This is a genomic window from Nonomuraea sp. NPDC050227, assembly GCF_044459705.1.
Classification (GTDB): domain Bacteria; phylum Actinomycetota; class Actinomycetes; order Streptosporangiales; family Streptosporangiaceae; genus Nonomuraea.
In genome coordinates this window covers 1-115,343 of record NZ_JBITJF010000020.1, presented here as the reverse complement: position 1 = coordinate 115,343, position 115,343 = coordinate 1, and the positions used below count along the sequence as shown (strand labels likewise).

Sequence of the window (115,343 nt, the reverse complement as noted above, 5' to 3'; positions counted from 1 at the left end):
GACGATCCGCACGCCCGGCAGCGCCCGCATGATCCGGGCCACCGTGGCCATCGGCACCGGCGCCGAGCCCAGCATGAGCGCCCGCAGGCCGGACAGGTCGTACCGCTCGTGCCAGCCGTGCGCCACCATCCGGGTCGCGGTGGACGGCGGGACGATCGCCATCGGCACCCGCAGCTTCTCCAGCATGCGGGCCACGTTCTCCGGCCCGAGGTCGGTCAGCACGTGCGTGGTCGCCGGGGCGGTCATCGCCGTCATCAGCGCGCTGTGCCCGGCGTTCGTGCCCAGCGGGACGGCGGCCAGCACCCCGTCCACGCCGGTGAACAGCTTCCCGCGGCCCTCGTGGCCGTAGGTGAGGTTCGCGACGGGGACCGCCACGGCCTTGGGACGGCCGGTCGTGCCCGAGGTGTAGAGGATCTCGGCGACGTCGTCGTCCCGGGCGCCCGCCGCGTCGCCCAACGGGCCGGGCAGCACCTGGCCCACCCCGCACTCGGCCAGCCGGGCGCGGACCTCCTCCTCCGGCAGCGCGGGCGGCAGCCCGAGCACGGTGCCGCCGGCCAGGTGCACGGCCACGGCGGCGACCGCGTGCCCGATCCAGTCGTCGTGCCGCAGCGCCGTCCTGACCGGGGCCAGCCGGGCGGCCAGCTCCTCCGACCGGGCGGTCCAGTCGGCCACCCGCAGCTCGCGCTCGCCGTCCACGACGAGTGCCACATGATCGCCCCGACGGGCGCTGACCAGTTCTGCCGGGTTCGTCGTCATGCGGCCGATGGTAGGAAGCCGGGCGCTCCCCGGATGCTCAGTGTTGAGCAGACCTGAGGGGCGCTTTCGTGTGGGCTGGAGTCGGCATGGGTCCGCGAAGAAGTGGGACGGCTGCCAAGAACAAGGGAGGCGATGACATGAACCAAACCGGTTCGAGTACGCGCGGCCAGCTGTTCGCCACCATCGGCGCACTCCTGGCCCTGGCGCTGGCGTCGATCGACGTCTCGGTGGTGGGGGCGGCGATGCCCCGGATCGCCGCCGACCTGCACGGCCTGTCGCTGTACGCGTGGGTGGGGGTCTCCTACGCCGTCGCGGCCGCCGTCGTCGTGCCGATCGCCGGGAAGCTCGGCGACATGTTCGGCCGCAAACCGGTGCTGCTCGTCGGCCTGGCGGGTTTCCTGGTGGCGTCGTGGTTGTGCGGCGCGGCCCAGACGATGCCCCAGCTCGTCGGCGCGCGAGGGCTGGCGGGGCTGTTCGGCGGCGTGCTGATGGCCAACGTCTTCACGCTGCTCGCCGACGTCTACACGCCGGAGCGCCGCACCCAGATGCAGGGCGTCTTCTTCGGCTTCTCCGGCCTCAGCATGGTGATCGGGCCGCCGCTCGGCGGGTTCATCACCGACAATTGGAGCTGGCGCTGGGTCTTCTACGTCAACGTGCCCATCGGGCTGCTCGCGATCGCCGCCGTGCTGATCGGCGTCCCGTTCGTGCGCAGCGGCGCGAGCTGGCGCGACATCGACTTCGCCGGCGTCGTCACGCTCGTGGCCGGGCTCGTCCCGATCCTGATCGGGCTCACGCTCACCGGCGACCGGCACGCCTGGACCTCGCCCGAGGTGCTGGCCCTGCTGATCGGCGGCGCCGTGCTGCTGGTGGCGTTCTACTTCGTCGAGACGCGGGTGGCCAAGAACCCGCTGGTGCCGTTCGCGCTGTTCCGGAGCAACCAGGTGTCCGTCATGGCCGTGGTGGCCTTCTTCTCCGCGTTCGCCATGATGGGCACGGCCTTCTACGTGCCGCTGCTCTACCAGGGCGTGCTCGGCGTGAGCGCGACCCACTCCGGCACGCTGCTGATCCCGATGATGCTCGGCCTGATGCTCATGGCCCCGATCGCCGGCAAGGCGATGACGGCCATGCCGCGCTACCGGCTGCTCGGCGTGTTCGCCATGGCCGCCATCGTCGCCGGGCTGCTGATCCTGTCGGCCGTCGGGCCGGACAGCGGGCAGGGCCTGCCGATCGTCGCCATGGTGCTCATCGGCGTCGGCATCGGCATCGCGTTCCCGATGGCCACGGCCGTCACGCAGAGCGCGATCCCGATGGAGCAGGTGGGCGTCGGCACCAGCCAGATCCAGTTCTGGCGGATGATCGCCGGGCCGGTCTCGCTGGCGATCCTCGGCTCGATCATGTCGTCCCGGCTCGGCGTCGCCGGTCAGGGTGGCGAGGGCGTCGCGCCGGCGGTGCTCGCCGACGCGCTGGGCGACCTGTTCCTGGCCTGCGCGATCGCGGTCGGCATCGGCCTGGTGGCCAGCCTCTTCCTGAAGGAGGTCCCGCTGCGCGACATGTCGATGGGCCGCTCGAAGGCGGGCAAGGCCGACCAGAAGGCCGCGCCCAACCAGGGGCGTGCCGCCAGGGCGTGACCCCGGAGCACCGGGTGGCGGGGCCGTGCGCGGCCCCGCCATCGCCATGTCCGCCCGTACCGGCCTGCACGCACGGGCCTGCTCACAGTTGAGCAGACGCGGGCGGGCGCGCGGGCGAGGCTGCTGGCATGGACTCCTACCCCATCCCCAGGACGTGCCCGCTGGATCCGCCGTCCGAATACCGGGACCTGCAGGCGGGGCGGCCCATCACGCGCGTCCGGCTGGACTTCGACGGGAGCGAGGTCTGGCTGGTGACGCGGTACGAGGACGCCCGCGCCGTGCTCGGCGACGCCCGGTTCAGCTCCGACTTCGCCACCCCCGGTTTCCCGGCCCGGCTCACCTCGCAGCCTCCGGGGCCGGGCACCTTCATCAGGATGGACCCCCCCGACCACTCGCGGCTGCGCCGCCTGCTGCTGCCGGAGTTCAACCGCAGGCGGGTCGAGGCGCTGCGCCCGGCCATCCGGCGCATCACCGAGGCGCTCGTCGACGAGATGGCCGCCCAGGGCCCGCCGGCCGACCTGGTCCAGACGCTGGCCCTGCCGCTGCCCTCCCAGGTCATCACCGAACTGCTCGGGGTGCCGTACGAGGACCGCGACTACTTCCACGAGACCACCAAGGTCATCGGCGACCGCAACGTGGAGCCCGAGCAGCGCATGAAGGTCCGCGAGGACCTGCGCCACTACCTGGAGCGGCTGGTCGCCGAGCGCGAGCAGCGGCCCGCCGACGACCTGCTCAGCCGCCTGGGCGCCCACCGCGAGGCGGCCAAGGTCAGCCGGGAGGAGGTCGTCGGCATCGCCACGCTGCTGATGGTGGCCGGCTACGAGACCATCGCCAACCAGATCGGCGTGGGCACCGTGGCGCTGCTGGAGAACCCCGAACGCCTGGCCGAGCTGCGCGAACGTCCCGAGGCGCTGCCCGCCGCCATCGAGGAGATCATCCGCCACCAGACCGTCATCGACTACGGCGCCCGCCGCGCGGCCACCGCCGACGTCGAGGTCGGCGGCAGGCTGATCAGGAAGGGCGAGGGCGTGGTCGTCGTGCTGGCCGCGGCCAACCGCGACGAGGAGGTGTGGGCCGACCCCGACCGGCTGGACTTCGGCCGCTTCGGCGACCTCGCCGACCGGCAGGAGCACCTGTCCTTCGGCTTCGGCATCCACCAGTGCATGGGCCAGCTCCTGGCCCGCGCCCAGTTGGAGATCGCCTGGTCCACGCTGTTCGCCCGGCTCCCGGGGCTGCGCCTCGCGGTGCCGCTGGAGGCGGTGCCCTTCCGCTCCGACATGTTCGTGTACGGCGTGCACGCCCTCCCGGTGACCTGGGGATGAACCGCGACCCGCGGGACCGGGTCCGCGCGCTCTTCGACCCAGGGACCGTCCGGCCGCTGCCCGGCGACGACGACGGCGACGACGGCTGCGGCGTGCTCGCCGCCCGCGGCTGCATCGGCGGCGGACCGGCCGTCGCCTACGCCACCGACCCCGGCCGGATGGGCGGCGCGATGGGCGCCGAGGGCTGCGCCCGCATCGTCCGGGCCATCGACCTCGGCGTCCGGGAGCGGGCGCCCGTCGTCGGCCTCTGGCACTCCGGCGGCGCCCGGCTGGGCGAGGGCGTCACCGCGCTCGACGGCGTCGGCCAGGTGTTCGCCGCGATGGTCCGGGCCTCCGGCGCCGTCCCGCAGATCTCCGTCGTGCTCGGCCCGGCCGCCGGCGGCGCGGCCTACGGCCCGGCCCTCACCGACGTGGTGATCATGAGCGAGAGCGGGCGCGTCTTCGTCACCGGCCCGGACGTCGTCCGCAAGGTCACCGGCGAGGACGTCGACATGGAACGGCTCGGCGGCCCCGACCCGCACAGCAGGCGCAGCGGCCTGGCCCACCTCACCACCCCGGACGACGAGGGCGCCGTCGCCGCCGCCCGCCGGGTCACCACCCTGCTCGGCGGCCAGGGCGAGCTGCGCCCCTGGGAGGCCCGCGACGACCCCGAGCTCGGCGGCCTGCTCCCCGAACGCGCCAGGCGCGCCTACGACGTGCACCCGATCGTCGCCCGGCTGCTCGACGGCCCCGGCGAGGAGCTGCATCCGAAGTGGGCGCCCAACCTCGTCACCACGCTCGGCCGGCTGACCGGCAGGACCGTCGGCGTCATCGCCAACAACCCGCTGCGCAAGGGGGGCTGCCTCGACGCGGCGGCGGCCGAGAAGGCCGCGCGGTTCGTCCGCATGTGCGACTCGCTGGGCGTGCCGCTCGTCGTGCTCGTGGACGTGCCCGGCTACCTGCCCGGCGTCCGGCAGGAGTGGGACGGTGTGGTCCGGCGCGGCGCCAAGCTGCTGCACGCCTTCGCCGAGGCCGTCGTGCCCCGGGTGACGCTCGTGCTGCGCAAGTCCTATGGCGGCGCGTACGTCGCCATGAACTCCCGCGCCCTGGGCGCCTCCGCGGTCTACGCCTGGCCCACCGCCGAGGTGGCCGTCATGGGCGCCGAGGCCGCCGTGGACATCCTGCACCGCAGGAAGCTGCGCGACGGCCCGCGGGACGGGCGCGAGGAGCTGCGCCGCCGGCTCGTCGCCGAGCACGAACGCGAGGCCGGCGGCGTCGGCAAGGCCGTGGAGATCGGCGTCGTGGACGAGGTGATCGAGCCGGCCGGCACCCGGCGGCGGCTCGCCGAGGCCCTGCTCAAGGCCGTGCCGCTGCGCGGCGACCACACCAACATCCCGCTGTGAAGCCCCTGCTCACTATTGAGCAGGCAGCACGGCGGGCCCTCATTAGCGTGACGAACAAGCCGACAGACGGAGTGGAACGATGACCAACCCGAATCCCGTCATCCCGCCGGCCGAGCAGCAGACCTCGGTGCCCGCGGCGGATCTGATCAACTCGGCCACGGCCGGCGTGATCGTCGAGCGGACCGCGCAGGTCAGGAACGGCTCCCACGCCAAGGGGCGCAAGTTCGCCCGCATGATGGCCGAGATGGTGACCGCCAAGCAGGTGGGCGTCGCCAGCGTCTTCCTGTACGAGGAGACGTTCGGGACCAAGGACCGGCTGCACTGGCTGATCCACCTCAGCTCGCTGCACGCCTACGAGCAGATGGTGCACATGGGCACCTCCGACGACGAGTACCGCGACAACACCGCCGACAGCGGCTGGGACGAGATCTTCGTCGACGGCAGCATGACCGAGACCGTGCTGCTGCCCCAGTTCTGGGGCATGTACGGGACCGCGGTCGACGGCGAGCGCGAGAAGCAGTCCACGGTCTACCTGCAGCAGGGCGAGATCACCGGGCTGCCCGGCGCCCGTGAGCAGGTGCCGCAGCCCTACGAGCAGCTCGTCCACTCGGGCAACTGCGGCCTGCTGCTGCACCGGACCGCGCAGCTCGACTACGACTTCCGGTCCGAGGGGCGCACGTTCGCCCGCGAGGCCGCCGAGTCCATCAACGAGAACCTGCCCGGCGAGGCCACCGTCTTCGTCTACGAGGAGGCCTTCGGCGCGGCCGACCGCATCCACTGGCTGATCCACATGAAGTCGCTGAGCACCTACTACAAGGTCCTGGCGCTGCACGTGAAGGACGAGAAGGTGCGGGACCTGTACTTCCAGCAGCGCATCGCGCCCGAGCGCGGCGGCGGCACCTGGGCCAGGATGTTCGTACCGGGGAGCATGCACGACACCGGCCTCACCCCGCACCACTGGGGGATGTACGCGACATGATCGGCCGCTGCCTGCACGAGATCTTCGCCGAGCGCGCCGCGAAGGCCCCCGACCGGATCGCCGTGACCTGCGGCGCCGAGGAGATCACCTACGGAGACCTGGACGCCCGCGCCGACCGGCTGGCCTGCCTGCTGCAGGCCGCGGGGACCGGCCCCGGCGTGCTGGTGGGGCTGTGCGCCGACCGCGGCATCGACCTGGTGGCCGGGCTGCTCGCGATACTCAAGGCGGGCGGCGCGTACGTGCCGATCGACCCCGGCTACCCGGCGGGGCGGATCGCGTACCTGCTGGAGGACAGCGGGGTCCGCACGGTCGTCACGACGTCCGGGGTGGCCGGCCGGCTCGGCGGCGTCCTGCCCGGCGAGGTCGTGCTCGCCGACGCCGAGCCGCCCGAGGGACGCCCCGCGGCCACGGCCCGCGACGAGGACCTGGCCTACGTCATCTACACCTCGGGCTCGACCGGCGCGCCCAAAGGGGTGCTGGTCGAGCACCGCAACGTCGTGCGCCTGCTGGAGCGGACCGAGCAGTGGTTCGGCTTCGGCGACGACGACGTCTGGACGCTCTTCCACTCCGTCAGCTTCGACTTCTCGGTGTGGGAGCTCTGGGGCGCGCTGCTGTACGGCGGCCGGCTGGTGATCGTCCCGGCCGAGGTGGCCAGGTCGCCAGAGTCGCTGCGCCGGCTGCTGGTGGCGGAGGGCGTCACCGTGCTGAACCAGACGCCCTCCGCGTTCCGGCACCTGGTGGCGGCCGACGCCCGGCAGGAGGAGCCGTCGCCGTACCGGCTGCGCCGGATCGTCTTCGGCGGCGAGCGGCTGGACGTCGAGCTGCTGGCCCCGTGGATCGACCGCTACGGCGACGAGCGCCCGCAGCTCGTCAACATGTACGGCATCACCGAGACCACCGTCCACGTGACCTACCGCCGCGTCCGCGCGGCCGACCTCGACCACCCGGAGCTGAGCCCGATCGGCGTGCCCATCCCGGACCTGCGCCTCGATGTGCTCGACGAGCACGGACGCCCGGCGACCACAGGGAACCTGCACGTCTCGGGCCCCGGGCTCGCCCGCGGCTACCTGGACCGGCCCGAGCTGACCGCCGAGCGGTTCAGGGTCGCGCCGGACGGCGGCCGCCGCTACGACTCCGGCGACGTCGTCACCCGCCTGCCCGGCGGCGAGTACGCCTACCTCGGGCGGTCCGACGACCAGATCAAGGTCCGCGGGTTCCGCCTGGAGCCCAGGGAGATCGAGCTGTGCCTGCTCGGCCATCCGGGGGTCGCCCACGCGGTGGTGGCCCACCGCGACTACGGCGAGGGCGACGTCCGGCTGCTGGCCTTCGTCGTGCTGGACGGCGATCCGGGGCCGGACCTGATCGACCAGCTCACCGAGCGGGCCGCGAGCCGGTTGCCGGCGCACGCCCGCCCGTCCACCTACCACATCGTGTCGGAGATCCCCATGACGCCGCAGGGAAAGGCGGACCGCGCCGCTCTGGCCAGGTCCGCGCAGGCATCGTCGGCCGCCAAGGTCGTGCAGCGCATCGCCGAGGACGTGCTCGAACGCGACGAGGTGCCACCCCGGGTGGACCTGTTCGACCTGGGCGCGACCTCGCTGGCGATGACCCGCATCATCGCCCAGGTGAACGAGCGCTTCGGGCTGGAGCTGACGGGACGCGAGCTGGAGGAGGAGGCGTCGGTCGCCGCCCTGGCCTCCTGCGTCGAGGAACGACTGACCGTGAGGGGATAGACCATGCACGAGACCACCGTCCGGGGCGAGTACTCGATGACCCCCGAGGAGCTGAAGAGCTTCCACACCCAGGGCTACTTCGGCCCGTTCAAGGTCTACGAGATCGACGAGATGCGCCAGAACTGGCGGCGCGAGCGCATGCGTCTCATGGACCGCAGCAACGCCGTCTACCGCGACGACGCCGCCTCGGGCAACACCAACATCTCCAACTACGACCGGCACCTGGACTCGCCCTTCCTGGCCGACCACATCAGCCGGCCGCAGATCGTGGACCGCGTGGTCAGCGTGCTCGGCCCGGACGTGCTCTGCTGGCGCACCGAGTTCTTCCCCAAGTACCCCGGGGACGAGGGCACCGACTGGCACCAGGCCGACACCTTCGCCAACGCCTCCGGCAAGCCGCAGATCGTCTGGCCGCAGGCGGAGGAGTTCGGCGGCACGATCACCGTCTGGACCGCCTTCACCGAGGCGAACGAGGACACCGGGTGCCTGCAGTTCATCCCCGGCACCCACGAGACGATGTTCTACGACGAGACCAAGCGCATGCACTACGACCCCAACAAGATCAACCAGGAGGACAAGGACGGCGTCCGGCGCGGCTTCTTCGGCTACGACTACCGCGACCTGCAGATCGACCCCGACTGGAAGCCCGACGAGTCGCAGGCCGTCTCCATGGTGATGAGGCCGGGCGAGGCCATCCTGTTCTGGTCGACGCTCATGCACGCCTCGCTGCCGCACAAGGGCCTGACCGACGAGATGCGCCTGGGGTTCGCCGCCCGGTACGTCCCGACCAAGGTGGACGTCTACCCGGACACCGACGAGATCGAGGAGTACGGCGGCCGGGTCAGCCTCGACCGGTACGGCGCCGTCCTGGTCACCGGGCAGAACACCAACCCCAACAACCGGATCGCCACGGCCACCACCACCGGCCACCCCTTCACCACCCGATGAGGCCCGCCGTGACCTCCCGAATCCCACGGCGCGCGGTGACCCGCGCGCCCTCTGACGATCCACGGAATGCGGTGATCTTCTCGTGGCCGCCGAACTGAGACGTCTGACCCGGGCCGTGCAGGACGCGCGGCCGCTGGTGGACGTCCTGCGGCATCCGGTGCGCCTGGCCGGCCCGCCCGGCCTCGCCTCCCTCCTGGGCCGTGTGACCCGACGGCTGGTCGCACCGGAGTTCGCCCTGGCCGACCACGACTCGCTCGACACCTTCGAACGCCTGGTCAGCGACCATCTCGCGCTCCATGACGGCATGGGCGAGGACCTGCCGCCGGCCGCCGTCGACGAGGTCGTGGACGGCGCGGCCCGGGACGGCTTCGAGGGGCTGTGCACGCGCGAGGAGGTCGTGCCGGCGGACGGGGGCCCGCCGCTGCCCGCCTACGCGGCCGGCGACCCGCAGGCCCCGGCCGTCGTGATCGTGGCCGCCTGCGGCATGCCGGCCCGCCTGTGCGAGCAGTGGATGCGGTTCCTGTCCCGCACCCATCACGTCCTCACCTGGGAGACCCGCGCGTTGTTCGGGCCGGACCCCTCGGCGGAGCCGGACGCGGGGGTGCCGGCGCAGGCCGGTGACCTCTTCGCGGTCATGGACCATTTCGGCGTCCGGCGGGCGCACCTGATGTGCCTGTGCGGCGGGGCCGTCATCGGCCTGGCCGCCGCGCACCTCGATCCCGGCCGCGTCGGTTCGCTCAGCCTGTGGCACGGCGACTTCGCCGCCGTGAAGGGCGCCGACCGGACCCACCACCAGCAGAACCTGGTGGGGCTCATGGAGATGGCCGCGGCCGGCCCCGACCGGGCCGCCGCCATCCATCCCGTGCTCTGCCAGACGATGCTCTCCTCGGTGCCGCCCGACCTGGCGCACCTGGTGGTCTACCCGTACGCGACGCCCGAGCTGCTGCACCGCTACTGCCGCCTGAACGGCGAGATCATGACGACGGACGTGAGCCCCTGGCTGGCCGGGATCGACCGGCCCGTCCTGGTGGTCTCCAGTCACGACGACGAGACCGCCCACCCGGCGGGCTCGAAGGCGGTGGCGGCGGCGCTGCCGGACGCCGTCCTGCATCTGCGGGCGCACGGCGACCACATATCGCTGTTCAAAGGTGACCCGGAGTTGATGGATATGGCCCGGGACTTTATTGACTCCGCGGCCGTCCGATAACAGCCGAAATCCGCTTCCAGGTAATTCTCCGGACATATCAGAGAATTATGGGGCGCCTTGTTAATCAGTCGATTGATGGGTAGGGGCAACGACGACATGAAATGAATTCCGAGGGGCGGGGTAAATGAAGTCATCGGACGCTGCGCAACTGAGAGCCGGGCTCCGCTCCTTCATCTCGCGGGAAACGTCGGGCGCCTGCTCGATCCGGGTGCCGAGACGCACCAACATCTACAACTGCGGCCAGCGCGACAGCAACATCTACGTGATCGAGAGCGGTCAGGTCAAGACCCAGATGTACGCGCGCTGCGGCAAGGAATGCCTGCTCTCGATCTTCACCGCCGGCGACATCTTCGGTGAGTCCTCCCTGCTCGGGGCCGAACGCAGCGAGACGGCCACCGCCATGCGGACCACCTGGGTGCGCCGCATTCCGGCCGCCCGATTCCGCGCCGCCATGGCCGAGAACGAACTCATGGACGGATTCATCGACTATCTCGCGCTACGCCTGCGGGAACAGCAGGAAGTGATCGCGACAATGGTCACGATGGACAGCGAGCAGCGCCTGGCCTCCGTTCTGCTGCGCTTATCCAGAAAGATCGGTAAGCGCCGTGCCCCGAATGTGCGGGCCATCGAGGAACGCATCACCCAGGAAGAACTCTCCGGCATGGTCGGCACCACCCGGTCGCGCGTCGGATTCTTCCTCAAACGATTCAAGGACGCCGGCCTGGTCCTGCCCACCTCGGACCCGTACCTGGTCGTGGACGAGGAACGCCTGGCCGAGTACGTCGACGAGGTCAACTGACGGCCGGCGAGGTCAACCGACGGCCGGCGAGGTCGGCTGACGGCCGGCGAGCCGCCCCCGGCCCGGTCCGCGCGCGGCGGGCCGGGCCGGGCGGCGTTCAGCAGGAGATCAGCTCGAACGGCACCGCCGGCCGGCCGCCGAACCGCTGACCCGCGGCGTTCACGAACCCCTCCAGCGGCACCCGGGCCCCGCCCGGCGGCACCCCCAGCGCCGACAGGTACGCCGCGTGCGCCTCGACCGAGGCCAGCGCCGCGTCCAGGTGCCCGGTCACGTCCACCGCGTGCGTCGGCCGCACGGAACCGGCGATCGCCACGTACTTGACGCCGCCCCACGGCTCGGCCCCCGCGTCGGGCAGGATCCAGCGGTTGCCCGCGTCGAGGACCGCGTCCAGCACGGCCCGGCCGGTGACGCGGTGGTCGGGGCTGTTCCACTTCCCGGTGAAGGTGAAGTCGTGGTGGTTGAAGGTGATCACCAGCTCGGGCCGGTGCCGGCGCAGCGCCGCCACCAGATCGTGCCGGAGCCGGGGGGAGTGCTCGATCCCGCCGTCGGGATGGTCGAGGAACTCGACCGACGAGACGCCGACGATGGCGGCGCTCGCCCGCTGCTCCTCCTCCCGCACCTTGCGCGCCTGGTCCGGGGGCATCGAGTCGATGCCCGCCTCGCCGCGGGTGAGCAGGAGGTAGCCGACCTGCTTGCCGGCCCCGGTCCAGGCGGCCACGGCGCCGGCGCTGCCGAACTCCATGTCGTCGGGGTGGGCCACGACGGCCAGTGCTCTCGTCCAGTCATCGGGCATGGGCTGTAAGTCGTCCGTCATGTCATTCCCCCTGACATGACGGAAGATCGCTAAACCTGATCGTCCGGCCCGTAGCGGCGGGCGATGTCCTGAGAGGAGGGCCAGCGGCTGTAGGCCGGTGAGCGCGGCCAGCCGTCGGGGGAGTCCTGCCACTCCTCCTGCCGCCCGTACGGCAGCAGGTCGATCAGCGCGAAGGTGTGCGTGAGCTGCTCGGTGCCCCGGCCGTCGGTGTGCCAGGTGCGGTACACCGCGTCGCCGTCGCGCAGGAACACGTTCACGGCGAAGCCCGCGCCGGGCGGCGCGCCGACGTCGGCCCCGAACGGGCTGCCGGCCGTCGAGTACCAGGTCATCCGGTTGCCGACCCGCCGCCGGTAGGCCAGTGCCTCCTCGATCGGGCCCTGGGTGACGACGACGAACCGGGCGTCGTAGTCGTCCAGGAACTCCAGGCGGGTGAACTGCGCGGTGAACCCCGTGCATCCCGGGCACTGCCACTCCTTGCCGGGGAACCACATGTGGTTGTAGACGATCAGCTGCCGCCTGCCGTCGAAGACGTCCGCCAGCCGGACCGGCCCGTCCTCGCCCTCCAGGACGTAGTCGGGCATGCGCACCATCGGCAGGCGACGGCGCTGGGCGGCGATGGCGTCGAGCTCACGGGTGGCGGCCTTCTCCCTGGCCCGCAGCTCGTCGAGGCGGAGCCGCCAGGTCTCGGCGTCGACGACGGGCGGTAGTGCGTTCGCGCTCATGGTCCCTCACTGTTCGGTCGCGGCCTGCGATGCACAGGGACAGACCCGCCGCGGACGCGAAACTCATCGGCGGCCCCGCATCCCGCCGAGCTCGCCCGCACGGACTCCTGAGCACGTCCGGGCGGTAGCCTTCTACCTCGGGTAGAACCCGGCAGGAGGCGCGGATGCAACTCGGCAATCTCGAACGGTCGATCATGGAAGCCCTGTGGCGGCATCCTCAGGGCATGTTCGCCCACGACCTCGCGGCCGGCCTGCCCTCCCAGCCCGCCGTCACGACGGTGCTGACCGTGCTGATGCGCCTGGCGAACAAGGGCATGGTCGCCCGCGAGCGCGTCGGCCGGGCCCACCTCTACAAGGCCACCGCGGGCAAGGACGCCTTCGTCGCCGAAGCCATGCGCGCGGCGCTGGCGGAGGCCGGCGACGTGGTGGCGGCCGTGCAGCGGTTCGTCGGCACGGTGACGCCCGAGGTGGCCGCGGCGCTGCGCGAGGCGCTGGAGGAGCAGGACGGACCGGCGCGGTGATCGCCTGGTTCGTCGCCGCCGGGGTGGCGCTGCTGCCGGTGACGCTGGGCGGCCGCGTCGCCCGCGCGCTGGCCGGAGCGGGCTGGTCATATCGTTGCCCGCGGGCGGCGCTGGCGCTCTGGCAGGCCATCGGGCTCGGCGCGGGCCTGGGCGCGGTCGGCCTCGGGCTGGTGGCCGCGGTCGCGCCACTGGCGGCGGTGTTCCCGCACGGCATGCACACGCTGCTGCGGCAGATCGTCAGCGGCCACGGGCTGGACGGCCTCGGCCCGCTGCACCTGCTGGCCCTGGCCTGGTCGGCGGGCCTGCTGAGCTGGCTGGCCGGGCACACGGCGCGGGCCACGGCCAAGACCCTTCGCGAGCGGCGGCGGCAGCGCCTGCTGGTCGACGTGGTGGCCGACCACCATCCGGCCTACGACGCCTACGTGCTGCCGATGGCCGGGCAGGTGGCCTACTGCGTGCCGGGCAGACGCCGGCGCATCGTGCTGAGCCAGGGCACCCTCGACGCGCTGGCGCCGGCCGAGCTGCGGGCCGTCCTGGAGCACGAGCGGGCGCACGCGCGCGGCCGTCACCACCTGGCCCTGCTGCCGTTCGTGGCGTTGTCGCACGCGTTCTCGTGGCTGCCCGCCGCGCGCACGGCCCGCGAGGCGGTGGCCGTGCTGCTGGAGATGATCGCCGACGACCACGCCCGCCGCGTGCACGGAGAGCTGCCTCTGGCGCGGGCCCTGGTACGCATGGCGGCCGGTGGCGCTTCGCCGGGGGCGGCCACGTTCGCCCTGGCCGACGCCGGTGTGATGGAACGGCTGGAGCGCCTGCTCGACGGGCGCGGCCGGCCCCGCTGGGTGTCGGCGGCGGCCTACTCGGCGGCCGTCCTGCAGCTGAGCGGGCCCCTGGCGGTGCTGATCGCGCCGCTGGTCTGCTTCGCCCTCTAGCGGCCCTGATCCTGATCGCGGCCGCGGTCGTCCTGGTGCGCCCCCTGCCGGGCCGGACCAGGCCGCCTTCGCCGCCGAGTTCGACGGCCAGGTCCAGACGTTCTGCGTATCCTGGGCAGGCCGCCCGGAAAGAGGTGTCCCTGTGTACGAGATCGTGGCCGCTCTCGCGCCTCCCGTCGTGGTCGGCGGAGCCTTCATCGTCGGCGTCGTCCACCTGGTGCGCGCCGAAGGGCGGGCCAAGGCCGCCGAAGCCCGGGCCGCGCGCGAGCGGGCGGCGGCCACGCCCGACCCCGGACAGCAGCCGGAGCCGCGGGCCGACGGCTGACCCCGCGCCGCTACCGGCCGGGCTCGTCGCCGCCGGGCCGCACGTGCCCGGTGTGCCCGCCGCCCGCCTCGGCCGCGTAGCGGAGCAGGTGGCGGGCGGACGCCTCCAGATCGGCGGCGGCGGTCACGCACGCCGCCAGATGGGCGGTCACCGCCGAGCGCAACCAGGCAGGCGTCCCGTCGCCCGCCTTCAGCCCCGCCTCGACGGCGCGCAGCCGCTCGGCGCAGGCGGCGAGGGCGCGGGCGTCCGCGCGCAGGACTTCGGCGTGCGCGACGATCGCGGCGATCCGGGCGGGCATGGCTCCTCCGTCAGCCCGTCGGCACCGGGACGGCGGCGTCCCGGAGCGTCCGGCGGGTGGTGGCCGACAGGCACAGCAGCGGGCGGGCGCCGTCGAGGCCCAGCTCGCGCAGCCGTCCGGCCAGCGGGTGGGCCGAGCGCGGCTCGACGGCCAGCCGCAGCGACGGCGCCGCGTGCAGCCGGGCCCGCCCGCGGGCGCGTACGTGGGACCGCAGCACCGCGCCGGCCTCCCGGGCGTAGCCGACCAGGCCGGGATCGTGCAGCGGCAGGCCGGGGCCGAGCCGCCCGCGCAGGGTGAGGATCCGGTCGGCGGCGAGGTGCGCGGACCGCGCGCCGAGCCGCAGCTCCAGAGCCGTCAGGTACGTCTCGCCGCCCCACAGCCGCGCGCCCAGGGCCTGGACGACCGCGCTGTCGACCGCGGAGCCGACGAGGAAGGCGCCGGAGCGGCGCACGTCCGCGGCCCGCAGCAGGTCGGGAGGACCGAGGCCCCGCCACGGCGGGCCGGGCTCCGGCGACCGGAACGGCCCCGGCACGACGACGCCGACCTGCAGCTCCGCGTAGTCGCCCACGCCGGTGCGCCGGTTGCGGGCGGCGTGCACGACGACCAGCGCCCGCCCCGCCACCCGTACGACGGGACCGAGCTCCGTGCCCTCCAGCAGCCCCGCCACCGCCGCCGGGCTGACGGCGAAGCAGGCCGTGAGCGCCTCGCCGTCGCGGCAAATGATCGGCAGCTCGACGACCCCCTCGGGCCCGTCCACCGGCACGGTCCGGAAGGGCGACCGCTCCGGCGCGGGCGGACGGTCGAACAGCAGGTACGCCTGGGAGCGCACGACCCGCCCCCGGTACGGGGCGAGCCGCTGCTCGATGACGTCGCGGGCCTCGGGCAGGTCGTCGGTGAGGTTGGCGAGGTAGCGCTCGATGCTGTGGCACTGCGGGAACATGTGGGTGGAATCGCTGTAGTCCACCACGTACCAGTCGGGGTGCAGGTCGAAGCAGGTGCCGGCGCCCTGCCCGTCGAGGGTGGGGATGATGTCGTGCTGGTTGGTGACGCTGGCCACCCAGGTGCGCGGGTCGGCGGGGCGTTTGAAGTCGACGGGCGAGCCGACGGCGACGGCGTGCGTGACCGTGTGCCGGGCGCAGAAGGCGGGGTCCTGGGTCAGGTTCATGATTGCCGCCCCGCCCGCGCTGTGCCCGACGAGCGCCAGTTCGGCGCCCGGCGGCGGCCCGTAGTCGGCGACGGCCTGTGCCAGGGCGCGGCTGTAGGGGCTGGCCGCCAGCACGGCGCTGCTGAACGCGCCGAGCAGGTCCTGGGGCGACTCGCCGTCGGGACGCCCGAGGCGCATGCCCGGCGCGTGCAGGACGTGCCGGATCACGCCGTCCGGCCCCTCGACGCTCTGGAGGAGGGCCCGCCCGGTGGTGCCGATCGTGCTGATGTTGGACAGGAAGCCGAGCAGCGACCCGCGCGCGCACAGCCGGGCGGACTCGGCCGCGCTCAGCTCGACCCGGCGCGCGGCGCCCTCCCCGACGTCGAGGACGGCGATCGCCCTGTTGCTCAGCCCGAGGAGCGGATCGGCGGTGGCGAAGCCGCGTCCCGTCGCGATGAGCCAGGCGGCGGCGTCGTTGAGCGGGTTCTCGTCCAGCAGCGCGCGCAGCGCCAGGACCTCGCCGAAGACCGGCGCGAGCTGGCTCAGCGCGCGCACCGCGCCACGGTCCTTGAACAGGGCGCGCAGGGCCCGGACGGCCTCCACGTCGCGGTCGGCGGCGGCCGCCTCGATGAGCCGGGCGAGCATGGGGTCCTCGGTCAGCTCGGGATGGGTGACCGCCACCGCCGCCACGCGCAACCGCAACGACGTGGCCAGCACCCGTACGGCCAGGCTCTCGGCCCCCAGCATGGCGCCGGCCTTGGCGGCCGCGGTCGCCAGCCGGCCGCCGGCGAACGAGTAACCGAGGCCGCGGCCGTTCGTCGTGGCCCGCAGCAGCGCCCGATAGGCGGGCCGGGCCGCCGACGGGGCGCGCGGCACGGCGCGCAGCAGCGCGTCGTCGGTCAGCGCGGCCGTGGCGTGCGACGCCGCGCCGTGGATGGTGACCGCGACGTCCACCAGCTCCCGGGCCAGGGCGCGCAGGGGCCCGGCGGCCGGATCGTCGTCGCCGGTCACGACCGGCCCCGCCGGGACATGCTGACGAAGCGGGGGGCCGGGTCCTCGGGCGTGTTGCGGCGTAGCACGTCCGAGAGCGTGCGCGTGGCCGCGATGACCCGCAGGCCCTGGGGGGAGAACGTGGCGGCGTTGAAGATCCGCGGCGCCAGCAGCGGGTTGGTGAGCGCCTGGGAGAAGGCGTCGATGGCGATGATCTTGGTCAGCAGTGGCGGCAGGATCGCGTCGGGGGAGCCGGGCTCCTCGGCGAACAGCCCGACGTACAGGTCGACGTCGTCGACGTCGCGGTAGAGGTCGCGCAGCGCGCCGCTGACCCGCCGGTCGCCGGTGATCTGCTCGAAGGCGCGCACCCGGGGGAAGCGGCAGTGCTCGCGGTAGCCGTTGTACGGTGCCAGGCCGAGCACCCGGGAGTCGGCGACGCTGGTCACGTCGATCTCGCGCAGCACCGGGTCGGTGTTGAACAGGCCGATACGCCCGGCGCGCTGGCGGGAGGCGTCCTCGAACAGCCGCCCGAGCCCGGGTGCTGGGAGCAGCGAGCCGGCGAAGAAGGTCTCGGCCATCGGCAGCTCCCGCCCGGCCACCGACAGGCGGGACGGGACCAGGCTGTGCCAGCGGTAGACGAGGTTGAACTCCACGGAGGCCCAGTTCTGCCGGTGCCAGGCCGCGCGGTCGAGTCGCGTGGACAGCCACGGGTCGAGGGCGAACCGGAAGTGGTAGGGGGTGATGTGGTTGATGTACTCCTCGACGACCAGTTTGATCAGCAGCACGATGAGGACGTTGCGGGCGGTCTGGAACAGCCGTTCGTCGTCCCAGCGCGGATTCTCCCGGGCCAGCAGCCGCGCCACCCTGTTGTGCTCGCGCAGGAACAGCACCGTGAGCATGGTGAAGCCGATCTGGCCGTTGCCCCGGTCGCTGCCGGTGGCGAACAGCGTGTCGCGCCGGGCGTCGGAGAGCTGGTCGAAGCGGATGACGCGCAGCGGGGCGAACTCCGGCTTGATCTTGCCGTTCGCGCACAGGTAGGGCGGGAACTCGCCGCCGCCGAGCGACTGGCTCTTGAGCAGCCCGCCGTCGAAGGCGCGCAGCGCGGCCGTCGCCGCCTCGTCGAGGCCGTACACCTGGTTGAGGTCGATGTGGTGGTTGGAGCTGTTCTTGCGCGGGTCGCGCGGGACGTTGACGTCGCCGCGCAGGAAGCCGTCGGTGAACCACTGGGCGAAGTAGGCGAAGAGCACCGTGGAACGCGGGCACGGGATCATGGACTCGCCGCGGGCGAACAGGTCGGCGGCTCGCTCCGGCGTGGGCAGCCGATCTCCGTCGACGGCGACCGGAGGCAGGTGCCTGCCGCTGTAGGTGCGGTCGGTCAGGGAGGCCCACGAGGTGTAGTCGGCCATGGTGCTCAGCGGCTCGGGGCGCGGCGGCATCTCGCGGATCGCGTGGTCGATCAGCGAGGCGTTGATCCGGCGCCGCACCGGGCGGCTGCTCTGCAGCAGGTCCCAGAGGGGCCGGCCGTGGGTCAGGGCCAGGAACCTGAGCCGGTTGGACAGGCCGTCCGTGGCGATGCTGCGTGCTCGGCTCGCCATCGTCAGCCTTCCCGCACGCCGGCGCCGAGCCCGAGCGCGAAGGCGTCGGGGAAGATGCCGAGTGAGCGCTCCACCCGGCCCTCCGGCGGCGGCAGCAGCCGCACGCCCGGACGCAGCAGCAGCCGGCGCACAGTCTCGGCGATCACCACTTCGGCCACGTGCACGCCGAGGCAGGCGTGATGACCCGAGCCGAAGAACAGCTGATGGTGACGGGGACGGTCGAGGCGGAACTCGCCGGGATCCGGCACCACGGCCGCGTCGAACATGGCGGAGGCCGGCGCCGCGAGCACGAACGTGCCCGCCGGGATCACCGTGCTGCGCGGCGTGCCGGCGGCCAGCACGTGGTCGCGCTCGCACAGCCGGGGAAGCAGTTTGAAGAACGGGCTGAACCGCAGCGCCTCCCAGACGTACGGGTCGAACCTCTCGGGATCGCCCGCGACGGCCGCGGCCTCGGCCAGCACCCGCGGGCGCAGCAGGAGCTGCTCGACCGCCTCGGCCATGGCCCCCGGCGCGCTCTCCACGAAGCCCAGCGGCAGCCCGGCCATGTTGATCACGATGCGGTCGTCGGGGACGGCGGGCAGGGACGCCCGGACCAGGCGGGCGAAGACGTCGTCGGGCAGGTCCCGGCCGGCGCGCAGCGTGGCCCGGTGCTCGGCGAGCAGGTCACGCAGGTACCCGACCAGCTCGGCGCCCGCCTTGACGGACGCCGCCTGGAGCTCGGGGTCGCCGAGGAAGTTGGCGAAGCCGTCGGCGACGATGGCCCGCGTCCAGCGGCCCAGGGTGCGCGGGCCGGGGCCGGGAACGCCGAAATACCGCGCGCACACGCCGAGGGCGACCGGGCGGAACAGCCCTTCGACCGCTTCCAGACGCCCGCCCGGCCCGGCGGCGTCGAGCAGCTCGTCGGCCAGGCGGCCGGTCAGCTCGCGCACGCCGGCCGCGTCCTCCGGGGCGAGCATGAGCTGCATCAGGCCCTTCTCCCGCCAGTTCATCGGCGTGGCGTCCCGGCCCAGCATGAACGGCGCGCCCAGCGCGGCGTCGAGGCGGGGACCGAAGGCGCGTACGGAGAAGACCTGCTCGTGGGCGAGCACCTCGGTCACGTCGGCGAAGCGGGTGACGACCGTGAAGGCGGGCGTGACGAAGACCGGACGCCGCTCGCGCAGCTCGGCGAACAGGCTCCGCCAGTCGGTCCGCATCCACTCCCGGACCAGGCCGAACGCCGATATCGGGTCTTCAGCCAGCGCCTGGTCGTACCTCTCCAGATAGCCGCCAGTGGTCGCCTGATCGACAGCACCCATTCCGTGGACCTTCCGCCTGATATCGGAGCGCACAGGGATGATCACTTTGCGCAATCACAATCTAGGGAGGCGTCACACCCTTTCTTCATGACAATCGAGTGCATTGTTTTGGTGCCTCACGGTAATTATTCCGTCACTGTCAGGACATTGCCGCAGTCCATGGGCCTGGTCATTGAATAAGGAGCCTGATCGACCCGTACCGCCCATGGGAGGAAACGTGACGTCACCCCTGCCGCAGCCGGGCACGGCGGAGACGGTGACGGTCACCACCGGCCGCCGCACCGCCTATCTGGTCGTCCTGGTCGTCCTGCCCGTGCTGCTGCTGGCCCTCGCGGTGCCGGCGGCCTGGGGCTGGGGCATCGGCCCGCGCGACCTGGTCATCGCGGTCGTGATGTACCTGGTGAGCATCTTCGGCATCGCCATCGGCTACCACCGCCTGTTCACCCACCGCGCCTTCAGGGCCAACCGGGCGCTGCGGATCGCGCTCATGCTGGCCGGCGGCATGGCCGTCGAGGGCCCCCTCACCCTGTGGGCCGCCGAGCACCGCCGCCACCACAAGTACGCCGACCGCGAGGGCGACCCGCACTCGCCGTGGCGCTACGGCGACAGCGGCCCGGCCCTGCTGCGCGGCATGCTGCACGCCCACGTCGGCTGGTTCTACACGGCCCGCCGGCGCTCCAGCCGCCGCCACTGGGTGCCCGACCTGCTGGCCGATGCGGACGTGCGCCGTTTCGACGCCGCCTACCCGGCGGTCGTGCTGCTGTCGTTCGCGCTTCCGGCCGCGGCCGGCGGGCTCTGGTCGATGTCGTGGGCGGGCGCGTGGAGCGGGCTCCTGTGGGGCGGCCTGGTCCGCTACGCCGTCGTGCACCACGTCACCTGGTCGGTGAACTCGATCGCCCACACCTTCGGCGACCGCCCGTTCCGCACCAGGGACCGGTCGTCCAACGTGTGGTGGGTGGCGATGCTGACGCTCGGCGAGGGCTGGCACAACTGGCACCACGTCGACCCCACCTGCGCCCGGCACGGCGTGCTCAAGGGCCAGCTCGACCCGAGCGCGCGGCTGATCCGCTGGTTCGAGCGGGCGGGCTGGGCCCACGCCGTGCGCTGGCCGGCCCCCGACCGCCTGACCTCCCGCCGCGCCGAGCGCGTCCCCGGCTCCTCGCGCTGACACGGGCGGCCGGGATACCGCGACGCGCCACCTCCGTATGGGACGATGGAGCCAGTCAGGTCGCTTCAGCCTTCCTCCCACGAGCACCACGTCGGAGAGGACGGTCATGGAGATCACGCCGCAGGCGGTCGTCATCCCGAAGGAGACCGGCCACTTGGAGCAGGGCAAGTACGGCCCCGTCTTCCCGCGCGGCCCCGCCTGTTACGGATTCACCGTCATCGCCCGGGTCAAGCCCGGCCGGGCCGACACCATCCGGGGCTACGGCGACACGCTCGCCCAGGCGCTGCGGGACGACCCCGGCCTGCTGGCCCCCCTGAAACTGCACTACCTGCGCTGGGTGCTGTTCGACGACGACACCCGCTTCATGTACCAGGGGATCTTCGACACCGACTTCGACAAGTACACCGAAGACGCCATCGCGCTGTTCACCAGGGCGGGGGTGAACACGGTCTTCGAGAACCTCGAAGGTTTCCCCGAGGACTGGAAGACCAACCCCGAGGCGTTCGTCCGGTTCGTCCGCGAGCATCACTGCCCCAGCTTCATCGAGTACGGCGAGTACCCGTACGTCACCGCCGACGAGATCAAGAAGGCGCTGCGGATCAAGAGCGCTCTGTCGGACATGCTCGACCAGTTGCAGTGACGGCCCAGGACGACGCGGGAGATCAGATGAGTGAGCCGAAGACGGCGCGCACCTACAACCAGGACCACGTGCCGCGCCCGTACGCCCCCGGCCGGCGGCGGGTGAGCATCTACGTCGCGTGGAGCTATCCGGCCGAGGCGGGCCGGGACGTCACCGGGCTGGACAACCGGTTCTCCACGATGACCGAGGTGCGCCGCGTGCAGTGGCCGGCCTACGAGGACCCGCAGTGGTCCGACCCCATGCGCTTCCAGCAGGGCATCGCGGGCGGGCTGGAACTGTTCTTCTGGGGCTGGCTGCCCTTCCAGCGGTTCGTCCACGAGGTCACCGGGTACCCGGTGCCGGTGTACCAGCGCGTCGACCAGGCCGGGTTCCACACCCCGCTGGACGAGCGGGTGCTGGCCGACACCGACACCCTGTTCGTGTGGGGGCTGGACCACATGATCACGGCACAGGAGGCCACGGCCGCCGAGATCGAGGCGGTGCGCGACTTCCTCACCCGCGAAGGGACCTGCCTGGCCCTCGGGCCGCACCATGACGTCGGCGCGACCGGCGACCTGGCCGTCCGCGACGTCGAGTACCACCACCACGGCGACGCGCTCGTGCCCCGCCAGCAGCGGTTCGGCGGGTACACCCGGTCGCTGATGGCGGGCCTGGGAGTGCCGGTGGAGAACCGGTACGGGCTGCGTCCCGCCGTGATGGGCACCGGGCAGAACGCCCCGCTGTCCATCGCCAGGGACCTGGACGCCAAGGGGTGGCTCGACGGGGTGTCCCACTTCAACTTCCACATGCACCTGCCCCACTACGCCGTGACCACCGACGACCCGGACGCCGTCCGGGTGCTGGGCCGGCAGCCGATCGACCTGACCCGGCCGACGCACCCGTTCGTCGAGGCCGGGAACACCGAGTTCAACATGTTCCTGTGGCTGCCTCCGCGCGGCGACCGGGCCGGGGACGTGATCCTCGCCGACTCCACGATCTTCAGCTCGCTGTTCGGCGTGGACGAGAGCCTGCGCGCCTTCTGGAACAACCTCGTCAGAGCCACGTGAGCGACCTCCGGTGAACGAACACACTCCGGCCACGCTCGACCTGGACGACATCCAACGCGGGGTGCTCAGCGCGCGGCCCACCCCGTACGCGGCGACGTACCTGCTGTTCCGCATCGACGACCGCGCCCAGGGCCGGGAGCTGATGCGGCGAGTGAGCGCCGTGGTGACCTCCGCGGCCGACCCGGTGAGCCCGCTGGGGGAGACGTGGGTCAGCGTCGCGCTCACCTACCAGGGGCTGAAGGCCCTCGGCGTGCCGCAGGCATCGCTGGACACCTTCGCGTGGGAGTTCCGGCAGGGCATGGCCGCCCGCGCCACTGCCCTGGGGGACACCGGGGACAGCGGACCCGACCGCTGGGAGCGTCCGCTCGGCACCCCGGACGTGCACGTGGTGCTGGCGGCGCTCGCGCCCGACAACGCGCGCCTGCAGGCCGCGATCGAACGCGCCCGCCCCGCCTACGACGCACTTCCGGGCGTGACGGCCGTCTGGCGGCAGAACTGCCACGCCCTGCCCACCGAGACCGAGCCCTTCGGCTACCGCGACGGCGTCAGCCATCCCGCCGTCGAGGGCAGCGGCATCGCCGGGTCCAACCCCCTGGAGACGCCGCTCAAGGCGGGCGAGTTCGTGCTCGGCCATCCCGACGAGCTGGGCGGCGTCCAGGCCCCCCAGCCCGACGAGCTGGGGCGCAACGGCACCTACGTGGCCATCCGCAAGCCGCACCAGCGGGTCGCGCTGTTCCGGCGCTACCTCAGGGACAACGCCGCCGATCCGCAGGACGAGGAGCTGCTGGCCGCGAAGATCATGGGTCGCTGGCGCAGCGGCGCGCCGCTGGCGCTCAGCCCGTCGCACGACGACCCGGCCCTCGGCGCCGACGCCGCCCGCCGCAACGCCTTCCTGTACCGGCAGGACGACCCCGCCGGCTTCACCACTCCCGGCGGCTGCCACATCCGCCGGGCCAACCCCCGGGACGCGGCGGTGGCCGGCGTCCCGAGGCTGCACCGCATGATCAGGCGCGGCACGGTCTACGGGCCGCCGCTGCCTGACGGCGTCCTGGACGACGACGGCGCCGACCGGGGGCTGATGTTCGCCTTCGTCGGCGCCCATCTCGGGCGGCAGTTCGAGTTCGTCCAGACCGAATGGCTGAACGACGGCGTCTTCTTCGGCGGGGGTCCGGCCAGGGATCCCCTGACCGGCTCCGCCGACGGCTCCGGCGACTTCACCGTCCCCCGGCGTCCCGTACGGCGGCGCCTGGAGTCCCTGCCCCGGTTCGTCGTCACGCGCGGCGGCGAGTACGGCTTCATGCCGAGCCTGGCCGCCCTGCGCTGGCTCGGCGACCTGGCCGGCTGACGTTCACCGGCCCAGGTCGTCCCACTCCTGGAGCAGGTGGGACGTGGCGGCGGCGGGGGCCGTGAACGACCAGCGGCCCGGCGGCAGGTCGAGGGCGCAGCCGCCGTCGGCCAGCCTGGTGGTCGGCAGCTGCTCGTTCAGGCCCATGAGGAAGGTGCCGTTGACGGTCATCCCGTCCCAGGCGCCGCGTACGGGCAGCACCGCGCGGGCGGTCACGCCCTCTGGCACGGCGAAGGTGAACTGCACCCCGTCGGGCCCGGCCCGCCAGCCCGACTCGACGGCCCCCGACGCGCTCGCGTAGCGGGCGTGCGCCTGCCGCAGCAGCGGGACGGGCCCCGGACGCAGCAGCAGCTCGCCGAACCCGCCGCCCGTCCCGCGCGGGTCGTCGCCCAGGCCGGCGACGTGCCGGAACAGCCAGTCGCCCACGCAGCCGTAGGCGTAGTGGTTGAAGGAGTTCATGGACGGCGTCTGCAGGCCGTACCGGTGGTGCCAGGCGTCCCAGCGTTCCCACATGGTCGTCGCCCCGGCGCGGAGCTGGTAGCGCCACGACGGGTAACCCTCCTGGTTGAAGATCCGGCACGCCAGGTCGTGGTGGCCGGTCTCCGACAACACGGGCAGCAGCAGGGGGGTGCCGACGAAGCCCGTCATGAGCCGGTGCCCGTCGGCGCGGACCAGGTCGGCCAGCGCCCGCGCCGCCGCGGCGCGGTCCTCCGGCCGGACGAGATCCCAGGCCAGGGCGACGGCGTAACCGGTCTGCGTCTGCGTGCGCAGCCTCGGGCCGTCGAGGAAGGCCCGGCGGAAGGCGTCCGACACGCGGGCGGCGGCCTCGTCGTACTCGGGGGCGTGCGGCTCGCCGAGCACGGCGGCCGCGTGCGCGATCAGGCGGAGGCTGCGGGCCAGCGCGGCGGTGGCGATGAGGCTCCTGGGCGTCTCCACCGTGCCGGGGGCCAGCCAGTCGCCCAGCGCCCGGCCCGGTCTGAGGCCGTCGTCGGACTGCGCCAGGCAGTAGGCGGCCCACCGCCGCATCGGGTCGTACGCGCGGCGCAACGTGCGGTCGTCGCCGTAGCGCCGCCACAGCAGCCACGGCACCTCGACCAGCGCGTCGGACCAGACGGGGGAGTCGTAGCCGTACTCGGGCAGCACCGGCGCGACGTGCGGGACGGCGCCGTCGGCCCGCTGCCCGTCGATCAGCGTCGTCACCCAGCCGGACAGGAACGCCTGCGTGTGCCGCAGGAAGCTGAGCGTCGAGCCGAACACCGAGATGTCGGCCGTCCAGCCGGTCCGCTCGTCGCGCTGGGGGCAGTCGGTCGGCACGCTGACCAGGTTGCCGTCCGCCGACGCGCCGATGTTGGCGACGAGCTGCCGCACGGCGGGATCGCTCACGGTCAGCGAGCCGGTGACGGCGAGCGCGGACGACAGCAGCACCGCCTCCAGGTCGTCCGGCCTCAGCGCGCCCGGCCAGCCGGTGACCTCCGCGTAGCGGAACCCGTGCAGGGTGAAGGCGGGCTCCACGACGTGTGACCCGGCGTCGAGGACGAACTCGTCACGCTGGTCCGCGGTGCGCAGGTTGTCGGTGTAGAGCCGCCCGGTCGCGGTCAGCTCCTCCCCGTGCCGGACGACGATCCGCACGGGCCCCGGCGCGTCCACGCGCAGCCGGACGCGCCCGACGACGTTCCGCCCGAAGTCGGCCACCTGCACGCCCGGCGCGGGCTCGGTCACCGACACGGCGGGCATCGTGCCGATCACCCGGACCGGGGGAGCGGGGTCGGCCTCCACCAGGATCTCCGGCGCGGACGTCGTCCCGGCCGGTGCGGTCCCCTCGGCGGGCGCCTGGACGGTCTCGCCCATCACCAGGTCGGCGCGCGGGCGGCCGAGGTCCCGCCGGGTCCAGGCGGCGTCCGTGGCGAACACGCGGCGCGGGCCGTCGTCGTCCCGCACGAGCACCTGGGCGCTGACGGCGGGCCGGTCACCGTAGCGGCGCGGGCCGCCGCCGGCGACGTGACCGGCGTACCAGCCGGGAGCCAGCCACAGCTCCAGCTCGTTCTGGCCGGGCACCAGCAGGTCCGTGAGCTCCAGCAGCCGGTAGCGCGTCCGGTGGCCGTAGTCGGTCCAGCCGGGGGCCAGCTCCTCCTCGCCCAGCCGCGCGCCGTTGAGCAGCGCCCGGTAGACGCCGAGCGCGGTGGCGGCCAGCCAGGCGCGTCCCGGGGCGGGACGCCAGGTGAACGTCCCGCGCAGGCTCACCCCGGCCTCGGGGTCGCCCGGCAGCCAGGGGGCGTCCCATGCGCCGCGCGCCCGCAGGCCCGTGGTGAACGCGCCCGCCGCCAGCCCCTCCACCTCCCACGCGTACGGCGTCAGCGGCGTCAGCAGCTCGTCCGGCACGTCCACGCCGTGCGATCCGGCGGGCACGCAGGACCGCCACACCTCGCGCCCGTCCGCGGACAGCACCACGGTGGCCGCCGCGGTCGTCCGGGCGTCCCACGACAGGCGGGGCGACGGCTCGTCCACGCCCACCGGATCCGCCAGACCGCACGTCAGGCCCGCCCGCGCGCCGGGCGGAGCCGGCCGGATGTAGGGCGTCTGCGCGCCCGAGACCTGCACGTCGAGCACCCCCGAGTCCCGGTTCACGCATCGAGCCCGGTGGTGAAGGCGTTGTGCAGGCCGTCGACGTCGACGCCGGACAGGCTCGGCGCCATCACGTTGATCAGCAGCACGAAGCACGCGTCCTGCTCCGGGTACATCCACCACTGGCAGCCCGAGGCGCCGCCGTGCCCGTACAGCCGCCGTTCCAGCAGCCCGGGGGCCGAGTGGCGCAGGTTCCAGGTGAGCCCCCAGTCCTGTCCGGCGTTGACCGGGTCGGGCTGCAGCTTGACCAGGCCGGTCGTCTGCGGGGTCGTCATGGCGGCCAGGGTGGTCGGATGGATCAGCGCGCGGTCGCCGCGCAGCAGCGCGCCGCCCAGCGCCAGCAGGTCCTCGGCGCGGGAGAACAGCGCGCCCGCCGGATGGCGGAGCCGGACGAACGCGTCGAAGTCGAAGCCGGGCCCGAGCAGTTCGAGGCCGTGCACCTCGGCCGCCTCGCACGCCGGGTCGAAGGTGATCCGCCCGCCGCCCGGCACCAGCGCGTTCAGGTCGGAGTCGACCAGCTCGGCCACGTCGCGGCCGGTGACGTCGCGGACCATCTCCGCGATCCCGGCGAAGGCCAGGTTGGAGTAGTGGCTGAGGGTGCCCGCCTCGAACAGCGACGGCGCGGTGAGGAGGTGCTCCACCAGGTCGTCGGGCGTCAGCGTCTGCTCGGCGATGCCGCTGGTGTGGGTCAGCAGATGCCAGAGCGTCACGTCGGGCCGGGCGAAGTTCGGCAGCACGTCCCGCAGCGGGCGGCGCAGCGACAACAGCCCGCGCTCGACCTGGCGCAGGGCCAGCAGGCCCATCAGCGGCTTGGTCACCGAGAACAGCGCGAAGTGGTCGTCGGTCCTGGTCCCGCGGCCGTCGTGGGTGCCGAACGCCTCCAGCACCTGGATCCCGTCGGAGGTCGCCGCGCCGAACACCGCGCACGGCAGCCGTCCCTCCTTGATCTCGCGCCTGACCCAGTCGAGCGCGATGTCGTGCGTGGTCATCCCTTCAGTGCACCTTCCGTGAGGCCGGCCAGGACGCGCTTCTGCGCGACGGCGTACACCGCCACCAGGGGCAGCGTGGTGAGCAGGACGTGGGCGAAGACGAGGTTCCAGTTCAGGCTCTGCAGGGTGCCGGAGGCGAACTGGAACAGGCTCAGCGGCAGCGTGGCGTTCGCGCTGCCCTGGAGCAGGAAGAGGGCGAAGAAGAAGTCGTTCCAGACGTTGATGATCAGGATCACGCCGCCGACGAACAGCACCGGCCGCAGCAGGGGCAGCAGGATGCGCACGAACACCTGCGGACGCGAGGCGCCGTCGATGGCCGCGGCCTGCTCCAGGTCCGGCGGGAACGCCCGGACGAACCCGGTGGCCAGGAAGATCACGACGCCCAGGCGGCAGCCGGTCATCGTCAGCACGTAGCCGAGCGAGCCGCCGTCCAGCGACAGGGCGCGCAGCAGGTAGACGGTCGGGATGATGGACGGCGGCAGCAGGATCGACAACCCCATCACGAAGTAGGCCGCCTGCAGCCACCGCGACCGGCTGCGCCCGAACGCCCACGCCGCCGCCGCGCCGAGCAGCACCACCGCGATCACGATCGGCACGGTCACCTTGAGGCTGTTGAGCAGCCCGGTCAGGTAGCCGCCCCGGTCGAGCACGATGCCGTAGTTCTCGGCGATCGCCCACGTCCTGGGCAGGCCGAGGCCCAGCTCGGCGGCCTCGCCCGCGGGCTTGAAGGAGTTGACGACCACCAGCCAGACGGGCACGAGCACCCACGGGACCGCGAAGATCGTCAGCGCCGCGTACTTGAGCGCCGCTCTCATCCCGTCACCTCCCTGCGCCGCAGCCACCACACCAGGGGCACGGCCGTCGCGATCACCAGCAGCGTCACGGTGAAGCCCAGCGCGCTGGCCGAGCCGAAGAAGCCCTGGCCCCATTGCTGGCGCATCACCACGTTCAGGGCCCGCGTGTGGTCGCCGGGGCCGCCGCCGGTGGTGGCGGCGATCACGTCGTACGCGCTGAGCGCGCCCACCAGCGTGACGGCCACGTTGAAGGTCAGCGCGGGGGCGAGCATCGGGAACACCACCCGCCGCAGCCGGGTCCACGGGCCGGCGCCGTCCACGGTCGCCGACTCCAGCAGCGACTTCGGGATGGAGTTGAGGCCCGCGATGTAGACCAGGGTGATCAGCCCGCTCCACTTCCACGCGTCGATGAACGCGACCACCACCAGCGCGGTGGACGGTTCGCCCAGCCACGCCCACTCGATGCCGAGGAAGGAGTTGATCGCCCCGTCGGGGGCCAGCAGCCCGCGCCAGATGTACCCGGCGGCCAGCGGCGAGATGAGCGTCGGCAGGAAGAACGCCGAGCGGAAGACGGTGTTGATGCCGCTGGTCCGCTGGAGGGCCAGGGCCAGCGAGAGGCTGACGGTGTTCTGGATCGCCATGCACAGGATCGCGTACAGCACGGTCACGGTGACCGCGTTGGCCAGCAGGTCCTGGTCGATCAGCGTGCGGACGTTCTCCAGCCCGTTCCAGGTGATCTCGGCCCGGAAGCTCGTCCAGGAGGAGAACGCGAACCGCACGTTGAGCAGGAACGGGGCGACGAAGAAGACCGTGACCAGCACGATCGCGGGCAGCGCCCACGGCAGCCAGGCCGCCCTGTTCCGCATCACCATCCGGGCAGTCCTGCCGCCTTGGCCGCCTGCTCGACCTGGCCCTGGAGCTGGGTCGCCGCCTTCTGCGGGTCCTTCTGGCCGGCGATCAGCTCGGACATGAGCTGGGCCAGCCCGCCCATGCCGGGGATGTCGGAGTTGAAGGCGATGACGGCGCCGGTGTCGTACGCCTTCTTGACGTCCTGCAACACGGAGGAGACGCCCTGCGGATCGGGCACGCCCTTGAGCACCGGGAAGGTCTTGGCCGCGGCGACGTACTCGGCGTAGGCCGGGCCGGTCATGAAGCGCACGAAGTCGAGCGCGGCCTTCTCGCGCGCCGGGTCACCGGTCTTGGGCAGGTAGAACGTGCCGATCGGGCCGGGCGCGTAGGTCACCAGCGGCTTGTCGCTGGACAGGCCGACGAAGCCGACGGACTCGTCCACGGTCTTCTGGTCGCCGCCGGCGGCCGCGAGCAGGGCCGGGAGCATGTCGGAGTGCTGGGCGACCATGGCGGCCTCGCCGGTCACCAGGGCCTTCATCGAGTCCTCGAACTTGGCCGTGACGATGTCCTTGTTGAAACAGCCGTCGGCCTTCAGCTTGGCGTAGGCGGTCAGCCCGGCGACGAAGGGCGAGCCGGGGTCGGCCAGCGTGCTGCTGTGGCCGGCGATGGCCTTGCCGTAGGCGTTGGCCTGGTTGGCGCCGGCCAGGTAGAGGATGGGCAGGATCTGCACGGGCCAGATCGAGCCGCCCGACTCGAAGACCGGCGTGACGCCGGCGGCCTTGAGCTTGGGGCAGGCGGCGGCCAGCTCGGTGAAGTTCGCCGGCGGGGTCAGCCCGGCCTTGGTGAAGATCTTCTTGTTGTAGTAGAGGCCGAAGACCTGGGGGAAGCCGGTGATGGCGGCGTAGACCTTGCCGCCCACGGCCCCGGCGGCCTGGTAGAGGTCGCCGGACCGGGCGATGTACGCCTCGCCGGTCAGGTCGCGCAGGTTCTCGGCCGGGTTGAGGGCGAGCAGGCCGCTCACCGTCGCGTGGTACTCCAGGACGTCCGGGCGCTCGCCGGTGGCCCACTTGGTCTGGGTGGTGTCCTCGAACCCGTCGGACGGGATGGACACGAGCTCGATCTTGTGGCCGGACTGCTTCTCGAACTTCTTGTACATCTCCAGCAGCGGCGCCGGGTCCGCGCTGTTGTGCCAGAGGGTCAGCTTCACCTGACCGGTCCCCTCGGGGGCGGAGGATCCGCAGCCGGAGAGGGACAGGGCGAGGACGGCGCCTATCGCCGCGCCGAGCGGACGAGTTGGTGCTCTCACGCTCGTGCTCCTGTTCATGAGGGGGAGAATGTGTAGAACGTTCTACGGCAAGATCGAAACCTCCGTCAAGGGGTGGACCTGAGGAGTGGTGGCGGGCTAGCCTCTGCTTCCAGCAAAGTGTGTAGTTCGTTCTACGAGAACCCAAAAGGATGGCGTGTGACGAGCGGACGGGTGACGATCGCCGATGTGGCCAGGCGGGCCGGGGTCTCCACGGCCGCCGTGTCGAAGGTGGTGCGCGGCGCGTACGGCGTGAGCGCGGAGATGCAGGCCAAGGTGCGGCAGGCCATCGACGAGCTGGGCTACCGCCCGCACGCCGCGGCCCGCGCCCTGCGCGGACGCACCTACACCCTCGGCGTCATGCTCTCCGACACCCGCAACCCGTTCTTCCCCGACATCATCGAGGGCATCACCGGCCGGCTGGGCGACACCGAGTACCAGGTGCTGCTCGGGCCCGGCGGTATCGAGCCCAAGACGCAGGCCAGGATGACCGACGCCATGATCGACCGGAGCATGGACGGGCTCATCCTGATCTCGCCGGTCATGACGGACGCCGAACTCGCCGCCATCGCGGCGGCCGTCCCGGTCGTCGTGGTGGGCAGGCACGGCGGCGCCGCGGACCACGACGCGGTCGTCGACGACGACGTGATGGGGGCCCGGCTCGTGGTCGACCACCTGGTCGGGCTCGGGCACACCCGCATCGCGCACATCACCCACCTGGAGCGGGCCCGCGCCCAGGGACTGCCGCACATGGTGCGCGCCGAAGGCTACCGCCAGGCGATGCGCGTCCACGGGCTCGCCGACGACGTGCTGGCCACCTCCTTCACCGAGGAGGGCGGCTACGAGGGCGCACGGGAACTGCTCGCCCGCGACGACCGGCCCACCGCGATCTTCGCCGGGGCCGACATCGCGGCGCTCGGCGTCCTGCGCGCCGCCGACGAGGCCGGCTTGTCGGTGCCGGAGGACCTCTCCGTCGCCGGTTACGACAACATCGGCATCGCCTCGCTCAAGCGCATCTCGCTCACCAGCGTCGACCAGGACGGACGGGTGATCGGGGCGACCGCCGCGCGCCTGCTCGTCGAGCGCATCGAAGGACGCACCCGGTCGGTGGCGTCGTCGGTGTCGCCCACGCTGATCGTCCGCGGCACCACCGGGCCGCCCCGCCGCTGAGAACTCGGCCGCGCCTCGGGGGACTGTCGCGGGCCATGCATTAAAACGATTCGATGGAAGGACCCCCCACGTGAGACGACTCGCTCTCCTCGCCCTTCTCCTCCCGCTGGTCGCGCCCGCGCAACCGGCCCTGGCCCAGGCGTCCGCCACGGTCTGCCCGGTCAGGGTGGACCCGGCCGCGTTCGCCTCCGAGGCCCGGCTGAGCGCCCTGGCCACCCGGCAGGGAACGTTCGGGCCCAGGCCGACCGGCTCGGCCGCGCACGCCGGCTACGTCGACTGGCTGGAGGAGGAGATGGCGGCCATCCCCGGCCTCCAGCTCTCCTCCCTGCCCTACGCCATCGACCGCTGGGACAACCTCGGCACCGGGCTGACCGTCGGCGGCACGTCCGTGCAGGTCGCGGCGCCCGTGCCGTTCTCCTCCTCCACCGGCGCGGGCGGCGTCTCGGCGCCGCTCGTGCACCTGGCCGCGGGGACGAACATCACCGCCGCCAACGCCGCCGGGAAGATCGTCGTCCGGGACCTGCCCTGGACCAGCGTGCCCAACCTGCTGTTCTATCCGCCCACCCTCGGCTACTCCATGTACGACCCGGGCATGACGATCAACCTGCTCGGCTCGGAGTCGATGGAGGCCCCGGCCGCGGCCGACGCCGACCTCAAGGCGGCCGCCGCCGCGGGCGCGCTGGGCGTGATCGAGGTCAGCCAGCTCCCGCACGCCCAGATCAAGGACATGTACGCCCCCTACGAGGGCCTGCCGTACGGCGTGCCCGGCGCGTACGTCGGCGCCGACCAGGGCAAGCAGATCAAGGACGCGCTGGCCGCCGGGCAGCCGGTCCAGGCGTCGCTGACGGTGAACGCCGCCTGGACGCCGACGACGACCCGCACCCTGCTCGCCACGCTGCCCGGCGGGAGCGCCCAGAAGATCGTCGTGGAGAGCCACACCGACGGCATGAGCCCGGTGTGGGACAACGGCCCGCTCACCATGATCGAGATGGCCCGTTACCTGTCGACGCTGCCGGTGGAGTGCCGTCCGCGGACCGTGCAGTTCGCGTTCGTGACCGGCCACCTCTACCAGCACCTGACCGGTCCCGACGTCCGCGAGGGCGGCGCCGGTCAGCTCGCCGCCCAGCTCGACGCCGAGTACGACCAGGGCAAGGTCTCCTCCGTCGTCGTGCTCGAACACCTCGGCGCCAAGCGCTACGACGCGGTCGCCAGGCCGAACGGCCTGCCGGGCAAGCAGCTCGTCGCCAGCCCCACCCTCACCGAGCTGCTGTGGGTCCCCGTCAGCGAGAGCACGCCGCTGCGCGAGCTGGTCAAGGGCCACATCGAGTACTGGGACGTGCGGCGCACCGCGATCCTCAAGGGCCTGTCGGCGGCCGACCTGGCCACCGTGCCGCACCACTGCAGCTTCGGCGGCGAGGGCACGCCGTACAACCAGCACCTGCTGCCCGTCATCGCGCCCATCGCCGCGCCCAAGACGCTGTTCTCGCCGCAGTTCGGCGCCGAGGCGATCGACCTGCCGGTGATGCGCAAGGCGTCGCTCGCCTTCACCGACGTCGTGCTCGACCTCGGCCCGATGGCCCAGTCGGCCGTCGCGGGCGACGTGACGACCATGCGCCAGCAGCGGGCCTCCGGCACGCCGGGGTGTGCGTGAGCATAGACCGAAGGGCACTCGTGCGCCGGCACAACGTCGCCGACGCCGGGTGCCCGCTCACCGTCGGCAACGGCGAGTTCGCCTTCACCGCCGACGCCACCGGGCTCCAGACGTTCGCGCCGCTCGGCACGCAGGCGCAGTGGGGCTGGCACACGATGCCCAACCCCAAGGGCCACGTGCTGGAGGACGCGCTCACCGACTACGACGGCGTCGGCTACCCCGACCTGTATCCGGCCACCGAGGCGGGCGGCTGGCTGCACGTCAACCCGCACCGCCTGCACCTCGGCCGGATCGGCCTCGACGCCGGCGAGGACGCCCCGCTCGGCCGGTCGGCGCAGACCCTCGACCTGTGGACCGGCACGCTGTCCAGCTCCTTCGAGCTGGACGGCCGGCCGCACGAGGTGGAGACGGTCTGTCATCCCGAGCGCGACCTGCTGGCCGTCCGCGTCACCGGCGGCACGGGCGTCAGGATCGCCTTCCCCTACGCCAGCGACGGCTGGCACACCACTGCCGACTGGGACAGCCCCGACCGGCACACCACCACGTGCGCGCGGCGCGGCTCGCGCTGCGACTTCACCCGCGTCCTGGACCAGGACGGCTACCACGTGGCCGCCGAGTGGACGGGAGCGGCGCGGTTCACCTCGCCCGCCCCCCACGTGTACCTGATCCAGGGCGAGGAGCTGGAGCTCGTCGTCGAGTTCGCCCGGCATCCCGTCGGCGCCGGCCTGCCGTCCTTCTCCCAGGTCCGTACGGCCGCCGCCGCCCACTGGGAGCGGTTCTGGACGCGCGGCGGCGCGGTCAGCTTCGAGGGCAGCGCCGACCCGCGGGCGCCCGAGCTCGAACGCCGGGTCGTGCTCTCGCAGTACCTCACCGCGGTCAACTGCGCGGGCACCACCCCGCCGCAGGAGACTGGGCTGGCGGTCAACTCCTGGAGCGGCAAGTTCCACCTGGAGATGCACTGGTGGCACGCCGCCCACTTCGCCCTGTGGGGCCGGCCGGAGCTGCTGGAGCGGAGCCTGCCGTGGTACCGCTCGATCCTGCCGCGGGCCAGGGCCACGGCCGCGCGGCAGGGGTTCCGCGGCGCCCGCTGGCCCAAGCAGGTGGGGCCGGAGGGCAGGGAGAGCCCGAGCGAGATCGGCGCCTTCATCGTCTGGCAGCAGCCGCACCTGATCTCCTTCGCCGAGCTGCTCCGCCGGATCCGTCCGGGGGCGCTGGAGGAGTACCGGGACCTGGTGTTCGAGACGGCCGAGTTCATGGCCTCCTTCGCGGCCGGCGGGCACCTGGGGCCGCCGGTGGTGCCGGCGCAGGAGTCCTACCACGAGTCCAGGAGGACGGTGCGCGATCCCGCGTTCGAGCTGGCCTACTGGTGGTGGGGGCTGGCGACGGCCCAGCGGTGGCGGGGCCTGCTCGGCCTCGATCCCGACCCGGAGTGGGCGCGGGTGCTGGACGGCCTGGCCCGGCCGCTGGTGCGCGACGGCGTGTACGCGGCCATCGGCGTGGAGCCGTACACGGTCAGGACCGACCATCCCTCGATGACCGGCGCGCTCGGGTTCGTGCCGCCCACCCCGCTGATCGACCCCGAGACCATGCGGGCCACCCTGCACGACGTGCTCGCCGACTGGGACTGGGACAGCGCCTGGGGCTGGGACTTCCCGATGCTCGCCATGTGCGCGGCCCGGCTCGGCGAGCCCGGCACCGCCGTGGACGCGCTGCTGATGGACGCCCCGAAGAACACGTACCTGCCCAGCGGCCACAACCACCAGTGGCCCGGCCTGCTGCCCCTCTACCTGCCGGGCAACGGCGGCCTGCTGGCCGCCGTCGCCCACATGGCGGCGTCGGGCTGCTTCCCCGAGGGCTGGCGGGTTCAGGCGGAAGGGGTGGTCCCGATGCCGTGATCGGGGCCGGCGAGCAGGGCGACCGCGTAGTGGTAGAGGTCGCCCGCCGACGACGTCAGCCTGGCGGCGCGGCCCGCGCGCACCTCCGAGGCGATGAACTCGGTGGTGCCGTAGACGATCAGCCGGGGGATCGCGGCGCGCAGCGGCGGCAGCGAGGGGTCCTCCAGCCTGGCCCGCGCGGCCAGCGCCGCCAGCATGTCCAGAAAGGGCCGGTAGGCGGTGTCACGCTGCTCGACGGCCCGCTCGCCCGCCCTCGGCAACTCCACGAAGTACGCCTGCGCGTACTCCGGGCGCTCCTGCCACCACCGCAGGTAGGCGGCCAGGCCCAGCCGCAGCGCCGTGCGCCAGCGGTCGCCCGCCTCCGACGCGGCCGTCCGGATCGAGGCGATCATCTCGGGCAGGTCGCGCTCGCAGCCGGCGAGGAAGCACGCCTCCTTGTCGGCGAACTGGGCGTAGAAGGCGTTGCGCGAGACCCGCGCGGCGGCGATCACGTCGGGCACGCTCGTGGCGGCGTAGCCGCGCCTGGCGACCAGCCGCAGCATGGCCTCCACGAGGCGGTCGCGCTGCGACTCGCGCACCGTGTCGGGGGAGAGCCCGTGCCGGCCCCGGGGAAGCGGCCGAACCGCCGGAACTTCCTTCTGTTCATCTCTTGACATCGCTCACCGATCGTACTTCCCTCTCTTAGGAGACGTTCACGTCTCCAAATATCCCACGAGGTGACCATGGAGAACATCACTCGTCGGCAGGCGTTGCGGGCAGGGGCGCTCGGCCTCGTGTCGGCCGGATTCCTGTCGTGGACCACCGCGGCCGACGCCGCCTCCACCATCGAGACCATCTACAAGGCGACGGGTCCGTGGCCGGTCGCCACCGGCACCTCGGGCGGCCACCGGCTCTACTACCCCTCCAACCTCGGCGCGGGCGGCGTCACCCACCCGATCGTCACGTGGGGCAACGGCTCGTGGGCCACCCCCGACAACTATCCGGGGCTGCTCAACCACCTGGCCTCCTGGGGCTTCGCGGTGGTCGCCTCCACCGACACCACCACGGGCACCGGCGCCGAGATCCTCGCCGCCGCCCAGCACCTCGTGGGCCTGGACGCCGACCCCGCCAGCGTCTTCCACGGCAAGCTGAACACCGCCCAGGTCGGCGCCGTCGGCCACTCCCAGGGCGCGGGCGGGGTCGTCAACGCGGCCAACCACTCCGCCGGGCTGATCAAGACCGTCGTGCCGATCGCCGTGCCCGCGCAGTGGATGGCCAGCCCCGGGGACGAGTTCTCGGTGGCCGCCCTGACCTGCCCGGTGCTCTTCCTCAGCGGCGCCGACGACTGGCTGATCTCCTCGGCCGCGACCGTGCAGGGCTACTACGACCAGGCCACCGCCGGAGCGGGCCGGGCGCTGCTCAAGGGCGCGGGACACAACGACATCCAGAACACCGGCGGGGCCTTCCTCGGCTACGTGACCGCCTGGCTGAGGTACCGGCTCCAGGCCGACGCCCAGGCCCGCGGGGCGTTCGCCGGCGGCGCCCCCGAGCTCCCCACCAACACCGCCTGGCAGAACCAGGCGCTCAAGAACCTCACCTAGGAGAACCACCATGGCGGATCTGACGCGGCGCGGGCTCCTCGCCGCCGGCGCGCTCACCCTGCTCGCCGGATGCGGCAAGGACCAGCCCCGGCAGCAGGCCGCGGCCGCCGGGCCGCACGGCGAGGTCACCGTCTGGCTGCACGGCTCGCAGGACACCGGACAGCAGTTCCAGGAGCTCGTGCACCGCTACATCGCCGAGTTCAAGGTGGACGTCAAGCTGCTCTACCTGCCCGTGGGCCAGCTCGACGCCAAACTGCTGACCGCCTTCAGCGGCGGCGCCCCGCCCGACGTCTTCAAGATCGGCCACTGGAGCTTCCCCGCCCACGCCAAGAAGCAGCGGCTCGCCCCCGTCGACACCAAGGCCCTGCCCCTGGCGAACTACGAGCCGGGCACGACCGCCCCGCTCACCTACCAGGACGTGCCCTACGGCGTGCCCATCGACTTCAACCCCTGCCTGCTCTACTACCGCAAGGACCGGTTCGAGCAGGCCGGGCTCGACCCCGACAAGCCCCCGGCGACCTGGGAGGAGGTCGCCGAGTACAGCGCCAAGCTGACCTCGTCCGACCGGGCGCGGGTCGGCCTGCAGTGGCTCTACGGCGATCCGCAGTGGGCCCTCATGACGCTGACCGCCCTCGTCCGCGGCAAGGGCGGCGAGCTCGTCGCGGCGGGCGGCGGCAAGGCGTCGCTGGCCACCGAGCAGGGCATCGCCGCCCTGACGTACATGTCGGGCATCGGCAACCCCAAGCTCTCCAACCCGCTGGGCGCGCTCGGCCTGTTCTACTCCGGCCAGGCGGCCATGGTCGTCAGCGGCGCCTTCCTCGGCCCCGCGCTGGAGAAGCTGGGCAAGGACAAGCTCACCTTCGGCAAGCAGTACGGCGTCGCCCCCATGCCCACCTGGGACGGCGGGCCGTCCGTCGTCCCCGCCTACACGTGGGGCTGGGGCGTGGCCAAGGACTCGCCCAACCAGTTCACCGCCTGGCACCTGGTCAACTACCTCCAGGGCGCCCCGTCGGTGGCCGCCAACCTCGACAACGGCATCATCATCCCGACCAAGGGCTGGCGCGAGGCCGGGCCGCGCGGCAAGTCCGAGATCATGGAGATCGTCGCCGACAGCCTGCCGCACGTCGACTTCGGCCCGATCATCCCCGGCGCGCTCGAACTGGCCAAGGCCGCGTCCGGCGCCGTGGACTCCGTCGCCCACGGCAAGGCCACCCCGGCCCAGGCCGCGGCGACCTTCGACGCCACCGTGCGACCGGTCCTGTGAGCGTGCTCGGCGGAGTCGGAGCCCGTCCGCACGGTCCGGTGAGCGTGCTCGGCAGGGTCAGGGCCCGGCCCCAGGCCACGGCGGGCGTGGCGCTGACCCTGCCGGTGGCCGTCTTCTTCGTGGTGTTCTGGCTGGTCCCGTTCCTGTCGGCGATCTATCTCAGCTTCACCGACTACGAGATGGCCGGGACGCCCAACTGGATCGGCCTGGCCAACTACGAGCGCATGTTCGCCGATCCCGGCTTCCTCAACTCGGCGTGGATCACCGTCGTCTACACGGTGTGCACGGTCGTCCCGACGATCGTGCTGGCCCTGCTGGTGGCCGTGCCGCTGAGCAGGCCGGGGCGGCTCAACCGCTGGCTCAGGGCGCTCGTCATGATCCCGGCCGTGATGCCGCTCGCCGCCACGTCCATGGTCTGGGTGATCATCTACTCCGACCGCGGCCTGGCCAACACCCTCCTCGGCCTGGCCGGGATCCCGCCGCAGTCCTGGCTGACCAGCTCCGGCCTGGCCATCTGGGCCCTGGTCGTGATGGTGGTCTGGAAGAGCATGGGGCTGTTCGTGATCATCCTGACCGCCGGGCTGCAGGCGCTGCCCGGCGAGGTGTACGAGGCCGCCGCCATCGACGGCTCCGGGCCGGTCACCACGTTCACCCGCATCACGCTCCCGCTGCTGCGCAGGACGCTGCTGTTCGTCCTGGTCATCTCGGTCGCCGGATCGATGCAGGCGTTCGTGCCCGCCTTCCTGCTCACCGGCGGCGGGCCCGCCGACGCCACCCAGGTGCTGCCGTACTACATCTGGGCCAACGCCTTCCCCTACGAGCACATGGGCTACGCCGCCGCCATGGGCATGGTGCTGCTCGTCGCCATGGTGATCGTCTCGGCGCTGCAGTTCGCGTTCCTGAAGGGCGGCGACGAATGAAGGTGCTGCGCGCCGTCTGGCTGATCGTCGCGGTCGGGTTCATGCTGCTGCCGGTCTACGCCATGGTCGTCGTCGCCTCGGCGCCGGACGACACCGACCTGCGCGGGCTGGTCTTCAACGGCTTCCACCTGCCCGAGAACATCGGCGTGCTGTTCGGCGCGGGCAACCTGCCCACGTACCTGCGCAACAGCCTGATCCTGTGCGTCGGCACCGGCGTCCTGGACGTGCTCTTCTCGGCCGCCGCCGGGCACGCGATGGCCCACCTGTCCTTCCCCGGCCGCCGCGTCCTGTTCGCGCTGGTGGTCGGCACGCTCGCGCTCACCCCGATGGTCATGGTCATCCCGGTCTTCCTCATCGTGAAGGAGCTCGGCTGGGTCAACACGTTCCAGGGCATGATGGTGCCGGGCATGATCAGCGCGTTCGGCGTCTTCCTGGTGCGCCAGTTCGCCCTCGGCATCCCGAAGGAGCTGCTGCTGGCCGCGCGGGTCGACGGCGCGGGGGAGTTCCGCATCTTCGCGCGCATCGCCGTGCCGCTGCTGCGGCCCGCGCTCATCACCCTGTTCCTCGTGCACTTCCTGGCGCAGTGGGACAACCTGCTGTGGCCGCTGATCGTGGCCAACGAGCAGGAGCTGTGGCCGCTGCCGGTGGGGCTGGCCAACTTCCAGAGCGAGGTCGGCGTCACCTACCACCTGACCACCACCGCGGCGCTGGTCACCGCCGTGCCGCCGTTCATTCTCATGGTCGCGCTGCAGCGCTACTACGTGGCGGGGCTCACCTTCGGAGGCGTGAAACGATGATCCCGGACCTGATCCCCGGCGCCGCCCGGATGATGGAGTGGATCGAGACCGTCACCGCGCGCGGCGTCCGGCGGCCCGGCTACCCGGCCGACGACTGGACCGCCGCATGGGCCGCCGAGCGCCTCGCCGAGTTCGGGCTGCGCGACGTACGGCTCGCGCCGGTCGAGCTGCCCGTCTGGCGGCCGGTGACGGCGTCCCTGGTGGTGCGCCTGGACGCCGACCCGTCGAGGGTCGTGCGGGTGGCGGCGTCCGCGCTGCCGTACACCACGCCGAAGGCGACCGTGACCGCGCCGGTCAGCCGCGAGGTCGTGCCGGGCGCGATCGTCGTGCCCGAGTACGCCTTCACCGAGCTGCCGCAGTCCTACGTCAGGGACCTGGCGACGGCCGTGCACGACCCCGAGGGCGTCTTCGACGACCTGGTCCAGACGCTGCCGTTCCAGCTCGACCACCTCGACGTGCTCCACGGCGTGATCGACGGCGGCGCCGCCGCGTTCGCGGGCGCGCTGACCGGCGTGCCGTGGGAGACCCGCGACTACTACGTGCCCTACGACGCCGTGCACCGCGACCTGCCGGCCGTCTGGTTGTCGGGCGGCGACTCGCGGCGGGTGCTCGACCTGGTCGACGCGGGCCCCTGCACGGGCACGCTCACCGTCGAGTCGGAGACCGGCCCGGCCGTCTCGCACAACGTGATCGGCACGCTGCCCGGCCGCTCCGACCAGTGGGTGATCATCGGCTCGCACCACGACGCGCCCTGGGCCTCGGCCGTCGAGGACGCCTCGGGGATCGCGCTGGTGCTGGCCGCCGCCCGGTACTGGGCGGCCGTGCCCGAGCGGGACCGGCCGCACAACCTGCTCTTCCTGCTGACCGCGGGGCACATGGCGCACGCAGCCGGCACCCGGGCCTTCATCGAAGAGCACCGCGGCCTGCTCGGCGACGTCGTGCTCCAGCTCCACCTGGAGCACGCCGCCCGCCGGTGCGTGGCCGTGGACGGCGAGCTGGTCCCCACCGGCGACCCCGAACCCGGCTGGTGGTTCACCACCCGGAAGCCGGAGCTGGAGAGCCTGGTGGCGGCGGCCCTCGTCGCGGAGGACCTGAGACGCTCGTTCGTGCTGCCGCCGGACGCCTTCTCCCCGATGCCGCCCACCGACGGGGCCTTCTTCCACCCTGAAGGGGTGCCGCTGGTGCACTTCCTGTCGGCCCCCATGTACCTGTTCGACTCGGCCGACACCCTCGACAAGGTGTACGAGGACGGCCTCGAACCGCTCACCCGGGCGGCCGTCAGAATCGTCGAAGGGACGGCCGGATGGCGTCGCGCGTGATCGTCCGTACCACGTCCGGGCTGGTCGAGGGCAGGGCCGAGGAGGGCGGGCTGGCCTTCCTCGGCGTGCCGTACGCCGCCCCGCCCTTCGGCGAGCACCGCTTCGGCGCGCCCGTCCCGCCGCCGCCGTGGGACGGCGTGCGGCCCGCCGTCACGCGCGGCCCCGCCGCCCCGCAGGCGGCCGGCGCGGACATCGGCCTGTACGCGCCCGACGTCTTCGAGACCGGCGAGGACTGCCTCAACCTCGACGTGCGCACCCCCGGCGCCGGCGAGACGGGGCTGCCCGTCCTGGTCTGGATCCACGGCGGCGCGTTCTCCATCGGCGGCAACGGGGCGGCCTGGCACCAGGGCCACCGCTTCGCCCGCGACGGCGTGGTGTGCGTGGCCGTCAACTACCGGCTCGGCTTCGAGGGCTTCCTCGCCCTGGACGACGCCCCGCTCAACCGGGGCGTGCTCGACTGGCTGGCCGCGCTGGAGTGGGTGCGCGACAACGTCGCGGCCTTCGGCGGCGACCCCGGCAACGTGACGGTCGCCGGGCAGTCGGCGGGCGCCGCGGCCGTCGCGACCCTGCTCACCATGCCGCGCGCCGAAGGGCTGTTCCGGCGCGCGATCGTGATGAGCGGCTCGGCCACCCTGGTCGCCGGCGAGCAGGAGGCCCGCGACCACGCCAGGGCGCTCGCCGCCCGCCTCGGGATCGCCCCGACCAGGTCGTCCTTCGCCGCGCTGCCCCCCGAGGCGCTCGTCGCGGCACAGCCGCCGCCGCTGACCGGCGGCTCCGGCGGGCTGAACGACTCGGTGCCGGTCAAGCCGGTCGTCGACGGCGACCTGATCCCGGCCGTCCCGCTGGACGCCCTGCGCGCGGGCGCGGGCGGGCGCCTTCCGCTGCTGGTCGGCTGCACGTCCCAGGAGGCAGACGTGTTCGTCAGGGGCATGGCCGCCGGGCTCGACGAGGCCGCCGCGCGGGCGGCGCTCGACCACCTCGGCGTCCAGGTGGACGAACCCGGCCTCACCCCGGCCGAGCGGGTCGGACGCGCCGTCACCCGGCACCTGTTCACCCGCGAGACGTGCTGGATCCGCGAGGCCAGGCCCGCCTACGGCTACGAGTTCCGCTGGGAGTCGCCGGTCGAGAGCCCGGCCGGCGGCGGACGCGTGGGCGCGGTGCACAACCTCGACCTGCCCTTCGTCTTCGACGTGCTGGACGCGCCCGGCGTCGCCCGCACGGCGGGACCGGGCGCGCCGCAGGCGCTGGCCGACGCGATGCACGCCGCCTGGGTGCGCTTCGCCCGCACCGGCGACCCCGGCTGGCCGCTCGGCCACACCATGATCTTCGACGATCCCGCACCGCCGGCGTGAGGGTCAGCCGGCCGTGAAGTCCGCGCGGTGGTCGGCGACCCACTCGGCGAGCGTGCGGCCCGGCCGTCCGGTCACCGCGGTCACCGGACGCGGGACGTCGGGCACGGTGAGGGTGTCGTGCCAGTAGTCGAGCAGCATCTTCAGCACGGCCTCGGGAACGAACCGCCCGGTCTCCGCGCGGAACTCCGCCGGCGTGATCTCCACCAGCGGGATCTCCACGCCCAGGGTCTCGCCGATGATCGCCACCTGCTCGGCGCGGGTCAGGGCCTGCGGGCCGGTGAGCGGGATCGCCGCTTCGAGGTGATCGTCGGAGAGCAGGGTCTCGGCGGCGGCCTCGGCGATGTCGTACTCGTGGATCGGGGCCTGCGCCGACGCGAGGTAGGGCGCCCGGATCGGTGCGCCGGAGCGGATCTGCCAGGCCCAGGAGAGCAGGTTGCCGGCGAACGTGCCGGGACGCAGGATCGTCCAGGCGCCGGCGCGGGAGGTCACGGCGGACTCGACCGCCGTGTGGTGGAGCTGGCTCGCCGAGCCGTGGTCGCGCCGGAACTCCTTCGCGGCGGCGAGGGAGGACAACACGGTGAAGCGGTGGACGCCGCGGGCGGTGGCCGCGGCGACGAACGCCTCCACACCCTCGGCGGGGAAGACGAAGGCGCGATCGACGCCGGCGAACACCTCCGGCCCGAGCGTGGCGGCGTCGGCCAGGTCGCCGGCCACGACCTCGACCCCGGCCGGCAGGCCCGCGTCATCGGGCTTGCGGCTCAGCGCGCGCACGGCGGCGCCGCGGGCGAGCAGGGTCGTGACGAGGTGACGGCCGACGGCGCCGGTCGCGCCGGTGACAAGGATGCTCAAGATGACTCACCTCAGGGGAAGCGGTGCCGGTCCATCCGGCCCGAACTCCAACCTAGGGAGCTTTTAGGTCATTTCCTGTCCACTTCTACTAGGCTCGGCGGGTATGCCGGACCAGACCACGACCGGGCGGGCGCTGCGCCTGCTGGAGCTGCTGCAGGCCCGCCGGTCCTGGAGCGGCGGCGAGCTCGCCGGCCGCCTCGGCGTCGACGGCCGCACCCTCCGGCGGGACGTCGAGCGGCTGCGGCGCCTCGGCTACCACGTCGAGGCGCGCCGCGGCCCCGACGGCGGCTACCGGCTGTCCACGGGCAGCGACCTGCCGCCCCTGGTGTTCACCCCGGACGAGGCGCTCGCCGTGGCCGCCGCCCTCGCCTCGTCGGCCGCCGGCGGCGCGGCCGGCGGCGGCGAGGTGGCGCTCACCGCCCTGGCCAAGATGGAGCAGGTGATGCCGCCGGCGGTGCGCCGGCGGGTGCGGGCGCTGCGCTCCTCGGTCGCCTTCGGCAGCACGCCGAACGCCGTGGCCGGCGCCTATCCGGCGCCGCTGAACGCCGGCGTGCTGGCGGTCCTGGCGCTGGCGTGCCGGGACGCCGAGCGGGTGCGGCTGCGCGTGATGAGCACCGAGGGCGCCGACACCGGACGGGAGTCCCCGTGCCACGTCGAGCCCGCCGCCCTGGTGCCCCGGCAGACCCGGTGGTTCCTCGTCTGCCGCGACCTCGACCGCGGCTGGCGGGTGCTGCGCGTCGACCGGATCACGGCGGCGTCGGCGACGGGCGTGCGCTTCGAGCCCGAAGAGGTCCCCGGGGGCGACCCGGTCGCGTTCGTCACCAGCCGGCTCGGCGCTCCGCCTCGCCGGCACACGGCGACGATCCTCATCCACGCCCCGATCGAGCAGGTGCAGGCGTACATGGGCGGCTTCGCCACGGACTTCGCCTCGACGACCACCGCCACCGGCCAGGCGGCGACACACTGGCGGATCGCGGACGTACGCCTTGAGGTGCTCGCCGGCGGCCTGCTCTGGCTGCGATGGCCCTTCGAGGTGGTCGACTCTCCCGAGCTCGCCGCCCTGCTCCGGGACCGGTCCGCGGCCTTCGCCCACGCTGCGGACCCGCGCTGAGGTCCGTCGCCCACGACGCGGCGGCCTGACGCCCGGCTCGGGCGTCCGTCGTGACGGCGTTGAGATCTTCCTGCGCGATCATCTTCCACGCCCTCCGTTCCGGACGGCAGGCGACCGAGCGGGGAGCGTATGAGCAAGGGGCGATGGACGATCGGGGCGGCTCTCGTGCTGACGGCCTCGGCCTCGATCTCGATCTTCGGCCCGCGGGCCGAAGCGGTCACCCGTCCCGGGCCGGTCGAGGCGCTGAAACGGCAGCTCCTGGGGCATGACGGGGTTCGGGAGACTTCGGTGTACCGGAGCGTCTGGGGGCCGAGGAAGGATCGTTCGACCAGCCGATCGCGGGCCGTCCACGAGTTCGGTGGCGGGCGGGTCGCGGCCACGGACGTCAGCTATCCCAAGTCCTCGTTCCTCGGCGCCTCCCGGGCCATCTTCTTCCCTGACCGCGCCTATGGCTGGGAGTCCGACCGGCCTGACTACCTGCCCGCGGGGAAGACGTGGCTCCTGCAGACCGGGAAGAACGACCTCCACCTGGGCTGCGGGAAGATCAGGCTGAGCGATCCCGCCACCCTCCGGCACGTGCTGGCCACCACCACGGCCAAGAGGCCCGCCGGCGTCTACGACGGCACCCGCACCACCCTCTACGAGGGCAGCACCACCATCGGCGCACTGTTCAAGCTGAACCCGCGCCTGTGGGTGGCCGGCCTGGAGAAGCCCACAGGACGGTACGCGAGCTACGCCAGGTTGCCCGTGAAGTGGCGGCTGTGGCTCGGCGCCGACCAGCTCGTCCGCAGGTGCCAGACGCGCTTTGACGAGCCCGACTCCCTCTGGAACGACAAGGACCGCCAAGTCACGACCGCCGACGTGCGGTTCTCCGGCTGGGGCGACCCGATCGACATCAAACCGCCGCCCGCCGAACTCGTGGCGACCCACGACGAACTGGTCTTCCCCGACGAGAACTGACCGGTGAGCGGGCGATCCCGTCGGCCGGGCCCCACCCGCGGCCTTTCGCGGCCGGGTCATTCCGGCGGCGTCCAGATGCGGCTGCGGAGATCGGTGCCACGGATCACCTGGACGCGCCAGGGTTCGAGGCGGAGGACGTGCAGCGCGGGGTCGGCGGGCGACCGCCAGAAGGCCCCGAGGTCGTAACCGGCCCCGCGCGGGCTGGTCGCCCGGTAGAGGTCCCAGACGCGGCGCTTGGTCGCCAGGTCGTCGACCCAGGTGGCCGTGGCGTCGATGGCGACCGAGCTGTTGCCGGGCTTCCAGTAGGAGAAGGAGGTGTGCGGATTGCCCGCCAGGTGGGCCGCCTTGACCGGCGTCCGGTAGGTGGCCAGCCAGCCGCGCGGCCGGCCGTCCACGTTCTCCCAGACGGGGATGAGGATGCGGGTGCGGGGACGGTTCTTGGCGTCGACGGTGACCATCGTGGCGTACCGGATGGCACCGATATAGGTGTTGAACTCGCTCTCGATCTCGGCGAACGACGTGGTCATCGACGGCACTCCCTACGACTTGGGTGACCAGGGCATCTTGCGCCGCCGCGAAGACCCTGCGGAAGACGGCACTTCAAAGGCACCGAGTAACCGCCCGGGAACCACTCCTGACCAGGCAAACAGCGAGATCTGCGAGGGTGCCGCGATCGGCCGCAGACGCCCGGTGGGCTTTGCGGCCACACCCGGTTGAGGTTCAGTGCCTTTGGCAATGATTCCGGACACCGACTGCAGAGTCCCGTGCGCGATCGCGCCGCCGGTGATCGGCTCCCTTGTTCATGGAAGCGCAGGGTGGAAGGTTCATGTCGCAGGGGGCGTAGATGCGTTCGTGCGTGGACCACCCGAGGACGACGAGGCGGCATGGCCACGTCGGCGCAGGCATGCATGCGCCGGCGCAACCGGCCGCACAGATCAACGCCACCTGGGAAAGCCCGAGGCGGGCGAGTCGCCAAGCCGTTGCCTGCGGTGAAGCCCAAGGCTGTCACTTGTCGTGGCCTGGTTTTGATTTGTACGGCTGCAGCCAGGGCTCTATGCCTGTTGTGTAGTCCTATGCTGCCGTTTGTCGCGCTGTATCCAGTCCATGGGGGGAACCGCACTGCCTTTATCTGGTGCCGTTATGTGAAGTATGCGGGTATCTCTTGGGAGTAATGCCGCCGCAGCGCTTCATGTGCCGCGATGCCGGCGAATGAAAATGAGCAGTCACTGAGTAGCCTGCGACCACCCCGCACGAGACCACGAGAGGGTGCTGCGCTGCCTGACCAGCTACGACACTGTCCGGTGGGCAACCTGTGAGTGGAAGCGGACGCTGATCGTGCGTATCTCTGCCGATGTCAGTTGCAGGACGTGCTGCAGTGTCGCGTGGCCGTGTATCACGAAAATGCGGACCTTGCGGCTGTACAGCAGTGCGTCGTAAGTTGTGTGTCTTTGAACGCACCGATTGCTCGGGCTACGAACGGGACGACATGAAGGCGAACGAAACCACCCTTCGCAACCTCATTCAGGGCGACCAGCAATTACTGGTCCCCCTCTACCAGCGTCAATACACCTGGGAACGTCCGCAGCTCACCCAGCTGTGGTCCGACATCATCGCCCAGGTCGACGTACTGGCCGAGCAACGGCAAGACGCGCCCAGCCACTTCCTGGGATCGGTGGTGCTCGCTCCGGGGCCGGAGCTGGCACCAAGCCGATCCCAATGGATCATCGTGGATGGACAACAACGTCTCACCACTTTGATGCTGGCACTCTGCGCGATTCGGGACCATCTGGTCGCCGAGGAGCCCAGAGCTCTGGAACGCATCAATGAGCTGCACCTGATCAACAAATTCCAACAGGGAGAGCTGCGCTACCGGCTCCTGCCCACTCAGGCAGACCGAACGGCCTTCAAGGCTTGCGTGGACGGCGCGCTGGAGGGCAAGTCCGACAGCCTGATCGGCAATGCCTACCAGTTCTTCCGCGGGGTCCTGAAGGAGTTCGACGATCCAGCCGACCCGCACGACATCGCACGCGTCGAGTCGGTGCTGCTGGACCGGCTCAACCTCGTGCAGATCCTGGTGGAGAAGGACGACAACGCCTTCCGCATCTTCGAGTCGATCAACAACACCGGTATGCGGCTCAGCCAGGTGGACCTGATCCGGAACTACGTCTTCATGTGCCTGCCCACCCGAGGTCAGCACGTCTACGACGAGTACTGGAAGCCCATCCAGGATCTGCTGGACGCCAAGGCCATGGAACAGCTGATGTACCTGGTGCTGGTATTGAAGGAAGGCGACGAAGCTCAGTACAACGCCGTCTACCGGGGGCACCAGCAGCTTCTCCTGACGCTCGCCGGGGACGAACACCGCATCGAGGAGTACGCCCGCGACCTGTACCGGCGTGCCAGGCATCTCAAGCAGATCCTCCTTCCCGCGGACGACCTGCCGTTCGCCGGTCGGCTGCGCTTCCTTAAGGAGTGGCAGGCTTCCACGGTCTACCCGCTGGTCATGCGCCTGCTGGAGTTGCGGGAAGACGACCTCATCGGCGATGAGGAGGTGGACGAATCGCTGGCATATGTCGAGAGTTTCCTGGTCCGCCGCCTGATCGCTGGAGTCACCTCAAGCAACCTCAACCGCATCTTCCAGCGGCTCGCCGTGCAGCTGGTGGCCGAGGAGGAGGTGCCCCAAATGATTCGGGTCGCGCTTTCGCCCGCCAGGCTGTACTGGCCGTCGGATGAGCAGTTGAGGGAAGAGGTCCGCAGCCGCGCCTTCTACTGGCAGGGACGCACGATCCAGCAGAAGCTCGTCCTACGGCGCATCGAGGAGTCGCTGGGCAGCAAGGAACGAGTGGACCTCGCCGACAAGCGCATCACCATCGAGCACGTCCTGCCGCAGTCCATGACCGCCGATTGGCTGAGCGAACTCTCGACCGGGGGAGGCGACGCCGATCTGCTGCATCGCCAGCTCGTACATACTCTGGGCAACCTCACGCTCAGCGGCTACAACTCCGAATTGAGCAACAACTCTTTCGCCACCAAACGCAAACAGCTGGGTCAGAGCGGACTGGTGATGAACCAGGAAATCGCCGCCTGTGAACACTGGGGGAAGGCCGAGATCCTGGCCCGCGCCGATCGCCTCGCGGACCGGGCGATCGCCATCTGGCCGGGGCCGGAGGAGTCCGGCCGGGGCAGCGCCGCCTCCCGCGACTGGACACAACTGCACAGTGCTCTGGCCGCTCTGCCGACGGCCACCTGGATCTCCTACTCAGACCTCGCCGAACTGCTCGGCTCGCATCCGGTGCCCGTCGGGGTACATCTGGCGAGTGTCCCGGTGTTCAACGCGCACCGGGTCCTCACCAAGTCGGGACAGGTGTCCGACGGTTTCCGCTGGGTCGATCCCGACGACGATCGAGACGTGCACGAGGTGCTGCGCGCGGAGGGACTTGTCTTCGACGAAGCCGGACGCGCCTCCGCGGACCAGCACATCAGCGTACGTGACATCGCCGAGCTGCTCGGTCTGCCCATCACCGCGGACCTGGCCGAGACCGAGGCAGCCGATGATGAGTCCCCTTCGCCGCAAGGACTGACGGCGCTGGAACAGCGTTTTCTCCGTCAGCTCAACGATCAGAGCGGGCCGCAGGCGGCCGGCGCAGTCCAGCGGCTGCTTGAGCATTGGCGCGCACGGGGCGGCGAGCTTCACTACGGTACGTCCGCCAACGCCTCCTGCGCGCCGATCATCAAGGTCGGCGCACAGTCCCTGTACGCCATCCGCTTCTACGCCAACACCGCCGAGATTCCCTTCGGACTGCTGCGCAACCGCAAGCCGTTCAACGACCCGGCACTGCGGGAGGAGCTTCGGCAGCGGCTCAATGACGCACCCGGCGTGGACATTCCGGTCGCCAAGCTGGAGCTGTATCCCTCCATCAAGAACAGTCAGCTGGCAAGCGTCGCGGTGTTTGACGTGATCGTCGCGGTGCTCGACTGGTTCAGGGCCGCGGTGACCACATCGGAGGCGTAGACGGCGAGACCGTTTCCGTGGGTCGTCTCGCGAACGTCATGGCCTCACACGTCAGGGGATGACGCTGGCTGGTCCTCCTCTGGATCCGGTTCCGTGAAAAGTCCTGCCGCCATGGCCGGGTCCGCGGTGCCGTCACCGACGGGGATCACGCCGGCATCGGATGGTTGCAGATCCTCGACGGCGCAGGCCTCGTCCTCGACCTCCTCCGCGAGCGTCGGCAGGACGTATTCCTGGCCGAGCCCCGCCAGATGCAACGGCAGGGGCAGAGCGAGGGCCTGCGGATAGTCCGGCGGCTGACGCAGCTGATGCACGGCGAGGGCCAGCGATTCCGGATCGTCACCGTCGTCCTGGTGACAGCCAAGAACGGCGATCTCCACCAGCCCGGGATTCCAACCAGGAATGTTGGTGTCGATCCTGGCGCTGCCCTGATCCTCGCCGGTGCGGCGTGGGGCCAGTTTGTCAGCCTCAATGGCCGAGGTTCTGAATTGTGCTGGCTTGGGGGTGGTGCTGTAGAAGATGCGGCTCTCGCCGTCGCACGGCGGCACCCACAGGTGGGAGGGCAGGCCGTTCGCCTCGTCCTTCGGGTTGACACCCCACCACTGAGGGGTTTCTCGGCCCTGCACGGTTCGCACGCGGACGAGCCGCAGGTTCGGGTGCAGTCGCCGAGCCGGCGCGTGGCCATCGCGGATGCGGTCCGGTTCCACGTGACCGTCCTGAAGCCATGTCCAGTGCGAGCGCGCGTTCTGCCCGTGGGTGAGGAGCAGTGTAGGAGCGCCGCGCAGGGAGCGAAGCATCTTCTGCAGCCACTCCTCCGTGTCGCGCCGCTGATTGTCCATGGCGCGGCGGTAGCTACCCTTCTCTCCGTTCTCGGTGCCGGGCACGGTGATCTCGGCGAGTCGCGTCAGCTTCAGCAGCAAGGCGGGGTACGGGATCCACGCATTCGCCTCGGGGTCCCATCCCTGGACGCGGGCGATGCCGCTGCCCGATTGTTGCGGAGTCACGAGCACAGCGATCGGGACGTACGCCGCCCACCGATTTCGTGCCGTGCGATTCTTCCTGACGAGCCAGATCGCGGCGTACCGCAGGCCGACGGGCAGTTTCTCGCCAAGGCCATGCTCAGGGTGCACACGGATGCCGAGCTGGCGCAGGCCGTCGTCCCAGGCCATGGAAACGCGGTGATCGAGGGTCTTCACCGAGTCGTATCGCCCGGCCTTCTTGGGTACCGTCACGAACTGGGTGACCGCGCCGGCGTCCGCGAAGCCGAGCCTGAGCGCGAACTTGGGGTCGTGGTCACCGGTCTCGAAGTCGGCCCTGCGGTCGAGCTCCACCAGCGCCAGCGTGGGAGCCGCGCCTGTGATGTCGTCGGCCATCCAGGAGCGGGCGCTGGTCCGCCGGTCACGGACGGCCGCGCCGATCGCCGACGAGGTACGAGGCTTGCCCTTCGGCGGGAGGGCGAGCCCTTCGCCGAGGCCGGCCGTGAGCTTGACGCAGCGCAGCCGCACGGTGAGCTCGGCGGACTGCCACTCAAGCGTCACCGGGTCGCCCGGGGATGCGGCCTCGTACTGAGCCTCGGTGAAGACGCCGCCCTCGCCTTTCAGCCCGAGGTGTTCGACGAGCGCCTTGACCGCTGCCTCGCGTAGCTCACGGGTCTGCCAGAGAAGCCGTGCCTCCAGTGTGGGAAGCGTTCCCGGATCGGTCTCCGGGGTCAGCAAGGACATCGCGAAGGCTGCGCATACCCGCCGTTCCCCTGCCCTGCGGGCGTCCTCTTCGGGCTTGTTGTCCTTCTTCACGCCGGTGGGAGGAGCGTTGAGGGGCCTGGCGGACCTCACTCGTCGGGTGCGGACCATTGCGGACGTCGCCCGCACCTCGGGGGGTAGGGCCTGCTCAGCCCACTCGGTGAGCTCAGAGCGCTGATGCGACATGAGGCCCGCCTTGACCTGGTGGCCGCCCATGGCCGTGCTGTACACGATGCCCGCGCGCAGCCCCTGGTCCAGCCATTCCTCTGGACGGGAGAGGATGTCGTCCGCACGGGGGAAGGGCTCGGCCAGCGAGATCCCGCGCAGGATGCCGGTCGGTCCGCCGTTCACCCAGCCGGTGACCCACTCTCCCTGCTCCCTGTCCCAGCGTCGTTCCACTTTGGCCAGCGCGTAGCGCTCACTGAGCGGAGCGCCAGGCAGGTATGGCACCCGCGGCCGCAGCAGCACAGTCGTCTTGCGCCGGTACGGCAGGTGGACCCTGCCGGTCGCCGAGCTGACCCGCGTCGCCCATCGGCGGATGCCGAAGTGCAGGTGGAATCGCGGGAGAGGGTCGAAGGGAACGGTGTGCAGGGTGATGTTGAGAACGACCGAATACCACCAGTTACGCGTTCCGGACAGTGCCGGAAGAGGTTGAGAGACCAGTTCGGCGCCCTTGTCGCGAGGACCGCGGGGCACGGCGCGGAAATGGAGCCGGCCGGCGCCGTGCTCGTAGGGGCCGAGGGCCAGGACGCGTCTTGCCAGCCAGTCGGTGCTGAGCGGAAATTGGTGCGCGAGGGGCGCGGCGGTGCTGCCGGCCGGGGTCGTGGGGCAGCGGAGCAGCTCGGCTTCTACCCGTTCCCAGCGGGGCGGGGACGCCGCCAGTTCGGCGCGCACATCCTTGAGGAAGGCACGGTGTCCCGGCTCCGGCCGTAGGTCTCCCAGCCAGCGGTCCAGCAGCGCGCGGAAGACAGGGTCGGGCAGTGGGGTCATCACCTCCTCGGGCACGTACAGCCAGTGCTCGGACGGACGGGGCAGCACCAGGAGGTCGGGAGCGAAGGCCTGGAGCACCTGCTCGAAGCGGTGAGTGGGCACCGTGTGGTAGAGCTCGGCGCCTTCGGGACGGCCTAGGTTGCACAGCGCGAGGATCGCGTCACGCCAGTTCTCAGGGAAGCGCAGCGCGCGGTAGCGGCCGATCACGCCGTTGTCCGGCGAGACGGGTTGCCAGGAAGAGGTGCGGATGGAGTCGTAATTGACGGGCACGGTGTCCTCAACGGTGGTGTTCGAGGTTGGACAGGGCGTCGTACAGCGGTTGATAGAGCAGCCGGGCGAGAGCCGGGTCCGCCGGGTCCGGGAATGCCGCAGGGTCGGCTCCGGCATCGAAGTATGGGGCGAGGATGAAGCGGAGGGCTGAGAGGAGGCCGTCCTCGACGGGGACGGCGCCAGTGGCGCCCGGGGACAGCGCACGGGCCGTCTTCGGGGCGAAACTGGCGTCGACGAAGACGACCCGGGCAGGCACCCCGCCCCGTACGAGCCGGCCGATGACCTGCCACATGGTCACCAGCTGATCCCAAGCGAAAGCCCGCTTCTCCCACGGCGACAGCCGTGAGTAGACGTAGCGCCGGGACAGCAGGCGACGCCATTCCTGCCGCGCCTCGTGGCGGAAGTCGAGCCCGGCCCGATCGAGCCCGGCGGCCTTGGCGACGAGCTCGCCGAACGTGGCCGGACCCGTGCGATTGTCGGGCCGCCCCTGGTCACGGACGAAGCGGCAGACCCAGTCGTTCACGGCGAAGATCGCCAGCGTCAGGTCGTCGGGACGGGGATGTGGACGGGCCAGGAACAGGGCGGTGCCGAAGGCCGCGTTGCGATCAGCGTTGAGGATGTTGTGCCCGCGCTCGACCGCCAGCAACGGCGCCACCAGCAGTTCGGCATCGTGGTCCTCGGCGAACATGGCGAGGTCGCCTCGCCGCAACGTGGTGGCGTGTTCCGCGACCGCCGGGTCCGTGCCGCGTACGGACTGATCAAGATCGGCGTCGTCGGCGGCCAGCACCCGTACCCTGCCCCGCCAGCGGTCCATCCCATGCAGAGTGTCGGCGACGGCGTTCGCCTCCCGGTAGCTACCGACGAGCAGGATCGCCCGGCGCCGGTTGTCGTCCCCGACCAGGGCCAGCTCCTCCTCCAGCGGGCTGGCACCGCCACCACGTCCGGGACTGCCCAGACGCATGGCGAGAGCCCTGGCGGCCACTGGCCGGACCTTGGGATCTGTGCCGGACAGACTCATGGGCGCTCCGTCGGCGTCATAGAGGAAACGCGTGGCGAACCGCGATTGCCCCACCGCGTCGAGCGAGCGTTCCGACGGCATGAGCACGGCGCCCACAGGCGCCAGGACGTGGGCGCGGGTCGACGCGCCGGCCCAGCTGGTGCCCGACATGAGCACCACGTGTGGGCCCGGGCGTCCCTGTCCCGGGTCCGCTCCCAGGTCGTGGAGGGAGAGAAGCAGCTCACGACCCACGCCCGCGCACCGGAAGAAGCGCAGGGTTCCGCTGTTGTTGCCGTCTTCGTCGCGCTCCCGCTCGTCCGGGAGGTACTGGAAACCCAGGACGTTGCCCATCGGGGCCTCGGGGATGAGCGGTGCGTAGTCGAGCGGCGGTCGCCTCGCCAGTTCGTTGCCAGTGGAGTCCAGCCGGAGGGCGGCCTCGACCTGAGGCCAGAGGAATGTCAGGCGTTCCAGCCGCTGATGGAGCGCCGACAGGACGAGCAGGAACTCCAGCCGCCTGCAGGTCAGTTCGCGCCAGGCGTCGTCCCGCGCGGAGGCGGGCGTGTTCTCGATCAGCTTGTTCAGCAGAGCTTTGACACGAGCGCGGGTACGGGCCGTGTTGAGCGTGTGCAGGAGGTCGCGCGTGGTGTCGATCAGGTCGTCGGTGCACGTGCCGTACGGGCCGGAGTCGCCCAGTGGATCATCGCGGAAGGCGTCCAGGAGCCCGGTGAGCTGCGCACGGAGGGAATCGAGGAGAACGCGACTCTCATCGGCGTCGGACAGATCGCCGTCATAGGGCTCGTACAGCTGTCGTTCGTCGTGCACGCCCTCCGGGCCTGGAAGCTGCTCGTCGAACCAGTCTCCGAGCAGCTTCTCCTGCAGAGTCCACGGGCTGAAGTATTCGATGTCCGCCCAGTCGCGCAGCTCCGCTTCCGAAATGAGCAGCCGGTAGAGCCGGTCGGTGGCGGCCGTCACGACAGTCAGCGCCGAGTTCCACCGCTCGATGTCCTGGTCGGTGAGGGGCAGACGGCCCCGCCGTGAGAGCTCCTCGATCTTGTGGGTGTGCAGCTGGTCGAGCCAGGAGTCGGGATCCGGGCGGACGAGTGTCGCGGAGGGGGCGAAGATCTCGTCCAGCTTCATCTGCACCGAGTCCGCCTCGTCGACGATGACGATGTCGCTGAGCAGGCAGGCGAGTTCGAGATAGCGCAGCCGCTCCTCGTTCAGGTGCTGCGGGACGGCACTCTGCACGAGGCTCGCCGGGTTGGCGATCCAGATCAGCCCTTCGACGAGGTTGCGTGCCGCGCGGTGACGCGGGCATCTCGCCCACACCGGACAGCCACGCTGACCGCCTCGCAGCTCGTCGGCCGGGCGCTTCTGCGCGGCCGCACCCGGCTGGTACGGCTCAGGAAGGACGATGTCGGCAGTCTGCTGAACCGCACGCTGCTCCGGGTACAGAGCGGTGCACGGCGCGTCGGAGTACCGGAGGGGTTGGATGGCCTCTGTGCCTCGTAGCGCGTCGATCACGCACGCCGTGCTGAGGTCGTCGAAACCGGCCGCATCGTGGTCGAGCAGGTTGTGCAGGCCGCGCGAGGCGAGCCGGCGATGCAGTCGCTGCACGTGGGTTTCACGAGTGGTCGGCCCCAGGACCGGTACGGCGGACAGCTCCAGGTCGTTCAGCAGCTCGCAGAGCCGCAGCTGCTCGGCGACGTCCCCGACGACGAGGGTGACGCGCAGCTCCCGGCGGGCAGCCCAAACCGCCAGGAGCGTCATGAGCGTGCTCTTGCCCGCGCCCACCATTCCGGCCAGGTGCATGAGGCCGTCGAGGTGAATGTCGTCCCGTTCGCTGAAGGTTTGGCCGTCGGCGTCGCGAGGCGCGAAGCGCAACTCGCCGAGCCTCTTCTCCCAGTTGCCCCGGCGCTCCAGGCCCAGATCCCGTTCTCGCTCATCCATCCAGACGGCCGTGGCCAGCAGCTCCGAGCGAGTGATCGTCAACGGGGTGCCCCCGCCCGGCCGTCCCCGCGCCAGGTCGTGACCGCGTAGGGGATCGAAGATCAGCGCCTCTGGAATGGTGACGGAGGTGGGGCGGCGGCGATCCATGAACCCGCTGCGGCCCGCAGGGGCGGGGACAAGCGGTTTGCGCGAGTGCTGTGGCAGCCGGGCGAGCGTGTCATCGTAGACCGTGACCCGGTCGAACGCGATCGTCGGAGTCAACGCAAAGACAGAGCTGCCGTCCTCCGGGACCTCATAGGAGCGCAACCTCGCCGGCACCATGCGGTACAGCTCCAGCATGTGGCGCCAGGCGCGGCGCCGGCGCAGCGTCCAGAGCAGGTGGCGGGCGGCGGTGAGCATCGTGTCGTGTTCGGCGGTCCGGGCCAGGCCGGCGGCGTGAGCGAAGGGGTAGCCGCCGAGCAGGGTATAGACACCTTCGGCCGGTTCCCCCGGGGCCAGCCGTTCCAGGAGCCGCAGGGCCAGTTCGACCTGGCACAGATGGGCAGGCTTCATACCTTGCAGCCCTGCCGGCAGGCCGTTCCAGACCTGACCGAGCTCGCGGCTGATGGGCCGGTGCCAGCTCTCGCGGTCACGCATGCGAGTTCCCCTTCTGCTTGCGGAGCCGGGCCTCGGCCCGTCTGACGAGGTCTGTGTCGGTGAGAAGAGGCAGGTCGCGGGCGTTGAGGGGACGGTTGCGCTCGTACACGGAGATGTAGTCCCGCCTGGTCACGACCCGATGGCGCGGGACGACCCAGAACGCCTCTTCGTACGAAGGCTCCTGCGGCACTGGGCGAGCCGAGCGGCCGAGGAAGAAGGGGTTCGCCCAGTCCTTCACGTCGATCGCCCAGCGGTGACCGTCAGGAAAGGTGACGAGCAGGTCGTAGGCGTCATAGCCCGGCCACATCCGCAGGGTCAGCCCCAACGCCGACAACTCCTGCTGCAGCGCGGCCTCGGCACGTCCCGGGCCCGTGACGAACTGCCGCAAGGGTCGTTCGACCTGGTGCAGTTCGCCTGTGTCCTCCCGCCGCAGCCGTCTGCCCGCAGGGGCCGGCCCCTGGCGACGACAGTGGTCACGCTCACACCACCACCCCCCGCCGTGCGTGGGGACCAGCAGCGTGAGGCAGCGCGCGCAGCAGACGTATGCGCCGTCGTACAGATAGCTCGCGGGAACCGGTAGGTAGATACGCCGGATCAGATCGTGTACCGGCTCCAGCACCAGGTCATTGAGGACCTCGAAGCTCTCCGGCGCGGTCAGGACCGGCCGATTGACGAGCAGCCCGCGGAAGGCGGTGTACGCCTCCTCTTCGCCAGCCGCCCGGCACAGGCGTAGCGCGGTGTGGATGATCTCTCGATCGCGGAAGGCCAGCGCGCTGTCACGGGTGCGTTCGGCCCATTCATGGCAGAGCTCGGTCGGCCGCCCGGAATCCGCGTCCAGCAGCCGGTCCTCCGGACCAATCGCGTCCGTCGGCAGCTCGACCGGCCAGTCGGCGAGAGGTACCTCCTTGCACCACAATACCAGTTCGGTGAGGCTCGCCGGCGGCGTGGCCTCCCTGAGCAGGCAGGCGAGGATCGTGCGGTCCAGTGCCCGCTGGGCCTCCGCCGGGTAGGGCAGGGAGAACGCGTCGAGGCCGGTCTGCGCATCCAGCGCCAGCAGGGCGCCGGCCAGCGTACGGATCAGCGGAATGCCTCGGTGAGCGGTCCAGTCCGCGGCGGGGTCGGGCAGCGCGCCGGTGGTCATCGGGATACTCCTGATACGGCACACCAGCGGCGGACCTCGCAATCACCGCAGTGCTCGCCGGGGGTGGGGGAGTACGCCTCATCGTTGGCCCAGCCGGTGGCGAGCCCCGCGACGATCTTGCGGGCCTCGTCCCGGGTGGCTTGATCGAACGGGTCGATCTCCTCACAGACCGAACCGTCCTCCCGGAGAATCTCCAGCTCGATCCGCGACTGACGGGGATCGCCGCCGGGGACGCCGGCAGCCAGCAGCAGGACGGCCAGTGCGAGCTGCGGATACTCGCTGAGCAGGGAACGGCCGTGCCAGGCACGGCGCGACGCGGTCTTCGTCTCACGCCACACCCAGCCGCCCGCCTCGGTATAGAGCAGGTCGGGGTCGGCGATGACGACCGTGTCGAGGACGGGGTCGTAGGCGGCCAGCCGCCACTGAGTGCGGACGAGTTCGTTCTCCGGCAGACCGTCGAGCGGACAGGAGGCGTGATGCTTCTTGATCATGCGGACGGCGGGGCCCAGCTCCTCCTCCGTCAGGCCCGGCAACTCGGTAGGCAATGGAACGTTCCGGCAAGGGATCCGGGCAGCTTGGCTGTGCCGGCCGTTCAGCCAGGCGTCTACGGCGCGGCCGCGGCGGATCGCCTCGTTCTCGGTCCGGCCGTCCCTGATGTACAGGGTCCGAGTCAGATGGAAGCGCGCCGGGCAGGACTTGTAGGCACGCAGGTCGCTGATGGAGACGCTACGCCGCTTGCGAGGACGGCGAGGGGCGGGTGCACCGAGCAGTCCTGGAACTTCGGGAAGAGCTGTGCACCCGAGGAGTCCCTCACAGGTGGTGCAGTCCGACCCCGGGCGCAGTGCCCGCCCGTCGAGGACGGCGGCGTACCGCTTCTTAGCGTGTGTCTCGAACTGACGCACTGCCTCTTCTGCATCCCAGTCCGCCAGGACGAGGGGCTTGCCGTCTGCGAGGCCGACGCCGATGATGCGGACCCGCTGCGGCTTGACCACATCGGTATCCACCTTCTGGTAGGGCTCGCCGAAGGACCCGCGAGCCGGGACCCCGGTTGCCGCGATCGCGGCGGCGGCCGCGATCTCCGCCTCCGACCGGTTCTCCTTGGCCGAACCTACGGACGGAATCCAGATTTCCCGCGCCGAGCCGTCCAGGGTGGCGTACCTTCGGCACCAGGCGGTGCGCTCATACTGCACAACCCCCCTCGTGTCCGGCTGGCGCAGCCGACTCAGTCCCACCCACTCGGTGGTCACGGGAAACGTGACCGGGTATCCGGCGGCCTCGTGCCGTGCCCGAGCGGCGAGGTAGGTCAGCACGGCGTCGAGTGCCCACGCGCGGTGGACAGCGTGACAGTTGCGGGTGTGCCGGCTGTCCGTCAGCGCAGCCTCCACGCTGCTGCCCTGGTACTCGATCGCGTCGAGCATGCTCTGCACCGGTGTGAAGAAGAAGTCCTGGACGGGCTTCCTCCGAGAGCGCCCGGGGGTCTGCGTCAGGAGCGGGCGCGCCCGTAGTGCCCGCCCTCGGGCACAGGCGTCGGCCTCGTCGCGGAGCAAGGGCAGGCCGATCCTGACCACGTCGGATCGGCCACTGAGGCCGGAGGGCGTTGGGAAAGTGCTCACGGTCATAGAGAAGCCGACTCTGTGAACTAAGTCAAGCGAGACTCTGTATTCTGTAATCGGAACGCCAAGTGTGAACGTCATGCAACAGGGGAGACGCAGTGCGGCCAGGAGACGTGCTCTTCGAGAGGTTCCGGATCAGCGCCACCCTCAAGGCGGGGGGCATGGCGCGCGTATGGCTGGCCGAGGATCTGCAGTCAAGGAAGACCGTGGCGGTCAAAGCGCTCGGTCGTGACTACTGGTCGTCTCCCTACGACCTCGATGAGCGAACCGTCCGCAGCGAGGCGTTCAAGCGCTTCGAGCGCGAGCGTGACCTCCTGGACAAGTTCGCCGGCCCCGGCATTCCGGGCCTGCTCGCCCATGGCCGTTTCCGTGGGGACCCGTGCCTGGTGATGGAGTTCATCCCGGGAAAGAACCTGCGCGACTTCCTCTCCTCCCACCGGCCGTCGTTGGCCGCCGCCGCCGCGATCGGCGTACAGATCCTGGAGATCCTCGACAGGATTCACCAGGGCGGCGTCGTGCACCGCGATCTGAAGCCGCAGAATGTGGTGCTCGCGAGCGACGGCGCCGTCCACATCATCGACTTCGGCATCGCCCTGCCGACCGACCCGCAGGCCACCCGCTACACCCGCCATGGCCACACGCCCGGCAGCACCGGCTACATGGCGCCGGAGATCATCAGAGGAGTCAAGGATCCGACCTTTGCTGCGGACCTCTACGGCTTCGCCTGCATGCTGTACGAGTTCATCACCGCGAAACAGGTATTTTGTGATCTTCCTGACCGGAGCGTTGAGGAGCGTCACCGCAGCGATCCTCCGCCGCGCATCGACCCCGCGCAGTACTCCGTGGGCGCCGACCTGGCCGACCTGACTTGGGGGATGTTGCAGAAGGAGCCCGAGATCAGGCCGGCCCTGGCCGACGGCCTGGAGGTGCTGCGCCGCTATCTTCCCCGGCTCGGTGACTCCGCGCCCTCGCCCCGGTTGGACCCCGATCCCACTCTGCCCTTCAGAGAAGGCCGCGACTCACCGGCCGTGGCCGCGAAGCCGGCGTCCGCGCAACGGCAGCGCCCCTCTGTCAGGCGCAGGACGATGCCGAGCCGCCGCGAGTTCGGTGACCTGCTCGACGCCGCCGAGCGCGAAGTACTGGAACACCGGCCTGACCAGCATGCGGAACGGGTGGTGGCGCAGTTGAAAGAGGTGGAAGCGGCCTGGGGACCGCGTGAGCGCCTTGTCGTACGGGCTCAGCTGGTTCGCGCGGATCGTGCCCGGCTCGAAGGGGACTGGCCCGGAGCCGGCAGGCTGTACCGCGCCGTGGAGCGCACACCTCTCGGTGCAGAGGACGTGGACCTTCTCTTGGAAGCCCGCGTCGGCGTCGCCGAATGCCTGGTGCCGGAGAAGGACGACACCGAGGCGGCCTTCGACATGTGGAGAACGGTGGTCGGCGAGCTTCGCGATCTTCCTCGGTCGTCCCCCAAGGTGTATCGGCGCTGTCGCGAGTTCGCTGCCGAACTGGCCGAGTGGGGCCACCGCGATGAGGTCGAGACGATGCTCAGCTCTCTCTGAGCCGCCCGGCGGCCAGAAGTTCCGTGAGTGTCCGGCTCAGCGTCGCACCCACGTTGGCCACATCCGCGATGGCATGTTCGAAGCGCACGAGCCGCCGATGGATGTCGCCGTATCGGCGCTGTTCGTCGACAGGAATACTGGGCACCAGGAGACGTCGCGGATCCACTCGCGATGTGGTGGTGGCGTGTGTGCCGGCCTGCCGCGCGTTGAAGTGCGCACGCAGGCAGGCGGCCAGGAACCATGGGTCAAGACGCTCAGTGTCGGGCCGGAGCCGATGGATGTGCGGCCCCAGGACCGTGGGGGCCGACGCGTCCACCCAGGCGCTGAACTCGGCTGACGGAACGACCACCACCACGTCGTTGGACGATGTCACGGTGACGCCCTTGTCCCGTTCGAGCTGCTCGACGTCCTCGGCGGCTATCCAGAACTGAGGTGGCTGTCCCTCTCGCAGGTCCGCGACGGTGAGCACTGGAACCCCGTCATCGGGTCGCTCACCCCGCCGGATGTATCCGTCCGGGATCGCCTGCCCTGGTGCCAGCGCAAGCGTGCCGGCTTGTTCGAGGTCGGCGACCGGTACGGCGTGGGCGTCCGCCACTTCCCGCACCACCTCGAGATCGCGCAGGATCTTTCCCAGATCCTGCGCTTCCTGCAGGCTCGAGTCGAACTGCCGCCAGGTACGGCGATGGCTGACGACCGACACCGACACACTGGTGGGCACATGCCGTGCCGGCGTCAGGTCGGTCTCCTCGCCCAGCAGGTCGAGGACCGGTATTTCGATGCTGCCCTCTTGCGCCTTGCCGGCCATCGCGCCGAATGCCCGATCTCGGACGGCGTCCCAGTCGACAGCGTGAGCGCGGGCGGCTGACAAGGTGGCTCGGCAGTCGGCCGTGTCCACCATGAGAACTGCAGGAGAGGCTCGGCGCTGGCCCGGTGGCTGCAGGATCCACAGGTGCAGGCCGACTCCAAAGGGGGGAGCGGCGCCTGGGGGCAGGGCGATGACAGCTCTGAGCGATCCTGCACGCAGCATCGCCGCCCTGATGCGACGGCCCGCGCGGCGGGAGGCCACCGCGGGCGGCAGAAGCACGACGGCGACGCCGTCATCGCCCAGCGCGGAGACGATGTGCTGCACCCACGCGAGTTCGGACTCGGTGCGTGGTGGCAGGCCGAAGATCCAGCGTCGATCGGTGGCCAGTTCCGCGTGCCCCCAGTCGCGTTCATTGGTGGGCGGATTGCAGAGGATCACATCAGCGCCACCGGCCGGAGACTCGCTCCGCAAGGTGTCGGTCGTTCTGACGTCGATCTCGGCGGTCTCGGCCAGCAGCGACAATCTGGATGTCGCCAGCATGGCGAGAACGGGATCTCGTTCGTGGCCGAGCAGCCGGCATGTCCCGTTCCAGCGTTCCACGCCGGCCAGGAGCAGCCCGCCGGCGCCGCAGGCGGGGTCGAGCAGTGTGCTGATCCTTCCCGGCCTGGCGTGGGCCGCTACTTCCGCCATGAACGAGGCGAGCGGAGGCGGTGTGGTGGTGATCTGACGTATGTGCGTGCCGAGCCACCGGTCGAGAAGGTATTGGAAAGTCTCGCGGCCGCCTTCGTGCAGGGAGAGCTCAAGAGCCTGATCGACCAGACGCTCTTCACCGGGATCGAGTTCGCGATGCGGCGCGTTTCGCAGTCGCGCGCCGAATTCGGCGATGACCCGCCCCATACGATCACGATCGCCCAGGGCCTCGTAAGCCGGCCAGAGGCGTTCGAGTGAACCGGTGGACGAGCCTAGCTTGTCGTGCTCACGCAGCCACTCCTCAACCTGGACCAGGGAGAACTGGGGACTGGTGTCCGTGCCGCTGACAGGGGAGGGGAAGGTGTGATGCCGTCTTCGCCAATTGCTGACGGCGGCCCGTCCGACCCCTGCGATGCGCGCGATCTCGGCGAGTGTCACCATGACAGGGCGCTCGCCCATGAATATCAAGCCCTCCCGGAGAACCGGCCCGCTCAGGTTTCCAACCTTAAGCGTGACTGTGTTGACGCAGTTTTCATCATACCCTCCAGTAGGTAAGGTGGCCAGAAAGCTCGCACAGGTGTTCTAGATCTGCTGTCGGGACTGCTCTGAGACGAACGGACTGGGCGCGCCGCTCCACGACACGTAGAGCGCCTCGCGTGCCCGCGTGCAGGCGACGAAAAGCACGCAGCGCTCTCGTAACATGTCGCTGTCGTGCTGGAGCCGATCCACCTCGACCGGCGTGATCTCCTTCGCGAACGGCACGGCGCTCGCGGTCACCCCCACCACGGCGACGCAACGGAACTCCAGCCCCTTCATGGCATGCATGGTCGCCAGGCGAACCCCGTCGGCGTTCGCCGACGGCTGGTCCTTGACCTTGAGCGCCGGGATGCCCTCGGCCACCAGCCGTTCGTGCACCTTGTTCAGCAGGATGTTGAATCGCGTGCACACGGCGATCTCGCTCGGCCGCACCCCCTGCCCGACCCAATCCCGCACCCGTTCCACGACCGCCGCGACCTCGGCCTGCTCGCCCGGGAAACCGGCCGTACGCGGGCGCTTGCCGTGAAGAAGGGAGCGGTAGCCGGACAGGCTCTCGTTGCCCTGTCCCCCCAGGTCCTCCACGCGCGAGCCGTCGAGGAGGCCGGTCGACCAGGTGAGGATCTCCGCCGTGCTGCGGTAGTTGATGCGCAGCCGGCCGCTCCGCCCGGCCACGGAGATGCCCAGTGAGCCGAGCGAGACCTTGGAGTCGTAGATCCGCTGGTGTGGGTCACCGGTGATGAAGAGATCGTCCGGACCGTCGAGGACGGCAGCGCGCAGCACCCGCCACTGCGCCGGATGCAGGTCCTGAGCCTCGTCCACGATGACGTGGTCGAAGCCGTACCGCCTCAGGTCGGAGCCGCCGAGCAGGCGGGTCGCCTCCGCGCAGAGCTGCAGGTGGGTGCTGACACCGCCGCTGCGGAGTTCCGCCGTGAACGCCTCGACCGCGTCCCAGACCTGCTCCCGCTGTCGCGGCCCGATCGCCGTGCCCCGGCCGCGCCGGGTCGCCTGGAGATACTCGGTCCGCGAGGTGATCCGCTGTGCGAGGACGACATGCCGGTACTCCTGGTGCAGGAACTGCTCGGTCCATGGCAGGTCCAGCCGCTTGATCATGCGCCGCCAGATCTGGCGCTCGTCGGCGTCCCCGATCATCTTCGGCGTGCGGCCGGTCAGCGCCCGCACGACGCGGTAGGCGTAGGCGTTCACCGTGGTGACGTCCACCCTCGCGAGCTGCTTGTCGTCGTCGAGAAGCAGCGCCAGATTCTCCCGTAGCGCCGCCGCGAGCGCGGTGGTGTACGTCGTGAGGAGGATCCGGCTGCCGGGGGAGCGGGTGAGCAGATGCTTGACTCTGTGCAGCGCGACCACCGTCTTGCCCGTCCCCGGGCCGCCCGTCACCTGGGCCGGCCCGTTGTAGGAGGGGCGGTAGGCGACGCGCCGCTGCGAGGGATGCAGGAAGACCCGCCAGGCGGCGAACGGCTTGCTGAGCACGTCGGTCAGCTCGTCCGCGCTGCTGACCAGGGTGATGCGGGTGGTGGTGTTGATGATCGCCCGCTCAAGGCTCTGGTCCGCGTCCGCAGAGGCGTCGGCGGGGCGGCGTTCGGCCACGACCTGCTGATAGACCTCATCGGGCGAGAACCCCTCGGCGAGATATTGCAGGACCTCGAACTGGTCCTCGGGCAGGAGGGAGGCGAACGCGTTCAGCTGCGGCTGGTCGATGATGGTCCGTACAGCGCGCAGGACCTGGTCGTCGATGCCCAGATCGCGCAGCACGGTGTCGGAGTGCGCGGCGAACAGCAGTGACGGCGCCTCGGCCGCAGCCTGCTCCAGGGCCGGGGTGAGCTGCTCGATGGCGACGACGTTGCGCACTTCCAGGGAGTGCGTGGCGGAGTTGACGGTGTAGAGCCGTTTGGCCGCCCACCCGTAGGCCTCATCGTGCGGGACGACGTTCAGCAGCAGGAACGTGTCGGTCCCGTCGTCGGGGGCCAGGACCACTCCACGCCAGAACTCGGTGATACGGATGGTCCGCATTCGTGGGTCCCGTGCGTTCACCACCGACTCCAGGTGCAGGCCCTTGTCGGCGTAGAGCTCGGCGATGGAGAGCTGCTGGAAGCGTTTCATGGCCTTGCGCACGCCCGCTTTGACCGGCTTCTCCAGAGCATCGAAGCTCTCCCAGAAACTGTTGGCGAAGGCGAGCTGCGGCACGCGGAACCTCCTGCATGAGTGGAGGCACCAGGGTATGGCCGAGCCACGCGGCGCAGCCAGCGATCCCGGTCGATTGCGACAGGGGAGGACTGCATGCTAGGAGGGTGTCTCCTATCAGGATAGGAGGTGGCTTCCTAGCCTGATAGAGTATATGCTGTGACCGAGATCCTTCCTCCGCACATGCGGAAACTCGCCGAGATCGCAACGATCATGGCGGCCGCAGGTGCCACAGCTGATTGGCTGTACCACCTCAGGGGTGACATGTGCGCCCTGCGTGTGATCAAGGATGGCGTCATCTCGGTTCCCGTCATGATGCCTGCCGACCCGGATCGCGACCCGGAACTCTTTCGCGAAGCCGTGAAGCGGCTGGAGGCGGTCGTAGAAAGGATGAGCCGATGAGCAAGACGATTACGTATGTCGTCACCTACGAGAACCGGCGGTGGGTGTCCCGCTGCCCTACCGGCGAGGTTGACGGAGTGGGTGTGGCAAGCTCCTTGTCCCAACTGGAGCGTGACTTGGCGGAAATTCACGCATGGGCATGGCCCGAGGAGACTCCCGCGGTGGAGTTCGTCTTCGACCTTCCCGAAGAGGTGGCGGGAGTGGTTGCGGAATACAGCCGCGAGAAGGAACTAGCCGAGACGCATGCCAAGCGCGCTGCGGAACTCGCGGTCAAAGCCGCGAGAGTGCTAACGAGCCACTGGTCGGAGCCGGATACAGCTCGGGTCATGGGTTTGTCCAAACAGCGTGTCCACCAATTGAAGGTGAGAGCCTGACGGTCGTCAGGGGCTTTCGTATCACCATGGGTGTGCCGTTTGCTGAGCTGGACACCACATGAGTCGTCCTCATCGAGGGTAACGTGTGCATTGGCGTCGATCGAGGAGTCCGAATGAATCTCACCCAGCGCCCCCTGACGGACGTCGAGCAGCGCCTCGTCAACGTCGCGGCTGACCGGGGATATGAACTGACCCACTTACTGGTGAAGGTCTGCGAATTACACCATCCGGCAAGCTGCGTGACGATCTATCTCGACCGCCAGCGCGACCTCAGCCAGGCGATCAGAGTGAAGATCCATCCGGAAACTCCCAGTGAGATGCTAGAGGCGATCGAGGCCATCCAAGGCCTGAGTATCGAGCCTAACTTTTTCCACCATGCCAATATGCGCCGTTTTCCGAAGAGGTTCAACGGCGGCAAAAGGAAGATCAATTTCGCTCGCGCAGTCGTATGCGCTGATATCACTGCCTTTGATCGTCTGTTACAGACACTTGCGACAGAGTGATCCAATCCTGCGGGCCGGAAATCAGCACGTCGTCCGAGCGGCAGAATCAGTTGGAGCTCGAAACGCGGACACCTGTCACGCGCAGGTCGGTGACCTGGCGGCCGGACGGGGTGGTTGGTTGTTGCGGCCGAGAGAGAAGCCCTCACTGACGTCGACGACTCGTTCATGGGGCCTGCCGTCCTTCGCAGACGAACCAGACGATCTTGTCGTCCGGCGTCGGATCGACACCCCATTGCTCGGAGTAGGCCGCGACGATAGCCAGCCCGCGTCCCGCCGGGCCGTACGAGACTCAAAACCCGGATGGGCCAGCTCTTGCATTAACGGTTGGTGCTTGGAGGGCGTTCATCAGAGCTGTCAAGGAGGGCGAGTTCGACTAACTCGAACACCGAATAGGACTTGCCTCCGTGTGTGGGATGAAGGACGGAGTGGAGCTACAATTTCGGTTATCGATGTCGTCGGGCAAAGCTATGCGTAGCAGGTCGTCAGAACAAGCATGCTTCCCTCAGACTTGTTCGAGCCCCTGTCGGATGTCTCGCTGTCCACATGATTGGGTAGGAGAATCTGGCCTCACTTCATCGGTACGGCTGGTGTGGTTCGATCACAGAGCTGCCGCCCATCCATTTGCAGCCACAGACGGGGCAGTGAACCCACCAGTCTTCCCATCCGTCCTGGAACTCCAGGCGGCCCTCCTTTCCAGTGCCTGCACACACCTGAGGGCCTGGGGCAGGCTCCAAAATCTGGCCGTTGGCTGTGCCGGGATTTTGCTGTTCATCATGGCGGGGGCCTTGGCCGGGTGAGGGAGTGAGGGGGGAGGTGTAGTTCTCGCCGTCTATGAGAGGTGTGTGCAGGCTGACGCCGCAGAGTGCCATGCGGTCATACTCGGCAAGCACGAGGGCTTTAGTGCGGTAAGTGCCGTACTTGGCGATTTCGTTGTTCTTGAGTCCGCCATTTACTGACTGAAAGGTCTCCAGAATGTAGTTCACGTCTGGTCGATTGATCCCATAGAGATGAAAGAAGTACGCGTCGAGTTCGGCCCGGATCTGGGCGCGACGTTCTTCGTCCCATCGGAATGGGTCGCCGGTGTCGCCAAGGTCATGGGCTAGTCCGGTCATGTCGTAAGCGGTGTAGACGAGCTCCAGGACGCGCGGTGTGAGGAATGCAGTATGCGGCTCTAGCATTTGGGGGGTAGGTACAGGGAGCTGCTTCCACGCGAACAGTTTCAGGTGAGCGCCGCTAATTTTCTGTCGGCTTACGTAGTCGAACACCAGTGAGCTTTGAGCAGCGATTAGCGCCGAAACCATCCGAGGCGGCACATCTGGGAACATCAGCGGGAATGTTTCAACCACAGCGGTACGAGGCAAGAATGCCGGTATTGCTGTGCGCTCATTGGTCGAGGCTGTCACATCGCACCAACCGCAGAGCCAGTCATGATCCCAATTCAGCTCCTTAAGGCGCTCGGCGACTCCAGGAATGGTTCGTTCTTTCCCCTTCCTCCGTGTTGGGATCATCCCTTTATCGGCCACCCAGTTAAGTGGCATGGCGACTCGTGCAGGATCTTGTAGGTCTTGGACTGTCAGGTATTGTGGCTGGTTCTGTCGGCTTACTGCTGTCTCGCTCTTGACGACATCGGCTGCACGATGATTGAAGAAGTCCACCATCTTTGCTTCGTAAAGTGGAAGCATTCGCTCTTCTTCTCGGACGAATATATTGCCGTTCAGTTGCCAGCCTTGGGTTTCGAGTTCGATTCGCCTGCGAGATAGATCCGAGTCGTCTTTGGTGTGGAAAAAGGTTGCCTTGAAGGTGATGTTCCAGAAGTTGGAATAGCGGTTATTCTCGTGATGGAGAATGGGGAAACGGCTGTACACGGCAAGCGTAATGTCGGCGTCCCTCCGGCTTCGGAAGACGGGGAGATTACCTGTGTTCGGATTTATAAGGGCGATCTCCTCGGGGCTGAGTTTGAAAGTGCGTTCGGCGTCATCCAGATCTGAGGGGTCGAGGAGGAAGAAGGCAAGCCTGGCTTCTAGTGACTTTACTGCTTGCCCTGATAGGGACAGCAGGCAAAAGCGCTGGCTAAGGTGGACTCCTCCAGTGAAGAGCCTCTTTCTGTTCTCGAAGTCATATATAGACGCTATGGCTCGTCGTTGTGCTATTTCCCTAAAAAAGTATTGCGATCCGGCGCCTGTTGCGATTGCTGTTGGGACTATGCAGCCGAGACGGCTTCTAGGATGGGCGATTTGTGTGAAGCGCTCGGCAAAGAGTTGATCCACCTGGAGCATGGTTACGCCCTTGACCGAGAGGCCTTTGGCGCAGAGTGGGTATGTTCCGGAATTTCCTGCGAAATGAAATTCCGATTTGGTCTTTCGACGATCATTCCAATAGCGAACGCCGGCGTCGGGATTCTCGTGGGACCATGCAGCGATGCGGGAACTGCGTTCGACACCGGAAATTTCGGCGATAGAGGGTTCGACGACGCTAAAGTACTTCTTGTCCTCGAAGTCAAGGCTCCCCCACGGAGGGTTGCCCAGCAGACAGGAGAAGCCGCCCGCCCAACCGGTCGCGGGATCGACGTCCGGCCCGGGGTGCCTTGGGACGGTGAAGATGTCAGGGAAGGCCAGGTGCCAGTGGAAGAACCGGTACTCATCGCGTAGCCGCTCGATTTCGTCGTGAGTGGTCTGAGGAAGAGCGGCGGCCTGCCCACTCCGCAGCGCGCGGAAGATGTCGTGAGTGATCGCGGGAGGAGCGTCCTTGGCCTTGTGCCACATGAACGCCGCGCACCAGGCGTCGGCCAGGTGCTGGGCTTGGACGTACTCAGGCGCGGAATTCCAGGCCCGGTAGGCCGCCTCTTGGTCGTGGACCTGGGCGAGCGTGCCCGAAGGTGCGTCGATGATGGCACGCAGGCCGGAGGCAAGGGCGGTGTTGGTCGCCTTCGTCTCGGTGTCCAGAGGGAACAGAGTGCTCTGCCCTGAACGCTCCTTGTCGTTCTGCTTCTCCAGGAACGCCGCGAACTTGGGGTCGTCCCCCTCCACCGCCTTGAACGCCTTGTTCGGGATGCCGTTCTCCATCAGGGCCGGCGTCGCGCCGATGAGGGCGTTGCCGTGCTTTATCTGCGCGTCCAGGAAGCCCAGCGGCTTGCCCGGCTCAAGGGCTTCCAGCCACAGCGACACCTTGGCCAGCTCGACCGCCATCGGGTTGAGGTCCACCCCGTACACACACTGCGCGATGACTTGATGCAGCGCATGCCGTACCGCGTCCAGCGTCGGCTCCGGGTTGCCCTCGCGTACGGCCGCGACTCGCTTGGCGATGCGGCGGGCGGCGGCGACCAGGAAGTGGCCGGAGCCGCAGGCCGGGTCGCAGACGGTCAGGGAGAGCAACTCGGTGACGATGCGATCGGACGCGTCCGGCTCGCCCGCCGCCGACGCCCTGATCTCGCCCCGCTTCTGCGCGTCGTCGATGACGGGATCGAGAGTGGAGTCGAGCAGGGTTTCGATCAGTGAGCTGGGCGTGTAGTAGGAGCCGGTCTTTTTACGGTCGTTGCCCAGGCGGTTGACGAGCTCGAAGGTGCGGTCCACCTCGCTGTGCTTGGGGATCAGCTCCAGCAGGGACTCGTAAATGGAGCCGAGTTCCTCCGCGCCCATGTTGCGGTAGTCGATGGTGCGCCACCTGGCCGTGCCCTCGTCCTTGACCCGGGCCAGGTGCCGGACAGCCTCCAGCAGGTGGGCGTTCGAGATCAGCGCGCCTTGCAGCGGGGCGTCCGCCTTGGTGTCGTCGAAGAGCCCGCCCAGGCCGGGCAGGCCGAGTTCCGGCCGGCCGTCCTCGTCTCCCAGAGCATCCAGGACGATCTTTAACGCCTGGTAGAGGTCGGTGTGGGAGGTGCCGCGCCGGCGAATGGCATGGCGGCGGAGGCGGGCCGAGGAGAAGTACTTCTCATAGCGGTCGCGGGTGTGCTGATCCGCCTCGGGCGTGTGCAGGGCACCGCGGTCCTCGGCGACGAACAGGAAGATCAGCCGGTAGACGAGCCGGAGCAGCGCGGCATGGAACTTGTCCACGTCCAGCTCTGCCCGGAGTCGTTCGTTCGCCGGGTGCTTGAGGAATCCCGTTCCGAGCGCGGTGATCGCCCGCTGGACGCCGTCACGGTGGCTCTCCAGAGCACGTACGCCCGAGACGATGGCCTCGACCCGCCACTTCTCCAGCCAGCAGGCCGACGGCGCCTCGCCGTCCTCGGTCCTGAAGCGGGTGTAGTGGAGCAGCCGATAGAGCAGCACGAACTCGCTGAACAGCTCGCCGTCGAAGATCGCCTCAAGGTTGAACTCCACATACGAGGCCGTCGCCAGCGCGCTGGAGTCACGCAGCAGCCGCAGCCGCCGCCCGTTGGTGATAACCCCCCACAGGTGGGCCTCGGTCCGGTTCAGGAACTCCTGGACGAGCGACTGCGGCGGAATGTGACCCCGGCGGTGCTTGTCCAGATCGGTGTTCCACGCGACCAGGTGCATCGGGACGTGCTGCCAGCGGTGACTGATCGCGAACGTACGGCTGCCGTCGTCGGACGGGAGGCCGGCGGTGCCCACGGCGGAGAGCTCGCCGAAGCCGAGTTCCGCGAAGAGCGGCACCAGCCACTGCGAGATCGCCAGACCGGTGGGATCGGCTGGTGTCTCGGCTTCGGGCGCGAGCGGAAGCTTCTCCCGCAGCTCCTTCCAGACCGACTTGAGGTACTCCCAGTGCCGCTCGGCGTCGTCCCGCACGGTACGGGAGCCGATGACCTTGTAGTCGGCCGGCAGGCAGCCGGGGACGCCCTTGCCCTCCGAGATGCGCAGCAGCATGTCGGCGGGCAGCAACCCACCGACAGTGTGGATGGCGGAGAAGACCTGGTTGCGGGTGACTGCGGACATCAGGCGGCCCCTCCGGCGGGCAGGTAGACATAGACGCCGAGGATGTCGGCGGGTTCTTGCACGGTGACGTCCAGACCTCGGACGATCTCGCCGGACGCGCTGCGCACCCGGCGGTGGGAGTCCTCCAGCTCGGCCTCGAGCTGCTTGCCGTACTCGCTCAGCCGACCGGCGACAGCGGGCAGGCCGCCGAGGACGCGGGTCATGGTGCGCTCGCCGAAGACCGGGTCGGTGTTGGCATCGGCGGTCGCGTCGATGAGCTGGAGCGCCTCCTCCGGCGGCAGCCAGAGCGCACCGGCGGGCGAGCCCTGGAAGGCCAGGAGCCGGGCGTCCTCGGCGACGAGCTGCTTCTCGCCCGAGCGGGACGGCAGCGTGAGATGGAAGCGGTAGCGCACCAGCAACAACGTCGTACGGGTCCGCACCGCGTCGGTGCGGATCACCCCGCAGCGCCTGGCCGGCCGCCTGCCCTCGGTCTCCAGGGCGGTGTTGAGCACGTACCCGGCCAGCGCCCCGACCACAGGATCAGTGCGGACGAGAGCGGCCTCGCCCCGCGCCACCGCAGGCGTGGTGCGGAACGGGATCGGGCGGCTCAACTCGCCGCCGATCACCGGGGCGACTGCGTCACGGAGGCCGGCCGGGGTTCCGCTGATGTCAGCGGTGAAGTCGCCCGGGACTGCGCTCTCACGGATCACGCCGTCCAGCGCGTCCAGCGCGTTCCGTACGAACCGTCGCACCTCGTCCGAGCGGCCCAAGGTGTCGCGGATGGCGGCGGCCTCGCGGGCCACCTCCTCCGGGTGGATGGAACGCTGGGCGAAGCGGGAGCGGGAGGTGCTTTCGCGCTCGGCGGCCGAGCTCCACTCCGTCTCCAGCGCCTCGGCCTTGCGGTCGAGCTCCTCCAGCTCGAACAGCGCCTCCTGGTCGGGCTGCCGCTCGCGCATGAGCAGCCATTCGACGATGGCGTCGGTGACGCCCGTGGAGGCGGCGTCCGGGACGGAGACGGAGATGCCGAGGTCCTTGCGGATCTGGCGGTGTTTCTTGATCAGGACTTCGAGGACCTTGCCGTCGATGCCGTTGTCGCTGCCGTACAGCGTGATGACCTTGACGACGTCGCGCTTCTGTCCGTAGCGGTCGACGCGGCCCTCGCGCTGGTCGTGGCGGGTCGGGTTCCATGCCAGGTCGTAGTGGACGACGGCGTCGAAGTGGTGCTGGAGGTTGACGCCCTCCGACAGGCAGTCCGTGGCGACCAGCACGCGCGGTGCGTCGGCGCTCTCGTCGGCCAGTTCCTCGATGCGCTGCAGGCGCTGCTGCGGGGAAAGGGTGCCGGTGACGTGCCGGATGACGGTCTTCTTGCCGAGCTTGCCGTCGAGATGCTCGGCGACGTACTCGGCGGTGGGGATGTAGCGGCAGAAGACGATCGGGTTGTAGCCCTCGCGGATCAGCACCTTGAGGTGCTTGACCAAGGCGGCCAGCTTCAGGTCCTCGTCCGGGCCCTCCAGCTTCGCGGCGCGTTCGGCGAGTCGGGCCAGCCGCGCCTGCGCCCCATCGGTCTCCGCACCGGGCGCGACGTCGAGGCCCTCCATGACGTCGCTGTCGGAGGCGTCGCTGGTCAGTGGGGCGCCCAGCCGGTCCGCCTCCTCCGGGCTCGCGGCGACGGCGGCGGCCGACCGGGTTTGCAGGGTCTGGGCGGCGGCACGGGGTGAGGAGACCATGGAGCGCAGCAGTGCGATGGCCGACCACCAGGCGATGCGGGACTCCCGCTTCCCCTGCTCGCCGGCCGCCGACACCCGCTCGCCGGCGTAGGCGATGGCGTCTTCGAGCAGCGCCCGGTAGCCGGGGGAGAGGCGGTAGGTCTCGTCCTTGAAGTAACGGTCGGAGGGGAAGGAGGTGTCCTCGCGCTGGCTGTCGTCGGCCAGCCCGTCGTTGACGGTGAGGAAGCGGCGTACGTCGGCCCGCTTGCGCTGTACGAAGTGCTGGGCGAGCAGCCGCCGCCCGGCGTCCGAGTCGAGCTTGACCGAGGCCAGCTCGGGGCTGAGCAGGCCCAGCAGGTTACGGAAGGCGCTCTCTTTACCGCTGTGCGGTGTCGCGGTCACCAGCAGCAGGTGTCGCTCGGGCTTCTTGGCGATCCGCTGCAGGAGCTCGTAGCGGAGCTGGTTCTGGGTGGAGGTGCTGTCATCGGCCGCGACGCAGGTGTGCGCCTCGTCGACGATGACGAGGTCGGGGCAGTGCCGGACGAAGTCGTCGCGGTGCCGGGTGGACTTGATGAAGTCCGTGGAGACGATCACCTTGTGGTGCCGGTCGAAGAGCGACTGCCCCAGGTCCAGGCCCCGCTCCAGTTTCGAGACCGTGGAGGCTAAGACGAGCTCGGCGTCGATGCCGAACTTCGTGCGCAGCTCCTCCTGCCACTGCTCGGCCAGTGCCGGAGAGCAGAGGACGGCCAGCCGGTCTGCGCTGCCCTGGGCGAGCATCTCGGCGGCGATCAGGCCGGCCTCGACGGTTTTGCCGATGCCCACGTCGTCGGAGATCAGCATCCGGACCGTCTTCTGCCGTAGCGCCATCATCAGCGGAACCAGCTGGTACGCGCGCGGCTCCACCGCGATTCCCGCCAGCGATCGGAACGGCCCCGCGCCCGAGCGGAACCCGATGCGCAGCGCCGACCGTAACAGACCGGCGGCGTGCTGGTCGCCCAAGTCCTTCGGGGAGGGGGGCACAAAAGTGGCGCTGACGACGTCCTCGAGCCCGGGGAACACGGCGGCGACGTCGTCGTCGGAGCCGCCCAGCGGGCGCAGCACCAGCATGTCGGCGGCGCTCTCGGGGAGCACCACCCAGTCGCGGCCTCTGGCCGAGACCAGGGAGCCTGCGGAGTAGGCGGGCATCAGCTGTTCCCTCGTGTCGTCATGGCTCCGAAGTAGCGCTCGTTCCGGGTCACGACCGCCGCCCAGTCGGCGTCGTGCGGGAAGCGGATGACGTCCCAGCCCTGGTCGAAGAGGCGTTCCTCGGCCTCGGCGTCCCGCTCGGCGACCACTGCGTCCTGGTGGACCGGGCCGTCGACGAAGACGGCCAGCTTGACGCCGGGCAGCCGATAGACGTAGTCGGGCCGGGCCAGCGCCTCGGTGATGAACGTCTGCGCCTCGTCGGGCAGGCGCAGCCCCTGCTCCTTCAACCACGCGAGGAAGTGGCGCTCCAGCCCGGTCTCCGACTGGCCGGCCAGCCGGTTCAGCTGCTCGGTACGGCTCTCACCGCGTCCGGTCGGCCTGGCCTCGGCGGCAGCCAGGCGCAGTAGCAGGTCGCGGACCGAATGCCGGTTGATGTCGGTGTGGTTGAGCTGGTTGCCGTAGGTGAGCAGGCAGTCGTAACAGCCACGGGCGCACTTCCGGTCCGGGCGAGGGCCACCACGGTCGGCGCCGTCGGGGTCGAAGTGGCAGATCTCCAGCGCCTCGGCGGCGGCACGGGCCAGCGCGTCAGGCTCCGACTGCATCAGGCGAAGTACGCCGGCGCCCCCTTCCGCGGCCTCGGTGAAGAGCATGCGATCCCGCGGCCCCTCGTTGGGCGGCAACAGCTCGCTGGTCAACTCCGAGTCCTCCAGCTCGAAGGCGGCTTCGATACCGCGTTCCAGCGCGTACATCAAGGAGAGCGCGACCGGCACGGGTAGAGGTTCATCGAGCTTGAGCACGAGGATGTTACGGGTGTCCTGCACGTAGGGGATGACGCGCTTGCGCTGACGCTTCTCGTTGCCGTCGGCGTCGACCACCGGCATCTCGCTGGAGTCGCCGGAGGCGTCGGCCGCCGCCTGCTCGTTCAGCCAGCGGCCGTCGGCCGGGTCGAGCCAGAAACCGTCCGGCTCGTCCTTCTTGGCGCGCAGGCGTCCCATGTTGGAGATGCGCACGGTGGCGGAGTCGCCGAACGAGAGCGTCGCGAGCTTCCCGGCGGCGTCGGCCAGGAGCGCGTCACGGCGGCCCGTCCGCTGCCCGTGGTCGTTGAAGCGGTAGGACGTCACCAGCCGGAAGCCCGCGCGGCGCCGCTCCTCCTCGTCGGAGGAGATCCGCTCCCGCCGCCGGGTGTAGACGGTGTGCAGCTGGAGCAGGCCGCGCGTCGGCGTGGGCAGTGCCGCGTCGCACAGGTCGCACTTGTCGGCCCGGTCGCCCGAGTCATAGTGGTAGCCGCAACCGGCACAGCGCTGAGCCTCGGTGGTCACCACCTCGCCGGAGGCGTCGGGACGCAGCTGAATGCGCTCCACCTGATACCGGTTGCCCTCGTGGTAGATCAGCGCACCGGGCCCGAACTCCCTGATCGCCAGGAAGCGGGGACGCTGCAGGTAGTCCCCGTCGCCGTAGCGCCGTCCTGTCGTGGGGATGTAGGCCGCCAGCGGCAGGCGAGGGAAGGAGTAGCCGGGCAGGAAGCCCTCGCTGGCCAGGTAGCGGTACGGGTTGAAGTCCGACAGCAGTGACCGGCTGTCCACGCTCTCGTTCTTCAACAGGTCGAGCTGGGTCTCGGCCTGCTTGCGTTGCAGCTCGGCGATCTTGCGATCGCGGTCGGTGAGCGTGTGGTCCAGGCGCCGCCGGTTCTGCTCGGCCTGATCGGCGAGGGCCGCCCTGAACAGGTCGCGCCAGCGGTCGAACGATCGGTCGAACCCCTCGGGAGCGCGGCGCACCTGCTCCTCGATCCACTCGTCGTGCCACCAGGTGGGCGGTTCACCGGCACCGGGCAGCACCCCGTCGAGCACATTGTGGGCCGCCGTCACCGCGCGCCGGCGAGCTTCCGCATCGCGGACATCGGCTTCAACGTAGGCGTGCAGGAGCAGTTCGGGATTGGGGCGGCGGGCGCCCTCGTCGTAGCTGAGGTCGATGAGCGTCGGGATGTTGTTGCCCAGCCTCAGTCCGCTTTCCGCCAGCCAGATGGCCTGGACGTGCGAGCGGACCAGATCCTCGTTGGCCAGGTCCAGCCGCGGCGGGCGGACCGCCCCGGCCACCATGCGGTCGGAGCGGCGGAAGTAGTACTGGTCGTGGCTGTTGCCGGTGGCGCAGTAGGTGGTGACCAGCGCCGGCTGGCCCTGCCGGCCGGCCCGGCCGCTGCGCTGGGCGTAGTTGGCGGGAGTGGGCGGCACGTTGCGCATCATGACCGCGTTGAGCTCGGAGATGTCCACGCCCAGCTCCATGGTGGGGGAGCAGTAGAGCAGCTTGAGCTCCGCCTTGCGGAAGTCCTTCTCGCGCTGCTCCCGGTCCTGCGGTGACACCTGCGCGGTGTGCTCGCGGGCCGACAGGCCGGCGAGCGCGGCGGCCGTGTCGCGGTAGAGGTCGCGGAAGAAGACGTTGACGCGGGGGCCGTCGCCGCTGGCGTAGGTGCGGGTCAGCGGGTCGTGTGTGCCGCTCTCGCCGGTGCCCGCCCGCCAGATGAGGCAGGCGGCGGCGATGCGGTAGCCGGTGACGGGCGGCCCGGAAGGACGGCGGTAACGGCCGGCCCGCTGCGGTGCCACCTCGACCGCCGTCAGCAGATAGGCCTTGGCCAGCACCTTCATCAGGTCCGCGATGATGCGCTGGGCGTCGTCTGCCGACACCTGAGGGAAGTGCATCCGCCGCAGGTACTTGCCGAACTTGCCCCTGCCGGACAGGAACAAGCCCGAACGATCGATGCCGGGGCGGGAGCCTTGCGCATAGGCGGTGCTCACCTTCGGCCGGTCGCCGCCGGCCAGCCGCCATGGATCCTTCAGCCGCTCCTCGCTCGCGCGCTGCAGGCTGTCGAAGTCCTCCCGGAAGTACTCGACGTCGATGGCCAGCGCCCGGCGCATCTCGTCCAGCAGCGCACGCATGATCTCGACGCGCCGCCCCGGCTCGGCCTGGCGCAGCTCAGGACGGGTGTCGCTCCACCGTTCGTCCCTGCCGGCCAGCCAGTCGAGGTCCGCGTAGTCGATGATCAGCAGACCTGTCTGCTCCAGGTTGGGCATGGTGACCCGCCAGCCTCGCTGCAGATCCAGGTAGAGACGGAAGGCGATGACGTCCCGGAGCGTCTTCGCCGCGCTCGCGGCCATCATCGGCGGCGGATCATCACCCGCCGTGTAGTCGGCAGGGCTCAGTCCCAGCGCTCCGGAGACCCGGGAGGCCAGGTCCTCGTGCCGGATGCCTTCCTCGCCCGCCGCCGTGGTCGCGTGGTAAAGCGCGCTGCGAAGCTGAGTGATCTGGACGAAGTCATTGAAATGCCCTGCCTGAAGGGAGGCGTCCTGCCGGTTGTCGACGAACGTCAGCAGCTTGCGGGCTTCCTTCTTCAACGCCTCGGCCGGCACCTCCTTGAGCGAGCGGACGATCGAGGCGGAGATGAGCGAGGTCGCCGAGGAGCGGCCCTCCTGGTCGAGCCGGGCCAGCTTGGCGAAGTCCTTCCCGCGCACCTGCTCGTAGCTCACCCCGCAGTGCGGGCAGAACAGGAACGGCGCCGGGATGAACGCGGCCTTCAGCTCGCCCTGCCCCTCGACGCCGTACGGATCGACCGTGACGAGGCGGGGAATCCTCGGCCGGTACGAGTCACGCACCACCTCCCCGCCGTGCGCGTCGAACTCCAGCCAGGACTCGGGCAGCCGCCGATCCTTCATCGCCTGCTCGACGGTGGCCGGCCAGGGATGGTTGGAGTCGACGTAGAGGTAGCCGTCTTCGCCGCTGCCTCCGGTGGCGGCGGTCTCGCGGCGGTTCTCGTACACGGTCTTGCCGTTCTTCTCCGAGCGCCACACCGTCAGGTACTCCTGGCCGCACTCGCGGCAGAAGGCCAGCGGCAGCAGGATCTTGCCGTCGGTGCCCGGCTGATAGAGCTGGTAGTCACGGGTCAGGTGACGGCTCGACTCGTCCTCGAGCGTGACGTGCACCGTGTCGCCCTTGGACAGGAACTGGTGCAGCCGGAAGGCGAAGAGCGGGCGGCCGGTCAGCGGGTGGCATGCCTCTGAACCGGCCTTCAGCGTGGCCCGGATCGCCTCCGCGCACGTCTCCGGGGCCAGGCCGCTCACCTCGGCCAGTTCGGTCGCGGCGTCCTCAATCTTCGCGGGCTGCTGGCGGACCAGCCGTCCCTCCTCGTCGAGGGCGAGCCCGAAGCGGGTCTCGATCCAGCGGGCCAGCGGATCCTTGACCAGGTCCTCGTAGGCGCGCGGCGCCCCCGGCGCGATGAGCCGCTCGACCGGCAGCGTCTCCGGCGGGTCCCCGGTGGCGCGGACCAGTGTCTCGCCGATGATGTTCGAGGCGTCCACGGGCGTGCCGAAGAGTGTCGTCGCAATGCGTGCCACCTCGGTTCGACGGTCCTGGGCCGTGCCCTCGGTGGCCATGGTGGCGGACGTGCCGATGCACTGCAGGCTGGTGGCACGGCAGGCGTCGCGCACCCGGCGGATGAGCAGGGCCACGTCGGCGCCCTGCCGGCCGCGGTAAGTGTGCAGTTCGTCGAAGACCAGGAATTCGAGCCCCTCGGCCATTTTGATGAGCGACCTGCGGTCCTCGGGCCGGGTGAGCATCAGCTCCAGCATCACGTAGTTGGTGAGCAGGATGTCCGGCGGATTGTCGCGGATCTGTTTGCGGGCGGCCTCGTCCTCCTGACCCGTGTAGCGGGCGAAGCGCACCTTCTCCCGCCCGGTGCCATAACCATCCCTGAGGTACTTCTCCAGCTCCTTGAGCTGGCTGTTGGCCAGGGCGTTCATCGGATAGACGATGATCGCGCGTACCCGCTTACGAGCCTTGGACCCCTCCTGGTCCCGCTGCCTGAGCACCCTGTCGACGATCGGCACGATGTAGGCGAGGGACTTGCCGGAGCCGGTGCCGGTCGTGAGCACGTATGAAGCGCCGGACTGTGCGGTCTTGATGGCTTCGAGTTGGTGCTGGTGGAGCGTCAGCGGCCGGCCGTCGCACTCCGTGCCGTCTTCGGTCTTGCCGGCCTGGAAGATGCGGGCACACTCCGAGTGCAGGGTCCCGTTCTGAGACGCCTCCAGCACGGTTCCGCCCGACTTGAAGAACGGGTTCAGCGACACCCACGGGTCGGGCCACTGGGATTTGGCGTCCAGGTCGTCCTCCACGAAGGCCGCGATCCGGCCGTCGCGGATGATCGTGCCGCCCCCGGTGAACGCCCTGTAGTCCTTGAGCAGTCGCTGGTGGACACCGAAGACGTCCATGCCTGCGCTCGCGTGCGCAGGCCCCGTATCCGAGCTGGGAGCCTGCGCCTGATCGGCTGGCCTGGTCTTGAGGCACGCCACCGGATCGAAGTCCGACCAGCCCGGAACGTGCGCCGCCCCGTCCGCGAGCGGTAGCAGCGCCTCCCTGACGGCGACCGCGTCGGCGGGTCGGTCGGCCGGGTCCTTGGCGAGTAACCGCTCCACCAGACGCGAGAGGTCCTGGGGAACGTCGGAGCGGAGCAGGCTGATGGGGGGAGGGTGCTCCGACAGGTGCTTCTGAGCGAGCTCATAGGCGGACTCGCTGTGGAACGGCGGAACCCCGGTGAGCATCTCGAAAAGCACGCAACCCAGGGCGTACAGGTCGGCGGCCGGGGTGACGGCTGAGGCACGGAACTGTTCGGGGGCCATGTAGCGGGCGGTACCCACCGTCACGCCGGTACTGGTGATCTTGCCATGCTCGATGTCGCCGATGATCTGGCCCGCGCCGAAGTCGAGGACCTTGACCAGGCCACCGCGCAGCAGCATCACGTTGCTGGGCTTGAGGTCGCGGTGGACGACCTCGACGGCATGAGCGGCGAACAGCGCGTCCGCCATCTGCGCTCCCAGAGCCGCGACCCAAGAGACCGGGAGCTGAGGATGCTCAGTGATGAGGTCACTGAGGGACTCGCCGTCGAAGAACTCCATCGCCAGGTACGGCAGGCCGGAGGAGTCGACGCCGCCGGCGATCGTCCGGGGCAGATTGCGATGCCTGAGCCTGCGCATGATGCGCACTTCGCGGTCGAACCGTTCTACGGCCTTGGAATCGGCGCGCGAACTCAGGACCGTTCCAGCTCTGCTACGAAGGATCAGCTTGACGGCGACGGTGGCGTTGCCGTCATGGAGATCCTGCGCCCGGTGGACCTCTCCCATGTTGCCCTTACCGAGGGGAGCCAACAGTCGAAACCGGTCCGCCACCACGTCTACGTTCACCGTTCGCTCCTCGCCCTGCGCGCGATGATCAGTAGCGTCACCGTACACGGATTGCCATGGCTTGGGTATAGGTTGTCTGTAAACTAAGTCAACGGATATGCTGCAGATGGCTGCGGGCCTGGTCAAGAGCTATTCGCCGGCCTGAAGTGCGGGTGTCATTCTTGCTCGGACGTTTGATGCCTTGTCCCATAATGACACCTGCCTGCTCATCTATTACGCTACACACTTCTGTCTCGTTGGTCATGACGGGTGTCATTCGCTGGATCGATCCACTGGCCTTCTTGTCATTTGTGGACACCGTTCCGTCAAGGAAGGATGCGGCTGTTCGTGATGAATCACGCGCTCAATGTGGAGCTCCAGATGCTTGCCGCAGAGCCGTTCTTGAAGGCACGCGCCGACCAACTTCGCTCTCTGGCCGGTGCCGTCGAGGTGCCGGCCGAGGGGGAGCGCTGGTGCGAGGTGGACCTGTTCGCCGCCTTCCCGCCCGAGGAGACGGTCCGGTCGGTGTCCCTGCGGTCGCGGTGGACGGGCCTGCTGAACGTCTTGGACCTTTTGCAGCCTGTCCTGGTTTTCCTGCCTATCGGGATCACGTGGCTCGGACTCCAGCGCGCCACCACTGCTTATGGGGAAGCCATCGAACAAGGTGGAGCTGAGGTTGCCCGCCGCCCCTTTCTGGAGATGTGGCAGCAGGGTTTCGGTGGGCGTTTGTCCGGTATTTGGCAATTCGACAGCGTTGCGCGGGCCACGCTGATGGCGATAATCCTTCTCATCGCTGTCACGGTTCTTGAGCGGCTCTTACGGCGCGGGCAGGAGAACCGCGTAGAGGTGCAGGCCGAGGAGCTTCGTCGCAGATTGCGGGCCGCGCTGACCGAGGCGACCCTGACCCTCGGGCAGGTCCGGCTCGCGAGCCCCGCCCGCTTCCAGGCGGAACTCACCAAGAGCGCCATCGAGATCAGCGAGGTAGGGGCGACCTTGCGGCGGCTGCAAGAGCAGGGGGTGCGATCGCTGGAAGTATCCCTGGAGAGCACCAGACAGGCGATGGAGAGCCTGATGGAGGCTACGGCCGACATCCAGGCGGCGACCTGGAAGCTCGATGAGCACATGACGTCCGTGACCACCGCCACCGCAGATCTCACGCAAACTGTCGATCGAACGACATACGCGATCGACAGGGTGGGTGAGAAGGCGGAAACGGCGATGGACCAGGTCGGGGACCGTCTTGGTGTCCTGGTGGCCGACTCGACGGACAGGGTTCGGGCTGCGATGGAGGAGGCCACCACCCGGGCGGGCTCGGCTGTTCATGACACCACGAGGGAACTGGACGGCCATGTCGAGGAGCTGACCGAACGCGTCCGTGAGCTGGCCGCGGTCAGCAACGGCATCTCCGCCGCGCTGGACGGGGTGCATCGCGCCGTGGCGGATGTCACCACCATGACACAAACGACGATGAACCAGGTCGGGGAGCAGATCATGGGTGCGCTCAACGACACGACCAGTGCTTTCACCCGCACCTTTGGCGACACCGGCGAGGAGGTGCGTCACGCGCTGCAAGGCTGGGCCGACACGGTCGGGGATCACGCGTCCCGCATCGAGATCGCCTCCGACGCCTCGGGCAGGACAGTGCGACTCCTGGAGGAACTGCGCGAACTGCCGGCCACCCTCACCGAGACGATCGAGAAGATCCCCGCTTCGATCCGCGGTGTCACCAGCGTCGAACTGGACAACTTGCGTAGCGCCGTCGGACAGCTCCCGCTGGCGGTCTCGATGACCGTGGCCGAGATCACGCCCGTGATCAGGAAGGCGACGGAAGCCGAGCTCATCGATCTGAGCCAGGCCATCGGTCGCCTGCAGGACGCCGTGGATCACGTCGGTGTGGTCATCGCCGCGAGCGCGGTCCGCGACGGAAGGGACCCGACATGAAGCCCCGCCGCGGATCGATGTCTCTGATCGCGCTGGCCGGTTGGCTCTTCGCGGACCTGTTACTCGGCCTGACCATCATCATGCTCGGAGCACAGGCGGCCTCCCCGGCCTCCCCTCAACCGTCGCCGGGGCCGGCGGCCTCGCCTGCCAAGTCCCCGAGTTCGTCACGCTGCGCCGTACGCGTCGCCGGGGTGGGGTCGAAACCGACGAAGATCTCGTTCCGGGTCGAGACCTCGGCGACAGAAAGGGAACTGCTCACGCAGGTGAAGACAGCGCTTCGGGCCCATAAACGTCGGCTGGCCGGGCGGCACGCAGGCATGGTCCTCACCTTCGGGGCGAATGGTGCCGCAGGTGATGGCGTTCAGCTGGCCGGCCGGGTGAACGAGGCGGTTCGGCGAGCCTATCCCGGGATCTTCGCGGCCGCTGCGACCCGGAACTTCCATGACCTCGCAGCTCCGAGCGGGTCGATCTCCATGGAGATCTACTTCGTGACGGAAGGCTGCGCCGACAAGTGATGAGGATGAGATGAGCGAGCAGGTACTGCCCTTCTACCTGGTCTGTGACGAGTCAGCGTCCATGCATGGTGAACCGCTCGACGCGATCAACAGTGAGTTACCCAAGATCCACCAGGAGATCGCCAGCAACCCGATCGTCGCCGACAAGGCCCGGTTCTCCATCATCGGGTTCAGTGATACCGCGGAGGTCCTGCTGCCCCTGACCGACCTGGGTGACGTCGATCACCTGCCGATGTTGTCCTCCCGCGGGCTCACTTCGTACAGTGCGGCGTTCTCGCTTCTGAGGGAGACCATCACCGCGGACATCGCAGAGCTTAAGCAGGCCGGGCACACGCCGTTCCGTCCGACCGTCTTCTTCCTCACCGATGGACAGCCGAACGACTGGGGTTGGGAAGACGACTACGACAAGCTCGTCTCTCCGGGGTTCTCCGCCCGCCCGCACATTCTGGCCTTCGGCTTCGGCGACGTCGAACAGCAGACGCTCACCCGCATCGCCACCTTCAGGGCGTTCGTCGCCCAAGCCGGCGTGTCGCCCGCGCAGGCCCTCACCGAGTTCGCCCGGCAACTGACCAAGTCGATCGTCCGTTCGGCGACTCTTTCGGCTTCCAACCCCGCTAACGCCCCGCAGTTGGTGCTGCCCAACGACAACGTCCCAGGGTTCACCGTGTTGGCCGCCGACCCGGTCTGACCTGGAGAGACTCACACGTGGACAAGGTGATGACGCCGCGCTTCCAGGAGCCACTGATCATTGGCAGGACTCCTCGCCTGCAATCCGCGCCCGGCCCGCTGATCACATCGAACCGGACGGGCCCCGACACCGAGATCGACGGCGCCGATCTGGACGGCCTCGTCATCCGCGGCGCGTCGGTACGGGGTGACTACCATCGCTACGACGGAGTGCCCAGGCAGGATGCCATGCTGATCAGGAAGCTCGGGGAGTCCCATGTCCTGCTGGCGGTGGCCGATGGGCTCGGAAGCCGGGACATGTCGCATTTCGGTGCGTCCGAGGCATGCCGGGCCGCATTCGAGGACTTTCCGGCAAGCCTGCTGGACGGCTATGAAACGCGTTCCGATCCGGTGGCCTATTTCACCGGGATCGCGGAGTCGATGACGTACATGGCCAGGAATGAAGGCATCGCGGTGGCAGAGATGGCCACCACGCTGACCGTTGCGGTGATCGACATCCAGGCGCGGAGAGGTGCCCGCCTCTGCCACATCATGCGCGTCGGCGACAGTACGGCGATGCAGCTGCATCGTGGGGTGTGGACCTCGTGCTTTCCCGAGGACAACAACCAGACTCTGGCCTCCTCGGCCACGTACGCGCTGCCGGATGACGCGGCACGCGTGGAGGTGACCACGTGTGTTCTCATCCCCGGGGACACACTGCTGTTCTGCACGGATGGGCTGACCAAGCCCATGGCCGGTCAGGCGGTGAGGGAGCAACTGGCCACGTGGTGGGAACAGGGAGCGCCACCGTCGCTGCCGGAGTTCCTGTGGCAGCTCAGCTTCCGGGTCAGGACCCATGACGATGACCGCACCGCCATCTGCGTCTGGGGTCTCTGAGGTGGCCTTCGTCCCGCATCCGCTGGATCGCCCACGCTCCTCGCTCCAGCTTGAACGCGAGCCGCTGAACGACGGCGGTCAGGGTGTGGTCACCCGTCTGATCGGCCCGCAGGACGTGGTCTACAAGGAGTACCTGAAGTCGGCCGGAACCGTGAACGGCCAGGTGCTGGCGGATCTGGTCGAATTCGGTGCGGGGCTGCCCCGCGATGACCAGAAGCGGCTGTTCGCCTTCTGTGCCTGGCCGACCGCACGAATCATCGAAGGCGACAGGGCAGTGGGCTTTCTCATGCCCGAGGTTCCCGACGACTTCCACGACCTCATCCAGGGGCGGCCGCGCCTGGTGGAGCTGCAGTTCCTGCTGTTCCCGCAGAAGCGTGCCTGGCAGGAGCTGCGCTTGCCGGGGATCGAAGGGCGGATCCAGCTGGCGCGGAGATTCGCCGAACTGGTCGATTTCCTGCACGGACACCAGTACGTCATCGGTGACGTCTCCGCGCGGAACCTGCTCTGGTCCGTCCAGGAGCCGCATAAGGTCCACATTCTGGACTGCGACGGATTCCGCCGTCTCGGCGCGGAATCGGTGCTGAAGCAGGCGCACAGCCCCGACTGGGAGGATCCCCTCGAGTCGTCAACAGGTCCGGACCTCGATACAGATCGATACAAGCTCGCGCTGCTGATCGGCAGAATCTTGGCCAGGAATGCCTATGTGCGGCCCGGTGGCGAACTGCCGCTTCTTCCCGGGCTGCCGGACGACCTCGCGGGGCGGGTTCGGTCCATGTTCGTGCGAGCTGCGGGCTCGGCCGGTACCAGGCCGTCTGCCCGCGAATGGGTGCACGTCATCGAAGGGCGTGAGTGGATCGCCGTGTCGCGGCCGCCGGTCCGGCCCCGGCATGTTCCGGCCGGCAGTCTGCCACAGAAGCAGCGTGCCAGTCAGCCCACCCTGCCGCGAATCACAGGGAGAAGGCCTTTCCCAGACCCGCCGCCAGTCGTGGAGCGCAAGTGGATTCCGGTCTCACCGCCTGGCGCCACCGCCCGGCCGGTTCCTCAGGCAAGGATCCCACAGCCGAGCAACACGATGCCCGTCTCAGCGCCTGTCCAGATTCCAGGTTCCGGGCCTGGGCTCGGCCGGAAGGTCGTCGCTTCGGCCACATACGCCGATCAGCGGACAGGCATCGTTGCGAAGATCACCGACGAGCAGGTCGCGCTGCTGCTCGATGGCCTTGGACAGGCCGGCGGCGCCATGTCCGTCAACCAGGCGGCCCGGCTGATCGCCGAGCCTGAGGACCGTATGCGGCTGCTGATCGGGGAGGCCAGGAAGCTCCTCGACGTCGACGGCATCTCCGTACTGATGCTCAAGGACGGTGACAAGATGCTCGACCTGAACATGGCGCTGCTCGCGGAGCAGTTTTTGGAGGACGGGGAATGACGGCGACCAGGAAGGTCAGCCGTGCCAAACGGCGCGAGATCATCGCTGCCCTTGGCCGGGGGACCGTCCCGCGGCTCGGTCTCGATCTGTTCGCGGTGGGCATGGACCGGTTCGAGAAGGGGCTTGACGAGGAACTTGCCGCCGTCACGACTGGCGGAAGCGGTTTCAAGGCCGTGCGCGGCGAATACGGCTCGGGAAAGACCTTCTTCGCGCGCTGGCTCGCCGAACGGGCCAAGCGCATGCGGATGGCGACCAGCGAGATTCAGATCTCCGACACCGAAACGCCGTTGTTCAAGACGGAGACGGTCTACCGCAGGCTCATCGGCGCGCTGTCCACCGCGAGCAGCCGGCACAGTGCCTTCAGAGAGGTCATCGATTCCTGGCTGCTGTCGCTCGAAGACGTCGTGCTGGCCACCGGCGACGTGGACAAGCACGACCGGGCGGGCATGGCCGATGCGGTCGACAAACTCATCGAGCGCAGGCTCGCCGAGGTTTCGAAAACCGCGCCGGCCTTCGCCGCAGCCCTGCGGGGCTATCGCCAGGCGAGGCTCACAGGGGAGCACGACATCGCAGACGGTCTGCTGGCCTGGGCCGGTGGCGAGCCGAACGTCGCGGCACCAATCCGCCGCTACGCCAACATCCGCGGCAATATCGACTCCACCAGCGCGCTCGACTTCCTGCGTGGTCTGCTGGTCGTGCTGCGCGATTGCGGATATCCGGGGCTGCTTGTCGTCCTTGACGAGATCGAGACGCTGCAACGGATGCGCTCGGATTCACGGGAGAAGAGCCTCAACACGCTGCGACAGCTCATCGACGAAATCGACAAGGGCAGGTTTCCCGGCCTGTACCTGGTCATCACCGGAACCCCCGCCTTCTACGACGGATTCAAGGGCGTGCAACAGAGTGCGCCGCTGGCACAGCGACTGGCCGTGGACTTCAGCGGCGATCCGCGCTTCGATGCCACCCGTGCTCCGCAGATCCGGCTCACAGGGCTGGATCAGGGCAGGCTCGTCATGCTCGGCTGCGCCGTACGGGATCTGTACGCACAAGGTGCCTCGGAGGAAGGGAGGATCAGGAGGTTGGTCGACGACGCCTACGTCGAGGAACTGGCACTCGCCGTGGCGGGTCGGCTCGGCGGGCAGATCGGCACCTCGCCACGGGTCTTCCTGCGCAAGCTTGTCACCGACGTGCTCTACAAGGTAGACGAACACCCCGATTTCGACCCGCATCGGGACTACCGGCTCACCGTACAGGACACGGAATTGACCGACGAGGAACGTAACGCGGCACGAGGAGGACGTCGGCTCCGATCCGCCGACGACGTCGAGCTCGACTTCTGAGCATGCACCCGACGCTGGCGTACCACGTTGCCAACACGCTGGGCTGGTCCCAGCTCCGTCCACTGCAGATGGCGGCGGGCGAAGCGATCCAGCGCGGCGACGACACGCTCCTGCTCGCTCCGACCGCAGGAGGCAAGACTGAGGCGGCGACCTTCCCGCTCCTGACCCTCATGGAAGAGCAGCGCTGGAGCGGCCTGACGGTTCTCTACATCTGTCCGCTGAAGGCCCTGCTGAACAACCTGCGGCCCCGGATCGAGCGCTACGCCGCCTGGCTGGGCCGCGACGTGGCCGTATGGCACGGTGACATCTCAGCCTCTCGAAAGCAGTCGATACTCAGAAACCCGCCGGACATCCTGCTGACCACTCCTGAGTCCCTGGAAGCGATGCTCATCTCGACCAAGGTCGACCAGCGGCGTCTGACGCAGGACTTGCGGGTTGTGGTGGTCGATGAGGTCCACGCCTTTGCCAGAGACGACCGGGGCTGGCATCTGCTGGCGGTACTGGAACGCCTGCACAGGCTCGCCGGCCGGCCGCTCCAACGAGTCGGCCTCTCAGCCACCGTCGGCAATCCGCAGGAACTGCTCTCGTGGTTGCAAGGATCCGGCGTGGGACGCCACGCGCAGGTCGTCAGTCCCAAGGAGGACCAGTCGACCGCTCAGCCGGACCTCGAACTGGATCACGTCGGGACGATCGCGAACGCGGCGAAGCTCATTGCGGCGCTGCACCACGGCGAGAAACGGCTGATCTTCTGCGACTCCCGGCAGATGGTGGAGGAGCTCGGCGCCCTGCTTCGTGAGCACGGGGTGACGACCTTCCTCTCGCATGCCTCCCTCTCGGCGCAGGAGCGGCATCGGTCGGAAGAGGCGTTCGAACAGGCGCGTGACTGTGTCATCGTCTCCACCTCGACTCTCGAGCTGGGCGTAGACGTAGGTGACCTGGATCGTGTCATCCAGATCAACGCGCCATGGTCGGTCGCCTCGTTCCTGCAACGCCTCGGCCGTACAGGCCGTCGCTCGAACACGCCACGCAACTGCCTGCTGCTCGCACTCGGTCATGACGACCTGCTCAGCGCGGCGGGGCTGCTGCAACTGTGGGGTACGGGCTACGTGGAGCCGATACAGCCGCCGCCGCAACCGCGTCACATCGTCGCTCAGCAACTCCTGGCGCTCGCCCTTCAAGAGGGAAGGATCGGGGACCAGCTGTGGCCGGACTGGTGGAACGGACTCGAACCGTTCAGAGATGCACAGCCGATCCTGGACTTCCTCATCTCCGCAGGCTTCCTCGAGCGGCACGGAGGCATGTTGTTCGTTGGTACCCGCGCCGAGCAGCGCTTCGGCCGTCAGCACTTCAGAGACCTCGTCGCAGTCTTCACCGCACCGCCGGAATTCACCGTGCTGAACAGGAACACGGAGATCGGCAGAATGGACCCGAGTCTGCTGACCGCGCCCTCGAACGGGCCACGGCTGCTGTTGCTGGCCGGCCGTACCTGGCAGGTCGACTGGGTCGACTGGAAGCGGCGCCGCTGCTTCGTTGACCCGGTCGAAGGACTTGGGGGTGAAGCCCGCTGGTCTTCTTCCGCCTTCGGCGGGACCTCCTTCCGCCTGGCACGGGCGATGCGCGACGTCGTCCTCGGCGCAGACCCGCCGGTACGCCTCACGCAGCGAGCAAGAAGAGGGTTGGAGAAGGTCAGAGAGGAGTATGGGGATCTGGTCCACGCAGATGGAACCGTCGTGCTCCGAGAGGAAGGAGACCTGCGTTGGTGGACGTGGGCCGGGCACCGGGCGAATGCGACCTTGAGCGCGACGCTCGGCCCGCTCTGCGATCCCGCCCAACGCACCGATGCTCTCAGTCTCCGGCTTCGCAACGATCTGGACGCTCAGGCCTGGCGTAAGGCCGTGTCTCAACTTTCGGTGTGTCTCCCCGAGATCGATCAGAAGGCGCTGAACGGGCTGAAGTTCAGTGCGGCACTGCCAGTCGATCTTGCACTCGCCACATTGCAGTCTCGCATGGCCGACGTCGTCTCCGCCGCGCAGATACTGGGGGAATCGGCTCGGTTCTTGGTGCGAAAGTAGCGAACTCGCGGCCGTCGTCCTGGCGAGCGGCTGCGCCGATACCGGCTGTTGGACACCTCCACCTCTGGGCCCTTGGTGGGCGGTGTGTTCACTTCTTACCTTGCAGGTCGCGCGAACTTCATGCAGGTCGCCGGTTCTGTACATCTCGGTGCTCCAGGTTCAAGTCGTTCACTTTTGAAGTACGTGTCGCGGCGCCCAGCGCGCCGCGACAAGATCGGGGAGCACCACATGCGACATGCCGACTTCACCGTCCGCCGAGAACCGGCCGCCTGGCGCCACATCGCAGCCGTCTCGGTCGGCATCGGTCTGGGGCTCTTCCCGCTGGCACAGAGCGCGTCGGCCGCCCCGGGCGGGACGCCGCAGGCCCCGGCCTTCAGTGTCGACGGCGGTCGTTACGAGCAGGCGGTGTCCGTCGAGCTGCGGGCCAGGCAGGGCGAGACGATCCGGTACACCACCGACGGCAGCATTCCCACGAAGAGCAGCCCGACCTTCGCCGGCAAGCCCATCCGCATCACCGAGGACACGAATCTGACGGCACGCGCCTTCAAGGGCAACCAGCCCGGCGCCGTCAAGTCCGAGGGGTACCTCATTCGCGAGGGGGAGCAGCCGATCGCCCGCATGGTGATCGTCTCTGACGTTCACATCGGCGACTACGAAGCCGACCGCCACCGCTGGTCGTCCTACTTCGACACCATCGCGTCGGTTCTGGGCACCCCGGACGCCATCCTCTCCAACGGCGACATGATCAACGACAACTGGGACGGCCGCGGCAAGGACCACCAGTTGACCGCCCGCATCTTCAAGGAGAACCTCGCGCGCAAGGGCATGAACGCCACCCAGGTGTTCATGTCGTACGGAAACCACGACGCGACCCTGGCCGAGCTCCGTGCGGGCTACCCCAAGGAGTGGTTCCCCGACTCCGGCGACGGGTACTACCGCACGGACATCAAGGGCATTCCGCTGATCACGGTCAACACCGAGAACTACTCCGCGGCCCAGGCCGCCTGGCTGCGTGACCAACTCGGGCAGATCTCCGCGGACCCCGCCTACCGCGACCTGCCGATCATCGTCCAGGGGCACCGGCCGGCTCCGGGCACCGTGATGGACGGCCAGCAGACCAGCAACCCGCGCCTCACCGAGGATCTGTCGAAGTTCCCGCGCGCCGTCTACTTCTCGGGCCATTCGCACCTGAACGTGAACGACCCGCGCTCGATCCACCAGAAGAACTTCACCGCGGTCAACGACGGCAGCTCGTCCTACATCGAGATCGACCACGGGTACCAGATGCTCGACGCGGAAGGGCAGCTGGCCAACCGCTTCGAGACCCCCACCGCCCAGGGGCTGGCCGTCGAGGTCTACCGGGGTCGTACCGTCGTCAACCGCGTCAACCTCAACGCCGACCTCCACGACATCTACACCGGCGGGAAGTGGTCGGCGAACTGGAAGCCCCCGTTCCAGAGCGACGGGACGCTGGCCGGCAGGTCCTGGGAGATCAGGACGGCCGGCGCCGACGCCCAGGTCGTGCAGAACTTCACCTACACCGACGCCAACCGCAACCGCACGGCCCCGGCCTGGACGTCCCCGCGCCCGCTGACGGCCCAGACCGGCAAGGACGGCCGGCTCGCGCTGCGCATCGAACAGGCCCAGGACGACGAGCTGGTGTACCACTACAAGGTGCGCGTCACCCGCGCCGACAACGGCGCCGAGGTGCTCACCACCAAGGTCGCCAACCGCTTCGACGTGGTGCCCGCCGCCGCCTCCATGGACATTCCGGTCCCGGTCCAGCGCGACGGCGCCAGGTACCGCGCGGAGGTCGTCGCGGTCGACGCGCAGGGCAACCAGTCGCCTGTCGCCGCGGACGTGCTGAAGTAGCACCTTGCCCCGTCATCGGCCGGACCCGGTCGATGACGGGGCCTCCTTGGAAAGCCTGATGCCCCGCCGCTCCGGCGCGGGCGTCTCCATCGCCCGGCGCAGGTAACGGGGACCCAGGTCCGGCGGATTCCCCATCGTGGGTTTCTAGCCGCACCACCGCGCCCGGCCGTGACGTGGTCATGCACGACGTCGTCAGCCTGGTCCCGGCGCAGCCGAGCGACGTCGTGCAGCAGTTGCAGAGGGCCGCCGGACGCCGGCCGTACTGGCCGTTCGCCCTGGCCGCCCTGCTCCTCGCGGGGCTGGTGACCGCGACGAGGCCGCCCGGCGCGGTCACCAGCACCTCCAGGTCGCCATGGAGCACGCGCGCTTCATCGAAGCAGGCCCGGTGCCCCGCGACGGCACGGTCGTGGACTCCACCTGGCGCTACGTCAACGTCAACGGCGGACCCGACCGCCGGTTCAACAACAACGCCCGCCTGCCCGTCCTGCTGTACGGCAGGCTGCTGCTCCGCAGCCACAGCGGTCTAAACCTCGTCTGGGACGCCTCCCAGGCCCCGCTCGTCCACGCGATGGCGAACGCCCTCCACCGGTGCACCGCCGCCCGTCCGCCCATGTTCCGTCCCTGACGGCCTCCGCCGGGCCATCCGGACACAGGAGAGCGCCTGAGCTGGAGTGCATAGACTTGTCCTCATGTTCGACGACAAAACGCAGGAGACCCTGCGGCGCCTGCTGGACCTCGCCGAACACCCCTCCACCCCGGACACCGAGCGGGCGCTGGCATTCGTCCGGATCCGCGCCCTGGTGGCGGTGCCGGCCGACGACACCCGCCGCCGGGCGCCCGTGGCCGGCATGGACGCCCAGCTGCTCACCAAGCTCAAACCGCTGCAGCGACAGGTGGACGAGGACCTGGTCGACGACGTGCACGGCGACCTGCACTCCTTCGGCATCCGCTACCGGCTGGTCTCGGAGGTCGCCGGCGAGCTGGCCCACATCCTCGACCTGCGCTCCCGCCTCGCCCCAGACAAACGACACCGCCACGACGACGGCGTACGCCAGACGGCCGCCAGGCTGACCTACCTCCTGGAGCGCTCCGACGGCTTCCGCACCTCCCGCTGGCGCACCAAGCGCGGCTGACCCGCCCGACCCGGTTTCCGCATGCCGGCAGCGACACCCTCGGAGGAGCGGATGACCAGCGTGGAGCGCGCCGGCGGGGTTCTGACGCTCTGGACCGCCAGGCTCTCCGGTCGTAGGGGCGACGTCGCGATCGCGGCGGTCACCACCGCGGCCACCCTCGGTCCGCTGCTGGTGCCGAGTCCGAAGGCGTGGTGGATCATCACCCTGGGCGCGCTCGCCTCCGCGCCCGTCTACTGGCGCAGGCGCGCGCCCATGGCCGTGGCGCTGCTCGTCGGCGCCGCGATGACCGTCATGGTCTTATGGGAGAAGCCGTTCCTTCCGTTCGGGCCCCTGGTCGCCGTGTACACCATCGCCGACCTCAGTCCCACGTGGAAGCGCCTGGCCGCGATCCCGGCGATCGCCGTCATCGTCGGCTTCTCCCTGGCGCTGCCCGGGGAGGACAGCGAGATCTTCCGCCTGATCGGCACCGCCTTCGTGGCCGCCTACGCGCTGGGCACCAGCGCCCGCGCGAACCGGTCACGTACCGCGGAACTGGCCGAACGGGCCCGTCGCCGCGAACAGCAGCACATCGCCGCGGTGGCGGAGGAACGGGCGCGGATCGCTCGTGACATGCACGACATCATCACGCACGCCGTCGGGCTGATGGTCGTCCAGGCCGAGGCCGGTCCCGTGGTCGTACGGAGCGACGCGCCCAGGGCCGAGGCCGTCTTCGACGCGATCGCCGACACCGGCAGGGGAGCGCTCACCGAGCTGCGCGGCCTGCTCACCGCGCTGCGCGCGTCGGACGGCCCGGCGGGGGAGGACCCCGGGCCCGCCCAGCCGAGCCTGGACGGACTCGCCTCACTGGCCGGACGCAGCGGCCTGGACGTGGTCATGACCGTGGAGGGCGAGCGGCGGCGGACATCGGGCAGCCTGGAAGCCGCCGTCTACCGGATCGTCCAGGAAGCCCTGACCAACGTGCGCAAACACGCCGGGGTGCGCAACGTACGGCTGCACCTGCGCTGGACCGCGCGGGAACTGGTGGTCGAGATCGCCGACGACGGCGGTGGGCCACGTCGCGACGGCGGCGGCTACGGCCTGATCGGCATGCAGGAACGGGCGACCGCGTACGGCGGGACGCTCACCGCGGGACCGGGACAGGACGGGGGATTCCTCGTCAGAGCCGTCCTTCCGCTTGAATAGCGCGCATGCTGCGCGTGCTCATCGCCGACGACCAGGATCTCTTCCGCGCCGGGTTCGGCCTGATCCTCGGTGCTCAGCCGGACATGCTGGTGGTGGGCGAGGCAGCGGACGGCGACGAGGCGATCGCGCTGGCGGGGCGGCTGCGTCCGGACGTGGTCCTGATGGACGTGCGGATGCCGGGCAGGAACGGCATCGAGGCCACCAGGGAGATCTGCGCGACCACCACCGCCAAGGTGCTCGTCCTGACCATGTTCGACCTGGACGAGTACGTCTACGACGCCGTCCGCGCGGGCGCCAGCGGCTTCCTGCTCAAGGACATCCGCCGCGACGAGCTGGCGCACGCGGTGCGCACCGTGGCCGCCGGTGAGGCGTTGCTGGCCCCCGCCGCCACCCGCAGGCTGCTGGAGGACCTGGTCAGAAGGCCGGCTCACGGCCCGATGCCGCGGCTGGCGGGACGGCTGGCGGCGCTCACCGAGCGGGAGCGCGAAACGCTGCGACTGGTCGCCCGCGGACTGTCCAACGCCGAGATCGCCGCCGCGCTCGTGGTCACCGAGCACACGGTCAAGACGCACGTCAGCCGCATCCTGACCAAGCTGGATTTGCGGGACCGGGTGCAGGCGGCGGTGTTCGCCTACGAATGCGGCCTCGTGGTCGCCGGTGAGAGTGACATCGGAGATCACACTCACGACTGACGCGCCACCAGGGCGGCCGCGAGCAGCATCGTCGCCATGAAACGTGTCCTGATCGCGCTCGCCGCGGCCCTCGCCTCGGCCGTCCTGCTGCACTTCGGCACCGGCCCGCACCCCGTGGCCTGGCTGACGTGGCTCGCCCCCTTGCCCGTGCTGCTCGCCGCCCCCCGCGTGGGGGCAGGCTCGGCCTTCGCGGCGGGCGCCCTCGCCTGGCTCGCCGGGCAGCTGCAGTGGTGGCCGTACTTCACCGGGACGCTTGAGACGCCCGTCCCGGTGGCGGCCGGCCTGCTCGCCGGGCCGGCGCTGCTGTACGGCCTCGGCGTGCTGCTGCACCGTTCGCTGCTGGCCAGGCGGCGGACGCTGTCGGCCGTGCTCGCCGTACCGGCGTCGTGGGTCGGCGTCGAATACCTGATGGCGCTGGCCGGACCGCACGGCGCCTGGTGGAGCCTGGCCTATACGCAGGCCGACGTGTTACCCGTCCTGCAGACGGCCTCCGTCGCCGGCGTCTGGGGGATCACCTTCCTGCTCCTGCTCGTGCCCGCCGCCGTGGCCGCGCTTCTCGCGCCGGGCGCGACCCGCCGGCTCTCCGTCGCGGTGACCGCGGGCGCGATGGTGGCGCTGGCCCTGGCGTACGGCTTCGCGCGGCTCGGCACCGGCCAGGACGGCGGGCAGCACCGCGAGGTCGCGCTGATCTCCACCGACGACCCGAGCGACACCGTGGCACTGGACTCCCCGCAGGGGCGCGACCTGCTCCGGCGCTACCGCCGGGCCGTCGACGCGGCCGCCGCCCGCGGCGCCGAGATCGCGGTGCTACCGGAGAAGACGTTCGACGCGGCCACCGCCCGCCTGCCGCTGGCCAGGCCGGGAGTGACGGTCGTCGCCGGCGTCGCGCTCGGCGCCGGCGCCACGCGGACCAACAGCGCGCTGGCCTACCCGTCCGGGGCCCGCTACGACAAACACCACATGATTCCCGGGCTGGAGTCGGAGTTCACGCCCGGACGCGCGCTGACCCTGCTCGGCCCGACCACGACGGGCCTGATCGTCTGCAAGGACCTGGACTTCCCCTGGCTGGTACGGCAGTACCGCCAGGCCGGCGCGACGACGCTGCTCGCCCCCGCCTGGGACTTCGACGACGACGCCTGGCTGCACAGCCGCATGGCGGTGGTCCGCGGGGTGGAGAGCGGGTTGTCGGTGGCGCGCGCGGCCCGCCAGGGCCTGCTCACGGTGAGCGACACCCGGGGACGGGTGCTGGCCGAAGGCCGCAGCGGCAGGCCCGGCGTGACCACGGTGTTCGCGGCGGTGCCGCAGCAGGGCGCCTCGACCGTCTATGCCGGCCTGGGCGACTGGGCGGCCTGGTGCTCGGTCGCGATGCTGCTCATCGCCCTCGCCGGGCTCCGCATCGGCCGCTCCGCTGCCCGTACGGTCCGGCCGGCTACGGGTGGGCCGGCTCCCGGTGAGCCAGTCCGGGCGGCCACGGGTATCTGACCTTGAAGATGGACAGGAAGATCAGGATCTCGACGCCGCGCACGCCCGGGATCGTGCGCATCCGGCCGGTCACCAGCCGGTGGAGGTGCTCCTCTAGGTCCGCGTCGTCGGCCGCTCCCGCATGTCGGACGTGCTCGCCCGCACCGCCACGCTGCCCGCCATGCGCCCCGGCGACCTGCTGGCCTTCTGCTTCACCGGCGCCTACAACGACGCGAACGCCAGCAACAGGCGCAAGGCTGGTGTACGTACTCGACCCCGACCGCCATGTCGTCGAACTGGTCCAGTTCGCCGCGTAGCGCTCCGCCAGGTCCGCCGCGGCCTGCGGCCGGACCGGGTGAGTGTCCGGGCGGCCATCGTCTTGGGTCGCTGGTCACCTTCTTGTGGAAGCGCACAGGCAGCAGCGGTCGAAGGAGAACGGTTGGTCGCCGGCCTCTTGCCAGATGCTCATCCTGTTCCTGTGCCAGGCGCTGGGAACGATCAACCGGAGAAGGGCGAGCGCGACCACCTCCTCTGCTCCTGCCTTGAACAGGGTGTACGCAGCGCTCTGCATGTGGGCGCCGGACACGAACAGATCGTCCACCAGCAGTACCCGTTCGCCGCGCAGCGCCTGAGCGTCGTTCGGCGTTCCCATCAGCTGGAAGGCTTCTGGGTGGGAGTCGCGTCCCGCAAGCACCGGTGCGTACTTGTCGTTCGGCAGGAGAACCGGCTTGTAGAAGGCGCGTAGTGCGCCGATCATGCCGATGACTCGAGGCATGATGTGGAACGCTTCAACGGGGCGATCGAGCCGGGTGCTCGGAATGGTGGTGACCATGGTGAACGGTCCGCCGGCCACCTGGGTGAGGCAGGCCTCGTGAGCGGCGTAGAAGCGGGACAGGGTAGCCGCCATCAAAGTCTCCGGCCTCAGCCGGCTCTTACCGGCGGGGACGGCTTCTCTGCGAGCCATGAGCCTGAACAGCCCGTTGTCCTCGCCTTCTTCGACAGCCAGCGAGATCGACACCACGGGCTCCGCGTGCCGGCGAAACCCGTTCACGGTGCGAGCGCAACTTGAGCAGATCTCGTACGGCTCGCCATCGGGCTTGTCGTTGGGCCCGGTGTGACAGATCCGGCAAACCCCTGAGCGCACCGCCGGAACGTTCCTGAACAGCGGGATGACGGGGTCCGTTACCGCCCTGGCGCGGTCCATGGTCAGAACATGGTCGGTTGGGAGTCCATATCTACGAGATTGACCGCCTGCTGGCAGAAGTCGTCAATGTCCTGGACGGCAGTGATGCCTCCCCTGGAGGCTGCCTGGGCGACCCATGGTTGTTCTTCGTGAAGCTGCTGGGACACGAAGACAGGCTTGCCGGTCTTCAAGGCGTTCGTGACATGTCGCCGGCTGAAGCCGTCGTCGCGTCCGTCGACGACGTAGACGATCGCTGCTAATCCGCAGGTCACGATGGGAGTGAGGGCTGCCGTCCGGTCGGTGGGGGCGGTTCCGGGCCAGAACTGCGAGATCAGGGCGGCGTGCTCGTCTGTCTGTCGGGCGACAGTCGCGTACTGGCCTGGTTGCTGATCCATGCCTCTGTCCAGAACTCCTAGCGTCCGTCCACCGGCCATGGCGGCGTTCTCCTGGACGGTCATGCCGAGTTCGGTGTGGAGCGCTGCGACTACGGTCAACCCTGCTGCCGAGAGCATGCGGGCGGTGGTGGCGGCGTGCTCGCGGTCATGTTCTCCGACGACGGCGACCGAGCGATGATCTCCCCGGGCGATGCGGCCCCGGACCCACAGGAACGGCTGATAGTTGTTCGTCCAGAACATGTTGCCGGGGTAGGCGTCGTCCAGCACGGTGACGAGGCGGACGCTGCGGGAGCTCATGGAGGCGAGAAGCTCGCGCGCCCGGTCCAGGTCGTCGTGCCGGACCCTGCCTCTGATGGCGATGGCGTGTGCTCTGTCGTTGTCCTGAAGGCCGTCGAGTTCGCCGGCGAGAAGTTTCCGGGCGCTGCCGATGGCGGCGATGGCACGGGCGGTGTAGTGCCAGGGCTGGTCATGGGTGGCTTCTGTGAGGGCCAGGACTGCGGCCTGCTCGTCGATCGTGGTCATGCTCATCACCATCTCGAACGCGGACTCTGTGAACGTACGCTCTGACACCGACATTTGCGGCGACAGGATGCGCGGCGTGGGCGCCCATGATGCCGAGCTTCGCCGGACGGCACGCCGCAATCGCCGGAGGAGAACGATGCCTGTTGGGGCTTTGACAACGCCGGGATGTGCGGCATGCCGGTGGGTGATCCACCAGAGCTATGCCGGATGGTCCGGATCTGCGAGGTCAGGGGGGCGGAACCTATTCGGTCCAGACGGCCTGGGCTCCGCTGTGGCCCGCCCGTACGACGGCGACAGTCCCTCCCACCCCGCCGATCAGGGCCAGGATCAGCAGGACGATCACCGCGGCGGCGTGCCACCGCGGTCGCGGGCCGGTGTTCTGGAAGATCGAGCGCCTGCGGTGGATGAATCGGGTGGCCAGGGAGAGGCCCAGCGCGGCGAGCCAGAGCACGATGGCGAACGGCAGCACCTGCTCGCCCTGCTCCTCGTGGGCTTCGACGAGTTCGTTCTCCCCGACGGTGTGGGCCAGCGTCTCGCCGCTGGAGATCGACAGTGGCACGGCGAGCAGTGCGACGGTGGCGACGAACAGCACCGCCGGCCACAGGCGGCGGGCCGCGGCGGGCCAGAACGCCATCAGGATGGTGCCGAGCGCCGCGAGCGGCAGGCACACGACGGCGGCGTGCACGACCAGCGGGTGCAGGGGCAGGCCGAAGAACATCAGGAGCCCTGCTGGGAGAGCCGGTCCAGGGACTGCTGGAACGCGCGGGCGTGGCCGGCTTCGTGCTCGGCGTTGTTGGAGAAACGTTCGGCCGCCCGGGGAGCGCCCGCGGCTTTGGCGCGCTTGGCGAGAGCCGGGTACATGGTCCGGGACTCGTGCTGTTCGCCGGCGATGGCCTTGGTCAGGTTGGCGTGCGTGCTGCCGGCCGGCCCGGCCGAAGCGGCGAGCGCGTCGCCGACGGGCGTGCTCAGTGGGATGGTGAACGCGCCCGTGACGAGGGCGCGTGCGGACAAGGCGATCATGGAGACCTTCCCGCCTGGTGCGGATGCGTGCGGCCATCACCAGAGGACTTACCTGCTCAAGGCGGTGGATAACGGGTCCTTCTGGCAAAGCAGGGTGAAGCGTGTGGCCTGGATGCAAAAGGTGGTCCATGTGCGGGACCAGGCACCTTCAGGGAGGGGTGTACGCCGGCATTTCAAGCGGGACGGTCATCCCTTGAGCCGGGGTGCACCAGCGGCGGGAGGGTTCCGGCTGAGCCCTCCGACATCGCCCGGAGCACTGTTGTGCGCCGCCGGCCTCGATCTGGGGTGACCCTCCCGAGTACGCCGGTGGCCCGCGCCGCCGCCTTCGATGCGTCCGCCGTGGCCGCGCTCGGGGCCTGCACCCCGGCGCCGGCCGGCTCGGGTGCGGGATCCCGTCCGACCTCGATGGTCGAGACGGGATCCCGCTGCTTCAGGCGCGGGCGAGGGCGAGGCCGATCCCCTCGCCCAAGCCCTTGCCGTAGGCGAGTTGCACCAGCAGTTCCACGACGGGCTCCAGGTATCGGGCGTTGGCCAGCGGCCCAGCGTCCTGGGCGGCGAAGCCCAATGTTTCGCCCAGCTCGATAACGATCTTCTTCGCGGCATCGTCATCCCCGGCCACCGGCAGGAACTGGCGCGCGCCGCCCAGGACGGGGCTGGCCAGGTTCGCCGCGAAGACGGTGTTGAACGCCTTCACGACGACAGCTCCGGGGAATTCTTGAGCCACTTGTTCGCCGCCCGAAGTGGTGTGCCCAACCGTGAGCGACATGAAGTCTGCGGAGAGCGGATTGGTGGCGTCGATCAAGATCTTCCCCACGGTCGCGGCCTTCACCTCGTGGGCGAGGTCCGGCACGGCGCTGAACGGCACCGCCAGGACGATCAAATCGGCGCCCTTCACCCGGGTGGCCGTCTCGGCCACCGGCGTGGACGTGTTCGCCACGGCCACCTCATGCCCGATCGCGGTGAGGCGAGCCGCCAGTCCAGAGCCGACCTTGCCGCCGCCGATGATGCTGATCTTCATTCTGCTCCCTCATGCATGTGGTTCCAATTCGAATCACTTGGGGAACCTAGCACCTGGTTCCAATTCGAATCAACTAGGCTTCTGTCCATGACGGAACCCCGCTGGCTGAACACCACAGAGATGCGCGCCTGGTCCGGCTTCCTGGAGACCGCGAGCTTGCTTCAGCGCCTGATAGATGTGCAGCTGCGGACCTCTGGCGGGGTGACGCAGGTGCAGTACGAGATCCTGCACCGGCTCAACGAGAGCTCGGGCAAACGGTTGTGCATGAGCGCCTTGGCGGAACAGATGGTGTCATCGCGCAGCGGGCTGACCTATCAAGTCTCCCAGCTGGAGAAGCGAGGACTGGTCCAACGCACCGCCGACCCCGCCGACGAGCGCGGCGTGCTGGCCGTCCTGACCGACGAGGGCGGGAAGGTGCTGGCCGAGAGTGCGCCCGGCCATGTGCGCACCGTGCGCGAGGGCCTCCTTGAGGCGCTCACCGCCGATCAGGTTGCCCGTCTGGCCGACGTGATGGACATCACCAGAGCACACCTGCGCGACATGGTGCCGACGAAGCCGGTCCGAAAGAGAACGACGGAATGAGCCTCCGTCCGGGGCTCATGGCCGCTCCAGGTTCTCCACGGTCGTGGCGACTGTGAGCCTGCCGGATATTCCGTCCGTGCAGGTCGAGCGGCATGTGAGTATTCGTGGAGGATGCCGCCGAGCGGGTCTCGTCGGCGTACGCTCAGGTCCACCATCCGCTCGGGATCGATGATCGGGTCAGGGACGGTGCGTTGCGGAGCCGCTTGACCCAGGGCTTGGTGGGCTCGGTGCCGGTTGTAGAACCGTTCGTACTCGCGAAGAGCGTGCCGCAGGTGGGTATGGTGGGCATCGGCTGCGGGGACGGACGATGACAGAGCGACCGCCCAGCCTTGACCAGGCAAGTCACGGCAAGATCAACGCCGTTCGGGGCTCACGACACGCTTCTTCCCGGCTGCACCGCTTCAAAAGTCGGGTGAGACAACAGATACCCCCACCGCAAGCCCCAAGGTGTTGCTGAAACTCATCAGCACAGCAGCCCGACGATCAGGGGTGTTGCTCAAACTCATCGACAAACGTTGCCGCTAGACGTGGACGAAACCAGACCGGCGCGTGGGGCGAGGCCCTGACCATCTCGCTGCGCTAGCCGTCCGCCGTTCGCGGCAGAAGCACACCCGGTGCCTGGCTGACCGCCGCAGTCAACCTCCGCGCCGCGGGCGGGAGACGCGGCCAGGGGTTGACTGCGGGGCCGGGCGGCTACAGGGTCCTGCCGGTGGCGTATCGGTAGGAGGCCGCGACGACGCTTCTGGCAGTCTCCAGCTCTTGTGGGCTGCGGGGACCGTAGAGCATCACCACGTTGATCGTGGGTGAGTACAGGGGATGGCGCTCGCCCCAGCCCTTGGCGATGAGCTCTCGCTGGTCCTCCTGTGACAGGGCCATGTGCAGGCTGCCGTCGACGTGGACGTGGGCGAACTCGGCGACCAGGCGGGGCGGCAGGAGCACCGCTCCCTGCGGCGGCACCGCGTCCTGGTGCAGGAAGAAGGCGAGCGAGCCCGGCTCGGAGATCTCGCTCGGCCTGATCTCGGTGCCGGGAAGCCGGGTGCTCATCCACTGCGCGAGCTGTTCGCGGATCTCGCCGGGGCTGTTCTGGCTGAGCTGGACGTGCGGAACGGACGGGCCGGTACGGGGACGGTCCCCGGCGCGGGTGGGAAGGGACAGCATGACGGACTCCTCAGAAAGTGATGACGATCTTGCCGCGCGTGTACTGGCCTTCGGCCAGGTCGCGCATGGCCTGCGGGGCTTCGTCGAACGGGTAGGTCGCGGCCACCTCGATGCTCATCCGGCCCGCCGCGACCCGTTCGGCCTGCCGGTGCAGATCGCCGGTCGATGCCTCCATCCGGACGTAGACGGGCGCGACCCCGTCCACCTCCGCCGGGCCGTACAGGGTGGAGACGAGCCGGCCGCCGGGCCGCGCTCAGAGTGTCGACGGCGGTGTGGTCGATGGTCTCGTGCGCACCGAGCGCGCGGATGTAGGCCGTGTCGGCGGGTGCTGCTGTGGCCAGCACGCGTACGCCCAGCTCGGCGGCCTGCTGGACCACAAGGGCGCCCACGCCGCCGGTCGCGCCGATGACCAGTGCACTGTCGCCTGGCTCCGGGGCGGCGGCTAGGACACAGTGCGCGGTCATCGCCGCCATGGGCAGCGCGGCGGCATGGACCGGGGACAGCGCGCGCGGCCGGTGGACGAGCTCGGGCCCCTCGCCGACCAGCGCATACTCGGCGATCATCCCCGAGGCCGCGCCCGCGTAGGCGATCACCTCGTCACCGGCCGCGAACCGCGTCACGCCTTCTCCCACGGCCGCCACCACCCCGGTGGCATCCACGCCGGGCACGAACGGGTGCGTCACCGGGAACATCGCACGCAGCTCACCCGTGACCAGCTTCACGTCGATGGGATTGAGCGCCGCAGCCTGCACGCGGACCTGCACCTGGCCAGGGCCGGGTGACGGGTCGGGCACGTCATGGACGCGCAGCTGCTCCAGGGGGCCGAAGGCAGCTGCGACGAGAGCTTTCATGATCAGCGGCTCCTGATGTGGCGGCGAATCGGGCAGGGCAAGCCTGCTCGCCGCCCGCCCTCCCGCTCACCGTCCGTCCGGGCGGCACCTGCTACCCGAACGGGCAGCGACCTCCATTGCCCGGCGTCGCCTAGCATCAGCGCATGGACCTGCCCGACCCGCACACCGCGCTGGCGGCAGCCGCGTCCGTGCTGCGGGCGCCGACCGGTGCCATGCTCGAACCGCTGTCACAGGCGCTGGCCGAGTTCTTGCCGCACCGGGCGGTGGCCGTGCTCACCGGCGATTGCGCCCGGCATCCCATGAAGGCACACGGCGAGACGGCGATCACCGAGAAGATCACCAGCGCCGAGCTGGCCCGCGTGGGCGGCACGGTCGGCGTGGGCCAGCCCTGGTCCGGCCGGGCGCGCCTGGCCGGCGAGGACCTGCCGGTGCTGGCTGTCGCCTCCCGCCCGGCCGGGGCCTCCGGCGGCCTGCTCGTGGTGGTGACCGTCGGCGGGGACGCGCCCACCGGCCCGCCAGCCGAGCTGGTGCAGCGGCTGTGGGACTTAGTCGCCCTGCAGCTGATGCACCGCGCCGAGAACCTGCCCCCCGCCGACCTGACCGGCAACCGGGTGGCCGCCGGCGAGCGGGCCCGCGTCATCGCCGAGCTCACCAGCACTCACGCCGCCACACTGCAATCCCTGCTCGGCACCTTGCGCAGCCGTACGCTCGACGACGCCGCCGCCCGGCGCACCGCCACCGACCTGGCCGTGTCAGCGTTGATCGAGTTGCGCGCCGCGGCCGACCTGAATTCCACGCTGAGCGAGGAGCCGGCCGGGGCGGCCTTCGACCGGCTGGCAGGCAAGCTGGCACCCCTGGCCCGCCACAGCCAGGTGTCGCTGGAGCTGGCCGGGCCGCGCGACCGCGACCGCGCCCTACCGTCCGACATCGCCAACACCGCCCTGGCCCTGGTACGGAGCGCCGTGGTCACCATGCTCGAGCAGGACGGCCTGACGAGAGTTCGCGTGTCCTGGGAGCCGGAGGAGTCCGAGCTCCACCTCGTCGTTCGCGACGACGGGCCGGGCACGCTCGCGGCCGGCGCGCTTGCCCTGCGCCGCCTGGCCGAGCTGGCAGCCGCCGTGGACGGCCGTCTCTCCCTCGACGCCGTCCCCGGCTGGGGCACGACGATCAGTGCCGCGCTGCCGCTCACCCCGCCCGCACCCCCGGCCTCGGACGCCGCCCTGGCCGCGCTCAGGCCACGCGAGCTCGAGGTGCTCGAACGGCTGGCGCGCGGCCTGCGCAACCGGCAGATCGCCGAAGACCTGCTGATCAGCGAACACACCGTGAAGTTCCACGTGGCCAACATCCTGGCCAAGCTCGGCGTGGGCACCCGTACCGAGGCCGCCGCCCTTGCTCACGCCTCTGGTCTGGCCATGCCGGCTTGACCGCGCCAGCCTGACCGCGCCGGGCAACGCCCGGCCGCCGTGCTCGCTACGCCGACAGCGGCCGTGGAGGTTCACATCCTGGGGCCGTGCTGAGCGCGGTGATCGCGGCACTCAGCAGCAGGGGCGCGCTCATGATGGGTCAGGCTGATCGGCTGCTGGATATGTGAACGCCGCGCAGGTGCGGCACCACCGACCCGAGCAAAAGCAGTTGGACGACGCACGACGAAGGCCACACCGATGTTGTTCAGCAGCAGCAGGCAATGCGCCGCCATCACCACCGCGACCCACCATGCCATTTACGGGGGCGCGCCGCGCCTGGCCGGCACGAGGGCCCGATGGTTATCCGGGGTTGTCAAGCGAACTAGCTGGTCAGCAGCGCGAAGGCATGTCAGGCACGTAAGGCAATCAGCCCAGCTCAGGTTTCATCGGAACCATAATGGTGGCTCGTTCGAGTATTCACTTGCTTCGCGCGTTTCGGCGGGTGTCGTGTCCGTGATGAGCTGGCGGCCGGTGAGTCGTCCATCGTTTATCTTGGGTTCGCAGCCCTTCCCGCAGCTCAACGCGATGTGATCTTGTCAGGCGCGTAAGGCAAGCAGGCCGCTTGTCGCCTTGGGGCACCGGCCATCCGGCCCTCGACGCTTTCCTCGCCACGGCCCCCACCGCCAACCCCGACATGCACCGCGCCTACGCCTTGGCCATCGACCGCGTCACCGCGCGGCTCGGCCGCGACCGGCCGCTCGCCGAGGTCGCCGACGCCGAGATCGGGGCCGCGCTCACCGAGCTGTGGGCATGCCCACGTGACCTGACGGCCGGGGTTTGCGCCTTCGCGTTCGAGCCCCATCCCATTTTCCGATTTTGCGGTTTTGGAGCGCCCGATTTAAACGGTCAAATTTTTTTCCCACGGGTTCTCAGGCAGTTCTCCTGGCGCTCACTATTTCATCATGTCATGTGTGACATGCTACTGCTCGTGTGCGGCGCGAGGCCGCACGCCCGATCATCAAAGGGGAAATCGTTGAAGCAGATCGTCAAGCGTGGAGCCGCGGTACTCGCCGCAGGGGCGGTGGCCGCGGGCGCGCTCGCGCTGAGCAGCCCGGCATCCGCCGCCACGACTACGACCACCTGCAGTGACAGCATCCTGATCTCGGGTCTCTCCACTAAAGCCTGCGTGGATCTCACGGGCACTCAGGCGCGGTTCTACGGCACAGTCGGCGCGCCCGGCATCGCGGAGCCTGGCCCCGGCGGAGTCATCACCCCACACCGCGCAGAGGTGGAGGTGTCTGGCCAAGTCGTCGGTGGCTTGTTCCTCGGCTCCCGGCAGCAGTCGGTGAGCATCTGGAACAACACCGTGACCATTGAGGGCACCACCGCGACCGCCCCTTGCGGATCGACGATTCGCGCCGAGGTCAAGCTGTCCCAGGGACCCGTGGGTCCCGGCGGGCCCAGCTTCTACGGCCCTGCCTCCGTCACGGTGGATGCGCCGATCGGCTGCTGAAAACAGATGGATCGACGGTGGGCGCGGAACAGCCGTTCGATGGTTATCTTGGGTTTTGGTGTCTTCCCGCAGGTCAGAGATCGATGATCTTGTCAGGCGCGTAAGGCATGTGGACCGGCCTCGAAGGCATGTTGCATCGAAGGCGTGCCAGGGTGTTCGGCCGAGCTCGCGATGCCGGTCGGGCCGCTATCAGGGGCTGGGGTTGGTCTGGTCAGCCTCTGCGATCGCGGCCACCCCACGAAATCCTGGACTTTTCCCAGGTCTGTATGCGGCCGGGGAGACCGCCCGAGCTGCCCGCTCGGCTTCCCTGGTATTGGTTCAGCGCGGGGGCCGGGAGGCGAGGTAGCGGGGGAGGTGATCGTCGCAGCAGGCCCAGCGGGTGTCGGACTTGTCGGTAACGGTGTATTTGGGGTGGTTGCGGCAGGGGTTGTTGCGGTCGCCGCCGCCCCAGGTGCAGCGGGTGCGGCTGGCCCGGCCGAGTCGGGGATCGTCGGGGTCGTAGTCCTCGATTTTGGCGGCGGGTGGTCGCAGGCCGGTGCGGTCGCCAACCTCGACGACCTCGTCGGCCTGTACCGCGTCAAAATACAGCCACGGTGGCTGTGACCTGTGGTTTGACGCAGTCCGGCCACGCAGGCAAGATCGCGTCGTGTGCTTGTCCGCCTGCTCAATCTGATCGCGCTTCGAGGGTTCGGCTGGCTGATGTTGCTGGGCCGCAGCCAAGCGTCAAAGGACGCGGAGATCATAGTGTTGCGTCACGAGGTGGCGGTGCTGCGGCGCCAGGTTGGACGCCCGCGGCCGTCACCGCCGATCTTCACGCTGCTCGGAGCGTACTTGTCGATCGTCGCCCCGAGCAGGGTGCGGCCGAGGTCACGCGACCGGCCTGGGTATTGGCTGGCCCGAGCGGGAGCGGTTCGGGCGCCACGCCGGCCTCCCGCAGGGCGGCTCCCAGCTGCCAGGTCACGGCGGCCACCGCCAGAATCCGCCCGCGCCTGACCAGCGACAGCCCTCGCCGCGGCTGCGCCACCCCGGCCAGTGCGCCGCTACCAGCAACAAGAGACAACGATGCCGCCGAGTGCCACTCTCATCTTCGCGCCCGAACGCCCAGCGCGCTGGGCGAGGCTCCGGACTGAGACGTCCGGGGCGACCGACCGGCGGCAGCGCCAAAAACGTGTGCCCTGAACGGTGCGCCTTCCTACGCCTGGATCCCGGACAGGCGCCTCGTCTCGATCAGATGCGTGACAACGTGTCCCCACCGACGCCGAATGGGACAAGTTTCTCGGCCACTTCGTTCTCTGCACTATGCAAGTCGCGTCCGGGTGAGGGTTGACGCGCTCCGCGATCTTCCGAAGTCCTCCGGTCTCGGATGTCGTCGATAGGGTCCCTCTCGTGACCAGGCGGAAAGGCCGATGGCCGAAGACTGATCCAGAGGGCGGCATCGAGGACGCGGCGCTGCTCATTTTGGAGTGGCTCGGTGAGCAGGGGGTCAACGCGATGCTCAGGGTCGATGCCGAGAGGCTGGCGGAGGGACGGTCCTCCTGGACCTTCGCGGCGAGCGGCGGCCCCTTGGAGGTCGGCATGCGTGCTGATGGTGCCAGTCCTGCTCTGTGCTTGTCGTTGGCGGTCGCCAAGCTCCGTGAGCTCGACGTCGTCGTGCCATATTGATCACGAATCATGCTTCACCTGGCGTGGGCATGCCCGGCATACCGAGGTGGGTCGGGGCGACTCTGGCGAGGCGGCGGGTCTGGTCTCGTTTCTGGCGCAAGAAGGTGCGGGTGAGGTCGATGCCTTCGATCTCGCCGAGCCAGCCCTCGGCTTCGGCGCGGGCCCGGCGGGCCTGGAGGTCGACTTTGACTCCGATCTCGTCGAGTCTGGGCAGCATCTTCGGATTAATGTTGATCATGGGCATCTAGGGCAGGCGTGCTCGTGCTGGCAGGGTGTTCCGTAGGGTCGGGCGCATCCGCCCAGCTCGACTTTGCGCTGATCGAAGTGTTCTTCAAAGTCGAGCAATTCGGGGTCGGTCACTGGGCGGTATTCGTCGGTGGGCCGGGCTCGGCGGCGGCGGTCGAGGTAGGCCTGGTAGTGGCGGACGAGGTCTTCGTTGAAGACCGCGACGTATCCCCGAGTTGCTTGAAGATTCAAATGTCCGAGTAGAGCGGCGCCGATGTGGATCGGGAGCCCGTTTCGGTGCTCATCCTCTGGCCTTCATGATGCCCTCGTGGAGTGTTCGAGATCGGACACCAGGGGCGGATGCTGCGCTACGTACTGTTGCGCGACGCTCTTCGGGACCTCAGTCTTGAGCCCTCGGCGGGATGTCGCGCGGTGAATCATCTGGGCCTCACGGGATCGGATCCGCTGCAAGGATGACGCCCGTGCGCCACTACGAGACGAGTATGTACGACAGCAACCGCTGGGACGGCTTCGGGCTTCGCCCCGGCGACATCATCATCAGCACCCCGCCGAAGTGCGGGACGACGTGGATGCAGATGATCTGCGCCCTGCTCATACTGCAGGAGCCGGAGCTCCCGCTCCCGTTGGACACGCTCTCGCCGTGGATCGACATGGTGACTCGCGCCCGCACAGACGTGTTCGCGGACCTGGAAGCCCAGACGCACCGCCGGTTCATCAAGAGCCACACGCCGCTCGACGGGATACCCAACGATCCGACGGTCACGTACATCTGCGTCGGTCGCGACCCGCGCGACGTAGGGCTGTCGATCGACCGCCATATCGACAACACCGACATCGGCGCGTTCCTCAGCCAACGCGAACGGGCGGCCGCGATCGACGGTATCGAGCTCGGACCATTGCGGCCACCGCGGCCGCGCCCCGACGGCGAGCGGGACCGCTTCTGGCAGTGGGTCGACGACGAGACACCATCGACGCAGGTCGGGTCGTCGCTGCGGCGCACTGTAGAGCACCTGCAGACGTTCCGGGACGCCGGCGACGATCTCGACATCGTGTACGTGCACTACGACGACCTAAAGGCCGACCTGGAGGGGCAGATGCGCCAGATGGCCGCGCGCCTCGGCATCGACGTCGATGAGCACCGATGGCCCCGCTTGGTCCAGGCGGCGACGTTCGAGTCGATGCGCAGCAGGGCCGACACGACCGTCCCCGCCGGCGGTCCGGAGCACTGGGTCGATCCGGCCGCGTTCTTCAGCCGCGGCACGAGCGGCCAGTGGCGTGACCTCCTCGACGACGCCGACCTCGCCCGGTACGCCGCGCGCGTGCGGGCGCTCGCGTCCGACGATCTCGTCGAGTGGGTGCATCGCGAGCCGATCGACTGAGATCCCCGTCCGGCGGTATCCTCGCACTACCCCAAGCTGATCGTCAGTGCCGCCCGCCGCCCATGACTGCCGGTCCGCGCTCGGGCCCGACATCAGGGTCTGCGCCTCAACCGACGCCGGATTCGGCGATCCCGGTAGATGCACGACCTGGCCCGCACACTCAGCATCGTCATCGTCGGCGACGTCGAGGCAAGCTTCGCGGGGCCTGGCTGGGACTTTCGGTGGTGCGACGGCCCGGCCAGTTCCAGCATGCGGGCTCTGGCGCGGGCGCACGCTCCGGCCGGCCTCGACTGCACGACCATCGGCCTCGATCGGAACATCTCCGCAGTGCCGGCGTACACCGGAATGCACACCGGACGGTACGGCTGGATGTGCACCGCTCCTCGGGCTGTTTGGGGTTGTGAACTGCAGGGCGGGCACCGGATCAGCGCGGCTACCTCGCCGCGGTGTGCGACTGTGCCGTGGGACCCATCACGTGCGCGGCCCCAGATGGCCTCGCGCGTCACAGCCAGGTTCTGTGAGCGGCCTGGCATGCTCGCCAGCTTCGGCCTGCTGTTTGTCGGGGTCTTGGGACTATCCGGCCGGAATTGAACGCCAAGGCACCCGCCGCAGGTCAGGCGGGCTCAGTGGCCATCGTAGGTTCGCATCCAATGCGAGATTCGCGCGTCTGCTGCTGAACTCAGGGGCGCTCGCGGTGAGGGTTCGTCAGAGAGAGTGAACCCGAGGGGGATGGACGAGGGCCGGTGAACGCGCGGCTGGTTTCGGCTCGAACATGGCGGGATGAGTCCGGCACGATAACGATCAGCAGCGCGTTTCCGCAGGCCGCGACGCTCGATATCTATCTTTATGTCAACCCGCGCCCAGCCTGTCGGCTCCCCATCAAGATCGTTAATGTGGGTTCTGGGCGTATGTGGGCTGCACCCCTTCAGCGTTCAATCCCGGCCGAATGGTCCCAGGCCCCCTGGTAGGTCGAGGGCGGACCGGCCACCAGACGGCCCTACCGAGCAGTGCGGCGAGTGCGGGGACCAGCACCAGCGACACCACAAGCGCGGAAACCATGATGCCCAGCGTCATCGCGAAGGCGATCTGTTCGTTGCCCGGGGACGTGGCGAGGCTGGCGAAGGAAGCGGCTAGCACCACGCCGGCCGTCGTGATGGCCGGTGTCGTGTGCCGTACGGCGCGGGCCACTGCGGCGCGGGCCGGACCTGGTCGCCGCATCTCCTCCCGGATCCGGTCGGCGATCAGGATGTTGTAGTCGGTGCCCAGGGCGACGACGAACAGGAACAACACGAGCGGGAGGGTGAAGCTGACGCCCGGCTTGCCGAGTATGTGCTGGAACAGCAGGGTGGCGGCGCCGAGGGTGGCGGCGAAGCCGAGCCCGACGGAGAGCATCAGGATCACCGGCGCGAGCAGGCTGCGCAGGAGCAGCAGGAGGATCAGCGCGATCAGCGCGGCCGCGACCGGGAACACGATCGTGAGGTCATGCTCGACGGCCGTCGAGATGTCGGCGATGATCGCCGGGGTCCCGCCCACGTGTGCCTTCGTCCCGGCGGGCGTGTGCTGGGCAACCGTGGCCCTGATCGGTCCGGAGGCCAGGTCGCGGGCCTGCTGGCTCTGCGGGTCCGCGGTCGGATAGAGGTCGATCCTGGCGGCGCGGTGGTCCTTGTTCAGGACGGTCTTCGCGACTTGGCCCACACCCTTGACCTGGGTGAGCGCACGGGATAGACCGTCCAGCCGGTCGGCGGTGAGGGCGCTGTCGTCCTTGGAGGTAACAAAGACGCTCGTCGGGTCCGACACGCCGGCCGGCAGCGCATGGGAGATCTCGGCCGCGGTGGCTGCGGCGGGGGTCTGGGTGCCGGGGCTGCCCTGGCCGTAGTCCATGCGGATGCCGATGAGCCCGGCGGCCAGTGCGGCGAGCAGGGCGACAGAGGCGGTCAGCATCATCAGCGGGCGTCGCGTGACCAGCTCGCCCAAGCGGGCGGCACGGCCCTCGCGCGTCTCGCGGTGCAAGGCCGTGCGGGAGGGCCAGAACATCTTGCGGCCGGTGGCCGCGAGCAGCGCCGGCAGCAGGGTGAGGCTGCCGAGCAGCATCACCAGGATCGCGACGGCGATCGCGGGGCCCATCGAGCGGAACTGCCCGAAGGTCGCCAGTCCCAGCGTGGCGAAGGCGGCCACGATGGTCAGCGCCGCCGAGGTGATCGCGGTGCCCACCCGGCCGGAGACCTGCCCGGCCACCTCGCGGGCTGACTGCTCGGGCCTGGCCCGCAGTGCCTCGCGGAAGCGGAACAGCAGGAACAACAGGTAGTCGATGCCAATGCCGAACAAGACCACGTTGATCAGCCCGGGGGTGCTCGCGTCGAGCTTGAGCCCGCTGATCATCGCGGCGCCCGCGACGGCGCCCGCGGCCACGAAGCCGATCAGGGCGACCGCGAGCAACGGCAGCAGGGCCGCCAGCACGCTGCGAAACACCAGCACGTTGAGCAGGATGATGAGCCCCATGATGAGCCCGCCCCCGACCGTCGTGGCGATCTTGCGGGAATCGACGGTGTCGACGGCATCGGCGAGAGGCCCGGTGAAACCGGTACGCATCCCCGCCTCTGAGAACTGCGTCCGGGCGGCGTCCCTGAAGGTCCGGTAGACGCCCTGGACGCCCCTATCCGCACGATTGCCGATCAGCTCGACGGAGAGCAGCTCGAAACTCCGGTCGGGCGCCGTCATCGCCGGGGCGATCGTGGGGGTCTGGGAGCGGTCGGGGACCAGGTACTGCTGCGGACCGTCGTCCTCCCTTGGCATGATCACCCGGCGCTTGGCCAGCTTCGCCGCCTCGGCCTCGACCCGCTCCTGGTCAGCGGCGTTGAGGGCCTTGCCGTCGGAGCGGGCGACCAGCACCGTCACCGTGGTCGCGTCGGGATTCACCCCGAACCGCTCCTTGGCGATGTTCAGGGCGGCGGCCGAGTCGTAGCTGCGAGGCAGGAAGTCCCCGGTCTGGTTCTGGGTGACCCGGTCGAACAGGGTCGGGGTCAGGGCGCTCAACGCGACGCCCAGCACCGCCCAGAGGGCGATGACCTTCCATGGGTGTCTGGTGGAATATCCGGTCAAGGCGCGGATCATGACGTGCTCCTGCGGACGGAGGCGGCGCAGAGTGCATTGTCGATCAGGCGGGCCGTAGCCTGGCCCTGCTCTCGCGTGCCGGGGTAGGTGGTCCGGGAGACGATCACGCTGGTACGGCCGTCCTGGGTGACGGCGTTGTCGGTGATGAACCCGGGGGTGCCGCCGGGGTGCGTCCAGGCCGTGACTCCGCAGCTCAGTCGCTGCTTGGCCATACCCAGCCCGAACTCCCTGCCGGGCACGCCGACGGGGACCGTGGTCATCATCTTCTTCAGCTGTTGCTGCGACAGCACCTGCCCGCCCAGTAGTGCACGCCAGAACCTGGCCAGGTCTTCTGTGGTGGTGACGGCCTCGCCCGCCGCGCCGGCCCAGCCGAGGCTGAGCAGGGTGGAGCGGAACGGGCGCGCGGTTTTGGCGTCCTCGGTGTAGGACTGCACGTGCGGCTTGGGCAGGAGCGGGGAGTCGCCGGGCAGGGTCGTGTTCCGCAGCTTGAGCGGCTTGATGATCCGGCGCGTCACCTCCTCGCGCCAGGAGTTGCCGACGGCCTTCTCGATGATCATCCCGGCCAAGGTGTAGTTGATGTTGGAATAGCTCCAGCGGGAGCCGGGGGCGAACAGCGGTCGATGGCCGACGCTGAGCGCCACCAGCCGCCGCGGGCTCATGCGCAGGAACCGGTAAGTGCGGTAACCCCGCTCCGTGTGCATCTTCTTCTCAATGTCGCCTACGGAGTCGTGCAGGCCGCTGGTGTGCTGGAGCAGGTGCTTGATGGTGATCGCGCGCCCGTCGTTGCCGTTGCCGCGCACCAGCCCGGGAAGCCACCGCTCGACGCTGTCGTTGACGGAGAGCCGCCCTTCCGCCTCGAGCTGCAGGATCACGGCGGCGACAAAGGTCTTGGTGTTGCTGCCCATCCGGAAATGCCCGCCGCTCGGGACCGGCACCTTACGGCCCAGCACCGCCGTACCACTGGATGCGGCCAGATCGGCGCGGGGCGAGAGCACCCGAGCCTGCACTCCCAGCGTGCCAGCGTCGCGGATCGCGTCCAGGTCCGCTTGCAGGGCCGCCCGGTCGTAACCGGGGGAAGAAGCGTGCGCCGGGCTCACCGCCAGCACACCGGCCGACACGGCCACGGCCGCTGTCGCCACGACCGCATGGAATCGGCGCTGGCCAACACTCATTTTTGCCTCCTGGCAGATTCACCTGGTGCCGGGGTTCCCGGCCGGTATCCAGACCATCAGTCAGAAGAGCAGCGAACCTCCTGGCAGCGGATGATCCTGACCGGGGCCCTGAGTCCTCCCCCGCGGCCGCGACCAGGACCCTGGTCCTCAGTCCGGGTCCGCGCGGTGAGAGCATTCCGACTGCTGTGCAACCCTGGTTCGGGGGCCAAGAGGCCTGGTACAGGGGGAAGTCATACATGTCCAGGAGCCGATACGTCGGGTCCGGCGATGCCCGGGAGCTGCCGTGGAGCCGTAACGACGCGCTCGTGGTCGGCGGCGCCTGCGTGATGAACCTGCTCAGCTACGTGTTCTTCAACGCCTCCGACGGCCGGCACACCGTGAGCGTGACCGGGTTCCTCTTCGTCGCGCTGACAGCCCTGCCGCTGCTGGCCCGGCGTCGCCACCCGGTGGCGACGCTCGCCGCCGTCCTGGCACTCGACGCGACTGCCACCCTGACCGTGCCGCTGCCCTGGCACTTCGGCGCCGTGCTGCTGGTCGCCCTGTACTCGGTCGCCAGGGCCTGCCCCGGCCGCGTGACGGTGCTCGCGGCCGTCGTCACGGTAGCGGTGACGCTGCTGAGCCAGAGCAACGGCCGCATTCCGCCCTGGCAGGACGCGATCACCCCGCCCCTCACCACCCTGATCGTCGTCGGCGCCGCCATGGCGATGAACCGCTGGCAGCGGGAAGTGGACGCCAACCGCAGACTCCTCGCCGACCGTGCGGTGGCCGACGAACGCCGCCGCATCGCACGGGAGTTGCACGACATCGTGGCCCACCACATCACCACCATGCAGCTGATGGCCGGCGGAGCGCGGGCCAACCTCGCAGAACCGGAGGTGGTCAAGGACGCCCTGGTCACTCTCGAGTCCTCCGGGCGGCTCGCGCTGCGCGAGATGCGCCAGCTCCTGGACGTCCTGCGGGACGGCGACGAACCCCCGGCCGCGCCGTCCCAGCCCCAGCCGGACGCCGACGACCTCGATCGCCTGGCGACCGAATCCCGCCTCGCCGGAGTGCCGACCGAGTTCAGCGTCCACGGACAGTGGCGCCCGTTGCCGCCGACCATCGGCCTCACAGTGTTCAGGATCGCCCAGGAGGCCCTCACCAACACCCGCAAGCACGCGGGGACAGCCCGCGCGTCCATGAAGCTGACCTACCATCAGGATCGAGTCACCATCGAAGTACACGACGACGGCGGGGGCAGCCCGCCACAGGAGGGGGCGCGCGCTAGCGGATACGGCCTGATCGGCATGCGCGAACGCGTCGCCCTGCACGGCGGCACCCTCACCGCGGGCCCGCAGGCCGACGGGGGGTTCGCCGTGGTGGCCGACCTGCCGCTGACCACGGACGAGGCCGTCCAGCACGAAGGGGCGCACCCATGACCGCGCCGCCGATCAGAGTGCTGATCGTGGACGACCAGTTGCTGGTACGGCGCGGCCTGTCGCTGATCCTTTCCCCCGACCCGTCCTTCGAGGTCGTGGGAGAGGCCGAGAACGGCGCGCAGGCCGTCACCCTTGCCCGCCAACTACGCCCCGACGTCGTGGTGATGGACATCAGGATGCCCGTCCTCGACGGAATCGGCGCGACCAGGGAACTCGCCTCCACCGTGCCCGGCAGCCGGGTCCTGGCCCTCAGCACCTTCGACATGGACGAGTACCTCGTGGGCGCCCTGCGCGCCGGAGCCTACGGGTTCCTGCCCAAGGACAGCTCACCCGAGGACCTGAGCGCGGCGATCCGCACCGTCCACGCCGGCGACGCCGCCGTCGCTCCACGCCTGCTCACCCGGCTGATCTCCACCTACGTACGGGCGCCTCACGGCACCCGGCCGACCCCCACGGGCCTGGACGAACTCACACCCCGCGAGGTCGAGGTATGGCGGCTGATGGCCACAGGCCTCGACAACACCGAGATCTCCCGCGCCCTCGGCCTCAGCCTCTCTACCGTCAAGAACTACATCACCAGCATCTTCGACAAGCTCTCCGTGCGCGACCGCGCCCAGGCGGTCATCGCGGCCTACGAATCAGGCCTGGTCACCGCCCGCCAGGTAACCGGGAACCCGCCCACCGGATAGCGCGGCCTGCCGGTGCGGTTGCTCTCACACCACCGCGTCGCCACCGTCCACGACCAGATCACCGCCCGTCACCCAGACCGACTCCGCTGAGGCCAGGAAGATGGCAGCGCCCGCGAGGTCCTCCAGGGTCCCGCACTGGCAGGATTACCGTCGGCTACCGCCCTGAGCTGGGGCTGGTGTCATCCACCTGAGATTCGTCGGCAATCTTGAGCGGGGGATTCGAGGATCTCCTCGGCTGTCTTGGTCCACGCGAACGGCTTGGGGCCTCGTTCACTGGTCCATCCAGGCGCGGATGTCCACGCAGGCCCGTGCCGCCGAACTCACCGCCATGGCCGATCACCTCACCGCGCACGGCCCGGTCCTGGAGATGCTCGCCGGGCCCCTGCCCGGGATGTACGACCCCAGCGGGCCCGCCGCCTGCTGTTCGCGTTCTTCGCGGCGATGGCCGAGACCGAACGGGAGAACGTCCGCGAGTCGACCCTCGAAGGACTCGACGCGGCGGCCCGCAAGGGCAAGCACGGCGGCCGGCCGCCCGTCATCACCGACGACATGCTGCACGCCGTGCTCCGCCGCCGGGCGAACGGGGAATCGGTCGAGCAGATCCAGCCCGACCTGATCATCCCGACCGGCAAAGGCAAGGGCCTGGCCCCCAGCGTCGCGAGCATCTACCGAGCGCTCGCCGAGCACGAGAAGCAGGAGGCATACCCCGAGCCGTCGCCCAGGCGCACGCCGACTTCGCCAGCCTCCAGGACGCCGACGACTGCCACGCCATGAGCCCAGCGAAGGGTGTCGGCTCCATCATGGAGCACTGTCAACAGATGTGACACTGAACCCGGTTGGCCGTTCCACTCCTACTGGCAGGCCTGTCTGACACAAAGATCAGTCTCTCAGGGTGTTGAGAATCGTTCGATTTCTCCGACACCTCAGACCGTTCGTCAGTCCCACCAGAATTCCCACGAGTTGAGTCCGACAAGACGCTCCGCGTAGGCGGCAAGCATGGAGGGGTGACTGTTCTGCCAGATGTTGTCCGGGCAGAAGGCTGAACCGCCCCGACTTTGATGGAGACCTCAACGGTTGATTCCGACGGGTTGGCTGGGTTGATGTTGAGCGTAGTGGAGAGCTTCGAACTCCTCGGGTGGCCGGTGCCCGATCGCTGAATGCAGGCGGGTGGCGTTGAACCAGTCGACCCATTCGGCGGTGGCCAACTCGACATCGGCCAAGCTGCGCCAAGGGCCTCGGGGCTTGATCAACTCGGTCTTGTAGAGACCGATCTGCGATTCCATCAATGCATTGTCGAGCGCATCGCCGACGGTGCCGATGGAGGCGTCGATGCCGGCCGCCAGCAGATGCGTGGTGAACCGGAAAGACGTGTATTGACTACCGGCATCGCTGTGGTGAATCAGCCCCGCTTCAACGGGCCGCCCGGTGCGCTCGCGTCGCCACAGGGCC

92 protein-coding genes and 2 pseudogenes (1 of these 94 running past the window's edge) are annotated in these 115,343 nt (G+C 69.7%); 54 read left to right on the top strand and 40 right to left on the bottom strand.

Going from position 1 to position 115,343, the window contains the following annotated elements; genetic code table 11:
- A protein-coding gene (locus tag ACIBK9_RS50685) for a class I adenylate-forming enzyme family protein (protein WP_397166528.1) crosses the window boundary here: on the bottom strand, window positions 1–756 show its 5' portion. 555 nt of this gene lie to the left of the window's left edge; only the first 756 of its 1,311 coding nucleotides appear in the window; its start codon is at window positions 754–756; its stop codon lies beyond the left edge, outside the window.
- A gap of 137 nt (window positions 757–893) precedes the next feature.
- Here ACIBK9_RS50685 and ACIBK9_RS50680 point away from each other — a divergent pair, with 137 nt between their 5' ends.
- From ACIBK9_RS50680 to ACIBK9_RS50645, 8 genes are all read left to right on the top strand, one after another.
- Window positions 894–2,384 (top strand): MFS transporter, encoded by a 1,491-nt coding sequence (locus ACIBK9_RS50680; protein ID WP_358298235.1) that lies wholly within the window; start codon window positions 894–896, stop codon window positions 2,382–2,384.
- Window positions 2,385–2,512: 128 nt separating this feature from the next.
- Window positions 2,513–3,706: a cytochrome P450 gene (locus tag ACIBK9_RS50675; RefSeq protein ID WP_397166527.1), complete on the top strand. Its 1,194-nt coding sequence runs from the start codon at window positions 2,513–2,515 to the stop codon at window positions 3,704–3,706.
- On the top strand, window positions 3,703–5,088 hold the full coding sequence (locus tag ACIBK9_RS50670) for an acyl-CoA carboxylase subunit beta (protein WP_397166525.1): 1,386 nt from the start codon (window positions 3,703–3,705) through the stop codon (window positions 5,086–5,088). The genes ACIBK9_RS50675 and ACIBK9_RS50670 overlap by 4 nt, the downstream gene beginning before the upstream one ends.
- 79 nt (window positions 5,089–5,167) lie before the next feature.
- Window positions 5,168–6,067 (top strand): DUF6039 family protein, encoded by a 900-nt coding sequence (locus ACIBK9_RS50665; protein ID WP_364412058.1) that lies wholly within the window; start codon window positions 5,168–5,170, stop codon window positions 6,065–6,067.
- Window positions 6,064–7,800 carry an amino acid adenylation domain-containing protein gene (locus ACIBK9_RS50660; protein ID WP_397166524.1) on the top strand — a complete coding sequence of 579 codons (1,737 nt, stop codon included), beginning with the start codon at window positions 6,064–6,066 and terminating at the stop codon, window positions 7,798–7,800. The genes ACIBK9_RS50665 and ACIBK9_RS50660 overlap by 4 nt, the downstream gene beginning before the upstream one ends.
- A 3-nt stretch (window positions 7,801–7,803) precedes the next feature.
- Window positions 7,804–8,748 (top strand): chlorinating enzyme, encoded by a 945-nt coding sequence (locus tag ACIBK9_RS50655; RefSeq protein WP_397166523.1) that lies wholly within the window; start codon window positions 7,804–7,806, stop codon window positions 8,746–8,748.
- A gap of 82 nt (window positions 8,749–8,830) precedes the next feature.
- Entirely contained in the window at window positions 8,831–9,955 is a 1,125-nt protein-coding gene (locus tag ACIBK9_RS50650) for an alpha/beta fold hydrolase (RefSeq protein WP_397166521.1), read from the top strand.
- Window positions 9,956–10,079: 124 nt separating this feature from the next.
- The gene (locus ACIBK9_RS50645; protein ID WP_397166519.1) at window positions 10,080–10,754 is read left to right on the top strand and encodes a Crp/Fnr family transcriptional regulator; all 675 of its coding nucleotides are present in this window, start codon (window positions 10,080–10,082) and stop codon (window positions 10,752–10,754) included.
- Window positions 10,755–10,851: 97 nt separating this feature from the next.
- On the opposite strand, the gene ACIBK9_RS50640 is transcribed toward ACIBK9_RS50645, so the two are convergent.
- Both ACIBK9_RS50640 and ACIBK9_RS50635 read right to left on the bottom strand, forming a co-directional pair.
- Window positions 10,852–11,568 carry a PIG-L deacetylase family protein gene (locus ACIBK9_RS50640; RefSeq protein ID WP_352365061.1) on the bottom strand — a complete coding sequence of 239 codons (717 nt, stop codon included), beginning with the start codon at window positions 11,566–11,568 and terminating at the stop codon, window positions 10,852–10,854.
- A gap of 29 nt (window positions 11,569–11,597) precedes the next feature.
- Window positions 11,598–12,290, bottom strand: coding sequence for a DUF899 domain-containing protein (locus tag ACIBK9_RS50635; protein ID WP_397166517.1), 693 nt, complete (start codon window positions 12,288–12,290; stop codon window positions 11,598–11,600).
- 164 nt (window positions 12,291–12,454) lie between these two features.
- Here ACIBK9_RS50635 and ACIBK9_RS50630 point away from each other — a divergent pair, with 164 nt between their 5' ends.
- The 3 genes from ACIBK9_RS50630 (at window position 12,455) to ACIBK9_RS50620 (ending at window position 14,065) form a co-directional block, all read left to right on the top strand.
- Entirely contained in the window at window positions 12,455–12,811 is a 357-nt protein-coding gene (locus ACIBK9_RS50630; RefSeq protein WP_357994884.1) for a BlaI/MecI/CopY family transcriptional regulator, read from the top strand.
- Window positions 12,808–13,740: a M56 family metallopeptidase gene (locus ACIBK9_RS50625; protein ID WP_397166515.1), complete on the top strand. Its 933-nt coding sequence runs from the start codon at window positions 12,808–12,810 to the stop codon at window positions 13,738–13,740. The genes ACIBK9_RS50630 and ACIBK9_RS50625 overlap by 4 nt, the downstream gene beginning before the upstream one ends.
- Before the next feature lie 142 nt (window positions 13,741–13,882).
- Window positions 13,883–14,065, top strand: a complete 183-nt coding sequence (locus tag ACIBK9_RS50620) for a hypothetical protein (RefSeq protein WP_387665508.1) — start codon at window positions 13,883–13,885, stop codon at window positions 14,063–14,065.
- A 10-nt stretch (window positions 14,066–14,075) separates the two neighbouring features.
- Here the strand turns inward: ACIBK9_RS50620 and ACIBK9_RS50615 are convergent, their stop codons facing one another.
- Genes ACIBK9_RS50615 through ACIBK9_RS50600 form a run of 4 tightly spaced genes read right to left on the bottom strand, consistent with a single transcriptional unit; the run spans window position 14,076 to window position 19,387 of the window.
- The gene (locus tag ACIBK9_RS50615; protein WP_397166513.1) at window positions 14,076–14,363 is read right to left on the bottom strand and encodes a hypothetical protein; all 288 of its coding nucleotides are present in this window, start codon (window positions 14,361–14,363) and stop codon (window positions 14,076–14,078) included.
- 10 nt (window positions 14,364–14,373) lie between these two features.
- The gene (locus ACIBK9_RS50610; protein WP_397166512.1) at window positions 14,374–16,518 is read right to left on the bottom strand and encodes a hypothetical protein; all 2,145 of its coding nucleotides are present in this window, start codon (window positions 16,516–16,518) and stop codon (window positions 14,374–14,376) included.
- On the bottom strand, window positions 16,515–18,092 hold the full coding sequence (locus tag ACIBK9_RS50605; RefSeq protein WP_397166510.1) for a peroxidase family protein: 1,578 nt from the start codon (window positions 18,090–18,092) through the stop codon (window positions 16,515–16,517). The genes ACIBK9_RS50610 and ACIBK9_RS50605 overlap by 4 nt, the downstream gene beginning before the upstream one ends.
- 2 nt (window positions 18,093–18,094) lie before the next feature.
- A complete protein-coding gene (locus ACIBK9_RS50600; protein ID WP_397166508.1) occupies window positions 18,095–19,387 on the bottom strand; it encodes a cytochrome P450 in 1,293 nt (430 codons plus the stop codon).
- Between the two features lie 217 nt (window positions 19,388–19,604).
- Between ACIBK9_RS50600 and ACIBK9_RS50595 the strand changes: the two genes are divergently transcribed.
- The 4 genes from ACIBK9_RS50595 (at window position 19,605) to ACIBK9_RS50580 (ending at window position 23,586) form a co-directional block, all read left to right on the top strand.
- Window positions 19,605–20,555, top strand: coding sequence for an acyl-CoA desaturase (locus tag ACIBK9_RS50595; protein WP_397166506.1), 951 nt, complete (start codon window positions 19,605–19,607; stop codon window positions 20,553–20,555).
- A gap of 106 nt (window positions 20,556–20,661) precedes the next feature.
- On the top strand, window positions 20,662–21,195 hold the full coding sequence (locus ACIBK9_RS50590; protein ID WP_397166504.1) for a hypothetical protein: 534 nt from the start codon (window positions 20,662–20,664) through the stop codon (window positions 21,193–21,195).
- A 26-nt stretch (window positions 21,196–21,221) separates the two neighbouring features.
- Entirely contained in the window at window positions 21,222–22,241 is a 1,020-nt protein-coding gene (locus tag ACIBK9_RS50585) for a hypothetical protein (protein ID WP_397166502.1), read from the top strand.
- Between the two features lie 10 nt (window positions 22,242–22,251).
- Window positions 22,252–23,586 carry a Dyp-type peroxidase gene (locus ACIBK9_RS50580; protein WP_397166501.1) on the top strand — a complete coding sequence of 445 codons (1,335 nt, stop codon included), beginning with the start codon at window positions 22,252–22,254 and terminating at the stop codon, window positions 23,584–23,586.
- Window positions 23,587–23,589: 3 nt separating this feature from the next.
- Here ACIBK9_RS50580 and ACIBK9_RS50575 read toward each other — a convergent pair whose 3' ends face one another.
- From ACIBK9_RS50575 to ACIBK9_RS50555, 5 genes are read right to left on the bottom strand one after another with little or no spacing between them, the layout of a single operon-like run.
- Window positions 23,590–26,211, bottom strand: a complete 2,622-nt coding sequence (locus ACIBK9_RS50575) for a family 78 glycoside hydrolase catalytic domain (RefSeq protein ID WP_397166499.1) — start codon at window positions 26,209–26,211, stop codon at window positions 23,590–23,592.
- Window positions 26,208–27,197, bottom strand: a complete 990-nt coding sequence (locus tag ACIBK9_RS50570) for a serine hydrolase domain-containing protein (protein WP_397166498.1) — start codon at window positions 27,195–27,197, stop codon at window positions 26,208–26,210. Before ACIBK9_RS50570 ends, ACIBK9_RS50575 begins: the two co-directional genes overlap by 4 nt.
- A complete protein-coding gene (locus ACIBK9_RS50565; protein WP_352365036.1) occupies window positions 27,194–28,012 on the bottom strand; it encodes a carbohydrate ABC transporter permease in 819 nt (272 codons plus the stop codon). The genes ACIBK9_RS50570 and ACIBK9_RS50565 overlap by 4 nt, the downstream gene beginning before the upstream one ends.
- Window positions 28,009–28,863 (bottom strand): carbohydrate ABC transporter permease, encoded by an 855-nt coding sequence (locus tag ACIBK9_RS50560; RefSeq protein WP_397166497.1) that lies wholly within the window; start codon window positions 28,861–28,863, stop codon window positions 28,009–28,011. The genes ACIBK9_RS50565 and ACIBK9_RS50560 overlap by 4 nt, the downstream gene beginning before the upstream one ends.
- On the bottom strand, window positions 28,857–30,146 hold the full coding sequence (locus ACIBK9_RS50555) for an ABC transporter substrate-binding protein (protein ID WP_397166495.1): 1,290 nt from the start codon (window positions 30,144–30,146) through the stop codon (window positions 28,857–28,859). Before ACIBK9_RS50555 ends, ACIBK9_RS50560 begins: the two co-directional genes overlap by 7 nt.
- A gap of 156 nt (window positions 30,147–30,302) precedes the next feature.
- On the opposite strand from ACIBK9_RS50555, the gene ACIBK9_RS50550 reads away from it, so the two are divergent.
- From ACIBK9_RS50550 to ACIBK9_RS50540, 3 genes are all read left to right on the top strand, one after another.
- The gene (locus ACIBK9_RS50550) at window positions 30,303–31,313 is read left to right on the top strand and encodes a LacI family DNA-binding transcriptional regulator (protein ID WP_397166493.1); all 1,011 of its coding nucleotides are present in this window, start codon (window positions 30,303–30,305) and stop codon (window positions 31,311–31,313) included.
- Window positions 31,314–31,383: 70 nt separating this feature from the next.
- Window positions 31,384–32,964, top strand: coding sequence for a hypothetical protein (locus ACIBK9_RS50545; protein WP_358298186.1), 1,581 nt, complete (start codon window positions 31,384–31,386; stop codon window positions 32,962–32,964).
- Complete coding sequence (locus ACIBK9_RS50540; protein ID WP_397166491.1) at window positions 32,961–34,859, top strand: hypothetical protein; 1,899 nt, start codon at window positions 32,961–32,963, stop codon at window positions 34,857–34,859. The genes ACIBK9_RS50545 and ACIBK9_RS50540 overlap by 4 nt, the downstream gene beginning before the upstream one ends.
- On the opposite strand, the gene ACIBK9_RS50535 is transcribed toward ACIBK9_RS50540, so the two are convergent.
- Window positions 34,829–35,515 (bottom strand): TetR/AcrR family transcriptional regulator, encoded by a 687-nt coding sequence (locus tag ACIBK9_RS50535; RefSeq protein WP_397166489.1) that lies wholly within the window; start codon window positions 35,513–35,515, stop codon window positions 34,829–34,831. The two genes, ACIBK9_RS50540 and ACIBK9_RS50535, sit on opposite strands and share 31 nt — an antisense overlap.
- A gap of 66 nt (window positions 35,516–35,581) precedes the next feature.
- On the opposite strand from ACIBK9_RS50535, the gene ACIBK9_RS50530 reads away from it, so the two are divergent.
- Genes ACIBK9_RS50530 through ACIBK9_RS50505 form a run of 6 tightly spaced genes read left to right on the top strand, consistent with a single transcriptional unit; the run spans window position 35,582 to window position 42,091 of the window.
- Entirely contained in the window at window positions 35,582–36,439 is an 858-nt protein-coding gene (locus tag ACIBK9_RS50530) for an alpha/beta hydrolase (protein WP_397166488.1), read from the top strand.
- Window positions 36,440–36,449: 10 nt separating this feature from the next.
- Window positions 36,450–37,703 (top strand): ABC transporter substrate-binding protein, encoded by a 1,254-nt coding sequence (locus ACIBK9_RS50525; protein ID WP_397166486.1) that lies wholly within the window; start codon window positions 36,450–36,452, stop codon window positions 37,701–37,703.
- 2 nt (window positions 37,704–37,705) lie between these two features.
- Window positions 37,706–38,623, top strand: coding sequence for a sugar ABC transporter permease (locus ACIBK9_RS50520; protein WP_358298176.1), 918 nt, complete (start codon window positions 37,706–37,708; stop codon window positions 38,621–38,623).
- The gene (locus ACIBK9_RS50515) at window positions 38,620–39,420 is read left to right on the top strand and encodes a carbohydrate ABC transporter permease (protein ID WP_397166485.1); all 801 of its coding nucleotides are present in this window, start codon (window positions 38,620–38,622) and stop codon (window positions 39,418–39,420) included. Before ACIBK9_RS50520 ends, ACIBK9_RS50515 begins: the two co-directional genes overlap by 4 nt.
- The gene (locus ACIBK9_RS50510; protein WP_397166483.1) at window positions 39,417–40,739 is read left to right on the top strand and encodes a M28 family metallopeptidase; all 1,323 of its coding nucleotides are present in this window, start codon (window positions 39,417–39,419) and stop codon (window positions 40,737–40,739) included. The genes ACIBK9_RS50515 and ACIBK9_RS50510 overlap by 4 nt, the downstream gene beginning before the upstream one ends.
- Window positions 40,724–42,091, top strand: coding sequence for a carboxylesterase/lipase family protein (locus ACIBK9_RS50505; protein WP_397166481.1), 1,368 nt, complete (start codon window positions 40,724–40,726; stop codon window positions 42,089–42,091). The genes ACIBK9_RS50510 and ACIBK9_RS50505 overlap by 16 nt, the downstream gene beginning before the upstream one ends.
- A 3-nt stretch (window positions 42,092–42,094) precedes the next feature.
- Here ACIBK9_RS50505 and ACIBK9_RS50500 read toward each other — a convergent pair whose 3' ends face one another.
- Window positions 42,095–42,940 carry an NAD(P)H-binding protein gene (locus ACIBK9_RS50500; RefSeq protein WP_397166479.1) on the bottom strand — a complete coding sequence of 282 codons (846 nt, stop codon included), beginning with the start codon at window positions 42,938–42,940 and terminating at the stop codon, window positions 42,095–42,097.
- 103 nt (window positions 42,941–43,043) lie between these two features.
- Here ACIBK9_RS50500 and ACIBK9_RS50495 point away from each other — a divergent pair, with 103 nt between their 5' ends.
- Window positions 43,044–44,051 carry a helix-turn-helix transcriptional regulator gene (locus ACIBK9_RS50495; RefSeq protein WP_397166477.1) on the top strand — a complete coding sequence of 336 codons (1,008 nt, stop codon included), beginning with the start codon at window positions 43,044–43,046 and terminating at the stop codon, window positions 44,049–44,051.
- Window positions 44,052–44,180: 129 nt separating this feature from the next.
- Window positions 44,181–45,011, top strand: coding sequence for a hypothetical protein (locus tag ACIBK9_RS50490; protein ID WP_397166475.1), 831 nt, complete (start codon window positions 44,181–44,183; stop codon window positions 45,009–45,011).
- Between the two features lie 56 nt (window positions 45,012–45,067).
- On the opposite strand, the gene ACIBK9_RS50485 is transcribed toward ACIBK9_RS50490, so the two are convergent.
- Window positions 45,068–45,538: a pyridoxamine 5'-phosphate oxidase family protein gene (locus ACIBK9_RS50485; RefSeq protein ID WP_397166473.1), complete on the bottom strand. Its 471-nt coding sequence runs from the start codon at window positions 45,536–45,538 to the stop codon at window positions 45,068–45,070.
- A gap of 959 nt (window positions 45,539–46,497) precedes the next feature.
- Between ACIBK9_RS50485 and ACIBK9_RS50480 the strand changes: the two genes are divergently transcribed.
- Window positions 46,498–49,023: a DUF262 domain-containing protein gene (locus tag ACIBK9_RS50480; protein WP_397166472.1), complete on the top strand. Its 2,526-nt coding sequence runs from the start codon at window positions 46,498–46,500 to the stop codon at window positions 49,021–49,023.
- Between the two features lie 44 nt (window positions 49,024–49,067).
- Here the strand turns inward: ACIBK9_RS50480 and ACIBK9_RS50475 are convergent, their stop codons facing one another.
- Genes ACIBK9_RS50475 through ACIBK9_RS50460 form a run of 4 tightly spaced genes read right to left on the bottom strand, consistent with a single transcriptional unit; the run spans window position 49,068 to window position 58,158 of the window.
- Entirely contained in the window at window positions 49,068–52,019 is a 2,952-nt protein-coding gene (locus ACIBK9_RS50475; protein ID WP_397166470.1) for a pPIWI_RE module domain-containing protein, read from the bottom strand.
- 7 nt (window positions 52,020–52,026) lie between these two features.
- The gene (locus tag ACIBK9_RS50470) at window positions 52,027–55,599 is read right to left on the bottom strand and encodes a hypothetical protein (protein WP_397166468.1); all 3,573 of its coding nucleotides are present in this window, start codon (window positions 55,597–55,599) and stop codon (window positions 52,027–52,029) included.
- Window positions 55,592–56,740 carry a hypothetical protein gene (locus ACIBK9_RS50465; protein ID WP_397166466.1) on the bottom strand — a complete coding sequence of 383 codons (1,149 nt, stop codon included), beginning with the start codon at window positions 56,738–56,740 and terminating at the stop codon, window positions 55,592–55,594. Before ACIBK9_RS50465 ends, ACIBK9_RS50470 begins: the two co-directional genes overlap by 8 nt.
- A complete protein-coding gene (locus tag ACIBK9_RS50460; RefSeq protein ID WP_397166464.1) occupies window positions 56,737–58,158 on the bottom strand; it encodes a PD-(D/E)XK nuclease family protein in 1,422 nt (473 codons plus the stop codon). Before ACIBK9_RS50460 ends, ACIBK9_RS50465 begins: the two co-directional genes overlap by 4 nt.
- A 308-nt stretch (window positions 58,159–58,466) precedes the next feature.
- Between ACIBK9_RS50460 and ACIBK9_RS50455 the strand changes: the two genes are divergently transcribed.
- Window positions 58,467–59,912, top strand: a complete 1,446-nt coding sequence (locus ACIBK9_RS50455; protein WP_397166462.1) for a serine/threonine protein kinase — start codon at window positions 58,467–58,469, stop codon at window positions 59,910–59,912.
- On the opposite strand, the gene ACIBK9_RS50450 is transcribed toward ACIBK9_RS50455, so the two are convergent.
- Window positions 59,899–61,848 carry an N-6 DNA methylase gene (locus ACIBK9_RS50450; protein WP_397166461.1) on the bottom strand — a complete coding sequence of 650 codons (1,950 nt, stop codon included), beginning with the start codon at window positions 61,846–61,848 and terminating at the stop codon, window positions 59,899–59,901. The two genes, ACIBK9_RS50455 and ACIBK9_RS50450, sit on opposite strands and share 14 nt — an antisense overlap.
- A gap of 141 nt (window positions 61,849–61,989) precedes the next feature.
- On the bottom strand, window positions 61,990–64,143 hold the full coding sequence (locus tag ACIBK9_RS50445; protein ID WP_397166459.1) for a UvrD-helicase domain-containing protein: 2,154 nt from the start codon (window positions 64,141–64,143) through the stop codon (window positions 61,990–61,992).
- Between the two features lie 156 nt (window positions 64,144–64,299).
- On the opposite strand from ACIBK9_RS50445, the gene ACIBK9_RS50440 reads away from it, so the two are divergent.
- The 4 genes from ACIBK9_RS50440 to ACIBK9_RS50425 all read left to right on the top strand — a co-directional run bounded on the left by ACIBK9_RS50440 (window position 64,300) and on the right by ACIBK9_RS50425 (window position 65,796).
- A complete protein-coding gene (locus ACIBK9_RS50440; protein ID WP_397166458.1) occupies window positions 64,300–64,542 on the top strand; it encodes a hypothetical protein in 243 nt (80 codons plus the stop codon).
- Entirely contained in the window at window positions 64,539–64,916 is a 378-nt protein-coding gene (locus ACIBK9_RS50435) for a hypothetical protein (RefSeq protein WP_397166456.1), read from the top strand. Before ACIBK9_RS50440 ends, ACIBK9_RS50435 begins: the two co-directional genes overlap by 4 nt.
- 113 nt (window positions 64,917–65,029) lie before the next feature.
- Window positions 65,030–65,419, top strand: a complete 390-nt coding sequence (locus ACIBK9_RS50430; RefSeq protein ID WP_397166454.1) for a hypothetical protein — start codon at window positions 65,030–65,032, stop codon at window positions 65,417–65,419.
- Between the two features lie 254 nt (window positions 65,420–65,673).
- Window positions 65,674–65,796 (top strand): DUF397 domain-containing protein, encoded by a 123-nt coding sequence (locus tag ACIBK9_RS50425; protein WP_397166533.1) that lies wholly within the window; start codon window positions 65,674–65,676, stop codon window positions 65,794–65,796.
- Between the two features lie 195 nt (window positions 65,797–65,991).
- On the opposite strand, the gene ACIBK9_RS50420 is transcribed toward ACIBK9_RS50425, so the two are convergent.
- Genes ACIBK9_RS50420 through ACIBK9_RS50410 form a run of 3 tightly spaced genes read right to left on the bottom strand, consistent with a single transcriptional unit; the run spans window position 65,992 to window position 79,339 of the window.
- The gene (locus ACIBK9_RS50420) at window positions 65,992–70,305 is read right to left on the bottom strand and encodes an Eco57I restriction-modification methylase domain-containing protein (RefSeq protein ID WP_397166452.1); all 4,314 of its coding nucleotides are present in this window, start codon (window positions 70,303–70,305) and stop codon (window positions 65,992–65,994) included.
- Window positions 70,305–73,175 carry a DEAD/DEAH box helicase gene (locus ACIBK9_RS50415; RefSeq protein WP_397166450.1) on the bottom strand — a complete coding sequence of 957 codons (2,871 nt, stop codon included), beginning with the start codon at window positions 73,173–73,175 and terminating at the stop codon, window positions 70,305–70,307. The genes ACIBK9_RS50420 and ACIBK9_RS50415 overlap by 1 nt, the downstream gene beginning before the upstream one ends.
- Window positions 73,175–79,339: a DEAD/DEAH box helicase gene (locus tag ACIBK9_RS50410; RefSeq protein WP_397166532.1), complete on the bottom strand. Its 6,165-nt coding sequence runs from the start codon at window positions 79,337–79,339 to the stop codon at window positions 73,175–73,177. The genes ACIBK9_RS50415 and ACIBK9_RS50410 overlap by 1 nt, the downstream gene beginning before the upstream one ends.
- A 375-nt stretch (window positions 79,340–79,714) precedes the next feature.
- Between ACIBK9_RS50410 and ACIBK9_RS50405 the strand changes: the two genes are divergently transcribed.
- The 13 genes from ACIBK9_RS50405 (at window position 79,715) to ACIBK9_RS50345 (ending at window position 94,593) form a co-directional block, all read left to right on the top strand.
- A complete protein-coding gene (locus ACIBK9_RS50405; protein ID WP_397166448.1) occupies window positions 79,715–81,319 on the top strand; it encodes a hypothetical protein in 1,605 nt (534 codons plus the stop codon).
- Window positions 81,316–81,834 (top strand): hypothetical protein, encoded by a 519-nt coding sequence (locus ACIBK9_RS50400; protein WP_397166447.1) that lies wholly within the window; start codon window positions 81,316–81,318, stop codon window positions 81,832–81,834. The genes ACIBK9_RS50405 and ACIBK9_RS50400 overlap by 4 nt, the downstream gene beginning before the upstream one ends.
- A gap of 10 nt (window positions 81,835–81,844) precedes the next feature.
- Window positions 81,845–82,522: a VWA domain-containing protein gene (locus tag ACIBK9_RS50395; RefSeq protein ID WP_397166445.1), complete on the top strand. Its 678-nt coding sequence runs from the start codon at window positions 81,845–81,847 to the stop codon at window positions 82,520–82,522.
- Window positions 82,523–82,539: 17 nt separating this feature from the next.
- Window positions 82,540–83,397, top strand: coding sequence for a protein phosphatase 2C domain-containing protein (locus tag ACIBK9_RS50390; protein WP_397166444.1), 858 nt, complete (start codon window positions 82,540–82,542; stop codon window positions 83,395–83,397).
- Window position 83,398: 1 nt separating this feature from the next.
- Complete coding sequence (locus ACIBK9_RS50385) at window positions 83,399–84,820, top strand: hypothetical protein (protein ID WP_397166442.1); 1,422 nt, start codon at window positions 83,399–83,401, stop codon at window positions 84,818–84,820.
- On the top strand, window positions 84,817–86,160 hold the full coding sequence (gene brxD / locus ACIBK9_RS50380; RefSeq protein ID WP_397166440.1) for a BREX system ATP-binding protein BrxD: 1,344 nt from the start codon (window positions 84,817–84,819) through the stop codon (window positions 86,158–86,160). The genes ACIBK9_RS50385 and brxD overlap by 4 nt, the downstream gene beginning before the upstream one ends.
- A gap of 2 nt (window positions 86,161–86,162) precedes the next feature.
- On the top strand, window positions 86,163–88,232 hold the full coding sequence (locus ACIBK9_RS50375; RefSeq protein ID WP_397166439.1) for a DEAD/DEAH box helicase: 2,070 nt from the start codon (window positions 86,163–86,165) through the stop codon (window positions 88,230–88,232).
- A 228-nt stretch (window positions 88,233–88,460) separates the two neighbouring features.
- On the top strand, window positions 88,461–90,104 hold the full coding sequence (locus tag ACIBK9_RS50370; RefSeq protein WP_397166438.1) for a chitobiase/beta-hexosaminidase C-terminal domain-containing protein: 1,644 nt from the start codon (window positions 88,461–88,463) through the stop codon (window positions 90,102–90,104).
- Window positions 90,105–90,456: 352 nt separating this feature from the next.
- On the top strand, window positions 90,457–90,729 hold the full coding sequence (locus ACIBK9_RS50365; protein ID WP_397166437.1) for a hypothetical protein: 273 nt from the start codon (window positions 90,457–90,459) through the stop codon (window positions 90,727–90,729).
- A 64-nt stretch (window positions 90,730–90,793) separates the two neighbouring features.
- Complete coding sequence (locus ACIBK9_RS50360; protein ID WP_387665574.1) at window positions 90,794–91,237, top strand: hypothetical protein; 444 nt, start codon at window positions 90,794–90,796, stop codon at window positions 91,235–91,237.
- Between the two features lie 51 nt (window positions 91,238–91,288).
- A complete protein-coding gene (locus tag ACIBK9_RS50355; RefSeq protein ID WP_397166435.1) occupies window positions 91,289–92,419 on the top strand; it encodes a histidine kinase in 1,131 nt (376 codons plus the stop codon).
- Between the two features lie 5 nt (window positions 92,420–92,424).
- Window positions 92,425–93,111, top strand: a complete 687-nt coding sequence (locus tag ACIBK9_RS50350; RefSeq protein WP_397166433.1) for a response regulator — start codon at window positions 92,425–92,427, stop codon at window positions 93,109–93,111.
- 36 nt (window positions 93,112–93,147) lie between these two features.
- Complete coding sequence (locus ACIBK9_RS50345) at window positions 93,148–94,593, top strand: hypothetical protein (protein ID WP_397166431.1); 1,446 nt, start codon at window positions 93,148–93,150, stop codon at window positions 94,591–94,593.
- Window positions 94,594–94,963: 370 nt separating this feature from the next.
- Here the strand turns inward: ACIBK9_RS50345 and ACIBK9_RS50340 are convergent, their stop codons facing one another.
- The 5 genes from ACIBK9_RS50340 to ACIBK9_RS50320 form a co-directional block, all read right to left on the bottom strand.
- Window positions 94,964–95,776: a hypothetical protein gene (locus ACIBK9_RS50340; protein ID WP_397166430.1), complete on the bottom strand. Its 813-nt coding sequence runs from the start codon at window positions 95,774–95,776 to the stop codon at window positions 94,964–94,966.
- Window positions 95,777–95,778: 2 nt separating this feature from the next.
- Window positions 95,779–96,672, bottom strand: a complete 894-nt coding sequence (locus ACIBK9_RS50335) for a DNA-processing protein DprA (RefSeq protein ID WP_397166429.1) — start codon at window positions 96,670–96,672, stop codon at window positions 95,779–95,781.
- A 241-nt stretch (window positions 96,673–96,913) separates the two neighbouring features.
- Complete coding sequence (locus ACIBK9_RS50330) at window positions 96,914–97,390, bottom strand: hypothetical protein (RefSeq protein WP_397166427.1); 477 nt, start codon at window positions 97,388–97,390, stop codon at window positions 96,914–96,916.
- Window positions 97,390–97,692, bottom strand: coding sequence for a ferritin family protein (locus ACIBK9_RS50325; protein WP_397166425.1), 303 nt, complete (start codon window positions 97,690–97,692; stop codon window positions 97,390–97,392). The genes ACIBK9_RS50330 and ACIBK9_RS50325 overlap by 1 nt, the downstream gene beginning before the upstream one ends.
- Window positions 97,693–98,122: 430 nt before the next feature.
- The gene (locus ACIBK9_RS50320; RefSeq protein WP_397166424.1) at window positions 98,123–98,710 is read right to left on the bottom strand and encodes an NADPH-dependent F420 reductase; all 588 of its coding nucleotides are present in this window, start codon (window positions 98,708–98,710) and stop codon (window positions 98,123–98,125) included.
- Between the two features lie 87 nt (window positions 98,711–98,797).
- Here ACIBK9_RS50320 and ACIBK9_RS50315 point away from each other — a divergent pair, with 87 nt between their 5' ends.
- On the top strand, window positions 98,798–99,292 hold the full coding sequence (locus tag ACIBK9_RS50315) for a MarR family winged helix-turn-helix transcriptional regulator (RefSeq protein WP_397166422.1): 495 nt from the start codon (window positions 98,798–98,800) through the stop codon (window positions 99,290–99,292).
- 693 nt (window positions 99,293–99,985) lie between these two features.
- On the opposite strand, the gene ACIBK9_RS50310 is transcribed toward ACIBK9_RS50315, so the two are convergent.
- From ACIBK9_RS50310 to ACIBK9_RS50300, 3 genes and pseudogenes are all read right to left on the bottom strand, one after another.
- Window positions 99,986–100,450: a luciferase family protein gene (locus ACIBK9_RS50310; protein WP_397166420.1), complete on the bottom strand. Its 465-nt coding sequence runs from the start codon at window positions 100,448–100,450 to the stop codon at window positions 99,986–99,988.
- Window positions 100,451–100,460: 10 nt separating this feature from the next.
- Window positions 100,461–100,655 (bottom strand): zinc-binding dehydrogenase, encoded by a 195-nt coding sequence (locus tag ACIBK9_RS50305; RefSeq protein WP_397166419.1) that lies wholly within the window; start codon window positions 100,653–100,655, stop codon window positions 100,461–100,463.
- A gap of 391 nt (window positions 100,656–101,046) precedes the next feature.
- Window positions 101,047–101,301 (bottom strand): annotated as a pseudogene (locus ACIBK9_RS50300) (alcohol dehydrogenase catalytic domain-containing protein); the annotation flags it as partial.
- Window positions 101,302–101,444: 143 nt separating this feature from the next.
- On the opposite strand from ACIBK9_RS50300, the gene ACIBK9_RS50295 reads away from it, so the two are divergent.
- Window positions 101,445–102,725 (top strand): LuxR C-terminal-related transcriptional regulator, encoded by a 1,281-nt coding sequence (locus ACIBK9_RS50295; RefSeq protein WP_397166417.1) that lies wholly within the window; start codon window positions 101,445–101,447, stop codon window positions 102,723–102,725.
- A 71-nt stretch (window positions 102,726–102,796) separates the two neighbouring features.
- On the opposite strand, the gene ACIBK9_RS50290 is transcribed toward ACIBK9_RS50295, so the two are convergent.
- Window positions 102,797–103,003, bottom strand: coding sequence for a hypothetical protein (locus tag ACIBK9_RS50290; RefSeq protein ID WP_397166415.1), 207 nt, complete (start codon window positions 103,001–103,003; stop codon window positions 102,797–102,799).
- 323 nt (window positions 103,004–103,326) lie between these two features.
- On the opposite strand from ACIBK9_RS50290, the gene ACIBK9_RS50285 reads away from it, so the two are divergent.
- On the top strand, window positions 103,327–104,217 hold the full coding sequence (locus ACIBK9_RS50285) for a hypothetical protein (RefSeq protein WP_397166414.1): 891 nt from the start codon (window positions 103,327–103,329) through the stop codon (window positions 104,215–104,217).
- Window positions 104,218–104,535: 318 nt separating this feature from the next.
- Here ACIBK9_RS50285 and ACIBK9_RS50280 read toward each other — a convergent pair whose 3' ends face one another.
- Window positions 104,536–104,937 carry a hypothetical protein gene (locus ACIBK9_RS50280; protein WP_397166413.1) on the bottom strand — a complete coding sequence of 134 codons (402 nt, stop codon included), beginning with the start codon at window positions 104,935–104,937 and terminating at the stop codon, window positions 104,536–104,538.
- A 666-nt stretch (window positions 104,938–105,603) separates the two neighbouring features.
- Between ACIBK9_RS50280 and ACIBK9_RS50275 the strand changes: the two genes are divergently transcribed.
- Window positions 105,604–105,879: a hypothetical protein gene (locus ACIBK9_RS50275; protein ID WP_397166411.1), complete on the top strand. Its 276-nt coding sequence runs from the start codon at window positions 105,604–105,606 to the stop codon at window positions 105,877–105,879.
- 7 nt (window positions 105,880–105,886) lie between these two features.
- Here the strand turns inward: ACIBK9_RS50275 and ACIBK9_RS50270 are convergent, their stop codons facing one another.
- Complete coding sequence (locus ACIBK9_RS50270) at window positions 105,887–106,117, bottom strand: recombinase (RefSeq protein WP_397166409.1); 231 nt, start codon at window positions 106,115–106,117, stop codon at window positions 105,887–105,889.
- Window positions 106,118–106,134: 17 nt separating this feature from the next.
- Here ACIBK9_RS50270 and ACIBK9_RS50265 point away from each other — a divergent pair, with 17 nt between their 5' ends.
- Both ACIBK9_RS50265 and ACIBK9_RS50260 read left to right on the top strand, forming a co-directional pair.
- Entirely contained in the window at window positions 106,135–106,368 is a 234-nt protein-coding gene (locus ACIBK9_RS50265) for a hypothetical protein (RefSeq protein ID WP_397166408.1), read from the top strand.
- A 218-nt stretch (window positions 106,369–106,586) separates the two neighbouring features.
- Window positions 106,587–107,504 carry a sulfotransferase domain-containing protein gene (locus ACIBK9_RS50260; RefSeq protein WP_397166406.1) on the top strand — a complete coding sequence of 306 codons (918 nt, stop codon included), beginning with the start codon at window positions 106,587–106,589 and terminating at the stop codon, window positions 107,502–107,504.
- An 888-nt stretch (window positions 107,505–108,392) separates the two neighbouring features.
- On the opposite strand, the gene ACIBK9_RS50255 is transcribed toward ACIBK9_RS50260, so the two are convergent.
- Together ACIBK9_RS50255 and ACIBK9_RS50250 are read right to left on the bottom strand one after the other, a co-directional pair.
- On the bottom strand, window positions 108,393–110,615 hold the full coding sequence (locus ACIBK9_RS50255) for an MMPL family transporter (protein WP_397166405.1): 2,223 nt from the start codon (window positions 110,613–110,615) through the stop codon (window positions 108,393–108,395).
- Entirely contained in the window at window positions 110,612–111,754 is a 1,143-nt protein-coding gene (locus ACIBK9_RS50250; RefSeq protein WP_397166403.1) for a serine hydrolase domain-containing protein, read from the bottom strand. The genes ACIBK9_RS50255 and ACIBK9_RS50250 overlap by 4 nt, the downstream gene beginning before the upstream one ends.
- A gap of 269 nt (window positions 111,755–112,023) precedes the next feature.
- On the opposite strand from ACIBK9_RS50250, the gene ACIBK9_RS50245 reads away from it, so the two are divergent.
- Window positions 112,024–113,205, top strand: coding sequence for a sensor histidine kinase (locus ACIBK9_RS50245; RefSeq protein ID WP_397166402.1), 1,182 nt, complete (start codon window positions 112,024–112,026; stop codon window positions 113,203–113,205).
- Entirely contained in the window at window positions 113,202–113,894 is a 693-nt protein-coding gene (locus tag ACIBK9_RS50240; protein ID WP_397166401.1) for a response regulator, read from the top strand. The genes ACIBK9_RS50245 and ACIBK9_RS50240 overlap by 4 nt, the downstream gene beginning before the upstream one ends.
- Window positions 113,895–113,918: 24 nt before the next feature.
- On the opposite strand, the gene ACIBK9_RS50235 is transcribed toward ACIBK9_RS50240, so the two are convergent.
- Complete coding sequence (locus ACIBK9_RS50235) at window positions 113,919–114,020, bottom strand: hypothetical protein (RefSeq protein ID WP_397166530.1); 102 nt, start codon at window positions 114,018–114,020, stop codon at window positions 113,919–113,921.
- 315 nt (window positions 114,021–114,335) lie between these two features.
- On the opposite strand from ACIBK9_RS50235, the gene ACIBK9_RS50230 reads away from it, so the two are divergent.
- Window positions 114,336–114,668, top strand: coding sequence for a hypothetical protein (locus ACIBK9_RS50230; protein WP_397166400.1), 333 nt, complete (start codon window positions 114,336–114,338; stop codon window positions 114,666–114,668).
- 161 nt (window positions 114,669–114,829) lie between these two features.
- Here ACIBK9_RS50230 and ACIBK9_RS50225 read toward each other — a convergent pair.
- Both ACIBK9_RS50225 and ACIBK9_RS50220 read right to left on the bottom strand, forming a co-directional pair.
- A pseudogene (locus ACIBK9_RS50225) lies at window positions 114,830–114,922 on the bottom strand (hypothetical protein); the annotation flags it as partial.
- 39 nt (window positions 114,923–114,961) lie between these two features.
- Window positions 114,962–115,343, bottom strand: a 382-nt coding sequence (locus tag ACIBK9_RS50220; protein WP_397166399.1) for an integrase core domain-containing protein, incomplete at its 5' end; no start/stop codon positions are given.

Excerpts from the sequence above, each read along its gene's own strand:
- ACIBK9_RS50370 (WP_397166438.1), top strand. The coding sequence starts at position 88,461 with ATGCGACATGCCGACTTCACCGTCCGCCGAGAACCGGCCGCCTGGCGC.
- ACIBK9_RS50525 (WP_397166486.1), top strand. The coding sequence starts at position 36,450 with ATGGCGGATCTGACGCGGCGCGGGCTCCTCGCCGCCGGCGCGCTCACC.
- ACIBK9_RS50680 (WP_358298235.1), top strand. The coding sequence starts at position 894 with ATGAACCAAACCGGTTCGAGTACGCGCGGCCAGCTGTTCGCCACCATC.
- brxD (WP_397166440.1), top strand. The coding sequence starts at position 84,817 with ATGACGGCGACCAGGAAGGTCAGCCGTGCCAAACGGCGCGAGATCATC.
- ACIBK9_RS50480 (WP_397166472.1), top strand. The coding sequence starts at position 46,498 with ATGAAGGCGAACGAAACCACCCTTCGCAACCTCATTCAGGGCGACCAG.
- ACIBK9_RS50320 (WP_397166424.1), bottom strand. The coding sequence starts at position 98,710 with ATGAAGATCAGCATCATCGGCGGCGGCAAGGTCGGCTCTGGACTGGCG.
- ACIBK9_RS50515 (WP_397166485.1), top strand. The coding sequence starts at position 38,620 with ATGAAGGTGCTGCGCGCCGTCTGGCTGATCGTCGCGGTCGGGTTCATG.
- ACIBK9_RS50435 (WP_397166456.1), top strand. The coding sequence starts at position 64,539 with ATGAGCAAGACGATTACGTATGTCGTCACCTACGAGAACCGGCGGTGG.
- ACIBK9_RS50465 (WP_397166466.1), bottom strand. The coding sequence starts at position 56,740 with ATGACCACCGGCGCGCTGCCCGACCCCGCCGCGGACTGGACCGCTCAC.
- ACIBK9_RS50335 (WP_397166429.1), bottom strand. The coding sequence starts at position 96,672 with ATGACCACGATCGACGAGCAGGCCGCAGTCCTGGCCCTCACAGAAGCC.
- ACIBK9_RS50585 (WP_397166502.1), top strand. The coding sequence starts at position 21,222 with ATGAGTGAGCCGAAGACGGCGCGCACCTACAACCAGGACCACGTGCCG.
- ACIBK9_RS50340 (WP_397166430.1), bottom strand. The coding sequence starts at position 95,776 with ATGGACCGCGCCAGGGCGGTAACGGACCCCGTCATCCCGCTGTTCAGG.
- ACIBK9_RS50355 (WP_397166435.1), top strand. The coding sequence starts at position 91,289 with ATGACCAGCGTGGAGCGCGCCGGCGGGGTTCTGACGCTCTGGACCGCC.
- ACIBK9_RS50615 (WP_397166513.1), bottom strand. The coding sequence starts at position 14,363 with ATGCCCGCCCGGATCGCCGCGATCGTCGCGCACGCCGAAGTCCTGCGC.
- ACIBK9_RS50670 (WP_397166525.1), top strand. The coding sequence starts at position 3,703 with ATGAACCGCGACCCGCGGGACCGGGTCCGCGCGCTCTTCGACCCAGGG.
- ACIBK9_RS50405 (WP_397166448.1), top strand. The coding sequence starts at position 79,715 with ATGCGGCTGTTCGTGATGAATCACGCGCTCAATGTGGAGCTCCAGATG.
- ACIBK9_RS50240 (WP_397166401.1), top strand. The coding sequence starts at position 113,202 with ATGACCGCGCCGCCGATCAGAGTGCTGATCGTGGACGACCAGTTGCTG.
- ACIBK9_RS50350 (WP_397166433.1), top strand. The coding sequence starts at position 92,425 with ATGCTGCGCGTGCTCATCGCCGACGACCAGGATCTCTTCCGCGCCGGG.
- ACIBK9_RS50270 (WP_397166409.1), bottom strand. The coding sequence starts at position 106,117 with ATGATCAACATTAATCCGAAGATGCTGCCCAGACTCGACGAGATCGGA.
- ACIBK9_RS50450 (WP_397166461.1), bottom strand. The coding sequence starts at position 61,848 with ATGGTGACACTCGCCGAGATCGCGCGCATCGCAGGGGTCGGACGGGCC.
- ACIBK9_RS50255 (WP_397166405.1), bottom strand. The coding sequence starts at position 110,615 with ATGATCCGCGCCTTGACCGGATATTCCACCAGACACCCATGGAAGGTC.
- ACIBK9_RS50560 (WP_397166497.1), bottom strand. The coding sequence starts at position 28,863 with ATGGTGATGCGGAACAGGGCGGCCTGGCTGCCGTGGGCGCTGCCCGCG.
- ACIBK9_RS50365 (WP_397166437.1), top strand. The coding sequence starts at position 90,457 with ATGGAGCACGCGCGCTTCATCGAAGCAGGCCCGGTGCCCCGCGACGGC.
- ACIBK9_RS50565 (WP_352365036.1), bottom strand. The coding sequence starts at position 28,012 with ATGAGAGCGGCGCTCAAGTACGCGGCGCTGACGATCTTCGCGGTCCCG.
- ACIBK9_RS50430 (WP_397166454.1), top strand. The coding sequence starts at position 65,030 with ATGAATCTCACCCAGCGCCCCCTGACGGACGTCGAGCAGCGCCTCGTC.
- ACIBK9_RS50510 (WP_397166483.1), top strand. The coding sequence starts at position 39,417 with ATGATCCCGGACCTGATCCCCGGCGCCGCCCGGATGATGGAGTGGATC.
- ACIBK9_RS50245 (WP_397166402.1), top strand. The coding sequence starts at position 112,024 with ATGTCCAGGAGCCGATACGTCGGGTCCGGCGATGCCCGGGAGCTGCCG.
- ACIBK9_RS50470 (WP_397166468.1), bottom strand. The coding sequence starts at position 55,599 with ATGCGTGACCGCGAGAGCTGGCACCGGCCCATCAGCCGCGAGCTCGGT.
- ACIBK9_RS50590 (WP_397166504.1), top strand. The coding sequence starts at position 20,662 with ATGGAGATCACGCCGCAGGCGGTCGTCATCCCGAAGGAGACCGGCCAC.
- ACIBK9_RS50360 (WP_387665574.1), top strand. The coding sequence starts at position 90,794 with ATGTTCGACGACAAAACGCAGGAGACCCTGCGGCGCCTGCTGGACCTC.
- ACIBK9_RS50630 (WP_357994884.1), top strand. The coding sequence starts at position 12,455 with ATGCAACTCGGCAATCTCGAACGGTCGATCATGGAAGCCCTGTGGCGG.
- ACIBK9_RS50485 (WP_397166473.1), bottom strand. The coding sequence starts at position 45,538 with ATGACCACGTCGTTCGCCGAGATCGAGAGCGAGTTCAACACCTATATC.
- ACIBK9_RS50655 (WP_397166523.1), top strand. The coding sequence starts at position 7,804 with ATGCACGAGACCACCGTCCGGGGCGAGTACTCGATGACCCCCGAGGAG.
- ACIBK9_RS50495 (WP_397166477.1), top strand. The coding sequence starts at position 43,044 with ATGCCGGACCAGACCACGACCGGGCGGGCGCTGCGCCTGCTGGAGCTG.
- ACIBK9_RS50675 (WP_397166527.1), top strand. The coding sequence starts at position 2,513 with ATGGACTCCTACCCCATCCCCAGGACGTGCCCGCTGGATCCGCCGTCC.
- ACIBK9_RS50665 (WP_364412058.1), top strand. The coding sequence starts at position 5,168 with ATGACCAACCCGAATCCCGTCATCCCGCCGGCCGAGCAGCAGACCTCG.
- ACIBK9_RS50330 (WP_397166427.1), bottom strand. The coding sequence starts at position 97,390 with ATGTTCTTCGGCCTGCCCCTGCACCCGCTGGTCGTGCACGCCGCCGTC.
- ACIBK9_RS50570 (WP_397166498.1), bottom strand. The coding sequence starts at position 27,197 with ATGACCACGCACGACATCGCGCTCGACTGGGTCAGGCGCGAGATCAAG.
- ACIBK9_RS50375 (WP_397166439.1), top strand. The coding sequence starts at position 86,163 with ATGCACCCGACGCTGGCGTACCACGTTGCCAACACGCTGGGCTGGTCC.
- ACIBK9_RS50530 (WP_397166488.1), top strand. The coding sequence starts at position 35,582 with ATGGAGAACATCACTCGTCGGCAGGCGTTGCGGGCAGGGGCGCTCGGC.
- ACIBK9_RS50505 (WP_397166481.1), top strand. The coding sequence starts at position 40,724 with ATGGCGTCGCGCGTGATCGTCCGTACCACGTCCGGGCTGGTCGAGGGC.
- ACIBK9_RS50490 (WP_397166475.1), top strand. The coding sequence starts at position 44,181 with ATGAGCAAGGGGCGATGGACGATCGGGGCGGCTCTCGTGCTGACGGCC.
- ACIBK9_RS50420 (WP_397166452.1), bottom strand. The coding sequence starts at position 70,305 with ATGTCCGCAGTCACCCGCAACCAGGTCTTCTCCGCCATCCACACTGTC.
- ACIBK9_RS50295 (WP_397166417.1), top strand. The coding sequence starts at position 101,445 with ATGGACCTGCCCGACCCGCACACCGCGCTGGCGGCAGCCGCGTCCGTG.
- ACIBK9_RS50535 (WP_397166489.1), bottom strand. The coding sequence starts at position 35,515 with ATGTCAAGAGATGAACAGAAGGAAGTTCCGGCGGTTCGGCCGCTTCCC.
- ACIBK9_RS50345 (WP_397166431.1), top strand. The coding sequence starts at position 93,148 with ATGAAACGTGTCCTGATCGCGCTCGCCGCGGCCCTCGCCTCGGCCGTC.
- ACIBK9_RS50660 (WP_397166524.1), top strand. The coding sequence starts at position 6,064 with ATGATCGGCCGCTGCCTGCACGAGATCTTCGCCGAGCGCGCCGCGAAG.
- ACIBK9_RS50460 (WP_397166464.1), bottom strand. The coding sequence starts at position 58,158 with ATGCTCGACGCGATCGAGTACCAGGGCAGCAGCGTGGAGGCTGCGCTG.
- ACIBK9_RS50640 (WP_352365061.1), bottom strand. The coding sequence starts at position 11,568 with ATGACGGACGACTTACAGCCCATGCCCGATGACTGGACGAGAGCACTG.
- ACIBK9_RS50600 (WP_397166508.1), bottom strand. The coding sequence starts at position 19,387 with ATGGGTGCTGTCGATCAGGCGACCACTGGCGGCTATCTGGAGAGGTAC.
- ACIBK9_RS50395 (WP_397166445.1), top strand. The coding sequence starts at position 81,845 with ATGAGCGAGCAGGTACTGCCCTTCTACCTGGTCTGTGACGAGTCAGCG.
- ACIBK9_RS50605 (WP_397166510.1), bottom strand. The coding sequence starts at position 18,092 with ATGGCGAGCCGAGCACGCAGCATCGCCACGGACGGCCTGTCCAACCGG.
- ACIBK9_RS50230 (WP_397166400.1), top strand. The coding sequence starts at position 114,336 with ATGGCCGAGACCGAACGGGAGAACGTCCGCGAGTCGACCCTCGAAGGA.
- ACIBK9_RS50310 (WP_397166420.1), bottom strand. The coding sequence starts at position 100,450 with ATGCTGTCCCTTCCCACCCGCGCCGGGGACCGTCCCCGTACCGGCCCG.
- ACIBK9_RS50635 (WP_397166517.1), bottom strand. The coding sequence starts at position 12,290 with ATGAGCGCGAACGCACTACCGCCCGTCGTCGACGCCGAGACCTGGCGG.
- ACIBK9_RS50410 (WP_397166532.1), bottom strand. The coding sequence starts at position 79,339 with ATGGGAGAGGTCCACCGGGCGCAGGATCTCCATGACGGCAACGCCACC.
- ACIBK9_RS50315 (WP_397166422.1), top strand. The coding sequence starts at position 98,798 with ATGACGGAACCCCGCTGGCTGAACACCACAGAGATGCGCGCCTGGTCC.
- ACIBK9_RS50645 (WP_397166519.1), top strand. The coding sequence starts at position 10,080 with ATGAAGTCATCGGACGCTGCGCAACTGAGAGCCGGGCTCCGCTCCTTC.
- ACIBK9_RS50415 (WP_397166450.1), bottom strand. The coding sequence starts at position 73,175 with ATGCCCGCCTACTCCGCAGGCTCCCTGGTCTCGGCCAGAGGCCGCGAC.
- ACIBK9_RS50325 (WP_397166425.1), bottom strand. The coding sequence starts at position 97,692 with ATGATCGCCTTGTCCGCACGCGCCCTCGTCACGGGCGCGTTCACCATC.
- ACIBK9_RS50400 (WP_397166447.1), top strand. The coding sequence starts at position 81,316 with ATGAAGCCCCGCCGCGGATCGATGTCTCTGATCGCGCTGGCCGGTTGG.